109 protein-coding genes, 5 tRNA genes, 2 pseudogenes and 2 other annotated features (2 of these 118 only partly in view) are annotated in these 114,562 nt (G+C 56.8%); of the genes and pseudogenes, 17 read left to right on the top strand and 99 right to left on the bottom strand.

Annotation, left to right across the window (positions count from 1 at the left end; all coding sequences use genetic code 11):
- Together thrC and ybaK are read right to left on the bottom strand one after the other, a co-directional pair.
- On the bottom strand, positions 1–1,421 hold the 5' portion of the coding sequence (gene thrC, locus SELSP_RS04090) for a threonine synthase (RefSeq protein WP_006192472.1). Its footprint begins 85 nt before the window's first position; 1,421 of the gene's 1,506 nt are visible here — the first part of the coding sequence; the start codon lies at positions 1,419–1,421; its stop codon lies off the left edge, out of view.
- Between the two features lie 25 nt (positions 1,422–1,446).
- Positions 1,447–2,004 (bottom strand): Cys-tRNA(Pro) deacylase, encoded by a 558-nt coding sequence (ybaK, locus tag SELSP_RS04085; protein WP_013740703.1) that lies wholly within the window; start codon positions 2,002–2,004, stop codon positions 1,447–1,449.
- A gap of 121 nt (positions 2,005–2,125) precedes the next feature.
- Here ybaK and SELSP_RS04080 point away from each other — a divergent pair, with 121 nt between their 5' ends.
- The 5 genes and pseudogenes from SELSP_RS04080 to rpmB all read left to right on the top strand — a co-directional run bounded on the left by SELSP_RS04080 (position 2,126) and on the right by rpmB (position 5,216).
- A complete protein-coding gene (locus SELSP_RS04080) occupies positions 2,126–2,314 on the top strand; it encodes a type II toxin-antitoxin system HicA family toxin (RefSeq protein WP_013740702.1) in 189 nt (62 codons plus the stop codon).
- Between the two features lie 46 nt (positions 2,315–2,360).
- Positions 2,361–2,813: a type II toxin-antitoxin system HicB family antitoxin gene (locus SELSP_RS04075; protein WP_006192476.1), complete on the top strand. Its 453-nt coding sequence runs from the start codon at positions 2,361–2,363 to the stop codon at positions 2,811–2,813.
- Between the two features lie 34 nt (positions 2,814–2,847).
- Positions 2,848–4,737, top strand: a complete 1,890-nt coding sequence (gene nadE, locus SELSP_RS04070; RefSeq protein ID WP_013740701.1) for an NAD(+) synthase — start codon at positions 2,848–2,850, stop codon at positions 4,735–4,737.
- Between the two features lie 113 nt (positions 4,738–4,850).
- Positions 4,851–4,999: pseudogene (locus tag SELSP_RS12430) on the top strand (secretion protein HlyD).
- A gap of 25 nt (positions 5,000–5,024) precedes the next feature.
- Positions 5,025–5,216 (top strand): 50S ribosomal protein L28, encoded by a 192-nt coding sequence (rpmB, locus tag SELSP_RS04065; RefSeq protein WP_006192484.1) that lies wholly within the window; start codon positions 5,025–5,027, stop codon positions 5,214–5,216.
- 86 nt (positions 5,217–5,302) lie between these two features.
- On the opposite strand, the gene SELSP_RS04060 is transcribed toward rpmB, so the two are convergent.
- The 9 genes from SELSP_RS04060 to SELSP_RS04020 form a co-directional block, all read right to left on the bottom strand.
- Positions 5,303–5,701, bottom strand: a complete 399-nt coding sequence (locus SELSP_RS04060; protein WP_006192485.1) for a RidA family protein — start codon at positions 5,699–5,701, stop codon at positions 5,303–5,305.
- Between the two features lie 48 nt (positions 5,702–5,749).
- Entirely contained in the window at positions 5,750–6,115 is a 366-nt protein-coding gene (gene aroH, locus SELSP_RS04055) for a chorismate mutase (protein ID WP_006192486.1), read from the bottom strand.
- Between the two features lie 88 nt (positions 6,116–6,203).
- A complete protein-coding gene (locus SELSP_RS04050) occupies positions 6,204–7,811 on the bottom strand; it encodes an ABC1 kinase family protein (protein WP_009646812.1) in 1,608 nt (535 codons plus the stop codon).
- Positions 7,812–7,866: 55 nt separating this feature from the next.
- Positions 7,867–9,492: an ABC-F family ATP-binding cassette domain-containing protein gene (locus tag SELSP_RS04045; RefSeq protein WP_006192489.1), complete on the bottom strand. Its 1,626-nt coding sequence runs from the start codon at positions 9,490–9,492 to the stop codon at positions 7,867–7,869.
- A gap of 79 nt (positions 9,493–9,571) precedes the next feature.
- Entirely contained in the window at positions 9,572–10,372 is an 801-nt protein-coding gene (locus SELSP_RS04040) for a glucosaminidase domain-containing protein (RefSeq protein ID WP_006192490.1), read from the bottom strand.
- Between the two features lie 18 nt (positions 10,373–10,390).
- Positions 10,391–11,605: an NCS2 family permease gene (locus SELSP_RS04035; protein WP_013740700.1), complete on the bottom strand. Its 1,215-nt coding sequence runs from the start codon at positions 11,603–11,605 to the stop codon at positions 10,391–10,393.
- A gap of 327 nt (positions 11,606–11,932) precedes the next feature.
- Positions 11,933–12,008: transfer RNA gene (locus tag SELSP_RS04030), tRNA-Met, on the bottom strand.
- Between the two features lie 13 nt (positions 12,009–12,021).
- Positions 12,022–12,107 (bottom strand) — tRNA-Tyr (locus SELSP_RS04025).
- Between the two features lie 33 nt (positions 12,108–12,140).
- Positions 12,141–12,216, bottom strand: a tRNA-Met gene (locus tag SELSP_RS04020).
- A gap of 219 nt (positions 12,217–12,435) precedes the next feature.
- Here SELSP_RS04020 and SELSP_RS04015 point away from each other — a divergent pair.
- Positions 12,436–13,631 (top strand): annotated as a pseudogene (locus SELSP_RS04015) (transposase).
- A gap of 453 nt (positions 13,632–14,084) precedes the next feature.
- Positions 14,085–16,049, top strand: a complete 1,965-nt coding sequence (locus SELSP_RS04010) for a methyl-accepting chemotaxis protein (protein ID WP_013740699.1) — start codon at positions 14,085–14,087, stop codon at positions 16,047–16,049.
- Positions 16,050–16,217: 168 nt separating this feature from the next.
- Here the strand turns inward: SELSP_RS04010 and SELSP_RS04005 are convergent, their stop codons facing one another.
- From SELSP_RS04005 to SELSP_RS03985, 5 genes are all read right to left on the bottom strand, one after another.
- Positions 16,218–17,558: a DEAD/DEAH box helicase gene (locus SELSP_RS04005; RefSeq protein ID WP_013740698.1), complete on the bottom strand. Its 1,341-nt coding sequence runs from the start codon at positions 17,556–17,558 to the stop codon at positions 16,218–16,220.
- The gene (gene map, locus SELSP_RS04000; protein ID WP_009646816.1) at positions 17,555–18,430 is read right to left on the bottom strand and encodes a type I methionyl aminopeptidase; all 876 of its coding nucleotides are present in this window, start codon (positions 18,428–18,430) and stop codon (positions 17,555–17,557) included. Before map ends, SELSP_RS04005 begins: the two co-directional genes overlap by 4 nt.
- 216 nt (positions 18,431–18,646) lie before the next feature.
- On the bottom strand, positions 18,647–19,111 hold the full coding sequence (locus tag SELSP_RS03995) for a chemotaxis protein CheX (RefSeq protein WP_006192820.1): 465 nt from the start codon (positions 19,109–19,111) through the stop codon (positions 18,647–18,649).
- A gap of 6 nt (positions 19,112–19,117) precedes the next feature.
- A complete protein-coding gene (locus tag SELSP_RS03990; protein ID WP_037367673.1) occupies positions 19,118–19,981 on the bottom strand; it encodes a response regulator in 864 nt (287 codons plus the stop codon).
- Between the two features lie 105 nt (positions 19,982–20,086).
- Positions 20,087–21,487, bottom strand: coding sequence for an NAD(P)/FAD-dependent oxidoreductase (locus SELSP_RS03985; RefSeq protein ID WP_006192822.1), 1,401 nt, complete (start codon positions 21,485–21,487; stop codon positions 20,087–20,089).
- A gap of 106 nt (positions 21,488–21,593) precedes the next feature.
- Between SELSP_RS03985 and SELSP_RS03980 the strand changes: the two genes are divergently transcribed.
- The 3 genes from SELSP_RS03980 (at position 21,594) to putP (ending at position 24,227) form a co-directional block, all read left to right on the top strand.
- Entirely contained in the window at positions 21,594–21,746 is a 153-nt protein-coding gene (locus tag SELSP_RS03980; protein WP_006192823.1) for a helix-turn-helix transcriptional regulator, read from the top strand.
- Positions 21,747–21,781: 35 nt separating this feature from the next.
- Entirely contained in the window at positions 21,782–22,003 is a 222-nt protein-coding gene (locus SELSP_RS03975; protein ID WP_006192824.1) for an Ada metal-binding domain-containing protein, read from the top strand.
- Between the two features lie 745 nt (positions 22,004–22,748).
- Complete coding sequence (gene putP / locus SELSP_RS03970) at positions 22,749–24,227, top strand: sodium/proline symporter PutP (protein ID WP_013740696.1); 1,479 nt, start codon at positions 22,749–22,751, stop codon at positions 24,225–24,227.
- Positions 24,228–24,297: 70 nt separating this feature from the next.
- Here the strand turns inward: putP and SELSP_RS03965 are convergent, their stop codons facing one another.
- Positions 24,298–25,305 carry a hypothetical protein gene (locus tag SELSP_RS03965; RefSeq protein ID WP_232362358.1) on the bottom strand — a complete coding sequence of 336 codons (1,008 nt, stop codon included), beginning with the start codon at positions 25,303–25,305 and terminating at the stop codon, positions 24,298–24,300.
- Positions 25,306–25,435: 130 nt separating this feature from the next.
- On the opposite strand from SELSP_RS03965, the gene SELSP_RS03960 reads away from it, so the two are divergent.
- Entirely contained in the window at positions 25,436–25,708 is a 273-nt protein-coding gene (locus SELSP_RS03960; protein ID WP_013740694.1) for a type II toxin-antitoxin system RelB/DinJ family antitoxin, read from the top strand.
- A 64-nt stretch (positions 25,709–25,772) separates the two neighbouring features.
- Here the strand turns inward: SELSP_RS03960 and SELSP_RS03955 are convergent, their stop codons facing one another.
- From SELSP_RS03955 to SELSP_RS03875, 17 genes are all read right to left on the bottom strand, one after another.
- A complete protein-coding gene (locus SELSP_RS03955; protein WP_006192831.1) occupies positions 25,773–26,354 on the bottom strand; it encodes a GerMN domain-containing protein in 582 nt (193 codons plus the stop codon).
- Between the two features lie 24 nt (positions 26,355–26,378).
- Positions 26,379–27,452, bottom strand: a complete 1,074-nt coding sequence (locus SELSP_RS03950) for an N-acetylmuramoyl-L-alanine amidase family protein (protein WP_233275194.1) — start codon at positions 27,450–27,452, stop codon at positions 26,379–26,381.
- A gap of 52 nt (positions 27,453–27,504) precedes the next feature.
- Positions 27,505–27,717 carry a DUF3006 domain-containing protein gene (locus tag SELSP_RS03945; protein ID WP_006192833.1) on the bottom strand — a complete coding sequence of 71 codons (213 nt, stop codon included), beginning with the start codon at positions 27,715–27,717 and terminating at the stop codon, positions 27,505–27,507.
- Positions 27,718–28,617, bottom strand: a complete 900-nt coding sequence (locus SELSP_RS03940; RefSeq protein WP_013740692.1) for a ComEC/Rec2 family competence protein — start codon at positions 28,615–28,617, stop codon at positions 27,718–27,720. It abuts the gene before it with no gap.
- Between the two features lie 36 nt (positions 28,618–28,653).
- Entirely contained in the window at positions 28,654–29,445 is a 792-nt protein-coding gene (locus SELSP_RS03935) for an HAD family hydrolase (RefSeq protein ID WP_006192835.1), read from the bottom strand.
- Complete coding sequence (locus SELSP_RS03930; protein ID WP_013740691.1) at positions 29,442–29,648, bottom strand: hypothetical protein; 207 nt, start codon at positions 29,646–29,648, stop codon at positions 29,442–29,444. The genes SELSP_RS03935 and SELSP_RS03930 overlap by 4 nt, the downstream gene beginning before the upstream one ends.
- Positions 29,649–29,812: 164 nt before the next feature.
- Positions 29,813–30,559 (bottom strand): RNA polymerase sporulation sigma factor SigH, encoded by a 747-nt coding sequence (gene sigH / locus SELSP_RS03925; RefSeq protein WP_006192838.1) that lies wholly within the window; start codon positions 30,557–30,559, stop codon positions 29,813–29,815.
- Positions 30,560–30,761: 202 nt separating this feature from the next.
- The gene (locus SELSP_RS03920; RefSeq protein ID WP_006192839.1) at positions 30,762–31,292 is read right to left on the bottom strand and encodes an NYN domain-containing protein; all 531 of its coding nucleotides are present in this window, start codon (positions 31,290–31,292) and stop codon (positions 30,762–30,764) included.
- 4 nt (positions 31,293–31,296) lie between these two features.
- Complete coding sequence (gene rlmB, locus SELSP_RS03915; protein ID WP_013740689.1) at positions 31,297–32,133, bottom strand: 23S rRNA (guanosine(2251)-2'-O)-methyltransferase RlmB; 837 nt, start codon at positions 32,131–32,133, stop codon at positions 31,297–31,299.
- A gap of 27 nt (positions 32,134–32,160) precedes the next feature.
- Entirely contained in the window at positions 32,161–32,808 is a 648-nt protein-coding gene (gene thyX / locus SELSP_RS03910) for an FAD-dependent thymidylate synthase (RefSeq protein WP_006192841.1), read from the bottom strand.
- Between the two features lie 34 nt (positions 32,809–32,842).
- A complete protein-coding gene (locus tag SELSP_RS03905) occupies positions 32,843–33,361 on the bottom strand; it encodes a Mini-ribonuclease 3 (protein WP_006192842.1) in 519 nt (172 codons plus the stop codon).
- Positions 33,358–34,788, bottom strand: coding sequence for a cysteine--tRNA ligase (gene cysS, locus SELSP_RS03900; protein ID WP_006192844.1), 1,431 nt, complete (start codon positions 34,786–34,788; stop codon positions 33,358–33,360). The genes SELSP_RS03905 and cysS overlap by 4 nt, the downstream gene beginning before the upstream one ends.
- Positions 34,789–35,274, bottom strand: a complete 486-nt coding sequence (gene ispF / locus SELSP_RS03895; protein WP_006192845.1) for a 2-C-methyl-D-erythritol 2,4-cyclodiphosphate synthase — start codon at positions 35,272–35,274, stop codon at positions 34,789–34,791. It lies immediately after the preceding gene.
- Positions 35,275–35,293: 19 nt separating this feature from the next.
- Complete coding sequence (ispD, locus tag SELSP_RS03890) at positions 35,294–35,983, bottom strand: 2-C-methyl-D-erythritol 4-phosphate cytidylyltransferase (RefSeq protein ID WP_013740688.1); 690 nt, start codon at positions 35,981–35,983, stop codon at positions 35,294–35,296.
- A 74-nt stretch (positions 35,984–36,057) separates the two neighbouring features.
- Positions 36,058–37,215, bottom strand: a complete 1,158-nt coding sequence (locus SELSP_RS03885) for a PIN/TRAM domain-containing protein (RefSeq protein ID WP_006192847.1) — start codon at positions 37,213–37,215, stop codon at positions 36,058–36,060.
- A 123-nt stretch (positions 37,216–37,338) separates the two neighbouring features.
- Complete coding sequence (locus SELSP_RS03880) at positions 37,339–37,830, bottom strand: CarD family transcriptional regulator (RefSeq protein ID WP_009646831.1); 492 nt, start codon at positions 37,828–37,830, stop codon at positions 37,339–37,341.
- 163 nt (positions 37,831–37,993) lie between these two features.
- Complete coding sequence (locus SELSP_RS03875; protein ID WP_006192849.1) at positions 37,994–38,206, bottom strand: hypothetical protein; 213 nt, start codon at positions 38,204–38,206, stop codon at positions 37,994–37,996.
- Between the two features lie 308 nt (positions 38,207–38,514).
- Positions 38,515–38,749, top strand: a binding site (T-box leader).
- 51 nt (positions 38,750–38,800) lie between these two features.
- Between SELSP_RS03875 and SELSP_RS03870 the strand changes: the two genes are divergently transcribed.
- Positions 38,801–40,135: an MFS transporter gene (locus tag SELSP_RS03870; protein WP_006192851.1), complete on the top strand. Its 1,335-nt coding sequence runs from the start codon at positions 38,801–38,803 to the stop codon at positions 40,133–40,135.
- 81 nt (positions 40,136–40,216) lie between these two features.
- Here the strand turns inward: SELSP_RS03870 and rplL are convergent, their stop codons facing one another.
- The 7 genes from rplL to rpmG all read right to left on the bottom strand — a co-directional run bounded on the left by rplL (position 40,217) and on the right by rpmG (position 43,606).
- On the bottom strand, positions 40,217–40,588 hold the full coding sequence (gene rplL / locus SELSP_RS03865) for a 50S ribosomal protein L7/L12 (protein ID WP_006192852.1): 372 nt from the start codon (positions 40,586–40,588) through the stop codon (positions 40,217–40,219).
- An 86-nt stretch (positions 40,589–40,674) separates the two neighbouring features.
- The gene (rplJ, locus tag SELSP_RS03860) at positions 40,675–41,229 is read right to left on the bottom strand and encodes a 50S ribosomal protein L10 (protein ID WP_006192853.1); all 555 of its coding nucleotides are present in this window, start codon (positions 41,227–41,229) and stop codon (positions 40,675–40,677) included.
- 24 nt (positions 41,230–41,253) lie between these two features.
- Positions 41,254–41,400, bottom strand: a sequence feature (ribosomal protein L10 leader region).
- Between the two features lie 3 nt (positions 41,401–41,403).
- Positions 41,404–42,090, bottom strand: a complete 687-nt coding sequence (gene rplA, locus SELSP_RS03855) for a 50S ribosomal protein L1 (RefSeq protein ID WP_006192854.1) — start codon at positions 42,088–42,090, stop codon at positions 41,404–41,406.
- Between the two features lie 62 nt (positions 42,091–42,152).
- On the bottom strand, positions 42,153–42,578 hold the full coding sequence (gene rplK, locus SELSP_RS03850) for a 50S ribosomal protein L11 (RefSeq protein ID WP_006192855.1): 426 nt from the start codon (positions 42,576–42,578) through the stop codon (positions 42,153–42,155).
- A 60-nt stretch (positions 42,579–42,638) separates the two neighbouring features.
- Positions 42,639–43,175: a transcription termination/antitermination protein NusG gene (nusG, locus tag SELSP_RS03845; protein WP_006192856.1), complete on the bottom strand. Its 537-nt coding sequence runs from the start codon at positions 43,173–43,175 to the stop codon at positions 42,639–42,641.
- Between the two features lie 15 nt (positions 43,176–43,190).
- Positions 43,191–43,436, bottom strand: coding sequence for a preprotein translocase subunit SecE (gene secE / locus SELSP_RS11930; RefSeq protein WP_006192857.1), 246 nt, complete (start codon positions 43,434–43,436; stop codon positions 43,191–43,193).
- Positions 43,437–43,456: 20 nt separating this feature from the next.
- The gene (rpmG, locus tag SELSP_RS03835) at positions 43,457–43,606 is read right to left on the bottom strand and encodes a 50S ribosomal protein L33 (protein ID WP_006192858.1); all 150 of its coding nucleotides are present in this window, start codon (positions 43,604–43,606) and stop codon (positions 43,457–43,459) included.
- 331 nt (positions 43,607–43,937) lie between these two features.
- Here rpmG and SELSP_RS03830 point away from each other — a divergent pair, with 331 nt between their 5' ends.
- Positions 43,938–45,890, top strand: coding sequence for a methyl-accepting chemotaxis protein (locus SELSP_RS03830; protein ID WP_013740687.1), 1,953 nt, complete (start codon positions 43,938–43,940; stop codon positions 45,888–45,890).
- Positions 45,891–45,961: 71 nt separating this feature from the next.
- Positions 45,962–46,171 carry a hypothetical protein gene (locus SELSP_RS03825; RefSeq protein ID WP_006192860.1) on the top strand — a complete coding sequence of 70 codons (210 nt, stop codon included), beginning with the start codon at positions 45,962–45,964 and terminating at the stop codon, positions 46,169–46,171.
- A 62-nt stretch (positions 46,172–46,233) separates the two neighbouring features.
- On the opposite strand, the gene aspS is transcribed toward SELSP_RS03825, so the two are convergent.
- The 23 genes from aspS to SELSP_RS03710 form a co-directional block, all read right to left on the bottom strand.
- Entirely contained in the window at positions 46,234–48,033 is a 1,800-nt protein-coding gene (gene aspS, locus SELSP_RS03820; RefSeq protein WP_006192966.1) for an aspartate--tRNA ligase, read from the bottom strand.
- Positions 48,033–49,298 carry a histidine--tRNA ligase gene (gene hisS, locus SELSP_RS03815; RefSeq protein ID WP_006192967.1) on the bottom strand — a complete coding sequence of 422 codons (1,266 nt, stop codon included), beginning with the start codon at positions 49,296–49,298 and terminating at the stop codon, positions 48,033–48,035. Before hisS ends, aspS begins: the two co-directional genes overlap by 1 nt.
- Positions 49,292–50,818, bottom strand: a complete 1,527-nt coding sequence (gene hemZ, locus SELSP_RS03810) for a coproporphyrinogen dehydrogenase HemZ (protein WP_006192968.1) — start codon at positions 50,816–50,818, stop codon at positions 49,292–49,294. The genes hisS and hemZ overlap by 7 nt, the downstream gene beginning before the upstream one ends.
- Entirely contained in the window at positions 50,815–51,261 is a 447-nt protein-coding gene (locus SELSP_RS03805; RefSeq protein WP_006192969.1) for a Fur family transcriptional regulator, read from the bottom strand. The genes hemZ and SELSP_RS03805 overlap by 4 nt, the downstream gene beginning before the upstream one ends.
- Positions 51,262–51,680: 419 nt before the next feature.
- Positions 51,681–52,322, bottom strand: coding sequence for an MBL fold metallo-hydrolase (locus tag SELSP_RS03800; protein ID WP_006192972.1), 642 nt, complete (start codon positions 52,320–52,322; stop codon positions 51,681–51,683).
- Entirely contained in the window at positions 52,319–54,541 is a 2,223-nt protein-coding gene (locus SELSP_RS03795; protein WP_013740685.1) for a RelA/SpoT family protein, read from the bottom strand. Before SELSP_RS03795 ends, SELSP_RS03800 begins: the two co-directional genes overlap by 4 nt.
- Positions 54,542–54,656: 115 nt before the next feature.
- Positions 54,657–56,627: a single-stranded-DNA-specific exonuclease RecJ gene (recJ, locus tag SELSP_RS03790; protein ID WP_006192974.1), complete on the bottom strand. Its 1,971-nt coding sequence runs from the start codon at positions 56,625–56,627 to the stop codon at positions 54,657–54,659.
- Positions 56,628–56,751: 124 nt separating this feature from the next.
- On the bottom strand, positions 56,752–57,669 hold the full coding sequence (gene secF / locus SELSP_RS03785) for a protein translocase subunit SecF (protein ID WP_006192975.1): 918 nt from the start codon (positions 57,667–57,669) through the stop codon (positions 56,752–56,754).
- Entirely contained in the window at positions 57,662–58,930 is a 1,269-nt protein-coding gene (gene secD / locus SELSP_RS03780; RefSeq protein WP_006192976.1) for a protein translocase subunit SecD, read from the bottom strand. The genes secF and secD overlap by 8 nt, the downstream gene beginning before the upstream one ends.
- 42 nt (positions 58,931–58,972) lie before the next feature.
- Positions 58,973–59,314 carry a hypothetical protein gene (locus SELSP_RS03775; protein ID WP_006192977.1) on the bottom strand — a complete coding sequence of 114 codons (342 nt, stop codon included), beginning with the start codon at positions 59,312–59,314 and terminating at the stop codon, positions 58,973–58,975.
- 66 nt (positions 59,315–59,380) lie between these two features.
- Positions 59,381–60,091 carry a PP2C family protein-serine/threonine phosphatase gene (locus tag SELSP_RS03770; protein WP_006192978.1) on the bottom strand — a complete coding sequence of 237 codons (711 nt, stop codon included), beginning with the start codon at positions 60,089–60,091 and terminating at the stop codon, positions 59,381–59,383.
- Between the two features lie 9 nt (positions 60,092–60,100).
- Positions 60,101–60,688: a 5-formyltetrahydrofolate cyclo-ligase gene (locus SELSP_RS03765; protein ID WP_006192979.1), complete on the bottom strand. Its 588-nt coding sequence runs from the start codon at positions 60,686–60,688 to the stop codon at positions 60,101–60,103.
- Between the two features lie 3 nt (positions 60,689–60,691).
- On the bottom strand, positions 60,692–60,988 hold the full coding sequence (yajC, locus tag SELSP_RS03760) for a preprotein translocase subunit YajC (RefSeq protein ID WP_006192980.1): 297 nt from the start codon (positions 60,986–60,988) through the stop codon (positions 60,692–60,694).
- A gap of 112 nt (positions 60,989–61,100) precedes the next feature.
- Complete coding sequence (tgt, locus tag SELSP_RS03755; RefSeq protein WP_013740683.1) at positions 61,101–62,216, bottom strand: tRNA guanosine(34) transglycosylase Tgt; 1,116 nt, start codon at positions 62,214–62,216, stop codon at positions 61,101–61,103.
- Positions 62,217–62,406: 190 nt separating this feature from the next.
- Positions 62,407–63,438, bottom strand: coding sequence for a tRNA preQ1(34) S-adenosylmethionine ribosyltransferase-isomerase QueA (gene queA / locus SELSP_RS03750; protein ID WP_006192982.1), 1,032 nt, complete (start codon positions 63,436–63,438; stop codon positions 62,407–62,409).
- A 15-nt stretch (positions 63,439–63,453) separates the two neighbouring features.
- A complete protein-coding gene (locus SELSP_RS03745) occupies positions 63,454–64,698 on the bottom strand; it encodes a SpoIID/LytB domain-containing protein (protein ID WP_013740682.1) in 1,245 nt (414 codons plus the stop codon).
- 176 nt (positions 64,699–64,874) lie between these two features.
- A complete protein-coding gene (locus tag SELSP_RS03740; RefSeq protein WP_006192985.1) occupies positions 64,875–66,476 on the bottom strand; it encodes a bifunctional metallophosphatase/5'-nucleotidase in 1,602 nt (533 codons plus the stop codon).
- Between the two features lie 108 nt (positions 66,477–66,584).
- Positions 66,585–67,919, bottom strand: a complete 1,335-nt coding sequence (locus SELSP_RS03735) for an MATE family efflux transporter (RefSeq protein WP_006192986.1) — start codon at positions 67,917–67,919, stop codon at positions 66,585–66,587.
- 58 nt (positions 67,920–67,977) lie between these two features.
- Positions 67,978–69,636, bottom strand: a complete 1,659-nt coding sequence (locus SELSP_RS03730; RefSeq protein ID WP_006192987.1) for a DUF4153 domain-containing protein — start codon at positions 69,634–69,636, stop codon at positions 67,978–67,980.
- A 266-nt stretch (positions 69,637–69,902) separates the two neighbouring features.
- The gene (gene rpsI / locus SELSP_RS03725; protein WP_006192988.1) at positions 69,903–70,295 is read right to left on the bottom strand and encodes a 30S ribosomal protein S9; all 393 of its coding nucleotides are present in this window, start codon (positions 70,293–70,295) and stop codon (positions 69,903–69,905) included.
- 25 nt (positions 70,296–70,320) lie between these two features.
- Entirely contained in the window at positions 70,321–70,761 is a 441-nt protein-coding gene (gene rplM / locus SELSP_RS03720) for a 50S ribosomal protein L13 (protein ID WP_006192989.1), read from the bottom strand.
- A gap of 239 nt (positions 70,762–71,000) precedes the next feature.
- Positions 71,001–71,077, bottom strand: a tRNA-Met gene (locus SELSP_RS03715).
- A 9-nt stretch (positions 71,078–71,086) separates the two neighbouring features.
- A tRNA-Thr gene (locus SELSP_RS03710) sits at positions 71,087–71,162 on the bottom strand.
- 196 nt (positions 71,163–71,358) lie between these two features.
- Here SELSP_RS03710 and SELSP_RS03705 point away from each other — a divergent pair.
- Entirely contained in the window at positions 71,359–72,555 is a 1,197-nt protein-coding gene (locus SELSP_RS03705; protein ID WP_006193208.1) for a helix-turn-helix domain-containing protein, read from the top strand.
- A 309-nt stretch (positions 72,556–72,864) separates the two neighbouring features.
- Here the strand turns inward: SELSP_RS03705 and SELSP_RS03700 are convergent, their stop codons facing one another.
- The 23 genes from SELSP_RS03700 to glmS all read right to left on the bottom strand — a co-directional run bounded on the left by SELSP_RS03700 (position 72,865) and on the right by glmS (position 99,917).
- Entirely contained in the window at positions 72,865–73,824 is a 960-nt protein-coding gene (locus SELSP_RS03700; RefSeq protein WP_006193076.1) for a chemotaxis protein, read from the bottom strand.
- An 81-nt stretch (positions 73,825–73,905) separates the two neighbouring features.
- Entirely contained in the window at positions 73,906–74,823 is a 918-nt protein-coding gene (locus SELSP_RS03695; protein ID WP_006193078.1) for a CvfB family protein, read from the bottom strand.
- Entirely contained in the window at positions 74,824–75,156 is a 333-nt protein-coding gene (gene rsfS / locus SELSP_RS03690; protein ID WP_006193080.1) for a ribosome silencing factor, read from the bottom strand.
- Between the two features lie 43 nt (positions 75,157–75,199).
- Positions 75,200–76,231: an LCP family protein gene (locus SELSP_RS03685; RefSeq protein WP_006193081.1), complete on the bottom strand. Its 1,032-nt coding sequence runs from the start codon at positions 76,229–76,231 to the stop codon at positions 75,200–75,202.
- On the bottom strand, positions 76,228–76,818 hold the full coding sequence (gene yqeK / locus SELSP_RS03680; RefSeq protein ID WP_006193082.1) for a bis(5'-nucleosyl)-tetraphosphatase (symmetrical) YqeK: 591 nt from the start codon (positions 76,816–76,818) through the stop codon (positions 76,228–76,230). Before yqeK ends, SELSP_RS03685 begins: the two co-directional genes overlap by 4 nt.
- Positions 76,815–77,429, bottom strand: coding sequence for a nicotinate-nucleotide adenylyltransferase (gene nadD, locus SELSP_RS03675; RefSeq protein WP_037367703.1), 615 nt, complete (start codon positions 77,427–77,429; stop codon positions 76,815–76,817). The genes yqeK and nadD overlap by 4 nt, the downstream gene beginning before the upstream one ends.
- A gap of 65 nt (positions 77,430–77,494) precedes the next feature.
- Positions 77,495–77,647: a hypothetical protein gene (locus tag SELSP_RS12255; RefSeq protein WP_006193084.1), complete on the bottom strand. Its 153-nt coding sequence runs from the start codon at positions 77,645–77,647 to the stop codon at positions 77,495–77,497.
- Positions 77,644–78,903: a glutamate-5-semialdehyde dehydrogenase gene (locus SELSP_RS03670; RefSeq protein ID WP_006193085.1), complete on the bottom strand. Its 1,260-nt coding sequence runs from the start codon at positions 78,901–78,903 to the stop codon at positions 77,644–77,646. The genes SELSP_RS12255 and SELSP_RS03670 overlap by 4 nt, the downstream gene beginning before the upstream one ends.
- Positions 78,904–78,947: 44 nt before the next feature.
- A complete protein-coding gene (proB, locus tag SELSP_RS03665) occupies positions 78,948–80,075 on the bottom strand; it encodes a glutamate 5-kinase (RefSeq protein WP_006193086.1) in 1,128 nt (375 codons plus the stop codon).
- 76 nt (positions 80,076–80,151) lie between these two features.
- Positions 80,152–81,441: a GTPase ObgE gene (gene obgE / locus SELSP_RS03660; protein WP_006193087.1), complete on the bottom strand. Its 1,290-nt coding sequence runs from the start codon at positions 81,439–81,441 to the stop codon at positions 80,152–80,154.
- A gap of 208 nt (positions 81,442–81,649) precedes the next feature.
- Positions 81,650–81,931, bottom strand: a complete 282-nt coding sequence (gene rpmA / locus SELSP_RS03655; RefSeq protein ID WP_006193088.1) for a 50S ribosomal protein L27 — start codon at positions 81,929–81,931, stop codon at positions 81,650–81,652.
- Between the two features lie 5 nt (positions 81,932–81,936).
- Positions 81,937–82,248, bottom strand: a complete 312-nt coding sequence (locus SELSP_RS03650; RefSeq protein WP_006193089.1) for a ribosomal-processing cysteine protease Prp — start codon at positions 82,246–82,248, stop codon at positions 81,937–81,939.
- Positions 82,248–82,559: a 50S ribosomal protein L21 gene (gene rplU, locus SELSP_RS03645; protein WP_006193090.1), complete on the bottom strand. Its 312-nt coding sequence runs from the start codon at positions 82,557–82,559 to the stop codon at positions 82,248–82,250. Before rplU ends, SELSP_RS03650 begins: the two co-directional genes overlap by 1 nt.
- Before the next feature lie 148 nt (positions 82,560–82,707).
- Positions 82,708–83,013, bottom strand: a complete 306-nt coding sequence (locus tag SELSP_RS12425) for an ATP-dependent protease La (RefSeq protein ID WP_006193091.1) — start codon at positions 83,011–83,013, stop codon at positions 82,708–82,710.
- Between the two features lie 38 nt (positions 83,014–83,051).
- Entirely contained in the window at positions 83,052–83,210 is a 159-nt protein-coding gene (locus tag SELSP_RS12420; RefSeq protein ID WP_232362363.1) for a hypothetical protein, read from the bottom strand.
- A gap of 95 nt (positions 83,211–83,305) precedes the next feature.
- Positions 83,306–85,897: a BREX-1 system phosphatase PglZ type A gene (pglZ, locus tag SELSP_RS03635; RefSeq protein ID WP_006193093.1), complete on the bottom strand. Its 2,592-nt coding sequence runs from the start codon at positions 85,895–85,897 to the stop codon at positions 83,306–83,308.
- Positions 85,898–86,129: 232 nt separating this feature from the next.
- The gene (locus tag SELSP_RS03630) at positions 86,130–87,602 is read right to left on the bottom strand and encodes an ATP-binding protein (RefSeq protein ID WP_013740679.1); all 1,473 of its coding nucleotides are present in this window, start codon (positions 87,600–87,602) and stop codon (positions 86,130–86,132) included.
- Between the two features lie 12 nt (positions 87,603–87,614).
- Positions 87,615–91,190 (bottom strand): BREX-1 system adenine-specific DNA-methyltransferase PglX, encoded by a 3,576-nt coding sequence (gene pglX / locus SELSP_RS03625; protein WP_013740678.1) that lies wholly within the window; start codon positions 91,188–91,190, stop codon positions 87,615–87,617.
- Positions 91,191–91,214: 24 nt separating this feature from the next.
- A complete protein-coding gene (gene brxC, locus SELSP_RS03620) occupies positions 91,215–94,757 on the bottom strand; it encodes a BREX system P-loop protein BrxC (protein ID WP_013740677.1) in 3,543 nt (1,180 codons plus the stop codon).
- A gap of 12 nt (positions 94,758–94,769) precedes the next feature.
- Positions 94,770–95,327, bottom strand: coding sequence for a DUF1788 domain-containing protein (locus SELSP_RS03615; RefSeq protein ID WP_006193100.1), 558 nt, complete (start codon positions 95,325–95,327; stop codon positions 94,770–94,772).
- 12 nt (positions 95,328–95,339) lie between these two features.
- On the bottom strand, positions 95,340–95,969 hold the full coding sequence (locus tag SELSP_RS03610; RefSeq protein WP_006193101.1) for a DUF1819 family protein: 630 nt from the start codon (positions 95,967–95,969) through the stop codon (positions 95,340–95,342).
- A 591-nt stretch (positions 95,970–96,560) separates the two neighbouring features.
- On the bottom strand, positions 96,561–98,063 hold the full coding sequence (locus SELSP_RS03605; RefSeq protein WP_006193102.1) for an IMP dehydrogenase: 1,503 nt from the start codon (positions 98,061–98,063) through the stop codon (positions 96,561–96,563).
- Between the two features lie 24 nt (positions 98,064–98,087).
- Positions 98,088–99,917, bottom strand: a complete 1,830-nt coding sequence (gene glmS / locus SELSP_RS03600; RefSeq protein ID WP_006193103.1) for a glutamine--fructose-6-phosphate transaminase (isomerizing) — start codon at positions 99,915–99,917, stop codon at positions 98,088–98,090.
- A 594-nt stretch (positions 99,918–100,511) separates the two neighbouring features.
- On the opposite strand from glmS, the gene SELSP_RS03595 reads away from it, so the two are divergent.
- Both SELSP_RS03595 and SELSP_RS03590 read left to right on the top strand, forming a co-directional pair.
- On the top strand, positions 100,512–101,216 hold the full coding sequence (locus SELSP_RS03595; protein ID WP_081443695.1) for a Bax inhibitor-1/YccA family protein: 705 nt from the start codon (positions 100,512–100,514) through the stop codon (positions 101,214–101,216).
- A gap of 437 nt (positions 101,217–101,653) precedes the next feature.
- Positions 101,654–102,670, top strand: a complete 1,017-nt coding sequence (locus tag SELSP_RS03590; RefSeq protein WP_006193107.1) for a nuclease — start codon at positions 101,654–101,656, stop codon at positions 102,668–102,670.
- Between the two features lie 88 nt (positions 102,671–102,758).
- Here the strand turns inward: SELSP_RS03590 and moaC are convergent, their stop codons facing one another.
- From moaC to SELSP_RS03530, 12 genes are all read right to left on the bottom strand, one after another.
- Positions 102,759–103,235 carry a cyclic pyranopterin monophosphate synthase MoaC gene (gene moaC / locus SELSP_RS03585; RefSeq protein WP_006193108.1) on the bottom strand — a complete coding sequence of 159 codons (477 nt, stop codon included), beginning with the start codon at positions 103,233–103,235 and terminating at the stop codon, positions 102,759–102,761.
- 15 nt (positions 103,236–103,250) lie between these two features.
- Positions 103,251–104,591 (bottom strand): MFS transporter, encoded by a 1,341-nt coding sequence (locus SELSP_RS03580; protein ID WP_006193109.1) that lies wholly within the window; start codon positions 104,589–104,591, stop codon positions 103,251–103,253.
- A 27-nt stretch (positions 104,592–104,618) separates the two neighbouring features.
- On the bottom strand, positions 104,619–105,308 hold the full coding sequence (locus tag SELSP_RS03575) for a class I SAM-dependent methyltransferase (RefSeq protein WP_006193110.1): 690 nt from the start codon (positions 105,306–105,308) through the stop codon (positions 104,619–104,621).
- 3 nt (positions 105,309–105,311) lie between these two features.
- On the bottom strand, positions 105,312–106,484 hold the full coding sequence (gene mobB, locus SELSP_RS03570) for a molybdopterin-guanine dinucleotide biosynthesis protein B (protein WP_006193111.1): 1,173 nt from the start codon (positions 106,482–106,484) through the stop codon (positions 105,312–105,314).
- Positions 106,469–107,395, bottom strand: a complete 927-nt coding sequence (locus tag SELSP_RS03565) for an MOSC domain-containing protein (RefSeq protein WP_006193112.1) — start codon at positions 107,393–107,395, stop codon at positions 106,469–106,471. The genes mobB and SELSP_RS03565 overlap by 16 nt, the downstream gene beginning before the upstream one ends.
- Positions 107,396–107,398: 3 nt before the next feature.
- Positions 107,399–108,385, bottom strand: a complete 987-nt coding sequence (gene moaA / locus SELSP_RS03560; RefSeq protein WP_013740674.1) for a GTP 3',8-cyclase MoaA — start codon at positions 108,383–108,385, stop codon at positions 107,399–107,401.
- Between the two features lie 87 nt (positions 108,386–108,472).
- Entirely contained in the window at positions 108,473–109,699 is a 1,227-nt protein-coding gene (locus SELSP_RS03555) for a molybdopterin molybdotransferase MoeA (protein WP_006193114.1), read from the bottom strand.
- An 8-nt stretch (positions 109,700–109,707) separates the two neighbouring features.
- Entirely contained in the window at positions 109,708–110,742 is a 1,035-nt protein-coding gene (locus SELSP_RS03550; RefSeq protein WP_037367766.1) for a molybdopterin-binding protein, read from the bottom strand.
- An 11-nt stretch (positions 110,743–110,753) separates the two neighbouring features.
- The gene (narI, locus tag SELSP_RS03545) at positions 110,754–111,437 is read right to left on the bottom strand and encodes a respiratory nitrate reductase subunit gamma (protein ID WP_006193116.1); all 684 of its coding nucleotides are present in this window, start codon (positions 111,435–111,437) and stop codon (positions 110,754–110,756) included.
- Entirely contained in the window at positions 111,434–111,958 is a 525-nt protein-coding gene (gene narJ / locus SELSP_RS03540) for a nitrate reductase molybdenum cofactor assembly chaperone (protein ID WP_006193117.1), read from the bottom strand. Before narJ ends, narI begins: the two co-directional genes overlap by 4 nt.
- On the bottom strand, positions 111,958–113,379 hold the full coding sequence (narH, locus tag SELSP_RS03535) for a nitrate reductase subunit beta (protein WP_013740672.1): 1,422 nt from the start codon (positions 113,377–113,379) through the stop codon (positions 111,958–111,960). The genes narJ and narH overlap by 1 nt, the downstream gene beginning before the upstream one ends.
- Positions 113,369–114,562 carry the 3' portion of a nitrate reductase subunit alpha gene (locus SELSP_RS03530; RefSeq protein WP_037367709.1) on the bottom strand. Its footprint extends 2,502 nt past the window's final position, so 1,194 of the gene's 3,696 nt are visible here — the last part of the coding sequence; the start codon falls outside the window, past its right edge — the gene reads right to left on this strand; its stop codon occupies positions 113,369–113,371. Before SELSP_RS03530 ends, narH begins: the two co-directional genes overlap by 11 nt.

Below are 114,562 nucleotides of genomic sequence, written 5' to 3'. Positions count from 1 at the left end.
GATGCCAATCCCTGTGGAATCGGGCTTTCGTTCAAGGAAGCGAGCTTGTCGAGCTGCGCGAATTCGTCGAGTCCCGCACGCTCTTCTCCGAGCGCGTCCAAGACGCTTTCGTTGAACTTGTACGGGCTTGCCGTCGAGACGACGACGAGCGGGCGCTCGCTTCCCGTCTCCTTCTTATACGCCTGTGCCACGCGATACGCGACAGCCGAATGCGTGTCGAGCACATAATGCTCCTTTTCGTAGACTTCGCGAATCGTTTCCTTCGTCGCCGCGTCGTCGACCCAGCCAGCCCAAAACGTCTCTTTAAGATTCTGCAGCACAGTCTCGCCGACCTCGTACCTGCCCTTTGCGGCAAGCTCCTCCATCCAGCCCCTGACCAGTGCCGCATCCTGCGTCTCATGGTAGAGCAGACGCTCAAGATTGCTCGAAATCAAGATGTCCATGGACGGCGAGATCGTTTTGTAAAAATCGCGCTTCTTGTCATAAACGCCCGTCTGCAGGAAATCCGTCAGCACGTTGTTGCTGTTCGACGCACAGATCAGTTTCGCGACGGGAAGCCCCATGCGCTTGGCGTAATAGCCCGCGAGAATATCGCCGAAATTGCCCGTCGGCACGCAGAAATCGACGGCTTCGCCCGCTGCCATCGTCCCCTTTTCCAAGAGGTCGGCATAGGCACTGAAGTAGTAGACGATCTGCGGCACGAGCCTGCCCCAGTTGATCGAATTTGCCGAAGACAGCTTGACGTTCCCGGCGGCGAGCTTCTCTCCAAAGGCCTTGTCGCCGAAAATCTCCTTGACGCCGTTCTGCGCATCGTCAAAATTCCCCTCGACCGCGACGACACGGACATTTGCGCCCTTCTGCGTGCACATCTGCAGGTTCTGGATCTTTGACACGCCGCCCGTCGGATAGAACACGAGGATCTTGATCTGATCGACATCGGCAAAACCTTCGAGCGCCGCCTTGCCCGTGTCACCCGACGTGGCAACGAGAATCAGAATCTCAGCGTCCTCACCCGTCTTCTTGAGCGCCGTCTGCAAAAGCTGCGGCAAGAGCTGCAGTGCCATGTCCTTGAACGCACTCGTCGGCCCGTGCCAGAGCTCCAATACGGGGAACTCCTTGAGCGCGTGCACGGGCGCGATGCGCACGTCGTCAAACTTGTCGCCCCCGTAAGCGCGTGCAATACAGCCTGCAAGCTCCTCTGACGTGTAATCCGTAAGGAAGAGTCCCAGAATGCGTGCCGCGCGCTCCTCATAGGAAAGCTGCCGCATCCCTGCAATAAAATCCGGATCAGCCTTGGGCATCTCCTCGGGCACGAAAAGCCCTCCGTCCGCCGCCAACCCCTGGATGATTGCCTCTGCCGATGCGACGCTTGCCGCCTTTCCTCTCGTACTGCTGTATTTCAATTCCTTCACTCCATTCATCTCTCCATCGACTGTGCCGCTTCTCTCAGCGCGTCAGCTGCGCCGTCGTCGCATGGACGGCACGCTCCAAATCGGCGGGCGCGAGCACGATCTGTTCGCCGCGCCTGCCCGCGCTGACGGCAATCTTGTCCCACGCTTTCGCCGAAGCGTCGAGGAACACGGGATACTCCTTCTTCGCACCGAGCGGCGAGCAGCCGCCGCGCTGATAACCCGTGAGCGCAAGCACTTCCTTGAGGTGCACCATCTCCGCCTTCTTGCTCGCGGCGGCCTTGGCGAGAGCCTTGAGATCAAGCTCCGCCGCGCCCGGAATGCACGCCATGACGACGCCCGCCTTGTCCGTGCGGGCGACGAGCGTCTTGAACACCTGCTCCACAGGCATACGGAGCATCTCGGCCGCATGGACGGCGCTGAGGTCATCCAAGTCGACGGGAAACTCCCGCAGCTCGTACGAAATCGACAGCCCGTCGAGAATCCGCGCCGCATTCGTCTTCTTCTGCCCCTTCATATCGCTCACCGTTTCTGCATCCGCAATCTCAAACAAAAAGCTGCTTCGGATGCAGATTCTATTATACCATAGGTTCACGAGAACTCCTATGGCCGAAGCAAAAGAAGCGTATCAGCGGGAGAAAATACACCTTCTATGTGTATCATTGTTGACGTTGAAACACAAAAGGTATATGATGAACTTATCAAAGGAGTCGATCATGAAAACATCTGAGCTTTTGAGAATCCTCAAAAATCATGCTTGCACGATGGTCGAACATGGCGGCAGGCACGATAAATATTATAGTCCGATCACGGGGCGCGTATTCGTCGTTTGGCGGCACAAAAGGGAAATTCCGACTGGAACGGTGCAGAAAATTTTGAAACAAGCTGGAATCCAGCAGCCGTGATGAGGATACGCTTCGACACACTTTTTTTCGACAGGAGGATTGAAACATGAGCAAATACGCTTTTCCTGCAATCTTTCGCTGGGATGAGGAAGAACAGGTCTATGACGTGACCTTCCCCAATATTGAGAACTGCTTCACCGCTGGTGAAAATCAGCCTGAGGCTTTGGAGAACGCCGCCGATGCACTCGCCCTGATCTTGTGCGATATGGAAGACGAGCACGCCGTCATCCCCCTGCCTGCCCCCCTCGACACTTTGTCTGCCGGCGAAAAAGGCTTCGTGAGCCTCGTCGCTGCTGACACCGACGCTTATCGGGAGATCATCGAGCGCGAAAACAATCCCATCAAATATGCACGCAAACAGGCAGGTCTGAACATCAAGATGCTGGCCGAGCTTCTGGGCGCTCCTTATCGTACGGTACAGGAGTGGAATGCCGGCCGCCGTCTGCCGCCGCCTTGGGTGCAGCGTCTCATCGTTGAGAAAATCGAAGCCAACGCCTGATGCAAAGTCCCAACTTGGAAAGAGGTGCTTCCCCTTGCTGAAAATCGCGTCCGCACAGATGGAAATACAGCCCGGACGGCCTGACGCCAATACCGCGAACATACTGCGCCAGATGGAAGAAGCGAAAGCGAATCATGCCGACATCGTCATCTTCCCCGAGATGGCGATTCCCGGCTATCTGCTCGGCGATACCTGGGAGCAGGACGCCTTCTTGCGCGACGCAGAGGCCTGCGCCGCCGACGTCATCGCCGCGTCTGAGGGCATCGCCGTCATCTTCGGCAGCGTCGCCGTCGATTGGACGAAGAAAAACAATGACGGCCGGCCGCGCAAGTACAACGCCTGCTTCGTCGCCAGCGAAGGAAAGCTCTGCCATCCCGAGGCAATGCCCTACCCCTTCGTCATCAAGACGCTCCTGCCGAACTATCGGGAGTTCGACGACACACGCCACTTCTTCAGCCTGCAGAAGCTCGCGCGCGAGCTGGGCACGACGCCCAAGAGTCTGATTTCTCCCGTCTCGCTGAAGATTCGCGGCAGACGCTGGAAGATCGGCTGCCTATTGTGTGAGGACGGCTGGAGCGACAATTACGAGACGGCGCCGATGAAGCTTCTCGAAGAATACGAGGATCTGGACTTCTACGTCAACATTTCCTCCTCCCCCTACACGCTCGGCAAGGACGAGAAGCGCCGGCGCCTCTTCTCCGCTGCAGCCAAGGCGGCAGGGACGCCGCTCATCTACGTCAACAACGTCGGCTTGCAGAACAACGGCAAGACTGTCTACACCTTCGACGGCGCGAGCGCCGTTTACAGCGCGGAGGGCTTATGCGTCACCGCCGCTCCATCCTACGAGGAAGGGCTGCACTATATCGACGTCGAGGAAATCGCCTCGCTTCCTGCCCGCACGCCCGAAAAGAAGACCGAAATTGCCCAGATTTACGAAGCACTTTCCTACGGCGTCAGAAATTTTCTCGACAGCATCGACATGAAGAAGGTCGTCGTCGGCGCCTCGGGCGGCATCGACTCCGCCGTCGCCGCTGCGCTCTATACGAGCGTCCTCGGCGCGGAAAACGTCCTGCTCGTCAACATGCCAAGCCGTTTCAACTCCGAGACGACGAAGGATCTCGCACACGCGCTCGCCAAAAACCTCGGCTGCTATTACGCCGTCTTCCCCATCGAGGAGTCCGTGCAGCACACGATGGAGCAGATTGCAGCGACACCCATCGAGCTTCTGAAGACGGGCGAAAAGAAGACGCTTGCCGTCTCCTCCTTCCTCGCCGAGAACATCCAGGCGCGCGACCGCAGCTCGCGCATCCTCGCCGCCCTCGCCGCAGCCTTCGGCGGCGGCTTCTCGTGCAACGCGAACAAGGCGGAGACGAGCGTCGGCTACTCGACGCTCTACGGCGACCAGGCGGGCTTCCTCGCCGCCCTCGCCGACCTTTGGAAGCATCAGGTCTACGACCTTGCACGCTACATGAACGAGCATATCTTCAAGCGCGAAGTTGTGCCGCAGGCGACGATCGACATCGTGCCGAGCGCCGAACTGTCCGATGCGCAGAACGTCGACGAGGGCAAGGGCGATCCGCTGCTCTATCCGTACCACGACTATCTGTTCCGTGCCTTCGTCGAGCGCTGGGAAAAGGCGACGCCCGAAGACATCCTCGATTGGTACGTCAAAGGCACGCTTGAGCAGCAAATCGGCTGCGAAAAAGGCCTCGTGAAGAAATATTTCCAGACCCCCAAGGACTTCGTCGCCGACCTCGAACGCTGGTGGAACCTATTTTCCGGTCTCGCCGTCGCCAAGCGCATCCAAGCGCCCCCGATCCTCGCCGTCAGCCGCCGCTCCTACGGCTTCGACCACCGCGAGGCGCAGAACGGCGCCTACTATACAAGAGCCTATCGAAATCTCAAGGAAGCGCTGCTGAAATGAAAACTGCTCGCGCCGAATTATCCGTGAATCTGCAAGAACAGCTTGCGCTTCCCTGCACTTTGTGCTAAAATACTTTTGTTGTCTATGGCGCAAGATTAGGAAGCACTGATAAAATGAAGTCCGTCAGATTGGCGCAGATTTTTCGTTCGATCAAGGAGACGAACCGGACGCATAGTGGTGCTATGCGGAGGATTTGTCGACGCAGAGAGGGCGGAAAAGATACGTCAAGATGGCGGTGCTGAATTTATCAGGGATTCCTTAACTGCGCCGCGAAGGAGGTGTACCCCATGGCAAGTGTTTGCGAAATCTGTGCAAAGGGCGAGATGTCCGGCATGAATGTCAGCCATTCGCATTTGAAGACGAAGCGCAAGTGGAAGCCGAATATCCAGCGTGTACGCGCGATTGTGAACGGCGAGACGAAGCACGTCAACGTCTGCACGCGCTGCCTGCGCTCGGGCAAAGTCGAGCGTGCCATCTGATCTGTGCACAAGGATCCGAACTGATATATCATAAAACAAGCCGCTGAATCGAAAGATTCAACGGCTTGTTTTATTGCAGCGACGCATCAATAGGAATAATTCTGCCCTTCCGAAGCGACGCAGTCGATCTCAATGAGCGCGTCCTTCGGCAGCCGCGCCACCTCGACGCAGACGCGTGCAGGCGGGCAAACTTTGAAATACTTCGCGTACACCGTGTTCATCGCCGCGAAGTCCTCGATGTCCTTCAGATAGACTGTTGTCTTAACAACATCTTCCAAAGAGCATTCAGCGGCTTCGAGAACGGCCTTGAGATTTTCCAGCACGCGCTCGGTCTGCTCGGCAATGCCGCCCGCGACGAGTTCGCCCGTCTGTGGGTCGAGCGGAATCTGCCCCGAAGCGAAGATGAAGCCGCCCGACGTGCGAACTCCCTGCGAGTACGGGCCGATCGCTTTCGGCGCATTTTCCGTGATGATTTCTTTTTTCATGATCGAATCGCTCCCTTCGTCATATACCACATTGGCACATAGTACGCACTACTCCTCCACTTGAAGATCCGGGCGCAGCGAAATGGCGCCGCCCAGGTAGATGTGGCGAATCTCACTCTGCGGCTTGTCCGTATCGACGAGCAAGAGCGCCCGTATGCAGCGCGGCAAAGAATTTTCGATCTCCGGCTCCAGCGTGTCAAAAAGCGGCACTGCATCGAACCCTTTCAAGAATCTCGCACCCGCAGCCGGAAATGCCGACTTGAGATCGGGCGTCGCGGAAAAAATCGCCGCTCCGATGTCTGAAGGATCAATCTTGTTCGTGCGGCACATGCCCATGACCATGAGCTTCACCGCCTGAAATATCTCGTCCTTCGTATCCTTTTCTACCGTGATCGCACCCCTGATTCCACGCATGGGAATCCCTCCTATCTTACTCTTCCTACGATTAAAGCCCCAAAGAAAGTGCGCCTTTCGCGCCTTTCCCCAACAAACAGCGGCCTCGTCAATGACCGCGCAATATGCTCCACAGAAGCCGCGCCGAGAGCACGATCGCCGCCAGATAGCCCAAGACTCCCAGGAACGGTATCTCCATGATCTTCGGCGTCATCTGCGTCGTGCAAATCGTGCTTGAACCAAGGAGAAGCGCCGCACTCAGAAGGGCGATGATGAGCTTGTTGATCATCTTGTTGAGCCTCGCGAGCGGCTCATCGGCGCCCGTCAGCTCAAGGTTGACCTTCGTCTGCCCGCTCAGCGTCATCTTCAGGATGTCCGAGATCTGCTCGGGCAGCTGCAGGGACTTGCGCAAGAGGATGTAGCCCTCGCGCTTCGCCTTGCCGGCTTCCTCACGCCAGTTGAATCCCTTCGCAAAGCTCAGTTCCATGCTGCGCGCCAGAATCTCGACGAAGCTGACCTCGGGGCATACGAGGCGCATGACGCCTTCAATCGTCATGACGCCGCGGCAGAACATGCTGATGCCCGGCGCGATCGCGATGTGATGGGAGCGCAGCACGTTCATGATCTGGCGCGAGAGTATACCCATCTTCAGCGAGCGGAAATCGAGATCGCCGTACTGCGCGATCAGCGCGTCGATGTCCTGGTAGAGTCTCGCATGGTCGATGCGCTCCTGCGGCACGCCGAGCGAGAGCACCGCCGCCTTCATCTCGAAGACGTCATGCTGCGCCAGAGCGAAGATCGCCTTGCGGATTGCCGCGCGATCCTTGTTCGACAAACGCCCCATCATGCCGAGGTCGAGCCAGACGATCTTGCCGCCGCGCACCCAGATGTTCCCCGGATGCGGGTCGGCGTGGAAGTAACCATCCTCGACGATCTGCTTGACGTAATTTTCGCCGAGCCGCTCGCCGATGCGCCGCGCGTCGATGCCCGCCGCCTTGAGTCCCGCCACATCGTCAATCTGTATGCCGTCGACGTACTCCATGACGAGAACGTGCTGCGTCGTCAGATGGCGATAGACCTTGGGACAGCTTACGAAGTCGGCATCCTGATTCGCATGGCGGAACTCCTCGATGTGGTTCGCCTCCATGACGAAATCCATCTCCTGCTTGGCGATCGCCCAAAGCTCATCGAGCACCATGCTGAAATCCACGACGTCCTGCGCAGGGCCAAGGATCTTCAAGATGCCCGCCGCGCGCTTCAAGAGCACGATGTCCTTGCTCATGATGTCGTGCACGCCTGGTCGCTGCACCTTGATGACGACCTTCTCACCGTCCAGGAGCACCGCGCAGTGCACCTGCGCAATCGAAGCTGAACCCAGCGCTTCTTCATCAATCGAGCGGAAGATGCGCGTCCAGCGACGCTGATACTCCTGCTCGATGACCTTCTCTATGACGGAAAACGGCAGGGGGTTCGCCTCCGTCTGCAGTTTCATAAGTTCATCGCAGTATTCCTGCGGCAGAAAGTCCGGACGCATGCTCATGATCTGCCCGAGTTTCACGAAAGTCGGTCCGAGATCTTCCAAGATCAGCCGCAGCTTCTCGGGCGTTATGCCATGCACGATGTCGCGCGCGCGCAGGACTTCAACCATCTCGCGCAGACGCGTCGCCGAGCCTTGATCCTCCTTGCGCCACGCTTCGCGAAAAGCCTTTGCGAACATCGTATCCCCCCTCGGAAGAGCACCCATCGCCATGCCGGACGGCAAAAGCCTTGCCTTAGCTCTTCTTGCCGTACTTTTCTTCGAGCTGCTGGCGCACCGTCTCGTTTTCCAGGAATTCATCGTATGTCGTCACGCGGTCGACAACGCCCTCAGGCGTGATGTCGATGATGCGATTTGCGACCGTCTGAATAAACTCGTGGTCGTGCGAAACGAAAAGTACCGTGCCCGAAAAGGCGATCAGTCCGTCGTTCAATGCCGTGATGGACTCCAAGTCGAGGTGGTTCGTCGGCTCGTCGAGAAGCAGCACGTTCGCGCCCGAAAGCATCATGCGCGACAACATGCAGCGCACGCGCTCGCCGCCCGAGATGACCTTCGCCTTCTTCTGACTCTCCTCACCCGAAAAGAGCATGCGCCCCAAAAAGCCGCGCACAAACGACTCGTCCGGGTCGCGCGAATACTGGCGCAGCCAGTCGACGAGGTTCAGGTCGACGTCATCGAAAAATTCGTTGTTGTCCTTCGGCAAGTACGCCTGCGTCGTCGTCACGCCCCATTTGAACGTGCCCGCATCCGCCTCCATATTACCCATGAGGATCTCGAAGAGCGCCGTCTTGCCCACGGAATTCGGACCGACGAAGGCGACCTTGTCTCCCTTCTTGAGCGTGAAGCTCACGTTGTTCAACACCTTCTCGCCGTCGATCGTCTTCGTCAGGCCGCTGACCTGCAGCAGCTGGTCGCCCGCCTCGCGGTCGGGCGTGAAGGCGATGTACGGATAGCGGCGCGAGGAAGGCTTGATGTCGTCGAGTGTGATCTTTTCGAGCAGCTTCTTGCGCGAGGTCGCCTGCTTCGACTTCGATGCGTTGGCGCTGAAGCGCTGAATGAAGGTTTGCAGCTCCTTGATCTTCTCCTCTTTCTTCTTGTTCGCATCTTTCGCCATCTGCAGGGCGAGCTGGCTCGACTTGAGCCAGAAATCATAGTTGCCCGCATAGAGCTGAATCGATCCGAAGTCCACGTCAGCGATATAGGTGCAGACCTCATTGAGGAAATGGCGGTCATGCGAGACGACGATGACCGTGTTCGGGAAGTCATCGAGGAAGGCTTCGAGCCAGTTGATCGACTCGATGTCGAGATGGTTTGTCGGCTCATCGAGGAGCAGCACATCGGGACTGCCGAAAAGCGCCTGCGCCAAGAGCACGCGCACCTTCTCCTTGTCCGTAAGATCTGCCATCTTCTTGTGATGCTTCGAAGGCTCGATGCCGAGGCCGTTTAAGAGGCGCTCCGCCTCAGGCTCTGCATCCCATCCGTTCATGTCGGCGAACTCCGCCTCAAGTTCCGAGGCCCTCATGCCGTCGGCATCGGAGAAGTCCTCCTTCTGATAGAGCGCATCCTTCTCATCCATGATGGCGACGAGACGCTCGTGACCGAGCATGACCGTGCGCAAAACCTCGACCTCGTCGAAGGCGTAGTGATCCTGCTTGAGCACGGCAAGGCGCTCGCCTGGCGTAATGTCGACCGAGCCTTTCGACGGCTCGATGTCGCCCGCAAGGACGCGCAGAAACGTCGACTTGCCCGCGCCGTTCGCGCCGATGATGCCATAGCAGTTGCCCGGCGTGAACTTGATGCTTACATCCTTGAACAAAACGCGCTTGCCAAACTGCAGCGTCAGTCCGCTTGTACTAATCATAAGATCCGATCCTCAACCTTCCCTATACTGTTTTCTTCGCTTGCAAAAGAGCCGCGCGTTCCATGCCCGTGAAATATATTCACTGGCGCAGGATGTCGCGGAAAAGCTGCATGATGCTCTGACCGTACGTATGGCCGGGCACCGCCCAACGTCCATTGAGATCCGTCCATGTGCCGAGCGTGCGAGCGCCGTACGTCGAGCGCACGAGGTCGTAGCGCGGATCGACGATGGGCAAGGCGGGGCGGCGCGTCGACGCGTAGGCCAGAAGGTGCTGAATATGCGCGCGCACACCCAGCTCCGACGTAGAAAAGTACGCGCCCTTGACCGTCGCGCTCGTCGTGCCGAGACCGCAGTAATTGTTCTGATCGGGTGTGACCGTGCCGCCGTAGCGGAAGAATCCCGTTTCCTTCAGTGCCTGCGCAAACGCCACATCGGGCCTCACACCCTCGCGTGCGCCTTCCTTATAATAATACGAAACGAGCGCTTCCGGCGAAACGGAGATGTCCGGATGCGGGTTGTTCATCAGCAGGTAATCGACGCACTGCTTCTCCGTCGCCATCGCCGCGCCCAAGATAGCATCCGCCGTGCGCGGTGCCGTCACGAGAACGCCCGGCGTTTTTTCCACCGGCTTCTTTTCGGGCGCAGGAGGGTTCAAGATGTCCTTGATGCGCTCGGAAAGCGGCTGCTGCGCGTGCGCTGCCTGAACCTTCGTCTCCTTCGTCCTGCCCTGCTCGATGCCCTGATGCATTTCCACTTTCGTTTCCACCTGCGGATCATGCAGGCGTCTGGCGTCCGCCGCCGATGGAAGCGAAAAAGCAAATGTGCCGAGCACGAGCGCCGTCAAAACTGCCTTACCCTGAAAAGACCCCTTGAAACCCAATGCAATTCCTCCTAGAAATCACGGCGTATAGTACGCGAAATAAAGTGAAAAAGCCCCCGCGAAAAAGAACAGTACCGGATGAATCTTCTTCCCTCGTCCCGAAAAGACCTCCAAAAAAACATAGACGATCATCCCTGCGCCCAGTCCTGCAACAAGACTAGAGGACAATGGCGTCACGAGAAGCACGGCGAAGAACGCGACATGTTCCGACGTCTGCTGCCAGTCGAGCCGCAGCTCCCGGAGGAGCAAGCAGCCCGAAAAAATGAGGAGCGGCGCGAGAATCGCCGAAAAGTCGAGAACGGCCGCCGCCACAGGCTCCAGGAACAGAACGAGAAGCAGAACGGCTGCCGCCGCACAGGCAGCGAGCGGTGTGCGTGCGCCGACGGCACGCGCCGCCGCGGACTCCTTCGCCAAGGTGACGGGTCCTGCACCGAGGAGCGATGCGACAACATTTCCTGCGGCGAGCACAAGGAGCGTGCGTTTTTCGGCAAGCCCGTGCACCTCTTCCGCCTCTCCGAGTGCGGCGAATGTGCCGCACGTATCGAAGAAGAGGAAAAGCCACAGCGCCAGAACGACGCCCGAAAGCTCTGCAAGATGTGCAAAATCGAGTGCAAACGCCGTCCGATCAAGCCCCTCGGGCAGCAGGAACGGCGCCTCGGGCAAAACGAGGAAGCCTTCGAAGAGAGCGAGCAGCACAGCCGAAAGAACGCCCCAGAACGCCGCCGCACGAACGCCCATCGCCCAAAAGGCGAGCGATACCGCAAGGCCTGCGAGCGCGACGAACGCCGCCGGCTCAGAAAGGCTGCCAAGCATCGTCACCGTCAGCGGCGAGCCGACGACGAGCTTGCCCATCTGAAGCCCCGTAAAGACGACGAGCAAACCCACGCCGCCACGCGCCGCCTCTGCAATTGCACGCGGCATCGACGCGAGGAAGATGCGGCGAAGCGGCGTAGTCACCGTCAGAAGGACGAGGAGCGCGGCTATAAAGCATGCGGCAAGAGCCTCCTGCCACGCGACGCCAAGCGGATAAATGACGCCGTAGGCGAGCCAGACGTTGATGCCGAGCGCAGGCGCGACAACGATCGGCTGACGCGCAAAAAGCCCCGCAGCGAGCGTCGCCAAACACGCAGCGAGAAGCGTCGCCGCATAAGCTCCGACAAAAGGCGCACCCGCCCTCGCCCAAAGTGCGGGCACGACGGCAAATGCCGCCAGAAGAGCGAGCGCCGTCAGCACGCCGCCCAAAACCTCCCGCCGCCACTGGACGCGCTCATCCTTCCATGAAGGAAAAGAAAAAATCTCGGCCCGTCCTCCCTTCTCAAAAAACCAATCCGCTCCTATTGTACCACAAGACCGCCAAGGCTTTCAATCCTAAGCAGGAGCTTTTTGCTGAACCCTCAAGAGTCAGACAGAAGGCGCAGACCGATCGACTGGCGAGAGCGGCGCACCGTGCCCACGATGCCACGATAAAAGGCTCGACCTGCTTGCAAAGAAGCAGGTCGAGCCTTTCGCCGACTCTATTCACTTTCTCCGATGAGTCATCAACCCATCGGCAAACTTGCTTGGTTGCGGGAAGAGGACTTGAACCTCTGACCTTCGGGTTATGAGCCCGACGAGCTACCAACTGCTCCATCCCGCGATAAAAATGAAAATGGTGGGCAGGGATGGATTCGAACCATCGTAATCCGAAGATGACAGATTTACAGTCTGTTCCCTTTAACCACTCGGGCACCTACCCATATATCAAGACGGCTTGCGCCGCATCTCGCGTTGGTTGCGGGAAGAGGACTTGAACCTCTGACCTTCGGGTTATGAGCCCGACGAGCTACCAACTGCTCCATCCCGCGATGTTTTGTCACACCGTAAACCATCGGCTGACAAGAAACAATTATACTATAGTGGAAGAGCTTTGTAAAGGGCGCAAAAATATTTTTCATGAACTATGAATCTTAGGTAAATTTCCAAAGTAAATCCCACATAATAGGTCACTAACGGGATTTACTCTGAGAAGAATTTATGGCTGAATTTAGTGTGAGAAATCTCTCTACACAAAGGAGGCTGTCATCATGAAGCAAGCAGACAACAACAAGAAGAACAAGCACCTTACTGCACAAGACCGCCAGGAAATCATGAACGGGCTCGACAGGGGATTGTCCTTCAAGGCGATCGCCCTGCTCGTTCAGAAAGATCCTACCACCATATCTTACGAAGTGAAGCGACATCGCAAAGAGCACCGCAATGCGTTCGTGCAAACAGACGAACTCTGCCCCTTGCTCGAAAAGGCACCCTTCGTCTGCAACGCCTGCCCCAAGCGCCGTTCTGCTAACTGCCGCTTCCTCCGCCTTCTCTATGTCGCTCCGCAGGCACATGCCGAATACGAAGCGCTCCTGCACGATGCACGCGAAGGCATTCCGTTGAACCGTGCGTCTTTTTACAAGCAGGATCGCATCATTTCCTCTTGCATTGAGAAGGGGCAGCACATTTATCATATCGTCGCTTCTCACCCAGAGCTCAATGTGTCTCTCAGCACAGTTTATCGGCATTTTTCCAAGGGATATTATTCGGCTTCCAAGATTCACCTTCCACGCGCCGTAAAGTTCAAGCCTCGCAAAAAGAAGCGGGCGGATGTCGTTCCTTCTGCCATAAAGAAGGAACGCACCTATGCGGATTTCCTCGCTCATATGGAACGGGAAGGGCTTAGCGCACATACGCAGCTTGATACCGTTATCGGAGTTTCAGGCGGCAAAGTCATCCTCACCGTCCACTTCACTGCGTTCAATTTCATGTTCGGGCTTCTGCTCGAAAACAAGACGGCTGTGCAGGCTGCCTTGAAGTTCCAAGAGGTCAAACGAACTTTGACTGCAGGCGGTTTTGCTTTTCCTGCCCTTATGCCCGTGATGCTTACGGACAACGGTGGAGAGTTCTCCGATGTTTTCGCCTTTGAGAACAATCTTGAGGGGGAAAAGGAGGCCTGCCTTTTTTCTGCGATCCCATGCAGTCTTACCAGAAGGCGCAAATTGAGAAGAATCACACGCTTTTTCGCGATATTGTGCCGAAGGGGTCTTCTTTCGACCATTTCACACAGGATACCGTCAATTTGATTTTTTCGCACATCAATGGCGTCCGTCGCAACATTTACAGCGGCAAGTCTCCCTATGAGATGTTTACGTTCGCTTTTTCCGAGGAACTGGCTGCTCTTTTGGGCATCTCGTATGTTGCGCCGGAAGATGTCGTGCAGTCTCCTAGACTTCTAAAGGGCTGATCTTGCGCTGCACATCTTTCTCATAGTAAATCCCGCCAGGGTGGAACTTACTCTGAAAAGCCTCGCTTTTCGGAGTGCGAAGCATGTCCTTCTTTCTAGCTTATCCCTTATGGTTCGGTCGCTTTTAAGACGATATTGTGCTCAGGTCATCCATTGCATACAAATTCTGATGCTTCTCGCACTTACTCCTATCGGCTTTCTTAGACTAAATCCCATAGACTTACATCAGCGGAAGTTACTTTGCGAATTTACGACTATGAATCTTAGGGTAATTTTTAGGGAACTGCTCGATTTCCTATTGCAAGTAAGCCAAAATTCATAGTATTTTCTCATAGTACAGTAAGTAAAACGTCTATTTTATAGGGCGCACGTCTTGCCTCTCACGAAATATTATAGTATAATTTGACTACGTTGAAGTAATTCTTGCAATAAAACATGCAAAGAGGTGCAGAAATGAAATTACGAGTAAAACTTCTCCTTTGGGTCGGAATTCCCTTCTGCATCATCTTCTTCGCGGTGTCCGTATTCAGCTATTGGAATGCGAGCACGCTTCTGGAACAATCCACAGAACGCGAGATGATGACGCTTGCCGAGCTTGATGCTAAGCAAATCAACGAAATGGTCGAAGCCCAGCGCGGCACGCTGGACGGCTTGACAGAAGCGTGGTCGGACGGTCTTCCCAGCAACGAAGCATTTGCCCCCATCGGCAAGCGCTTCATGAATCGCGAGAATGTCAACACGCTCTTCATCGGCTTTCCCGAGCGCGACTTTCTCGACAGTGAAGAAGGCGTCGTGCCCAAGGCTGAATTCGACGCGACGATGCGCGATTGGTACAAGGAAGCCGTGCAGAACGACGGCGTGCAGCTTTCCGATGTATACATGGACAACTTCACGAACGACAAGGTCGTGACCCTGAGCAAAGCCGTGCGCAGCAACGATGAACTCCTCGGCGTCGTCGCAGCCGATGTGCGCTTTGAAAGCATTGAGAAGAAGGTCGCCTCCTTCAAGATCGGCAAGACGGGAGAAGCATTCATGCTCGATGCGGACGGCCGCTTCATCTGCCATCCTGTGCTGACGCTCAATGACAACATAAAGGATGAAGGTCCCAATAAAGAGAAAACCTATCTCTCCAGAGAGCCGCTCTTCTTCGAGGGAAGCTATCAGGACGTCGCCATGTTCTATGCCGTACAGCCCGTCGGCAATACGGGATGGAATCTCGTCCTCTTCGTGCCGCAGGAAGAAGTATTCGCCGACATCGCCCATCTCAAATGGACGATGATCGGCTGCGCCCTCTTCGCTCTGGCTCTGATGGGCACGATTCTCTTCACCATCGCCCGTTCCATCTCTCTTCCCGTCGAGACGCTCGAATCCGTCGCCGCCAAAGTCGCGAAAGGCGACCTCTCGGCAAAGCTTACGCCGACCGATCGACAGGACGAGATCGGCAGTCTGCACAACAGCTTCTGCCAGATGACGCAAGGTCTGCAGACTCTCATCCGCCAGACGGCGCAGACGGCGGAGCAACTCGCCGCCTCTTCCGAAGAGCTCACGGCTTCCGCTGACCAATCGGCACAGGGCGCGCAGCAAACGTCGACGGCCGTCGTCAAAATCACGGGCGACACGCAGGAGCAAGGCATGGTCGTCAATGACTCCCTGCAGGCCGTCGGCGATATAACACAGGCGATGGATCAGATCAATGCGGGCGTCGACGACGTTTCCCACGCTGTAGAGCGCGTGGAAGCGGCGACGACCGAGGGACAGCAAGGCCTGAACGTGGCGGTCGAAGGAATGCAGATCCTCGACGAGAGCGCCAAGGATGTGGCAGATGCCGTCACCGCCCTCTACGAAAGCTCCAAGCGCATCTCGGAAATCGTCGAGATGATCACCAACATCGCAGGACAGACGAATCTTTTGGCGCTGAACGCCGCCATCGAAGCGGCGCGTGCAGGCGAACAGGGCCGCGGCTTCACCGTCGTGGCGGAAGAAGTGCGAAAGCTTGCCGAGCAGTCGGAAAACGCCGCGCAGGAAATCACCGCCCTGATCACGGACAACGCAAAGCGCATCGAAGAGACCTTCAAGGTCATGCAGGAGCAGAAAGAGCGTGTCGGCGAAGGCGTCGAGCAGGTACATCAGGCGAGCGAGCGCTTTGATCGCATCGCCGCCGTCGTCAAGGAACTGTCCGAAAAGGTCTCAGGAATCCTGACGAGCACGCAGCAGATTCACACGCAGAACGTACGTATGGAAACCTCTGTACAAAAGCTCAAAGCCGTATCGGATTCGGTGCAGAGCGAAGCAGAAAATGTCTCCGGCATATCTCAGGAGCAGGCGGCTTCCATGCAGGAAATCGCCACGGCAAGTTCTACGCTGGCGAACATGGCGCAGGATCTGCAGAAAGCTGTAGGCAAGTTTCACATAGGCTGAAACGTGTAAATGATATCACCGGCATCGTTCTTCAAAAACGATGCCGGCACATAACGAAGAAGGGTGCAGCGGGAAAAATTCCACTGCACCCTTCTTCATTGCTATTCGACAGAGCATGCTGAATCCCGCCAAACTGCACCGAACAAAGACTCCGCCACTGTGCGCTCTCTACCGCTTGCCGAGATGCGAACGCCTGCCGGCGTTCGTCTTCGTACCGCTCTTGGAGCGTGCCGCAGGGCGTCCCACGCGCTTCTTGGCGACGCGGCGTGCACGCTGCGCCGCCTTGCCGCGCTTGGGCGGCGGTGCGCTCTTCGCGGGCGCTGTACGCTCTTTGTCTGCGTTCTCCTGCTTCGCCGCTGCCGCTTTCGCCGCCGTCTTCCGTCGCACGTTCTTGCCGCCGCTTCTCTCCGACTTTTCCTTGGTGAGGCGAGCCTTGATACCCGCCTCAATGCGGCGCAGCTGATCGTACTGATGCGCATTGACGAAGGTGACGGCAAGCCCCTTTGCTCCCGCACGCCCCGTCCTGCCGATGCGGTGAATATACCACTCCGTATCCTGCGGCAGATCATAGTTGAAGACGTGCGTGACGCCTTCGATGTCGAGTCCGCGCGCCGCGATGTCGGTGACGACGAGGATCTGCAACTTCGCCTCGCGGAAACGGCGCATGACGAGGTTGCGCTGCGTCTGCGTGAGGTCGCCGTGCAGCTCGTCGACGAGGTAGCCGCGCCCCGCGAGTTCCAGCGTCACATGCGCGACCTTCTGCTTCGTATGGCAGAAGACCATCGCAAGGTACGGCTGATATTTGTTCAGCAGCTCACAGAGCTTGTCGAGCTTCGTATCCTCGCGCGTGTCGACAATGACCTGCTCGATATTCGCGAGCGTCACGCACTCGGGCTGCACCGTAATCTCGCGCGGCTCCTTCATGTAGCGGCGCGTGAGCGCCCGTATGCGCTCGGGCATCGTCGCCGAAAAGAGCATGAGCTGGTGATCGCCCGCCAGCGCTTCGAGCATCGTTTCCACATCCTCGACAAAGCCGAGGCGCATGAGCTCGTCGGCCTCATCGAGGACGATCTTGTTGACCTGTGAGAGTTCGACCGAGTGACGGCGCAGGTGATCGAGAAGCCTGCCGGGCGTCGCGATGATGAGCTGCGGCTTCTGTCGGAGCTTGTCCTTCTGCCGCTCGATGTCCTGCCCGCCGTAAACGAGCGCCGTTCGTATGCCGACCGCATCCGCAAGCGTCTTGGCGACGCGCGCCGTCTGCATGGCCAGCTCGCGCGTCGGGCTGACGACGAGAGCCTGCGCCACCCGGGCATTTCCCTTGATGCGCTCAAGCAAAGGCAGCAGGAAGGCGAGCGTCTTGCCTGTGCCCGTCTGCGCCTGCACGATGGCGTCACGTCCCGAACGCACGGCAGGAATCGCCTGCTCCTGCACGAGAGTCGCTTCGCGTATGCCCTGACGCGCGAGAGCGTCGACCAACACTTCCGGGCAGTGAAGTTCTGAAAAATTCAACTCGAAAGTACCTCCGTTCCCGTCTCCGTGATGAGAATCGTCTTTTCCCACTGCGCCGAGAGCGAGCCGTCCTTCGTGCGCACCGTCCAGCCATCCTTCTTGTCGACCGTCACCTTGTACTTGCCTGCGTTGATCATCGGCTCGACCGTCAGCACCATGCCCGGCACGAGCAGCATGCCTGTGTCGACTTCGCCCACATGCGGCACGAAAGGCTCTTCGTGGAAGTCCTTGCCCACGCCGTGTCCGCCGAGCTGCGTCACGACGGAGCAGCCGTTGGCGCGCGCGTGCGCGTCGCACGCCGCACCGATATCGCCGAGGAAGTGCCACGGCCTGGCCGCCTCAATGCCGAGGTTCATGCACTCCTTCGCCACCTCGACGAGACGCGCCGCTTCCGGCGTCGTCCTGCCGCCGACGATGTACATGCGCGACGCATCGGCATAGTAGCCATCCAAGATCGTCGTGATGTCGACGTTCACGATGTCGCCTTCCTTCAAGATCGTTTTCTTCGACGGTATGCCGTGGCAAACGACGTCGTTGATCGAGATGCAGACGCTCTTGGGAAAGCCCTCGAAATTCAGGCACGCGGGAATGCCGCCGTGATCGATGATATAGTCATGCGCCGCCTTGTCGAGCGTCGCCGTATCGATGCCCGGCTGCACCATCTCGCCCATGAGATCGAGCGCCCCATCGTTGACGACGCCGCTCTTTCTAATGCCCTCGATGTCCGCCGCATTCTTGATGATACTGTGCGGCGGGCGCACCTGCCCGCGATAGATGTCGAATTTCATCGAGCGAATACGCTCATCGAAATCCATGTGGCATTTCTTGTACTTCTTGCCGCTGCCGCACCAGCACAAATCATTTCTCGTCATTTCATTGCTCCTCGCACGCATGACGCAAAGCGTCATGCAAAATCATGGCGCACCAAGGCTATATCCAGTACACCCTTTAAAAAGTCCTTCCCATTATAACACATTCCGTCCTGCACTGCGAACCATTATCCCTAAAAAACAGATGCCGCAATCCCCTCTCGTGAGGGAAACTGCGGCACCGGATGAAAATGCTGCCTTTTTCACGCAAGGCAGGCGTCAAGTCGTCGCAACAGAAATATCAAGCTCGACGATATGACCGCCGAGATCCATATCGACGGCAAGGTAGCCGTCACTGCTGATCTTGATCTGGAAGTCCTCACCGATGGAAAGCGACGGCGTGGAGATATCGACCTCCAAGCCGAGTCCTGCGATATGCGTCGCCGTGTTCGCCGTCAGCATGTTGCTGAGCTCGGAAATCGCACTCTGCGCCATCTCATCGAAGTTCTCGACGGGCATGCCCATCATCATCGTGGAGGCGATGAATTTCGCCGTGTCCTCCGTCATGTTGTAAACGACGTTGCCGCGAATCTGCTTCGTGAAGCCAACGATGACAGAAACGCCGAGACTCACGGCATTCTTCTGCTTTACCGTGACCTTGGCACGCTTCGGCTCGGGGAAGCCGATCTGCGGCATGACAGCGGTGAAGGCGTCAATAAAAGGGTTGACAAGTTTTGCATCCATCTTTCTTTATTCCCCCTCCGCAAATCCAAGATTCAAGCAGATGTTTCCGATCTCCGTCTTCGCGACGACCTCGAACGAGGTGAGCTTCGGATTGGCAATGCGGATGTTCGCGCCGCTGATCGTCCCCGGCGGAGTCAGGCGCATTTCCTTGTCGCGGAAGATATCATTGACCTTCGATACGCCGCGGCCGACGATGATGTTCGCCGCCTCCTCGACCGAATCGTTGATCTCGTCCTCCTCGATGTCGTCATGCTCATCCATCGCGAGCATGCGCAGAGCAAAGCGGCGCATGGTATCAGTATCCATGTGGACGACGGCGCGTCCCATGGGCGAACCCGTGAGTCCGATGATGACCGCGATGCCCTTGATCGTCAGATAGGGGCTTTCATCGACGGAAATCTCGATCTCGCTCTCCATGCCAAGAAGACTGAACAGACTGCGCTGAAGCCCTTGCGCAAACGTCGCCACATAAGAGTCGCGCAGCATCGTGACGGCGCTCCCCTTCTTCTGGCACAGGATGATCAGCATATCGACGATCTCATTGGGCTTCACAGGCTTCTGCAGGAAAGCGTGGATGCCCGCCTCGCGCCCCTGCGTCATGAGGCTCGCATCCTTCATCGCACTGATCATGACAATCGTGGCGTCAGGATCAAAGGCGAGGATGCGGCGGCTCGTCTCAATGCCGTTGGCATCGGGCAGGTTCATGTCCATCGTCACAGCGGCCGGACGCGTCTCCTTGTATTTCTCAACGGCCTCGGCAGCGTTGCTCGCTACGGCGCAGACCTCGAAGCCCGCCTTCTTGAGGATGCCCTCAAGCATCGCCTGGCTGACGCGCGAGTCGTCGACAATCATGATCTTGATTTTATTCACTAAGCTCACCCTATTCTTTCCGTCCAATAAGATATTGCCTAAAAAAAGAACATACTCCCTTATATTATCCTATCGGCCAAAGTCACTAAAAGATTAAGCACTTTCTCAACCTGCGCCCATGCGCGAGAGTATGACGCGGGCAACGTGCACGCCGCTCGCACCCGCCTGCGAAAGGCCGCGCGTGACGCCGGCGCCGTCGCCGACGGCAAAGACGTTCTTGAGGCGCGTTTCCAGCTCATTGGACAGCACGATGCGCGAACTGTAGAACTTGACCTCGACACCGTAGAGCAGCGTGTCGTCATTCGTCATGCCCGGTGCAACGGCGTTGAGCGCCTGCACCATCTCCATGATGTTGTCGAGATGGCGCTTGGGCAGGATCAGCGAGAGATCACCGGGCGTCGCATGAAGCGTCGGCTCCATGAAGCTGTGACTCATGCGGTGCGCGTTCGTGCGCCTGCCCTTGACGAGATCGCCGTAACGCTGCATGATGATGCCGCCGCCGAGCATATTGGAAAAAGACGCGATGCTCTTGCCGTACTTGTGCGGCTCGTTGAACGGCTCCGTGAAGTGATTCGACACCAGGAGCGCAAAGTTCGTATTGCGGCTCTGCATTTTTGGATCGCTGTACGAGTGACCGTTGACCGTCATGATGCCGCCCGTATTCTCCATGACGACATGACCGTGCGGATTCATGCAGAAAGTTCGCACGGAATCGCCGTAGCGCTTCGTGCGATAGACGAGTTTCGCCTCATAGACCTCCGACGTGATGTGGTCGAAGATCTCGTCGGGCACTTCGACGCGCACGCCGACATCGACCTGATTGTTCTTCTGCTCGACGCGCAGCCGCCGACACTCCTCGGAAAACCATTCGGCGCCCGAGCGTCCCGGCGCAACGACGAGATACTCGGCGGCGATGCGCTCGCCGCTTTCCAGTTCCAAGGCGTTTTCTCCCTCGCCGTCGGAAAGGATATTCCTGACGGGTTCATGGAAGCGGAACTCGACGCGATCCTTCATGTACTCATACGTTTTTTCGAGCATCTTCAAGTTGTTTTCCGTGCCAAGGTGGCGCACGCTCGCTTCCAAAAGATGCAGATCATGCTCCAAGGCGAGCTTGCCGATGCGGCTTCCCTTCGTGCTGAACACCTTCGCGGGAGCGCCGTGGCGCATGTTGATCGCATCGACGTATTCGATGAGACGCATGACCTCGGCGGAACTGATGTACTCGCCGAGCCAGCCGCCGAACTGCGTCGTGAAGTTGTACTTGCCGTCGGAAAAGGCGCCCGCGCCGCCGAAGCCGCGCATGATGCTGCAAGGCTTGCAGCCGATGCAGCTCTTGACCTTGCCCGCCGCAATCGGACAGCAGCGATGATATATGTCGTTGCCGCTCTCTAAGACGACGATGGAAAGGCCTGGCTTCTTCTCCGCCAGCTCATACGCCGCGAAAACGCCCGCCGGACCCGCGCCCACAATGGCGACATCGTATTTTTTCACCTCGCCGCCTCCCATCCGCTCACTCTTCTACAATTGGTATTATATAGGAAGAAGTTCCTTTATGCAAGGGATTCGTTGCATAAAGGGCCGCTTTTCATTATAATAGGGAGGTGCTATTATTATGAACGTGAAAGATGTTATTAGAGAGAACAGGTTGGCTTTAGGCCTTACAATGAAAGAAGTTGCCGACAAAGTCGGTGTGAGCGAGGCTACCATATCGCGTTGGGAAGCGGTGAAATCGCCAATATGCGAAGAGGAGCTATTTTTCCCGTAAAATTATTTAACGAACTCTCAAAGGAGGACTATCCCATGCTCAAGAAATTCGCACTCGCCACCATCGCGACCATGGCGCTCTCGATTGCCACGCCCGCCCTCGCGTCAGACTACCTCGCGAACACGAAATCCGGCAAATTCCACTTCGCCGACTGCCGCACCATCAAACACCCCGACGCGCCCCACTTTGTTCCCTACGATTCACGCGATGAAGCAATCGCAGACGGCTACAAACCTTGTGGCGTATGTGAGCCGTAAAAAGTCACCGATTTAGGAGACAACCGCCATCGAATCCGACACGGTTAAACCCCTCGATTTCGACGGGTTTAGCTTGCATACAGACAACTGGATATGCTATACTATGGATGGCTGGAATGTGGTGGTGATACCATTTCCGACATGCAAAAAGCCCCCCAAGTTTGCGCCTTGGGGGGCTTTTCTATTCCCATATTGCGAGCAGGGCTTAACGCTCAGGCTTGTTGCCATTTGCTCTCTCGTCAAGCCATCTGCAGAGGTAGTGGCTGACTATCCCTGCCGCGACGGAGATAAGGAACGTGGTGGTGACATTTTCCATTCTTCCATGCACCTCCTTCCCGTGCCGGGATGAAGTGGCAACGCATCAAGTATAGCATACTTCACCGCAAAGAAGAAGCGTATGAATCGGCGTAAAAAGAGGCGAAAAATAAAGGCATCCAGCAGACGCCCTTATCGCATCACGGCATCTCCGCTTTACTTTTCACCCGATTATGACATTTCACTTGACTTTATTTGTCAAGTAAAAGCGTAACTTTCCGTAAAAAGGGATGAAATGCAACAGGAAACGGCTCGCATCTTCGGTGAGATTGTAGGCAAGTGATTCCGTAGACAAGCTGTAGACAAATGTGAAACCAACTGTCACGAAACACTTAAATTTCAAGTGTTTCGTGACAAATTCCCTCTTATTCATTATAATAGGGAAGTATATCCGTAGAATTCATCCGTACTTCCTTTAGGGGGACTTATCTTGACAAACAACATGGCGATCATCATCGCATTCATCGTCTACCTCGGCCTCATGATGCTCATCGGCATCTACTACTATCGGCGCACGCGCTCCATGGCGGACTACATTCTCGGCAACCGCAAGCTCGGCGCGTGGGTCACGTCCTTGAGCGCCGAGGCCTCCGACATGAGCGGCTGGATGCTCATGGGACTGCCTGGCTTCGCCTACATCGCGGGACTCAATGCGGGCTGGATCGCCTTGGGGCTTGCGCTCGGCACCTATGCGAACTGGAAGTTCGTTGCCGCACGTCTTCGAAAATATACGGAGCTTGCCAACAATTCGCTGACGCTGCCCGATTTTCTGCAGAATCGCTACGAGGACAAGTCGAACCTCCTGCGCATCATCCCCGCCGTCTTCATCTTGCTCTTCTTCATCATCTACACATCGTCGGGCTTCGTCGCAGGCGGCAAGCTCTTCGAGACGATCTTCGCGCTTCCCTACACACAAGCGCTGTTCCTCGGCGCTTTCGTCGTCGTCTTCTACACGCTCGCGGGCGGCTTCCTCGCCGTCTGCTGGACAGACTTCATCCAGGGCGTCATGATGTTCTTCGCCATCCTGCTCGTGCCCGCCGCCGCCTCCTACCTGCTCGGCGGTCCGTCCGTGACGCTCGCTGCCATCTACACGATGGAGCCGTCGTTCTTCAATCCTTTCCAGAAGCCTGACGGTTCGACGCTCGGTTTCATTGAGTTCATCTCGCTCATGGGCTGGGGACTCGGCTACTTCGGTCAGCCGCACATCCTCGTACGCTTCATGGCAATCCGCTCATCCGCCGAACTCGGACGCGCCATGCACATCGCCATGACGTGGGTCGCCATCTCGCTCGCCGCTGCCGTCCTCGTCGGCATGGTCGGACGCGCCTACCTTACCGAGCCGCTCTTCGGCACGGCAACGGAGACGGTTTTCCTCGTGATGACGGATTCGATCTTCAACCCCTTCATCGCTGGACTCATCCTCTCCGCCGTCCTCGCTGCCATCATGAGCACGGCATCAGCGCAGCTTCTCGTCGCAGCTTCAGCCTTCGCGCAGGATTTCTACCGCTCGCTGCTTCATAAGAACGCGAGCCAAGGCGAACTCGTCTGGGTCAGCCGCCTCTCCGTCCTCGCAATTGCCGCCCTCTCTCTGACGCTTGCCATGAATCCCGAGAGCCTCATCCTCGACATGGTCGCCTACGCATGGGCAGGCTTCGGCGCCGCCTTCGGCCCCGCATTGCTCGCCTCGCTCTTCTGGCGCCGCGCCACGAGAAACGGCATCCTCGCGGGCATCATCACGGGCGGCGTCACCGTCCTCGTATGGAAGCAGTTCGCTCTCTTCGGCCTCTACGAGATCATCCCGGGCTTCATCTTCTCCCTATGCGCCATCTACATCGTGAGCCGCTTGGACAAAGAGCCTGCAAAGAGCATCACGGACACGTTCGACGCCGTGGGAAAGAGCGAGATATAAACCGTATATCACCGAAAAAAAGAACTGCTGTCGGAAGTGCAAACGCTGCTTCCAACGGCAGTTCTTTTCTTCAATGCTTCGCCATATAGCGTGCGATGGCCGTGCGGACAGCGGCGCGGGCGGCGGGCGGTGCCGTCGGGACGGCGGCATTGCCCTTGCCCTTGCTTTTTTCCTTTTCTTTCGCAGCGTCGGCATCTTCTTCCGGCTGCGCCTTTTCGGGCGGCAGCGGCAGGAGCCCTTCCTTCATCTGATTGATTTCTTCGAGCTTTTTCTGCTCTTCCTTCATCTCCTGCACGGCTTCATCTGAAGCCTCCTGGCGTCCGACCTCGCCGAACTTCAGCAGCTTCCATTCCAACCATTCCGCCAAATCCTGCACATGCTTAAGCCATATATCGAGTTTCGAGGCGCTGGCATCCAGCTCGTCAAACTCTCTCTGCAGCCTGTCCCTGATCCCCAGAGGATCCGCGACGCGCTCGCCTTTCATGGCAGCGATTGCTTTTTCAAAATCCTTTTTGAGCCGTTCATTCAGCTCATCCGCACTGGCATTAAACCAGTCAAAGTCCTCGTCCTCATCCTTCGGCAGAGGTGCGCGCAGACGGTCGCTTTCGATCTCCTCGCGCGCCGCGGCGGCCTTCTTTTCCAGCTCCCTCTTCAAATCGTAAATCATCGAGATCTGATCGTCGTACGAAGTCGCGACGATATGCGACAGGAGCTTTTCCTTCTCCTCTTTCAGCGCCTTCTTTTCATCATCCGTCAGCGTATCGTCCTTGAGCAGTTCCTTGATCGCAACGACGCGCTCCTTTTCCGCCTTGACGCCCTGCCGCGTTTTATCGACATCGGCGATCCTGTCGCGCGCTGTCAGGGGCTCAAAATCCTTTTCGTCTCGCAGGATCTCCTTCGCGTCCTTTTCCGTCAGCTGCAGGATGCGCGCTTTCCTGCTGATCAGCACCTCAGCGGCCGCGCCGAGCTGCGTCTTCTCCTTCTCCTTGCCCTTCAATGCCATGGCAGAGGATGGCGCAGATACAAAAGAAGCGCTCGCCTCGCGCCCGCGCACGACAGTTCCGATTCTCATGCTCATTTCCTCATCCCTTCCCTGTGCTGAGAAAACAATCTTCCGCTGTTCTTCTTTATTTCATCGAAAATTTCTTGTTGTTTCTTAAGTTGCAAACATGATATGATAGATGTTCAGAAAGGAAGGAGCGAATCCTATGGCACAGGCAGTTGTAAATTTTTCTATGGATGCAGTCTTGAAAGAGCAGATGGAGCAAACATGCCATGCGATGGGTCTGACAATGGCATCCGCCTTCACGATGTTTGCTGCAAAAGTCACGCGAGAGCAGCGCATTCCTTTTGAAGTATCCGCCGACCCCTTTTACAGCGAAGCTAATATGGAGCGGCTGCGAAAATCCATCGCCCAAATGGAAGCAACCGGCGGTACAAATGACCATCTTACAGCAAACAAAAGGGGCTGTCACACTTAGATTAGTGCGGCAGCCCCTTTTTCATAAGGAAACTTCTCCTCGTCTTGGAAGCATCATAAGTCCTTCACAGAAGTTCTGTCATGCGCTTGAGTGGCTTCGACGTGTCGAGATGACCGGCCAGAGAGTCGACTTTCTTTCCTTCGAGGAGGATCTGCACGGACTTCACCTCGGGGAACTCGGTCAGGGTGTTGACGATGGATCCGACGAGCATTTCTTCGCCCGTCGAGCCTCCTGCAAAGTTCTTGACGAGGTCTTCGCTGAAATCGACGGTCGCAATGCCGTCCTTGACTGCGACGCTCTTGAGCTTCGTCTTCTTGGGGATGATCGTGATGACGCCCTTCGCCTTCGTGCCCGAGAGCAGGGATTCCATCGACGCCTTGTACTTGCCGTCCTGCGTCGTCTCGACCGTGCGCATCTCGGCTACGAGCTTCATGCCGTTGTCGTCGGGATAGTAGACCTTGATGCCGATCTTTTCTGCCGGCTTGGCCGAGCCGTTCTTCGCCCCCGCGTCCTTCTTGTCCGTCGCCGCCGGCTTGTCCGCCGCCGGCGTGTCCGCACCCTTGGATTTGTCGTCTGCGCCGCAGCCCACAGCAAGGAGAAGCGTCAGAAGCATGAGGAGCGCGAGCATGGATTTCATGATTTTCATTCTAAAAAACCGCCTTTCTTTTGCTTATCCGCCCACAAAGAAGCGGCTCAGCCCCTTCGCTATGGCAAATGCCATCTTGTTTTGAAAATCCTCCGAGGTCAAGAGAGCTTCTTCGCGTTCATTCGAGATGAAAGCAAGCTCAACAAGAGAGGCAGGCATGCTCGAATGCTTGAGCACGTAGAGGTTTGCCTCCTTCGCACCGCGATCCCGCAGGCCGCCCGCCGCAAGAAGCTCTTCCTGCAGGATGGCGGCGAGCCTGCCGCCCTCGATCGATCCATAGTACGAATACGTTTCCGTGCCGTTCGCCGTCGGGCTGGAAAAAGCGTTGCAGTGGATGCTCAAGAACAGCTCCGCTCCCGGCGTGCGCTCGGCGACATCGACACGCGCCTGCAGTTCCTCTCCGTTCGAAGCGTTCGGACCGTAGACGTCGCGATCCGTCGTGCGCGTCATCACGACGTGCGCACCTGCACCTTCCAAGAGACGCTGCACCTTCTGCGCCACCTGGAGAGCCACATCCTTTTCACGCACGCCATTCGGGCCGACCGCGCCCGAATCACTGCCGCCGTGTCCGGGATCGAGCACGATCGTATGCCCGGCGACGCCTTCGATGCCATCGGGTGCAACAAAAGCCGGCACAGGAGCAGCGACGGGCGTCATCACGTCAATGACAAGGCGATCCGGCTTCTTCGCGCTGCGATCGGCAGGCAGCGTGTAGACGGCGTAATTCTGCTCCTCCACCTCCGAGGCGAAGGAAACCATGATCTCCACGCCGCGCCGTCCCTCCTCGCGCAGCGTCATGAAGCGTCCGAGTGTGCCGTCAAGCGTCGCATCCGTGCGCATGGCGCCGAGTTTCGCATCCTGCACGGCCACGATCAGATGCTTGGGCTTCGCCGAATCTTTCTGAACCGTATAGGAAACATCCGCACGACTCATGCCGATCTCGATGCGCAGCACGCTGCGTCCATCCTCCTCGACCACCTGATACTGGAGGTCATTGAGTTCAAGCGCCCGCGCGGCGAAAGCCTCGGGGGCAAAGAGCATGAGCGCCATAAGGAAAAGGCTGACGGACAAAAAAAATCGTTTGAACAAAAAAACCACTCCTATCGTCAATCTCATAAGAGCGTCAAGCTCCGAGTTTCCATCTCACTTCTCAATCTCCCTTGAGACTCTGCAAAAGCGCCTCCGCTTCTTCGCGCGCCGCCTTCGTGCGCTCCTCGTCAAAGGAAATCTCCCAGCGAATATAATCGCCCTCAGAAAGCCCTGCGGGCAGTTCATCCGCGGGAAAGACAACCTTCTTCTCTTCCTCTCCCACGAGGAGAACCGCCTTTTCTTCCTCGAAGCGATCGATGACGGCAAATGCCATTTACTTTTCCTCCTTCACGCTGTAGGTCTTGCCGTCCGAGGTTACTGCAATCGTGCCGCCTTGGTCGGTGCGATAGACCTTGATGTTGAACTTCTTGTATCTTTCGAGGACTTCCTTGTGCGGATGCCCGTAATCGTTGCCCGCGCCGCAGGAGATCGCGACGACCTCGGGCGCCGTCGCCTTCAAAAATGCCGCCGTCGACGATGTCTTGCTGCCGTGGTGCGGCGCCTTGAGGACGAGGCTCTTGAGGTCGGCCGCGCTGTGGCGCGAGAGCGTCGAGTTCTCCGTCTCCTTTTCTGCATCGCCCGTGAAGAGCATCGTGAAGTCGCCGTATTCGAGCCTGCCGACAATCGAGTTGATGTTGAGGTTCGGCTTGCCGTTCTTCTTGCCCCCCTCCTTCACCATCTCGGCCGTCGGACTCAGAACGTGAAACGAAACGCCGCCGCCAAAGTCGAGCACATCGCCGTCGACAAGCGCCTTGTAGGGAATGTTCTTCGACTTGATGGTCTTCAGGTAGTCGCGGTAGAACTTCGTCGTCGTCGGCTCGCCGTTATCATAGACCGCCTTGACTTCGCAGTTCTTGAAGAGGACGGAAGCGCCGCCCAGATGGTCGGCATGGGGATGGGTGATGATGAGCTTGTCGACCGTCTTAATGTTTTCTTTCTTGAGCGCCGCTTCGAGCTTCGGATGTTCGTCGAGGTCGCCCGTGTCGATGAATATGGTCTGATCTGCCGTTCGTATGAGGATAGCGTCGCCCTGCCCGACGTCGAGCACCTTGACGTTTAGAGCGCCGCCCTTCGCCTGCGCCGCTTCCTGCGCCGCGTTCGGCGCTCCCATGCAGCCTGCCAGCAGCGTGCAGGCAAAAACGAGTGCGGCGAGCATACCCAGCATTTTCTTCATAAGGTTTCTCCTATCGTTCATCTAAGCTGTCACACTTCAATCGTTCTGCAAGATGCAGTGTTCGATTCCCCACGCCGCACCGTCTTCCAGCACCGTGGGCACGACAGTCTCAGCATGGGGCAGCAGACTCTCGTTGGCGTTCCCCATGACGAGGGCGTGCGCGACGGTCTGCATCATCTCAATGTCGTTCTCGCCGTCGCCGAAAGCGTAGCTTTCTTCCACGGGAACGCCGATGTATTCGAGTGCATGAAGGATGCCCGTGCCCTTCGATTCGTGCGCGGAATACAGCTCGAAGTTCCTGCCGTGCGCCGCATCGACGAGACCCGTGACGCCCGGAAGCTGCAGGAAGTCCGCAAAGGACGTGCGCTCTGCAGCATAAAACTCCATCTTGTAGGTCACAACATCGCGCCAAGAAAAGTCACGGCGAAAGAAGTCAAGCGGCACGTCGAAGCTCCTGAAGAAGGCTTCCAGCCCCTTGCATTCCGCGCCCATGTAGGTGAAGTCCACGCTCTCCTGGCAAAAGTCCAAGCCCTTCTCCTGCGCCAGACGCACGATGCGGCAGACGAGCGGCGGTGGCAGAGGCTTCTGAAAGATGATTTCACCGCCGACCATGACGACGGCGCCGTTCATGAGCACGAAGCCGTCGAAGCCGAGGTCGAGCAGCCCCTGCTCGATGAAGCTGTACGGACGCCCCGTGGCAACGAAGGCATAGTGCCCCGCTTCCTGCAGACGGTGGATCGCCGTGCGCACCGCCTCAGTGGGCAGCGGCCTCTTGTGCGTGACATCGATGATCGTGCCGTCGAGGTCGAAGAAAACCGCCTTTCTCATTTCTCTTCGCCGACCTCGCTCTTCTTCTCATGCGGCAGATCGAATACGACGCGCATGACGAGGAACACGGTCCACAGCGCCATCGAAACGAGATAGGCGATGTCGATGGTCTGCAAATTGTCATAGTCGAGCGTGGCCATGAGCCAAACGGCCACGACGAGGATGAACCAATCGAGCTTGCGTATTCTTTTCAGCTTTTCCATGCATTTCACCTTTCCCCTTGCTTTTCCTGCACGCTTTTTCATCGGAAAGCTCACGCGACCCCACCGTCAAGAGGCGCTTGCCGCCCAATTTCCGAGCGCCCTCCCCCTGCATGTGAAAAAGCCGCTCCCATGCCAAGCGCCTTGGCTGAAAGCGGCTGCCCTCTCTATTTCCGCTGCATCTGGGCGTCAAGGGCATCGTGCATACGATGATTGATCGTGCTCAAACCTCGGTAGACCGTCGTGATGTCAACCTCGTCCCCGCGGTTTTCCATGTAGCGCTCCAGCTTGCGCTTCACGCGCTGCAGCGCATTGTCGATGGACTTGACATGGCGGTCGAGGTCGACGGCGATCTCCTGATACGACTTGCCGTCGAGGTAGCTCATGAGCACGCGCCATTCGAGATCGCTCAGGATCTCTTCCATCTTTTCCTCGATGTCGACGAACTCTTCCTGACTGATGACGAGCTCCTCCGGATTCGAAACGCGTGCTCCCGGCAGAATATCAAGGAGCGTGCGGTCGGAATCCTCATCGTAAATCGGCTTGTTGAGCGATATGTATGAATTCAGCGGGATGTGCTTCTGGCGCGTCGCCGTCTTGATCGCCGTGATGATCTGGCGCGTCACGCAGAGCTCAGCAAACGCGCGAAAGGACGAAAGGCGGTCGTTGCGGAAATCGCGAATCGCCTTGTAAAGGCCGATCATGCCCTCCTGCACGATGTCCTCGCGGTCAGCGCCGATGAGGAAGTAGGAGCGCGCCTTCGCGCGAACGAAGTTGCGATACTTGTTGATCAAGTAATCCAGAGCGATGTTGCTGCAATTTTCCTTGATCCTGGAAATGACTTCCTCATCCGTCAGGCCGTCAAATCCTTCAAACCGTGTATCATTGCCGCTGTCTCTCATTTCCGCTTCCATAGCATCGACCCCATTCGTGTTGTTTTCCACTTCTGAAGAAAACGATGTCCCCCAGAGGGGCTGCCGATCCTTCGGCTTCCCCTCGACTGCTTTGATTATACTCCACAGATGCCCGAAACGTCAAGCGCGGCGCGGCTTTTTCCGCCTTTAGCGCGTTTTGCTGCGCATATTTCTCATTTGTCCGTGCCTTTTCCCGTACATTTCAGCGGCTTCGCTTTCGCAGAGCGTCGAGCTTCGCCGCCGTGCGGCTGTCGATGCGCGAGCCGACTTCGTTGCGCGAAAGGGGCAGCGTCACTTCGCCCAAGTACTCGTCGGCAATCTTTTTCTTCGTCTTCTTCACGCGCCGCCAAAGCTCCGTCGATGAGATGCGATAGGCGCCTGCGCCGAGGATCGCCGACTGCTCGGCGCCGTCGGAGGTCACGACGTGCACCTCGCGCGAGGTGCGCACGGATTCATAGGCAAGGCGCTCGATGCAGCTGTCCGCCGTCACGCCTTCGCCCGTGTAGATGACCTCGAAGTGCGGCGCGACCTGTTCTCTGTGCTCTTCGCCGCTTGCAAAGAGAGCGTCAAAGACGACGGTCATATCGTATTTTTCGTAAGCGCCGTATTCCATGAGCAGGTGAAGCAAGCGGTCACGCGCTTCTGCAAGGTCGCCCGCGCAGGAGGCCAGCTCGGGCAGCGCATGGATGACGTTGTAGCCGTCGATGATGAAGTGTTCACGCTTCTTCGCCATCGCCTTACGCCCTTCCCAAGAGGCGCGCGCGCCTCGCCTCGTACATGAGGAGCGCCCCGGCGACCGAAGCGTTGAGTGAGTTGATCGCCCCGTGCATCGGGATGCGCACGAGAAAGTCGCACGTCTCCTTGACGAGGCGGCCGAGTCCCTTGCCCTCGCTGCCGATGACGATGCACAAAGCCCCCGTCAAGTCGGCATGGAACATGTCCTCATCGCCCGCCATATCGGCGCCGACGAACCAGAGGCCGCGCTCCTTGAGGCGCTTCATCTCCTGCACGATGTTGCCGATGCGCACGACGCGCACATGCTCGACGGCGCCTGCCGAGGTCTTGGCGACCGTCGCCGTCAGCGCGCAGCCGCGGCGCTCGGGCACGAGCACGCCGTGCACGCCCGCCGCGTCCGCCGTGCGCAGGAGCGCGCCGAAGTTGTGCGGATCTTCGATCTCATCGAGCAGCAGGAGGAGAGGCGGTTCGCCCTTTTCCTCGGCGCACGCGAAGACATCATCGAGCGAGGCGTAGGCAACGGGCGCAGCATAGGCGATGACACCCTGGTGGCGCATGTCGGGCGCGAGCTGGTCGAGCTTCTCTCGCTTGCTCGCCCGCACGGGCACGCCCTGCTCGCGTGCAAGCGAGAGAAGCGGCGCGAGCGCCGCCTCCTTCGCGCCCTGCGCGACGAGGATGCGATTGATGCCGCGCCCTGCCTTCAGCGCCTCGAAGACGGCGTTCCTGCCGACGAGAATCTCATCGGCAGAAGGCGCATCGCGCCGCTCTTCCTGCCTCCCGCCGCGCTTCAAGACCGTCCGCTCTTCCTTCGCAGGCCGTTTCTTCTGCTTCGTTTCCATCGCTTCGCACCATCTTCCGCTCTTCATTCAGCGCACTTCGGGCTTCACGATATACCTCGCGAGCCACGGCTCTTCTTCGACGAGGAGGTCGCGCATCTTGAGCATCATGTTGCGGATCTCCCACTGTGCGCCCGGCGTCGTCACGCGCTTTTCGTAGACGTCCATGAAGGAACGCAGGTTGAGCGTCGTCACGAAATTCGTGCATGCCGCGCCCGGCAGCACGAAGCGTGCGTCCTGCTTCGCCACGCCGATCGCGAGAAGATCGTCGTAGGCCTTTTGAATCACCTGCATCGTTTCCATATAGCGCACATACGCCGCTTCTTTCTCACGAATCGTCTCGGGCACGACGTGGGCGAAGATGCCGTCCGCCTGCTTTTCCGACTGCTCCGAAACGTAGCGCTGGCTCTGGACGCTCAGCGACACGCCGATGCGGTGGCGCGAATACTGCGCGAGAAGCGTGCGCGAGACGCCCTTGACGGCAAACGTCATCGAGCAGTGCTCGACGACCGAGAGGTGCTTGCTCGTCATGATGCGCTCCAACAGGCGCAGCATATCCGCCTCGCTCTTTTCCTCGGCCAGAAGCTCGATGGGCGAATCCGCGCTGTAGCAGGTACGCGCCGCCGTCCAGCACGTTTTGAGGTAATTCGGCGTCTTTGCAATCAACTGTATTTCCAAGGCTCTTTTCCTTTCATCTTCGTAAGGCGTGCCGTCATTCAGCCGCCCCTTTCTTCACGCGCCGTCCGCGTTTAGCGGCAATCTCCGCCATCATGCCCTGCGCGATGGCCTGAAACGCCCATTCGGCGATCTCGTCCAAACGCTCCGTATCTTTTTCCAAAAACAGCGTGCCAAGAAGCGCCTCGAAGCCTGTGCTCGCATGGTACTCGGCGACGCTCGCGCGGCGCGGCGCATGGCTCTTCGCGTTCCTGCCGCGGCGGAAGATGCCGCGCTCGCGCTCCGTCAGACGCTCCTCAATCGCGTGATATGCCTTCGCCTGCCAGACCGCCGAGACGATCTGCGCGGCGAAATCGCTCAGGACGTGCACCTGCGACTGCTCGAAGGATAGAAGGCGCGTGCGCACGAAGAGATGGAAGTAGGCATCACCGATGTAGGCGAGCACGAGGGGGCTGGCGAGGCGCACATCGATTCCTTCGTAGCGCTCGGCGATGCCGCCCTCGCCGTCGGGCGTGAACATTGAACCGACGATGGCGCGAAAGCGATCAAACCTCATGCGCGCTTCCACCTTGCGCCCTGCGGCGTATCCTCGATGACGACGCCGCGAGCCTTGAGTTCGTCGCGCAGATGATCGGCGAGCGCCCAATTCTTCTCCTCACGCGCCTTCTGGCGCAGATTGAGGAGAAGTTCCATAAGGCTGTCGACAAGTCCGTCCGCCGCCTTTTCTTCCTTCGCCTCGAAGATGCCGATGACTTCCGCCATCTCGGCGTAGACGGCACGAACCTTGGCGAAGTTCGCCGCGTCGAAAGCAGCTGCGCCCGTCGTGACCTCGTTGTAATAGATATTGATTTCCTTCGATAGGGAGAAAAGGTGGCTGATGGCGAGCGCCGTATTGAAATCGTCGTCCATCGCTTCATAGAACGCGGCCTTGGCTTCCATCGCCGCTGCCAAAAGCGACTTCGCGCTGCCAGAGCTCTCGTCCTTGCGCGACGAGAGCTCTGCGGCATTGTCCCACGAATTCTTGAGGCGTGCGAGGCTCGTCTTCGCCTCCACCAAGCGCTCGTCGGTGAAATCGAGCGGACTGCGGTAGTGCGTCTGCACGATGAAGAAGCGCACGACCTCTCCCGCGTATTTCTCCAAAATGTCCTTGACCGTGAAGAAGTTGTTTTTCGACTTCGACATCTTCTCGTCATGGATCGTGATGAAGCCGTTGTGCAGCCAGTAGCGAGCGAAGCTGTGGTCGTCGCCCGTGCATGCCTGCGCCTGTGCGATCTCGTTCTCGTGATGCGGGAAGATGAGATCGCTGCCGCCGCCGTGGAAGTCGAACGTCTCGCCCAGATACTTCATCGACATCGTTGAACACTCGATGTGCCAGCCCGGACGCCCCTTGCCCCACGGACTGTCCCAAGACGGCTCTCCGGGCTTCGCCGCCTTCCACAGCGCGAAATCCATCGGATGATGCTTGCGCTCGTCGACGCCGACGCGTGCGCCCGCCTGCATGTCGTCCAAGGAGCGGCCGCTGAGCTTGCCGTAGCCCGCGAAGCGCTCCACGCTGTAGTAGACGTCGCCGTCGAGCGCATAGGCATAGCCCTTCTCGATGAGCTTTTCGATCACGGCGAGCACGTCCGCAATATGCTCCGAAACGCGCGGATAGGCGTCGGCGCGGCGCACGTTGAGCGCGTCGATCGCCTTGAAGTATTCTGCGATGTAGTGATCGGCGAGTTCCTTCCACGTCTCGCCCGCCTCCTTTGCACGGCGGATGATCTTGTCGTCGATGTCCGTGAAGTTCTGCACGTAGTGCACGGCATAGCCCTTCTTCTCGAGATAGCGGCGCACGACGTCCCATGTGACAAAGGGACGCGCGTTGCCAATATGCGGGTCGTTGTACGGCGTCACGCCGCAGCAGTAGATGCTCGCCTTGCCCGGCTCAAGGGGCTTGAATTCCTCTTTCTCGCGCGTCAGCGTATTGTAAACCCTCAGCATTTATTTTTCCTCCATTCGCTCCAAAGAAGCGACAGCGTAGGCGGATATGCCTTTCTCCTCGCCCGTAAAACCGAGCTTTTCTTCCGTCGTCGCCTTCACATTCACCTGATCAAGCTCCAAATCGAGCTTTTCGGCGATGTTACGGCGCATCTCCTCGATGTAGGGCGCGAACTTCGGACGCTGCGCCACGATTGTCGCGTCGATGTTGCCGACGCGATAGCCCTTCGCACGAAGCATTTGTGCGACATGCTCCAAGAGCTTCATGCTCGACACGCCTTTCCAGCGATCGTCACTGTCGGGGAAATGTCTGCCGAGATCGCCGAGCGCCGCTGCGCCCAAGAGGGCGTCCTCGACGGCGTGCAGCAGCACATCGGCGTCCGAATGTCCCAGAAGCCCATATTCATGCGGGATGTCGACGCCGCCCACGATGAGCTTGCGCCCTGTCACCAGACGGTGCACGTCGTATCCCATGCCAAATCTCGTCATATCGTCACCTTCATTTCAGCTATAATTTCTCAGAATGCGCCAAAAGCGCCTCCGCCATCCACAAATCTTCAGGCGTCGTGATCTTCAGATTGCCGTAGTCGCTCTCAACAACGAAGACCGCCTCGCCGATTCGCTCGACGAGACTCGCGTCGTCCGTGCCAAGAAAGCCGTCCTGCGCCGCCTTCTCATAAGCTCGCTGCAAAATCTCGCGGCGAAATCCCTGCGGTGTCTGCACCTCCCAGAGACTTGCACGCGACGGCGTCGCCTCGACGCGTCCATCCTCACCGACAACCTTGATCGTGTTCTTCGCGCGCACGGCAGCGATGGCCGCGCCCTTCTCACGCGCCGCAGAGATGACCGCTTCGATTGCAGCAAGGCTCACTAAAGGCCGCGCCGCATCGTGCACGAGCACAATGTCGGCATCTGCGGCGAGATGTGCCATGCCGTTCGCGATCGAATACTGGCGCTCAGCGCCGCCTTGAACGACGCGCCAGGGCTTCAAGCCCTGCGCCTTCTCCAGCATCTCCTCGACAAAAGCGATCTCATCCTTGGCGACGACGACGATCAGTTCGGCGACTGCAGGTACGGCGGAAAAGCGCCGCAGCGTGCGAAGCAGGATCGGCACGCCGGAAAGTTCCAGAAGCACCTTGTTTCTGTCCGCCTTCATGCGCCTTCCTGCACCCGCCGCCGGAAAAATCACGGAAACCATAAAGCCTCCTTGCATATACTGCTTTATAAACGCGCCGCCGATAAGTCGCATGACCTATCGGCGGCACTTCTCTTTCACCAATGTCTGGGCTTTGCAAAAATCATGCGTCCGGCTGCTGTCTGCAGCGCCGACGTGACCTCCACTTCAATCGTATTGTTGATATGGCGGCGGCCGTTCTCGATGACGATCATCGTGCCGTCATCGAGATAGGCGACGCCCTGTCCCGGCTCCTTGCCTTCCTTGACGACGGAAACGCGCATCGTCTCGCCTGGAATGACGACGGGCTTCACGGCATTGGAAAGCTCGTTGATGTTGAGGACGGGCACGTCGCGCAACTCTGCAACCTTGTTCAGGTTGAAATCATTCGTGATGAGCTTGCCGCCCACGACCTGCGCGAGGCGCACGAGCTTCGAGTCGACCTCGGCGATGTCGTCGAAGTCCTGGCTCGTGATCTCGACCTCCATCTTCGATTCCATGCGTATGCGCTGCAGGACATCGAGTCCGCGCCTGCCGCGCACGCGTTTCAACGCATCTGAGGAATCGGCGATATGCTGCAGTTCTTCCAAGACGAACTCAGGGATGAGCAATGTACCGTCAATGAAGCCCGTCTCACATATATCGGCGATGCGTCCGTCGATGATGACGCTTGTATCGAGCAGCTTGTAGAGCTTGGACGATTTCTGTTCCTTGCCGATTTGCCCCAGCGCTTCCTTGGCCTTCGCCTGCGCCTTCGCCTCGCGGCTCTTGCTGATCAGATTCGGCAGCGTGCCGAAAAGATCGCCGACTTCCTTGCGCTTTTTGATCGTGATATGAATGCCGAGATAGCCGAACACGATGCTGAAAACGACAGGAAAATATGCTCCGACGAGCGGAATCTTGGAAAACGCCGCTCCCAATAAATTTGCAATGATAAGTCCGATGGCCAGCCCCGCTGCGCCTGCGATGACATCATGAATCGGCATCTTGTTCAGCTGCGTTTCGACCCAATAGGTGAAGCGTTTGAGCGTAGCCGTGAAAAGAGGCGTCGTGATGAAGCCGAGAACCCCGCCCAGAACAGCACCGACGAGGATGCAGACGAGCGAAGCGAGCGTCAAGCCGAAGAGTCCGAGATCCAGCTTGAGAACTTCCGTGCTCAGAAACAAGGTCAGAAGCGGACTGGCAAGCTGCATGAGCGCTCCGCCGAGAATGGCGAAGATCAGCGTGATGAAAAAACGCAATACTTTTTCGAGCAATAAACATCCCTCCCCATATAATGGAAATGACAAAGCCAAACAGATTTATCATACTAAATCTATTCGGCTTTGTCAAAAGAAATCACTCTCGAATCGCCGGGGTCTTCCCAGGGATCGTCAGCATCAGGCAAAATCGTTTTCCGCAAGGATGCCATCCATCCACGACTTGACTTCCTCGGGCGATTTGCTGCAGGCATAGACAAGTTCACTGACGATGATCTGCCGCGCGAGATCCAGAAGGCGCCGCTCGCCGCTAGAAATCTTGCGCAGGCGATCCTGCAGGACGAGATTCCGCGCGACAGCCGCCACATCGCATATATCGCCGCTCTTCATGCGCTCAAGATTCGCATGAAAGCGCTTGTTCCAGCTTCCCGTCGCACGCTCGGGAGCCATCTGCAAAATGTCCTTGACCTCTTCGACCTGCGTTTCGGGAATCACGTCTCGAAGACCCATATTATCCACGTTGTCCGTCGGTATCATGACCTTCATGTTGCCCAATGGCATTTGAAGCACATAATAGGATTTGCCCTCGCCGAGCACCTCGCAATCCTCTATGCCGGAAATCACGCCCGCCCCATGCATCGGATAGACAACCGTGTCACCAACCTGAAGCAATACTACACCTCCTGCCCTTCCCCATGCAAAACGCATGGAATTAAAAAACTATCCGCATACATTATAGCACAAATCTTCAGAAGTTGGAAGAAAATAATTAGTTTATCATATCCCTCATTTCATGTCAATCGGATTTTATCATATCCAGGACAATTCTCTCACATTATGAATCCATATCATGTCCATGCCTATGCCCCAAGGCCGCCGCCCATTCGTGACTGATGAGTCCGCCATGGGCAAAAAGTTCGACGATGTGTGCATTCGTCTCACGAATCGCCCGCGCCTCCTCTTCCGTGCCGCCGTTTCGGATGCAGGCATGGTAAGATTTTTTCAGCTGACGGTTGATGCGGTAATACTGCTGTGTGCGAAAATACATGAGTTTTCCCCTCTCTTCTGCGCTTCTTATCCGCGCGGTGGTCTGTCTTCCTCTAGTATAGCAAACTACACGCACAAACGTCCAGTTTTTGGACATTGTGCGCCGCCCTTACATGAAAAAGCCAATCATTCTGCGCCCTTCGGGCTTGACCTCTTGGGTTTTCATAGCAAAAGCAGCCCGATCGACCAAGCAAAAATAAATTTTCTCCAAATGCTTGACAACCTTCTTTTCAAGGAGTATATTATGCTTCATCGAGGTTACAACTTAACAAACCACGATGCAAACCACGATGCAAAAGAATACATCGCCAAAATTCTATGACGGGAAAGAGTATTCGTGATACGCTGTCTTACAGAGAGCCGCTCCTGTGCTGAAAAGCGGCAGAAAGCCTCGCGAAGAAAATCCTCCCCGAGAAGCAAAGCTGAAATCGAGTAAGCCGAGCCGTCCCTTCCGCGTTAGAGGAAGCGCGTATGTTTGTACGCGGCAAGCGCCCGCTTCACGCGGGAATCTGGGTGGTACCGCGGATAATCCTCCGTCCCTTTCGAGGGGCGGAGTTTTTGTTTATCATCCTGCATTATTTTAGGAGGAATCATTATGGAAAATTTGGATCTCGCCCGTCTCAGACGAAAGCGCGACCTGCGCATCATCCTGCCCGTCTTCCTCGTGTCCATCATCGCCTGCATCGACCGCGTGAACATCGCCTATGCAGCGCTGACCATGACGCAGGATCTCGACTGGATCACGCCCGAAATCTTCGGCGCAGGCGCGGGCATCTTCTTCATGGGCTACCTGCTCCTGGAAATCCCCGGCGCACTCATCGCCGCCCGCTTTTCCGCCGCGAAGTGGATCGCACGCATCATGTTCACCTGGGGACTTGTCTGCATCTTCATGGCATTCATGCAGACGCAGACGGAGTTCTACCTTTGCCGCTTCCTGCTCGGCGCCTCAGAAGCGAGCCTTTACCCCGTCATCTACTCCGTGCTCTTCGCGCGTTGGTTTTCCGAAAGGGAGAGAGCGCGCGCCAATTCCCTCATGCTGACGTCACTTCTCATCTCAACGATCGTCGGCGCACCACTTGCGGGATTCCTGCTGCAAACATCCTTCTTCGGCATGCACGGCTGGCAGGAACTGTTCATCTTGGAGGCAGTGCCCGCCCTCCTCTTCGCCGTATTTTTCTTCTACTTCGTCAAGGACAAGCCCGACCAGGTTTCCTGGCTCAGCGCAGAAGAAAAGGAATACTTGAACCGCCAGTACGAAGAAGAGCAGGCGCGTATGCAGAGCGTCAAGAAGTACACGATTTTTCAGGCTTTCTCCGATCCCAAGGTCTTGAAGCTCTGCTTCATCTATTTCATGTGGGTCATCGGCTTCTGGGGCTTCAACTTCTGGATGCCGACGGTACTCAAGGGGCTTTCGGGCTGGTCGACCGGATTCCTCGGCGGCGCCATCGCCATTCCGATGACAGCGGCGCTCCTCGTGCAGGTCATCATCGGCAAGACCTCGACGAAGACGGGAGACAAGGTCTGGCACGTCGCGGGCGCTCTCTTCGTCGGCGCCGTCGGGCTAGGGCTAAGTCCCTTTGCCGATAACATGTATACGGCGCTCTTCCTCGTCTGCCTGTCCGCCATCGGCATCTACGCCGCCATGGGCGTCTGGTGGACGATCCCGACGAGCTTCCTCTCCGGCTCCGCCGCCGCCGGCAGCGTCGCCCTCATCAACTCCTGCGGCAATCTCGGCGGCTGGGTCGGCCCCTACATGATGGGCTGGCTCAAGACGGAGACAGGCTCCTTCGACACGGGCTACTTCCTCATGGCGCTCTTCATGTTCATCGCGGCGCTCACCGTGCTGACAATCCAATATAGTTGGAACGGCAAGCGAAAGACGGCACAAACGGAAAGCGAACATCCGCTTACGCTGCAGCAGGAAACGTAAACCAACCAAACAAAAACCGCCCTTGCAGTCGAAAATCGACTTGCAAGGGCGGTTTCTTATGTAGCTTCTGCTGCGCCCAAATTACTTGAGCTCGACCGTTGCGCCGGCCTCTTCGAGCTTCTTCTTGAGCTCTTCTGCCTCTGCCTTCGCGATGTTCTCCTTGATCGGAGCAGGAGCGCCGTCAACGAGTTCCTTCGCTTCCTTCAGGCCGAGACCCGTAGCTTCGCGGACAGCCTTGATGACGTTGATCTTCTTGTCGCCTGCAGCAGCGAGAACGACCGTGAACTCGGTCTTCTCTTCACCGGCAGCAGCCGCCGGAGCAGCGCCGGCAGCAGCAACAGCGACCGGAGCCGCGGCACTGACACCAAACTTCTCTTCCATAGCCTTGACGAGTTCGGAAAGTTCGAGGACGGTCATGCCCTCAATGGCCTGCATGATTTCTTCTTTAGTCATGATTGTACCTCCATAAAATTGTTTTCTTCAAATATATTCAGCCTGCAAGCGACGGGCATCTGCCCAAGCGCTGCACTCTATAAGGTTCAGGCAGAAGCCTGCTCCTCCTTTTGCTTGCGGATCGCCTCAAGCACATAGACCGCGTTGCGGATGACTCCCTGGAGCACGTTGACCGTACCCGCAATCGGAGACTGCATGCTGCCCAAGAGCTTTGCGAGAAGAACCTCGCGCGACGGCAGATCGGCCAAAGCCTTGACCTCGGCGACGTCGATGACGCGTCCGTCGAGAAGACCCGCCTTGAGCGTCAGGATGCCGGCATCCTCAAGCTTGTTCTTCTTCATGAACTCGCAGATGACCTTCGCCGGCGCCACAGCGTCGTCAGCGGAAACGGCAAGAGCCGTCGTCCCCTCCAAGTGATCGCAAAGTTCGTCGAGACCGAGTTCCTTCGCGGCGATGCGCGTCATCGTGTTCTTGACGACATGATACGAAACGCCTGCCTCACGAAGCGTGCGGCGAAGCGCCGTGTCCTGCGCCACCGTCAAGCCTTTGTAGCTCGTAAAAACGGCGCCCTTCGCTGCCGAAAGCCTTTCCTTCAGCTCGGCGACGACCGCTTCCTTCTTTGCATTTACCTTTGCATTCATTCTTGCACCCCCTCTCAATGAGATTTAACAAAAATAAAACGGCTCCCAACTGTATGCCGGAAGCCGCATCTTTTGAAGCAATGCGCCTGAATCCGACCTCGGCGGGCGAGCAACTTGCTCGTTAGATGGAAGATCCATACCTGCTGTCTACAGTCATTCTATGTAGTTGTCGAATCAGGCCATCGTAGCAACCGGAATGCCGGGACCCATCGTGGAGCTGACCGTGATTGCACGGATGTACTGCCCCTTCGCCGCTGCCGGACGAACGCGGACAAGCGTATCAATGAGCGCCTGATAATTCGCCTTGAGCTTATCGACATCGAACGAAGCCTTGCCGATCGGGACATGGATGTTGCCTGCCTTGTCCGTACGGTACTCGACCTTACCGGCCTTGATCTCATTGATTGCCTTCACAAGATCCATCGTGACCGTACCGAGCTTCGGGTTCGGCATGAGACCGCGAGGACCCAAGACCTTACCGAGACGACCGACCGTTCCCATCATGTCGGGCGTAGCGACGGCGACATCGAAGTCGAACCAGCCGCCCTGAATCTTCGTGACGATCTCGTCCGAGCCGACGTAATCAGCACCTGCATCCTCAGCTTCCTTGACCTTCTCGCCCTTGGCAAAGACGAGAACCTTCTTCGCCTTGCCCGTGCCGTGCGGCAGAACCATAGCGCCGCGAACCTGCTGATCGGCGTACTTCGGATCGACGCCGAGACGGACATGCAGTTCGATCGTCTCGTCGAACTTTGCCGTCGCAGTCTTCTTCACGAGTTCCATGGCCTCAGCGACACTGTAGAGCTTTCCGTCTTCCAAAAGCTTCGCGGCATCCTGGTATTTCTTGCCGTGTTTTGCCATTCAAAAATTCCCCTTTCGTGGTCATAGCGGATTTTCCCTGCCACGAGCATGAGCGCCTCAAATCAATCGACGATTTCAATGCCCATGCTGCGAGCCGTTCCCTCGATCATGCGCGTAGCAGCTTCGAGGTCTGCCGCATTGAGATCCTGCATCTTCGACTGCGCGATCTCCTGCGCTTTCGCGCGCGGCACCTTGGCGACTTTCGTCTTGTTCGGCTCACCGGAAGCTTTTTCAATGCCGGCAGCTTTCTTCAAAAGAATTGCGGCGGGCGGCGTCTTCGTGATGAACGTAAACGAACGATCCTCGAAGACCGTGATTTCGACCGGAATGACAAGACCAGCCTGTTTGGCCGTCCTCTCATTGAATTCCTTGACGAAAGCCATGATGTTGACGCCTGCCTGACCGAGCGCCGGGCCTACCGGAGGAGCCGGACTTGCCTTGCCGGCGACAACCTGCAGCTTGACGAGCTTTGCGACCTTCTTTGCCATACTTTTAACACCTCCTTAAAAGGGGTTATACTGCGGTCAGCACCTGCGGCGCTGCGGCAGCTAAATCTTTTCAACCTCATTGTACGAGACTTCGGCCGGAGTTTCACGCCCGAACATCTCGACGAGCACCTTGACCTTGCCCTTCTCGGGAAGCACCTCCGCCACCGTAGCGGCGAAATTCTCGAAAGTGCCCGAATTGATGCGGACAGCCTGCCCAACCTCGAGATCGATATGGACGACGGGCTTCTCTTCCTCCGCCCCCATGGATTTCAAGATATGCTTTACTTCTGCTTCCGACAGCGGAATCGGCTTCGTTCCCGAGCCGACGAAACCCGTGACGCCCGGCGTGTTGCGCACGACGTACCACGAGCGGTCATTGACGATCATCTCGACTAAGGCGTAGCCGGGAAAAACCTTCTTCTTGACGAGCTTCTTCTTGCCGTCCTTGATTTCGGCCTCCTCCTCCATCGGGACGATGACATTGAAGATATTGTCCTCCATCCCCATGGTATGGACGCGAGACTCAAGATTCGCCTTGACCTTGTTCTCATATCCGGAATAGGTATGAATCACATACCATTTCTTCTCAGATTCCATCGCGCCTCCAGCCTTCTATCGCAGAATAAGTTGAAACAGCCTTGCAAAAAACGTATCGCATACCCAGATCAGCGCACAGACGACAACGACCGCCACTCCCACAACGCCGGTATACGTCACCAGCTCCCTGTGAGTCGGCCATGTCACCTTCTTCATCTCCGCCTTGACCTCGCCCAAGAAACGGAAGAGGTTGAAACCGCCTGAAGAAGACTGCGGCGCTGACGATCTTTCATCCGCCAAAGCATTCACACCCCGTATCATATTGCTGCAAGCCGCAGGGCTTACTTCGTTTCCTTATGCGGCGTATGCTTCTTGCAGAACTTGCAATACTTGTTGAATTCAAGCCGATCGGGATCATTCTTCTTGTTCTTGTTGGTCTGATAGTTGCGGTTCTTGCAAACCGTGCAGGCCAACGTAACGGCATTGCGCATGTTTCAGCACTCCTTCCATAAAATCACTAACATACTTTATCACACTTAACACCGAGTGTCAACAATGTCCGGGAAAAATCCTTCCTTCTTCTCGTCGAAAAACCCAGCAAATTCGTTCTATGGGAGATTCCTCGTATTTTATATATCGTCGGCAGGAAAACAGAGTCTAATCTCGTAATAAGAATGTAAACGAATACGAGTCTATTTCCTTATGCTTCATCGTATTCATCATGACAATTCTGCCATGAACACTTGGAAAGTCGCACAAAAGATAATCCTTTTGCCGATATCCAAGACACCGCAGGGGAAAAAACGGAAAGGAGTCACTATCATGAATTTGAAAACAAGAATGATCGCCCTGATCGGCACGCCTGTCCTCCTAGTCTTCATCGTCATGGCGGGCATTGTCTATGAAATCCTCATGGATTCCATGGAACAGGAAATGATGGAAATGGCGACCCATCATGCGAGCGACATCAACGGGCAGCTGATTGGCAAGAAGGAAATGCTCGCCGCTGTGACGCGCTCCTGGGATGCGAAGCTTCCCTCACACGAGGACATGCAGACGACGGCGAACCATTTTGCCAATAAAAACGGCATCGGGGATTTCTTCATCGGCTTCCCGAATCAGCCCTTCATCGATGGTGCGGACAAGACATCAGACCCCACCTTCGATGCGACAGGACGCGCCTGGTACAAGGATGCAACAGGCTCTCAGGAGGTCATGATCTCGAAGATCTACCTGACGAAGACCGATCACAAGCCCGTCGTGAGCTTCAGCTCGGCATTTCGCCAAAACGGTCAGGTCGCTGGCGTCGCGGGCTTTGACCTCTCTCTCGACGCCGTGAAGGATTTCGTCTCCGCCATCAAGGTAGGAGAAACGGGCGGCGCCTTCCTTCTCAACGAGGACGGCAACTTCATCTCGCACAAGTCGAAGACGATTGACGACACGATCCTCGACCAGAAGGAAAACGCCGACGCGATCAAAGCCTTCTTCAAGGGCAAACCAACCATCGCCTCCTGGAGCGAGGATGGTACGACGATGCTCTTTGCCTCCGCCCCTGTCGGTGATACGGGCTGGGTGCTTGTCCTCGAAGTGCCGAAGTCGGAAATTCTCGCTCCGATCATGAAGATGGGCGCGGTCGTCGCCGTCATCATCATCCTCTCGATCGCCATGCTCATCTCCATCATCCTCTACATCACGCGCTCGATTGCGACGCCGATCACGGAACTCGGCAAGATCGCCGAACAAGTGGCAGAGGGCAATTTGTCGCATAAGTTCAGCGATACGGATCGTCAAGACGAAATCGGCCGGCTGCATCAGAGCTTTGCCAAGATGTCCAAGAACCTGCACGACCTCGTGCAGCGCTCCCTCAAGGCCGCCGATCAGCTCGCTGTATCCTCCGAGGAACTGACCTCTTCGGCCGGGCAATCCGCCAACGCTTCGCAAAGCGCTGCAGAAGCCGTGACCCATATCGCCCAGAGCGCACAGGAGCAAAATGACATCGTCGACCGCTCCATCGACTCTGTCAATGCGATGTCCGATGAAATGAACCAAGTCGTCGATGTCATCCACGACGTCGCGGCCTCCGCCGCCGAAACGCACAAGGCGACGACGGAAGGCCAGAGCGGACTTCACGTCGCTGTCAAGGGAATGGAAACCATCAATGGCAGTACGGAGGAAGTCGCCGATGCCGTCAACTCTCTCTACGAAGGATCGAAACGCATATCCGAGATCGTCGAGATGATCACCCAGATTGCCAGCCAGACGAATCTCCTCGCCTTGAATGCCGCCATCGAGGCCGCACGCGCCGGCGAGTCGGGCAAAGGCTTCGCCGTCGTTGCTGAAGAGGTGCGAAAACTCGCCGAGCAATCAGAAACGGCAGCGCAGCAGATCACGACGCTCATCACGGAAAACTCTTCCCAGATCGAGCGTACCTTCTCCATCATGCAGCAGCAGAAGGAGCGCGTCGGCGAAGGCGTCACGCAAGTCAACGAAGCGGGCAAAAAGTTCGACCGCATCGCCGAACTCGTGCAGGGACTCTCGGAGCGCGTCACGAGCATCGAGACGTTGACGCAGCGCGTGCGTCAGGGAAGCGCGCAGACTGTATCTTCCGTACAGGAAATCAAGAGCGCCTCGAACGATGTGCGCAGGGAGGCAGAAAACGTCTCCGCCGTCTCGGAGGAACAAGCCGCATCGACGCAGGAAATCGCCGCTGCAAGCCAGACACTGTCGCAGCTCGCCCACGAGCTGAAAGAGACCGTCGGCCGCTTCCACGTCTGACGACTGCACCTTTACAATCAATCAAAATGATGTATAATATAAGGTATAATTATAGAAAGAGGTGACTTATTTTGACAGAGCAGGAACTGGAGAAGCTGGTCGAGGCGAAATTTGCTGAAGCGGACAAGGCCTTCGAGGATCGTCCGAAGAAGTTCTTCATCACGCAGAACGGCCGCGGCGTCGTCGACGGCGGCGAGCTCTACAACAAGGTCTACACCGACGTGCTGCGCGTTGCGCAGCAGGCTTGCACGGCGATCTTGAAGGAAGCGCTCAAGAAATAAGCCGAACATAAAAAATCCCCATGCTCCTGCATGGGGATTTTTTATATCTTGCGGCTGACTGCCTACTTCTTCTCTTCCTTCTTGACCGCCGTCGAGCGCACATAAAGCTCGCGCAGCTGCTTGGCGTCGACCTCGGACGGCGCGTGCGACATCACGTCCGAAGCGCTCTGCGTCTTGGGGAACGCGATGACGTCGCGGATCGAGCGACGTTTCGCCATGAGCATGACGAGGCGGTCGAGACCGAAAGCGATACCGCCGTGCGGCGGCGTGCCGTACTCGAAGGCGTCCATCATGAAGCCGAACTTCTGACGCGCCTCTTCCTGCGTGAGCCCGATGGCCTCGAAGACCTTCTCCTGCAAATCTCCCTGATAGATGCGCAGGCTGCCGCCGCCGATCTCGACGCCGTTCAGAACCATGTCGTAAGCGTTCGCCTTGACCCTTCCGGGGTCGGACATCAAGTACTCGACATCCTCGCGGCGCGGCGCCGTGAACGGATGGTGCATGGCCTTCCAGCGCTTCTCTTCCTCGTTGTATTCAAACATCGGGAAGTCCGTGACCCAGAGGAATTTCAGCGCATCGGCATCGATGAGGCCGCGGCGGCGCGCCATCTCAAGGCGCAGTTCGCCGAGCGCCTGTGCGACGACGAGCGGCTTGTCCGCGATGACGAGCAGGAGATCGCCCGTCTTGGCATGGCAGGCCTCCTTGATCTTCTCGAAGACCTCATCGGCGTAGAACTTCTTGAACGGCGATTTCACGCCCTCTTCCGTGTACTGAATCCACGCGAGACCCTTCGCGCCGTAACCCTGCACATACTGCACGAGACCGTCCAGCTCACGGCGCGGGATATTCGCATAGTCCTCGACGTTGATGACCTTGACCTGTCCGCCGTTTTCGAGGACGGAGGAGAAGACCTTGAAGTCCGAACCCTTGACGTACTCCGAGATGTCCATGAGCTCCATGCCGAAGCGAAGATCGGGCTTGTCTGAGCCGAATCGCTCCATCGCCTCGTCCCACTTCATGCGCAGGAACGGGGTTTCGAGCTTGATGCCGAGCGTCTTGTCGAAAAGCTCCGCGACGAGCCCTTCCATCAACTCCAAGATGTCGTTCTCATCGAGGAAGGACGTCTCGATATCGAGCTGCGTGAACTCGGGCTGTCGATCGGCACGCAGATCCTCATCGCGGAAGCAGCGCACGATCTGGAAATACTTTTCGAAGCCTGCGACCATGAGAATCTGCTTGAAGATCTGCGGCGACTGCGGCAGTGCGTAGAACTTGCCGGGATTCAGACGGCTCGGCACAAGGAAGTCGCGTGCGCCCTCGGGCGTGCTCTTGCAGAGCATCGGCGTTTCAATCTCAATGAATTCATGACGGTCTAGGAAGTCGCGCATGATCTTCGTCACGCGGTGGCGCAGCATGAGATTCGCCTGCATCTCGGGGCGGCGCAGGTCAAGATAGCGATACTTGAGGCGCAGCGTTTCGTCGACGTCGATGTTGTCCTGGATGTAGAAGGGCGGCGTCTTCGCCGTATTCAGGATGCGCAGCTCCTCGCAGACGACCTCGATCTTGCCCGTCTCGATATGCGGATTGACCGTATCCTCCGAGCGCGCGCGCACCTTGCCGCGCACGCCGATGACGAACTCGTTGCGCAGGGTTTCCGCCTTGTGGAACGCTTCCTTGCCCATCGCCGCCTCATCGTAGACGACCTGCACGAACCCCGAGCGGTCGCGCATATCGACGAAGATCAGACCGCCGTGATCCCTTCTCCTCGATACCCAGCCCGAGAGCACGACCTCGGCGCCGACATCACCCTCACGCAGCTCGCCGCAATGGCGTGTCCTCTTCATGCCTTCCAATGTTTCCATCAATTCTTCACCTCAACACATAATGCAGGAACAAAATCCTTCAAAGCGAGCTTCTTCTGCTCGCTCGTCTTCATATCCTTCAAGAGGGCAGAAGCCTCCTTGACCTCATCTTCCCCTAAGATCGCCACGAAGCGGGCGTTCTTCTTGTTTGCCTGCTTCATCTGCGCCTTCATGCTGCGCCCTGCGAAGTCCATGGCAGCGGAGAGCTTCGCCGCGCGAAGCTCATGCAGAAGCTTGAAGGCAGGAATCTGCGCCGCCTCGCCCAAGGCGACGACGAAGACGTCGACCGCTTCCAGCTCCTCGGGCAGAAGCTCCTGCTTTTCCAAGGCGAGCAGCACGCGCTCAAGCCCCACGGCAAAGCCGATGCCGGGCGTCGGCGGTCCGCCGACCTCCTCGACAAGCCCGTCATAGCGGCCGCCGCCCGCCACGGCGCTCTGTGCTCCCAAGGGCGTGTACTTGACCTCGAATGCCGTCTTCGTATAGTAGTCGAGGCCGCGCACGAGATTCGCATCAAGCTCGAAAGGAATGCCCGCCGCCGTAAGATACGACTGCACCTCAGTGAAATGCACACGGCACTCGTCGCAAAGGCAGTCCGTGATGCGCGGCGCACCTTCTGCGAGCGCATGGCAATGCTCGTTCTTGCAGTCCAAAAGGCGCAGCGGATTGCGCTCGAAGCGCGAGCGGCAGTCCGTGCAAAGCTCTTCGAGATGCGGGCGGAAGAACTCCTGCAGCCTCTCGCGATAGACGGGACGGCACTTGGGACAGCCGACGGAATTGAGATGCAGCTTCAGCTCCTGCAAGCCGAGCGCACGCAGAAACTCGACCGCCAGCACGATGATCTCCGCGTCAACTGCGGGGTTTTCCTCGCCTAGGGCTTCCACGCCGAACTGGTGGAACTCGCGGTAGCGCCCTGCCTGCGGCCGGTCGTAGCGGAACATCGAGCCGATGTAGAAGAGCTTCACGAGAGCGTCGGCGGCATAGAGCTTGTTCTGCAGGTACGAGCGCACGACGGACGCCGTATTCTCGGGCCGCAGCGTAAGGCTGCGCTCGCCGCGATCGGTGAACGTGTACATCTCCTTTTCCACGACGTCAGTCGTCTCGCCGATGCCGCGCAGGAAAAGCTCCGTATGCTCGAAAATCGGCGTGCGGATTTCACGGTAACCATATCGCGCACATAGCTCGCGGATCACCTTCTCCACATGCGTCCATTGTGCGACCGTATCAGGCAAAATATCCTTCGTGCCGCGCGGTCCGTTGATCAACACGTTTCTTCCTCCCCCTCGTTTCGGTAAGCCTCCGCTAAAAGAGCGGATCGCTTCGCGATATAATCGTCGATATCGCGCACATAAGTATGAAAATCCTTGGCGTTGAACGACGCCTTGAGCCTCTTCGTGCGGAAATTCATGATCTTGCTCGTCGCGGCGCAGCCGATGCCTAGGATCGTCTGATGCTCGTCCATGATCTGCATATTGTACATGCTCTCAGCGCCCGGACGCGCACAGCCGACATTTTCCATCTGCCCGCTCATATAGCCCTGCCGATAGAGATAGTACGGCAAAAAACCCTTGTCCTGCACCTGCTCCATCGCCGTCCGAAACATCGCCTGCACCTCGGCGTCATTCGGAAGCTCATATTCTTCCAAGTGCATCTTAAGCTTCGAGCCGCGCTTCAAGGCGAGCGAATGAAGCGTCACGTCGTCAGGGGCGAGCGCGAGAACCTTCGCCATCGTATCGGCGATGTCCGAGCGCGTCTCCCCCGGCAGGCCGAGGATGACGTCCATATTGATGGAAAAATCTCCCGTCTCGCGCAACAGGCGGAACATGCGGACGATGTCTTCGGGCGTATGCGCCCTGCCGATGCGCTCCAATGTGCGCTGCTGCATCGTCTGCGGATTCACGCTGACGCGGCTCACGCGATGCTCCTTCATCGAGAGCGCCTTTTCCGGCGTCATCGTATCGGGACGTCCCGCCTCCACGGTAAACTCGCCCGTATGCTCGCCGTAAAATGCTCCCTCGACGAGGGAAAGCACGCGCTCGAAATCCGCATTGCTGAGACTCGTCGGCGTGCCGCCGCCGATGTAGATGCTCTGCACCTTCAAGCGATGACGCTCAATCTCGCGCTTCGCTGCCGCGAGATCCTTGTCCCATGCGGCAAAAAAAGCGCTGAGCTGCTCATCATTCGGCAGGATGTAGGCGGGAAACGAGCAGTAAAGGCAGCGCGAGCGGCAGAACGGTATGCCAACATAGACGCTGATCGTCCGCTCGTCCGAGGTCTGCAGGAACGGTCTCTGGCGAAACGCCATCGCCGTCATGTACGAAGCCTTCTCCAAAGAAACCTCGTAGTCCTCCACGAGTCGTGCGACGATCTCCTCACGCGAAAGTCCCGCCTCGATGAAGCGATGCACGATCTTCGTCGGGCGGACGCCGTGCAGGATGCCCCATGCCGCCGCAGGCATAGCGAAATGCGTACGAAAGAGACGGTAGAGGTTGAGCTTGACGAGGCGATGGACAGCCGCCATCGCCTTTTCGCCCTGCCTTGCGGCGCCCCCTATAGAAAAGCGCCGTTCCTCCCCCGTCTCCTCCACAGCAAGAAGTTCCGTATGAACTGCAGGCACAGGATCCATGGCAATTTCATGCCGCACAGACAATACGGCAAAATCCGCCTGTTCCTCGCCGCACTCCTCTTCAAGATCCAACACCCGAATCTTGAAGAGTTCCAAAAGCTCGCGCACGAGCTTGACGATGACCTCCTCTTTTCGGTCGAGCAAGAAACGTCGAACAATCAATGCTTGCGGCACTCCTTGCAGTAACCGAACAGCTTGACTTGATGATCCTCGATCTGGAAGTCGCATTCATCGGCAACCTTCTTCTCAAGATTCTCCAGAAGATCCTCAGAAAACTCGGTGACCTTGCCGCAGCTCAGGCAAATCAAGTGATGATGCTGATGCTCGCCAGGATTGAGATCCGAGATCTCGTAGCGGCTGCAGCCGTCGCCGAACTCCATCTTCTGCAAAAGCCCCAGCTCGACGAGAAGCTCCAAGCTGCGATAGACAGTAGCCAAGCCGATTTCCGAATGATTGGCGCGCAAGATCATGTGCACGTCCTCCGCGCTGATATGCTGGCCAGGACGATCCATGAAAACCTGCAGAACGATCTGCCGCTGCGGCGTCATCTTATGCTGACGTTCCTGCAGCCTCTTTCTCAGATCCTCCATTGTTATTTTAGCCATGACCATACTCCTTTACGATTTGTTGCGAAACTACACGCACAAACTTCCACTTTGTGGACATTGTGCGCCGTCCTTACAGAAGCCTGACCAATCGGCCTACGCCTTCGGCTTGACCTCTTGGGGCTTCATGGTAAACTACACGCACAAACGTCCACTTTGCGGACATTGTGCGCCGTCCTTACATGAAAAATGAGCAGACATTGAAAGTATCTGTCAATTCAAAGTCTTTATAAGCTATTGTAGCAAAAAGTATCAAAGAATACAAACATTTATTCAATCCGTTCAAACTTCACAGAAAAGGTTCATTGTAAAATAAAATCAGACACGAACAGGACAGGCTCCTGCACCTGTTACTCTTCTGCCGATCAGGAATCCATGAGCGGCAAAATGCAGTCGCAAGACGCCGCATCTCCTTGCTTCTACATGAAACCAAAGCCATTGATATAAGGATTGCACTTTCTCTCATGCCCGATTGTCGTCGCCGGGCCATGCCCACAGTATACGGCAAGTTCGTCGGGCAGCGTCATGAGCTTTTCTTTAATGGAAGTCAGGAGATCTCGGGAGGAAGAGCCGGGAAAATCCGTCCTGCCGACGGATTCAGCAAACAGCGTGTCGCCGCTGAAAACGCGATCCTCCATGAGGTAGCAGACGCCGCCCGGGGAATGTCCGGGCGTATGGAGCACGGTGAACTTCATGCCGCCGATCTCCAAGACCTCGCCGCCCTTCAAGAGAATATCGGCGGGGCGCGTCATGATCGGCGTGCCCATAAAGGCGGACAAGTTCTTTTGCGCATCGAGGAGCATCGGCGCATCAGCCTCATGGATATAAAGCTTCGCGCCCGTTTTCTCGCGCAGAAAGTCGATGGCGCCGATATGGTCGGCATGGGCATGTGTGTTGAGAATCGCCTTGAGGTTCAGTCCATCTTCTTGGATATGCTGCCATACAGTCTCTTCGCTGCCGCCCGGATCGATCGCTATCGCCTCTTTGCTTCCTTCCTCATGCAGAATATAGCAGTTGACGCCGAGCGCCCCTACCACGAGCGCCTTCATGTTCAAACTCATAATTCATCATCCTTTGCTGACGTGCCCAGAGAGCGCGATACGCTGTAGACGTCCTTCATGCGGCGGATCTTCGTCATGATCTGCGCCACCTGCTGCGAGTTTCGCACATCAAGCCCCATATTGACGATTGAGGTTCTGTTCGTCTTGTTCGTCTTCGCCGTGAGTGAGCTGATGTTGACCTTCATCTCGGCCGGCAGGGCGAAAAGTTCGGCAAGCATGCCTGTCTTATCGTTGCAGACGATCTCGATCTGCACCGTATATACCTTGTCGAGGCCGACATCCCAGTTGACCTCGATGACGCGCGAGAAATCCATATCGTTCAAGAGATTCGGGCAGTCCGAACGATGCACGGAAACGCCGCGCCCGCGCGTGATGTAGCCCGTGATCGGATCGCCTGGAATCGGATTGCAGCAGCGTGCCAGACGGACGAGGAAGCCGCCCTCCCCTTCCACGAGGATGCCGTGGCTCGCCTTCTTCTTGCGGTTCTTGAGCGGCTGCTTTAGTTCGCTGAGCATTTGGGAAATATCGGGCGGCGTCGCCTTCTGCAGATCCTGCTTGTGCATTTCGATGAGCTTTCCTAGGATGCCGTTGAGCGTTATGCCGCCGTAGCCGATGGATGCCAAGAGGTCATTTACCTGCGGTATATTGAGCTTCTTCGCCAAAAGTTCAAGGCGCTCGGGTTTCAAGATCTCCTTTGGTACATAGCCGAGATGCTTGGCCTCCTTCTCCATCATGTCCATGCCGCGCGCGATATTTTCTTCCTTGCGCTGCTTCTTGAACCACGAGCGTATCTTCGTGCGCGTCTCCGAGGACGCAACGATGTTGAGCCAATCGCGGCTCGGCCCGTTGTTCGATTTATTCGTAATGATGGAAACGATGTCGCCGTTCTTCAGCTTGTATTCGAGCGGCACGATCTTGCTGTTGACCTTGGCGCCCACGCAGTGATGCCCGACTTCCGTGTGGATGCGGTAGGCGAAATCTATGGGAATCGATCCTTTGGGCAGATCGACGACATCGCCCTTAGGGGTGAAGACGAAGACCTCGTCGGAAAAGACGTCGACCTTCAGAGCCTCGAAGTATTCGCGCGGATCGTCCAACTCATGCTGCAGGCTGACCATCTGACGCAGCCACGACATTTTCTGATCGTACTCGCGCGTCGCGCCGACGCTCTTTCCCGCTTCCTTGTACTTCCAATGCGCGGCAACACCGTACTCTGAAACCTTGTGCATGGCAAACGTGCGGATCTGAATCTCAAGCGGATAGCCGCGGCAGATCACGGTCGTGTGCAGGGACTGGTAGCCGTTCGACTTCGGCATGGCAATGTAGTCTTTGAAGCGGCCGGGCAGCGGCTTCCACATCGCATGGATGATGCCGAGCACGCCGTAGCAGTCCTTGACGGAGTCGACGAGCACGCGCAGAGCCGACAGGTCGTAGATCTCGCTGATGTCCTTCTGATCGCGCTTCATCTTCTTGTAGATGCTGTAGAAATGCTTGGCACGTCCCTGGATTTCCGCCGTTATATGCGCTTCTTCGAGCTTTTCCACGATTTGCTCGTGCGCCTCGTCGATGAACGCCTGCCGCTCCTGCCGCTTCTGCTTGACGCTCTCGACGAGATCGTAGTACGCCTTGGGATCGAGATAGCGCAGGCACAGATCCTCAAGCTCCCACTTGACATTCGATATGCCGAGGCGGTTCGCGAGCGGCGCGTAGATCTCGATGGTCTCCCGCGCGATGCGCTTCTGCTTGTCCTCGCGCATGTACTTGAGCGTGCGCATGTTGTGCAGGCGGTCGGCGAGCTTGATCATGATGACGCGGATGTCCTTCGCCATCGCGAGAAACATTTTGCGATAGCTTTCGAGCTGCTGCTCTTCCTTCGACTTATATTGGATCCTGCCGAGCTTCGTCACGCCGTCGATGAGCATTGCGACCTCATCGCCGAAAAGCTCGCGCATTTCATCGAGCGTATGCGTCGTATCTTCCACGACGTCATGCAGGATGGCCGCGCTGATCGTGATGTCGTCGATCTGCAGATCCGTCAAAATCTTCGCGACAGCCAGCGGATGGATGATGTAGTCTTCACCCGAAACGCGCTTCTGTCCCTTGTGTGCGGCGTCCGCAAGTTCGTACGCCCTTCGGATGAGGTCGGTGTCCGCATTTGGCTGATAGCGCTTGACCGCTTCCAAGATCGCATCGATCGTCACGGGATTCATTTCACTCATTGCACTCCACCCGGCTTTCCTCGGCATTTTACGGGCAAACGTCCATGCTCGCCCGCTTTAATCTCATGTTATATATTATACACCATCGCGCAAGGCTTGAACAAAGGGCATCGCCTCACAGCGGATTTCCTTCACGGAAGATGCGCGACTTCTGCAAGTCGAGCTTCTCTTGCGGCGGGCAGAACGCATATCGTCCGTCGTCAGGCAGCAGGATGCCGAGTTCTTCGAAAATCTGCAGCGCTTTTTGAAACGTGAAGATTCCCATGACGGGGAAATGAAGCAGATACTCTGCCAGAAGTTTTTCCGCATCTGCCGGCAGACCTTCGCCCGCTCTTTGACGTGCGAGCAGGAAACGATAGACCGAGGCCAGCGCGTCACGGTCGGGATGCTTCGCCTCGGCGCGTGCCGGACGAAAATCTTCAAGCATGAGCTGCAGAGAGCGCTTCTCGCGCCATACATGGTATTCGGGAAAATACGCGATGTCGATGCGCTCGCGATTGACGAGCGGCGCCTCCTCGCCCTTGCCCCAAGCCAGAACGTCAATGCTCGCGTCCAAGCCGTCAAGCTCAAACTTCAGGTGCTGCCCCTCCTTGCCGATCTGCCGCGCATAACTGCCGCGAACGCCGTGCGTCGAAAAGAGCGGCTTGGGATTTCCCATGCCGTACGGCTCCAAAAGCTTGATCTCCGTCATCAGCTGCTCCGTAATCTTCTCGGGTGCAAGTTCCAGCTCGATGTCGAGAATCGGCACGAAATCCTCTTCCGTCAGCACCTTTGCCGCATAAGCCTCCATAGCCTCACGGAAGGAAGCGACGTCCGCCGAGCGAAGCGAAAGCCCCGCCGCCTGTGCGTGGCCGCCAAAGCCCAGAAGATGCTCCCCGCAGGCAGAAAGAGCTTCAAACATGTGGAAGCCGCGTATGCTGCGGCACGATCCCTTGCCGATGCCGTCTTCTTCCGCGATGATGACCGTCGGACGGTAATAGCGCTCGACGATGCGCGAGGCCACGATGCCGATGACGCCGGGATGCCAGCCTTCTCCATGAAGCACGAGCACATGCGCTCGCTTGACGTCAATCTCCTCGATCTGTTTTTCTGCCACCTGCAGGATCTCCTGCTCCACGGCCTGACGCTCGCGATTCGCCGCATCAAGCTCCTCCGCAATCGCCTGCGCTTCCTCCCCGTCCTCCGTCAGGAGCAATTCGACGCCGCGCAGCGCGGACGCCAGGCGTCCCGCCGCATTGAGCCGCGGCGCGAGCACGAAGCCGATATGTCCGGCCGTGATCTCCTTCTCTTGGAGTTCCGTCACAGCGAGAAGCGCCTGAATACCCGGACGCTTCGATTTCTTCAAGACGCGCAGACCTTGCTGCACGATCTTCCGATTTTCCCCGAGGAGCGGCACAACGTCGGCGACCGTGCCCAGGGCGACGATGTCAAGATCGCCCGTGAAGGCCTTGCCGCGCATTTTCTGCCAAAGCGCTTGGCAGAGCTTGAACGCCACGCCCACGCCCGCGATGTTCTTGTCGGGATATGAGCAGTCTGCACGATGCGGATCGATGACGGCGAGGGCTTTGGGCAGTTCCTTGCCCGGCAGGTGGTGATCGGTGATGATGAGATCGACCTTGTCTTTTGCCGCTGCCGCCTCCTCGACGGCGGAGATGCCGCAGTCCACCGTGACGATGAGCCTGGCGCCCCCAGCGATGATCTCATCGAGCGTTTCCTTGTGCAGCCCGTAGCCGTCCTTCTGACGATGCGGAATGAAGTAGTCTGCAGCCGCGCCGAGCTGACGCAGATTGCGGCAGAGAAGCGAGGTCGCCGTGATGCCGTCGACGTCGTAATCGCCATAGACGACGATGCGCTCCTGCGCTTCGATCGCCTGCTCTATGCGCGAGACGGCCTTTTCCATATCCCTCATCAAGAACGGATCGTGAAACGGCTGCTTTTCCGGATGAAGGAACGCCCGCGCCTCTTCGTCCGATGTGATGCCGCGATGCAGAAGAAGCGCCGCCGTGAAGGGCGTCGTGCCGATGCGCTGGGAAAATTCCACAGCTCTCGCCGATGTATCAGGCAAGAGCGACCATTCTTTCTCCATTGTCCTCCTCCCATCTGTCGCCGATGGAGCAACCTACATAAAAGGGGCTGCTGCACAGACCTTTCAGCCTGTGCACAGCCCTTTCATCAGCTTGGCGTTCCGCCGCGCAAATTATGAACAACGATCACTTCGCTGCAGCCGCACTGCCCGCCCTGCGGCGCTTCTCCGAGAAATTGCGCAGGACGACCCAGATGGGGCTTGCAATGAAGATGGACGAATAGCAGCCGGCAAAGAAACCGACGAGAAGAGCGAACGAGAAGTCCTTCGTCGTATCGCCGCCGAACCAGTAGAGCGCGAACGTCGTGAAGAGCACGGTGCATACCGTGTAAATCGAGCGCGTCAGCGTCTGATAGATGCTCGTATTGACAAGCTCGTTGATGTCGCCGCCGCGCCTAAAGTGCAGCTTCAGATTCTCGCGGATGCGGTCGAAGATGACGATGGTATCGTTGATCGAGTAGCCGACAATCGTCAGAAGCGCCGCGACGAACGAAGAATCAATCGGCCGCTGTGTCAAGGAGAAGACGCTCAGGACGATGAGGATGTCGTGAACCAGCGCCAAGATGGAGGAAATGCCGAACCTGAACTCGAAGCGGTACGAGACGTAGAGCACGATCATGACCCACGAGAGCGCGAGCGCCCAAAGGGCGTTCATGATAAGCTCGGCGCCCATCGTCGCGCCGACTTTCTCCTCTCGTAGCACATCGTAGTCGCCGAGCTGCTGCTTGAGCGACGCCATGACGGCCTTGCGCTCCTCTTCCTCAAGGTCGACGCTTCGCACCATGACCGTGGGCGCAGCTTCAGCATTCGCCGCGTCGCCCGAGAACTGGATCGTGCTGTTGTCGAGCCCGTACTCGCGCAGGACGCCGCGCACATCCGCCAAGGTCACTTCCTTCTGGAAGCGCAGCTCGATGATCGTGCCGCCCGTGAAGTCGATGCCGAGGTTGAAACCCTGCGTGCACATGCTGAAAATGCCGGGCAGAATGACGCACAGGGAGAGGATGAACCAAATCTTCGTGCGCTTTACAATGTCGAACTTATGCATCTTTCTTCACCCCGCTTCCGCCAGTCAATCCCGTCGCACCGTAGACGGCGGGATTCTTGCAAATATTCGAGGCGATGAGGAGCTTCAGCATGTACTGCGTGAGCGTGATCGCCGTCAGCATGCTGAGCACGACGCCGAGTCCGAGCGTGATGGCAAAGCCCTTGATCGTTCCCGTGCCGAAGAAGAACAGCACGAGCGCCGCGATGATCGTCGTGATGTTTGAATCGAAGATCGTCGTGAAAGCGCGCTTGAAGCCCGCCTCCATCGAAAGGCGCAGCGTCTTGCCCAAGCGGAATTCTTCCTTGAAGTGCTCGAAGATCAGCACGTTCGCATCGACCGCCATGCCGATGGACAGGATGATGCCCGCGACGCCCGGCAGCGTCAAGGTCGCATCGAGCATCTTCAAGAGGAAGAGCAGCAGGATGACGTAGGCCATGAGGCTGAGATCGGCGATGAGACCCGAAAGGCGATAGAAGAGAATCATGAACACGAGGACGGCGGAAATACCGATGACAAAAGCGAACTCGCTCTTGTCCTTCGAGTCCTGTCCGAGCGTCGGCCCGACCGTGCGCGTCTCGATGATATTGACCTTGACAGGAAGTGCGCCGCTTCTCAGAAGCATCGCGATGCGATGCGCCTCTTCCTGACTCTCCTGTCCCGTAATCTCAGCTCTGCCGCCCGTGATCGGCTCGCGCACATTCGGGTTCGTCAAGACTTCTCCGTCGAGCAGGATGGCGATGCGGCGGCCGACGTTCTTCGTCGTCAGATCGGCGAACTTCTTCGCGCCCTCGTCGGAAAACTCCAAGTTGACCACATATTGATTCTGCTGGTTGCGGGCGTCCTGCGCGTTCTTCAGGTCCGTGCCCGTCATGACGGTATTTCCATCCTCGTCCTTGAATTCGAGCATCGCCGTCTTGCCGATCGTCTTAATGGCAGAATCGGGATCTTTGATGCCCGGCAATTCGATGATGATGCGGCGCTCGCCTTGGCGCTGGATCAGCGGCTCGGTCAGGCCAAGCTCGTTGACGCGCTTCTCCATGATTTTGACGACGCGCTGCATCGCATCGTCGTTGACCTGCGCTTCCGGCGTATCGACCGCTTCGAGCACGACATGCGTGCCGCCCTGCAGGTCAAGGCCTTGGCGTATGGAATTTGCCAACGGCGAGACGAAGGCGAAAAAAACGCCGACGATCACCGCGATGACCGCGATGAGCTTCAGTAAAGCGTCCTGTCTCAAATTTTCCCATCTCCTCTGATACATATTATTCTTCCGCACTCAAGCGCAAGGCGCAAAAGACACGGTTCAAGCCCCTTTTTCACGCAGGAATGCGACGACCATCTCCAAGACCTCCGCCGCCGAAAGATCGTCCGTCTGCAGATAGAGATCAGCATGTTCCCGCGCGTCACGCAATCGCTCGTGCTGCACGACAAGACGCTCCTCGGTCCACGAGACGCGGCGGCGCTTCTTGATTGCAGGAAGCGTCGCATCGATCATCACGAGGATGTCGGGACGGTGCTTGTTCCAAAAAGCGCGGATGCACGAATGCTCCTGCGCCACGTTGTATGCGTCAAAGCCCGCATCCTTCAGTCCCTGCACGAGCGTCGTCTTGCCCGACGCACAGACGCCGACAACAGCAATTCGCATAGCTTTCTCCCTTGGAAGCGCAATGGCTTCATTCTACCGGACCGGCTACTACCGGAACGGCTACGACTAGAACGGATACGAAGCGGAAAGCTGCTCGATCTTCGGCGCATCGGCTGTGGCTTCCGCTATGCCCATGACGACGACCGTCATATCGTCTCCCGCCTTGTCCTTGTCCAAGGAGAGCGCGTATTCCAAGATGCTCTTGGCGATGAAGTCGCAGTCCTCGGGCGCATTGTCCTCGATGATGGCAAGGATCTTCTTCATATCCATCGACGCGCCGTCGTACTTCTTTCCCGCGTGCGCGATGCCGTCCGTGAAAGAGACGACGATCATGCCCGGGGCGAACGGCAGTTCATAGACGAGGGGCTTCATGTGGCGGTTGACGCCGATCGGCGAAACCTCATCGTCGTAGATCGTCAGGTACTCGTCCGTCTTGACAATCGTCGGACAGTTGGAATTGCGGCTGATGACGACCGTTTCCGATTCCAAATCGGCGCTCAGGAGCGTCAGCGTGCACGACACCTTCTTGTCCTTCATCGCGTAGAGGTAGTCGTGCACGGCGCGTGCGACAGCGCCGTCGCGTGCGCCGTCAGCGATGAGTGAAGCCGCCTTGTTCACGACCCAGCTGCTCGTATGGTGCGCCGCCAGCCCGTTTCCCTGCCCGTCGGCAATGACGGCGGAAAGTCCGCCGTAAGGCCGCTCAATGATATCGAAGCTGTCGCCGCAATGCTGCATCGCGTATTTGTTGATCTTCGCCATGCCCACTTTTATCTTCATCAATGCTTCTCACCTGCAAAGTATAGTTTCGTTCTCCGTAACAATCGCGTGCATCATGACGTCATGCGCCTCTCGGGGAACCTCGTCCATGATCTGACAAGAAAATGCCACGGCGATTCGCTGCGCCTGCGGCGCCTTCTCGCCCAAGAAGCGATCATAGAAGCCCGCGCCAAGGCCGAGCCGCGCCCCGTCGCGCGAAAATGCCGCACCAGGCACGAGCACGCAGTCAAGGCTCTTTGGAGCGACGATCTCGCGCCGCTCTTCACGCACGGTCGGGATGTCAAACGCTCCCGGCACGAGGTCGGAAAGCGCCCGCACGCGCACCGCTTCCATCACGCCCTTGCCGACGATAAGCGGCACGGCGACGCGCTTTCCCTCGGCCAGCGCCTTTTCCATGAAGCTGTAGAGCTGCACCTCGTCCGACATCGCAGCGAAGGCGAAGACTGTCCGAGCCTCGCGGCAAACGTCGAGCGACATCAGTCTCGCTTCTATGGCCTCGCTGAACATCCGGTTCGTCTGCGCCAAAAGGCTGCCGCGCCGCTTCAAGGCCTCTTGCCGCAGGCGCTTCTTCGCCTGCAAAATCTCCTCGGCTGTCATGCGTCAGGATTTCTCCTGCGCCCCGCCATCCGTGACATTCGCATGGATGGACGCACGCGACACCTCGATCTCCACATGCTCGGCGATCTTCATCTTGACCATCGTATCGTGCACCTCGGTCAGCGTGCCGTAAATGCCGCCGATCGTCACGACGCTATTGCCGCGCCTGAGTCCGTCGAGCATCTCCTTGCGGCGCTTCTGCTCCTTGCGCTGCGGCCGGATGATCAAAAAATAGATGACGAGCACCATGAAGATCAAAGGGCCGTATGTATAAAGGGCATTCATCATATTTGCATCCATGGTATTCCTCCTAGTCAAGGAATCACTGACAGATTCAGCTCTTCCCCAAAAACCTCACAGTTCATTTCTTTCGACGCATCTCGCCGTTTCCCTTTATTGCGGGGAAAATTCCTTACTTCTGATAACGCGCGAGAAATTTTGCGCGAAAATCACTGAACGCATCGGCGAGAATCGCCTCGCGCATCTCACGCATAAACGCCTGCAGGAAATAAAGATTATGCAGCGTCAGGAGGCGCAGGCCGAAGATTTCCTCGGCGCGAACGAGATGTCGGATGTAGGCGCGCGTGTAGCCGTTTCGGCAGGCGTAGCAGCCGCAGCCCTCTTCGAGGACGGAAAAATCGCGCGTGTAAGCGGCATTCTTCATCACGAGCCGGCCTTCATGCGTCATCGCCATGCCGTTTCGTGCTACGCGCGTCGGAAATACGCAGTCAAACATGTCAATGCCGTACATGACGCCTTCGAGGAGATAATCGGGCGTGCCGACGCCCATCAGATAGCGCGGCTTGTCCTCGGGCAGAAGATGCACGGTGAGTCCGAGCATCTCGTACATGAGTTCCTTAGGCTCGCCGACGCTCAGACCTCCGACGGCATAGCCGGGAAAATCAAGCTCCACGAGATCGGCCACGCTCTTTTCGCGCAAATCCTTATACATGCCGCCCTGCACGATGCCGAAGAGCCCTTGACTCTCGCTCGTCATCGCATCCTTGCAGCGCTTGGCCCAGCGCGTCGTGCGCTCCGTCGAAGTCTTCGCATATTCGTAGTCGGCGGGATAAGGCACGCACTCGTCGAACGCCATGACGATGTCCGAGCCGAGCGCCATCTGCACCTCCATCGAAACTTCGGGCGAAAGGAATTTCTTCGAGCCGTCGATATGCGAGCGGAAGGTCACGCCGTCTTCGGTGATCTTTCGCAAGTCGCCGAGACTGAATACCTGGAAACCGCCGCTGTCCGTCAGGATTGCGCCGTCCCAGTTCATGAAGCGATGAAGTCCGCCCGCCTCTCGCACGAGATCCATGCCCGGGCGCAGGAAAAGGTGATACGTATTGGACAGGATCACGCCCGCACCAAGCTCTTTGAGTTCGTCAGGCGAAACGCCCTTGACGGACGCCTGCGTGCCCACGGGCATGAAGATCGGCGTCGGAAAACTGCCGTGCGGCGTGTGCAGAATGCCGGCGCGTGCTCCCGTCGCCTCATCCTTCTTTATCAATTCATAGGTAATGGCTGTCAAAAAGTCGCCTCCTCTTTCGCAACGCTTTCGGCACGGCATGTTCAGGAACCACAGATAAATTCCGCCGCCCATCTTCGCACATCTACGCTGTCCTCTCATCGTCGACAAATCCTCGACGTAGCACTGCTACGCCTGCGGTTTGTCTCCTCGATAGGCGCAGCGCATCTGTGCAAATCTGGGCAACTTCATTTTATCCGCGTTTCCTTAAAAACATCGCATCGCCGAAGGAGAAGAAGCGATACTTTTCGCGCACCGCTTCCTCGTAGGCGTGCAGTACGAACTCTCTCCCCGCGAAAGCGCTGATGAGCATGAGCAGCGTCGACTTCGGCAGGTGGAAATTCGTCACAAGGGCATCGACGATCTTGAAGCGATAGCCCGGATAGATGAAGATGTCCGTCCAGCCGCTCTTCGCTGAAATGACGCCTTGCGCCTCAGCCGCCGATTCCAACGTGCGGATCGATGTCGTGCCGACGGCGATGACACGGCCGCCCGCCGCCTTCGTGCGGCGAATCAGCTCCGCCGTCTCCTCGGGCAGTTGGTAATACTCGCTGTGCATCTTGTGCTCTTCGATCTTTTCCACGTTCACGGGGCGAAACGTTCCGAGTCCGACGTGGAGCGTGACGAAGCCGATATGGACGCCCTGCGCCTTGAGTTCGGCAAGCTGCTCCCTCGTGAAGTGCAGACCCGCCGTCGGCGCAGCCGCCGAACCTTCCTCACGGCAGTAGACCGTCTGGTAGCGCTCCTTGTCCTCCAATCTCTCATGGATGTAGGGAGGCAGAGGCGTTTCGCCCAAGCGATCGAGGATTTCCTCGAATACGCCTTCATAGCGGAACTTCACGATGCGCCCGCCGAAATCCGTATGCGCCATGACCTCAGCACAAAGTTCGTCGGAAAAGCGGATGACCTGTCCAACCTGCGCCTTCTTGCCAGGGCGCACCAAGGTCTCCCACGAATCCTTGTCGAGGCGGCGCAGCAAAAACACCTCGATATGCGCGCCCGTCGGCTCGCGCCTGCCATAGAGACGCGCGGGAAGGACGCGCGTATCGTTCAGAATCAAGGCGTCGCCTGGCGCGAGGAACTCGCCCAAGTCGTAGAAATGACGGTGCTCTATCGTCTTCGCCACCGGGTCGAGCACCATGAGCCGCGATGCGTTGCGCGGCTCGATCGGCTTCTGCGCGATCCGTTCCTCCGGCAGTTCATAATCAAAATCCTTGAGCAGCATATTTTCCGCTTCTCCTCACGGTTGAATCTCCAACTTCGTTCCTGGATAATAATGTGCCAGAATAGCGTCATACTTCATGCGGCCCGCAAGCCTCTCTGCGCCATGCTGTGACAGTCCCAGGCCATGACCGCTGCCGAAACCGGCGATCACGATCTGCCCCTTTTCCCGCTTCACGTCGAAGAGCGTGCTTTTGAGTCCAAAGAGGGAGCGCATCTCGCTTCCCGTCAGCTCCACAATTCGTTTCGAGCCTTCGATCGTCATGTGCGAAACGCGTCCCGAAGGCGTGCGGTAGGCGTCGCCCCTGCCGATGACGAGCGGGGAAAGCCCGATCTTCTTCAAGCTTCCCACCTCCTTGCCTGCGGCGGCGAGCTTCCTGAGGAAATCCGTTTCCGACAAGATCACCTGCCACGGGCTTGTCCTTTGCACATCCTCCTTGACGGGAACGAGATACGGCACACCCGCGCCCCAAAGCGCCTCGCGGCTTTCCGTCATGCCGCCCGAATCACTGTGAAACAGCGTTTCCGCCGGCTTTCCCGCGTAAAGGAGTACCTGATTCGCCGTCTGCGCGACCGCCGCACGCGTCGCGGGCGTTTCCGCATCGACGCCGCCGTAGACTTGGCAATGTGTCGTCGCGCAGACGTCGTAACCTTCCGACCGATGGCGTCCCTTGCTGCGAAGGGCATAGGTTCGCGCCGCCACCGCCTGCGCCTTCAAGGCTTCTATATGCCACGAAGCGGGCATCTCCTCGGCGAGCACGCCGTTCACATAGTCGTCAAGAGAAAGCTGCTCGATGAGGTCAAGCCCCTTGCTCTCGACGCGCACGAAGAAACTGCCGCGATAATGCCCGGCACCAATTTGAAAGACGCCCTCGGCACGCTGCGGCACAAGGCGCAGGGATGCGCCGGAGAGGCGCTTGCCATCGAGGAAGATTCCCGCCCCGCCGCCCTCCAGCTTGATGGCGGCATTCGGCGCGATCGTCGTCAGCACCTTGCTGCTTCCGTCCTCGACGATGGAAAATCCAGCGTCCGACGAGATGAGCACGCTCTTCTGCCCGAGGAGCAGCCCCACGCGAATCTCCTGCAAAGATGCGTGCGCTTTCTCCTGCTTCACCTCTTTGGACGCCGCCTCCCTCTGCGCCTTCCCTGCACCCTGAAAGTCGATCACGCGGCCCGCCGACGCCGTATGGGAGCAGCAGAAGAACAAGCCGCACAAAAAGAAAAGAATTGCGCCGCACCACATGCCGCTTCGCTTTTCTGACAAGACCAACGCCCCTTTCCCTTCCCTGCACGATAGGAAGCACGGATAAATGCAACGATTCCTATAGTATATCACAGAGAAGCGCACCGCGCCACCGGGAAGGACGCGCACACAAAAGAAAACTGCCGCACATTCCGTACGGCAGTCCTTGAAAAGCGACGTTTTCTATTCTTTCTTCTTCACTCAAGGATCGTGATGCGCCCCGCGCCGGCAGGATTCTCGTAGCCCTTGCCGACGATGCCGCCCTGCTCTTTGACGTAGTCGGCAATCGCGTCGATGTCGGAGAACGCCGTGTCACGCAGCAGCGGCGTGCCGTCGAACATCGTCATGCCGTTGCCGCCGTTCCTCATGATGTAGGAATTGCTGACGACCGTATAATCCTCCGTCAAGTCGAGCGGCACGCCGCCGACCATGACATCCTTGACGCGATAAGCTCCATCGACACGAACAAAACCGCCCTGCTCATTTTGAACCACCGACGACGGCACACGCGCGTCGATGGTATAGGTAAGTCCTGAAACATGGAAAAAGCCGCCGGATTCTTCGGGATACTTTGCCGCCCCCATTTCGAGCGCATCAAGAAGCTGCTGCCCCGTGACACTTCTGACGACAAGGTTGTTCGTAAAGGGGAACAGCGCTGCGAGCGTCTTATACGTCACTTTTCCTGTCGAAATCGGCTCACGAAAACCGCCGCCATTGACGAGCGCCACATCAGCATGAACCGAGGCGCGAAATGCATCTGCAACAAAATCGCCGAGATTCGTCTCACCGCTGCGCACGCGGTATTCACCGTCGACATCGGTCACGAGGTCAACGGTCGTCGTGCCGACAGGCTTGGCAAGCTGCCTCTCCACCTGCGCGAGTTCCTCATCTACAAGCCGCTTGACATCGGCATCGACCGCCGTCAGCCCCTTGACGAGTTCGCCCGTGATCGTGCCGTCGTCATGGACGGTGATCTTGCCGACGCTCGCAAGCTTCGTGCCCGTCTGCTCGACGAGGACGTCCTTGCCGTCCTTGTTCTTGTCGACGCGCGTGTACTGCTCATGCGAATGTCCGTCGATGATGACGTCGATCCCTCTCGTATGCGCAGCCACAGCGCCGCTCGACCAAACAGGAACGGCGCCCGTCGTGCCCAGATGGGCGACGAGCATGACGTACTGAGCACCCTCTGCGCGCGCTTCATCGACCGCCTTCTGAATCCCCTCATAGAGCTTCGAGCCGTCCTCATCTTCGAGGAAGCTGTAGACGAACTTGCCATTCTCATCCTGAAACTCCTTCGGCGACGACGAAACAATCGTTTCCGGTGTCGTCACGCCGATTAATGCGATTCTTTTGCCATCGAGCGTGACGATCTTATGTGTCTTGAATACAGGCTGATTCGTCCTCTTGTCGATGAAGTTGCAGCTATAGTAGCCGCACTTGAGCTGCGATGCAAGCTCCAGGAAGCGATCCATGCCAAAATCGTACTCGTGGTTGCCGGGGATGGCGAAATCGTAGTCGGCACGGTTCATGATGCGGATGATCGCCGCACCGCGCGAGAGGCTGCCGAGCGGCTCTCCTTGCACCGCATCGCCCGCATCGACGAGGATGACCTCTGGATTTTCCTTCTGCAAGTCGTGCTTGTACCGCGTGACAGCAGCGATATGGATGTTCTTTGCGACACCGCAATGCACGTCATTCGTGTGCAGAATGACAGCATCCGCGTGCACGATCAGCGGCAGAGAGGCAATCCAGGCCGCCGCGAAAAGACCGCCGATGAGTTTTTGCATCTTGTTTCTCATGAAGACCTCCTATTCTGACAGACCTCTTGACCGTGACACAAACTCTTACAAGTGAATTATATCATGGATGACCTGCAAACCCGACATTTTATATGACGAAGACAGCGCTCACTCTGGTCGGATGCACATCACCTTCAAATGCTTGAGGTAGAAACGATACAAAAAATAGAGGCACAGCGATGTCACCGCCCAACTGATCGGATAGATGATCATGAGCGTCTCGAACGTCGGACGATGCGGGAAGACGAGCCAGACCCACGAGAGGCGCACGCCGCAGATACAAACGAGCGTGACGATAGCCGGCATCAGAGAGTAGCCATAGCCACGCATCGAGCCGGAGAAAATGTCGATGAATACGGCAAGAATCTCGGGTACGACGACGTAGACGATGCGTATGACGCCGATCTCGACAACGGCAGGATCGCCGTTAAAGATGCGCAGCAGCGGGCGCATGAAGAGAAGTATGAGTGCGCCGAGAACGAGCATGGCGACGATATTCAGGCGAAGACTCCAGCGTGTGACCTCGCGGCAGCGCGGCAGATTTCCCGCACCGTAGTTCTGGCTGACGAAGGTCGTACACGCCTGCTGAAAGGCCGCGATCACACAGTACATGTTGATCTCGATCGTGAATGCCGCCGCAGACGCCGCCATGACCTCCGCGCCGAGACTGTTCAAAGCCGCCTGAATGACGAGGTTCGCAAAGCAGAAAACCATGCCCTGCACGGCGGCGGGCATGCCGATGACGAAGATGCGCTTCGCATGGTGACGGCGCACGCGCAGGAGACGAAAGTCGAGCCGCAGGACACCCTCTTCACGGCGCAAGGCACGGATGAGCAGGGATGCCGCCACGAGATACGAGAGCACCGTGCCCCACGCCACGCCGTCAGTGCCCAGTCCCAGGACAAGCACGAAGCCCAAGTCAAGGACGACGTTGAGAGCGCTCGCCGCCAGGAGCGCGATGAGCGGCGTGCCCGTATCGCCATGACTTCGGAGGATCGCCGAAGCAAAATTATAGACGCTCATAAAGGGCATTCCTACAAGAAATACGCGCAGGTAAAGCTCCGCCAGCGGCATGACGGCATCGGGCACGTCAAGCAGGGAAAGCAATGGCGCAGCGAAAAGCTCGCCCAGCAAGGCCACACCTATGCCTGCAAGGATCGAAAGTGCAAGAGCCGTATGGACGGCACGGCTCGCCTCCTTGAGGCGACGTGCGCCGATGTACTGTGCGATGACGACATTGGCGCCGAGAGAAAGTCCGAGAAAGAACGTCACAATGAGTCCGACAATGGGCACGTTGTTGCCGACTGCCGCCATCGCCTCCGTCCCGACGAAGCGCCCGAGCACCGCGACGTCCGCCGCATTGAACATCTGCTCCAAAATGCCCGTCAAAGCGATGGGCAGGGCAAAGACGATGATCTTATCCCAAAGCGAACCTTCAAGCATATTGATTTCTCTTCGATGAATCCCCAGCAAAAAACTTCCTTCTTTCCCTTGTCGCAGCCTAGCGCTTCAAAAGCACACCCTTGATTTGCGCCGTTATATCCTCTCTGCCCTTATGGCTGCGGACGGACAAGCCGACATCATACAGCCAAAGACAAGTGTTTTCATCTATATCTATTCTAAGCTCCTGCGTGAATTTTCCCGTTCCTCTCGCATCCTCCTTGTGCGCGTATGCCAAAAGCTCCTCGAGATACACAGAAACATCGAATCGTTCCTTTGTTCCGTCCCCCTTGTCCACGAAAATCACGCCATCCTCCACAGCAGGATTGTCAATCCGATAAGCTTTCTTCCAACCATCTACAGGAATGCAGACAGGATTTTCCGCTTGAAACTCGAACCATTCGGTAGTTTTTTCCCTCTTCTGCATCCCACGCAGTTTCGCAAGCGTCTCACGCATGCCCGGCGTTTCGAGAAACGACGTCTTCTTCTGATCGGTCAGATACTCCGAAGCGCTCAAGAGCCTGTCACGCGCCCCTTCAGCAAGTGCGGGATTTTCCACGACTTCGCCATCCTGCAGCATGTCGTTTTCCTCAAGCACGCCCCAAAGGCGCGCTTCCTGCGTGCGAAGCGGCACATCGACGATATTGAGCGGCGTCAGCGTGAATGCGGCAATCATGAGTGCCAAGACAAGAAACGCCGGACGTGGCGAGCGGCGCAGGAAAGCAAGCACGAGCAAAAAGATACCAAAAATCGTGCAGAGGATCGACGTATAGCGCAGCACCGTCAGGCCGTACGGCTCGACTCGCTGCCAAACAGCGATAGCCTGCACCGCAAGAATCGGCAGAAAGAGCAAAAGACCCCAGCGCAGGAAATGCCGTAGCAGCAAATAGCGTGCATCATTCGCAAAGCAGAAGAAAAACACGCTAAAGGCTAGAAGAGCCAGCGAGGCAAACCAATTCATCATACCGACGGGTATCGCCCAACCATAGATGATCTTTGCCACATAGAGATAGAGAATCGCGAGCAGAATCAAATAGACGGGCCAAAGCACGCGCATGAGGAGAGCGCGAAAGAGCGCGGGCGTCCCCATGTTTTTCCCCTGCTCAGGCAAGCTCGCGAGAAAGACCTGCATCCCGATAAAAAGAAAAGAGAACTCTGCAATGAGAAAATACAGCGTCGTATGCAATCTGCCTTCCAAAGAAAAAAGCAGTGAATCGAACGCCGTCAAGCATGTACTGAGAGACACGATCAAAAGAGTGCCGACAAGCCATGCCTTAGAGATTGCAAAAAACACAGCAAGTGCCGGCTCCTCGCCTTCGTTCTGCGACTCAAGGCAGTAAAGACCGACAGAAGCAAAAACAAGCGCTGGCCCTGCCGTCTTGAGCAGAATATAGGGATCCGTCCAAGCATGTCCCTGCACAAGAATGAAGAAAAACACAAATACGACAACCGGCAGCAGCACCTCGAAGCCATGCCGCTCCTGTCCGCGCCGCTCCAAGAAAAGTCGCAGGGCAGCCGCGAAGATGCAGCCGATCGCCGCCGCTGCCGCCGCGCAGCCAATCTCCTCCGTATACCAATCTTGTATCTCATACACATGGCAGTATGTAAGCACACCCACGCAAACAAACAGTACAACATCAAGAATCATCGCTGTGCGAAAACGCTGATAGCCGCCCTGCACCGACCGGCAGAGCCTCTGGCCCATGTCCTTTACGCCCATACCTGCACCTCCGCCATCATCGCCCTATCCCTTCTTTGCCTATTCGCCTTCCGTTTCATTCTTTCCTGCTGCACACACATTATACTTGGATTTCAAAAGCATCCGCCTCGTACCATGAAAACCTTTGTAACTTGTATGTAACTTTCAGCCCGAAAATTAACATATTTTGTCAATCTTACGGCAGCTTCAGCACGCCGAGATAAGCAAAAAAGCCCGCCAGCACTGGACTGACGGGCTTTTGTAACTTTCTATTCGGTTCTTGCTGCTTAACGCTTCGAGAACTGCGAAGCCTTGCGGGCTTTTTTGAGACCGTACTTGCGGCGCTCCTTCTCACGCGGGTCACGCGTGACAAAACCTGCCTTCTTCAATGCAGGACGGAGTTCTCCATCGAGTTCCATCAGAGCACGCGTGATGCCGTGGCGAATTGCACCTGCCTGGCCCGACGCACCGCCGCCCTTGACGTTGGCAATGACATCGTACTTGTCCACCGTATCAGTGAGATTCAGCGGCTGACGAACGATGAGTTCAAGCGTCTTGAGACCGAAATACTCTTCCATGTCGCGACCGTTGATTGTGACTTTGCCGTCACCGGGAACCAAGCGAACGCGAGCGACCGAGGTCTTTCTGCGACCTGTGCCGTAATAGCTGACTAATGCCATGGATTAAAGCTCCTCCTTCCAGAAATCAACGGATGTCGAACGCGAGCACTTCAGGCTTCTGCGCTGCATGGGGATGTTCAGAACCAGCATAGACATTGAGCTTGCGGTACATCTGTGCACCGAGGCGATTCTTCGGCAACATGCCGCGCACCGCTTTCTCAATGACCTTCTCCGGAGCGTTCTCCATGAGCTTCCCTGCCGCTGTGAACGTCGTGCCACCCGGATATCCGGAATGACGGAAGTACATCTTATCCGTGAGTTTCTTGCCTGTAAAGACCGCCTTCTCCGCGTTGATCACAATGACGAAATCACCCGTGTCAACATGCGGCGTGAAGGTCGGCTTGTTCTTGCCGCGAAGCACCTTGGCGACTTCCGCCGCCAAACGTCCTACTGTCTGGCCGGCAGCATCGACAACATACCACTTGCGCTCGATATTCGCTGCATTCGCCATAAATGTCGTCTTCATGCGAATCCTCCCTCAACCTATTGCAATGCATTATTTTCATGAATGATGGCCTGCCGGCGCTCCGGGGCTAATGGATGCGCTTGCTACGACTCATACAGAAGTATTTTACCACGAAAATTTAAGAAGTCAAGTCCAATGGAAGCAGACAAATCCGTTTCTAGTCTCCGCTTTCATTATACAACTAGCCTTCATCTCGCAACTGGCCAACATAACAAAAACCCCTCGCAGGGGTTAAAAAATGGTGGCGGCACAGAGATTCGAACTCCGGACACTGCGGGTATGAACCGCATGCTCTAGCCAACTGAGCTATGCCGCCCTATTATGATGGAGCTGATGACCGGGATTGAACCGGTGACCTTATCCTTACCAAGGATACGCTCTGCCGACTGAGCTACATCAGCAAATCGACAACAATAGGATTATACACGATACGTCATGGCTTTGCAAGGGATTTGCGAAAATTTCTTTTCCCTGCCACGAAAAGGTAAATTTCCAAAGTAAATCCCACATAATAGGTCACTAACGGGATTTACTCTGAGAAGAATTTATGGCTGAATTTAGTGTGAGAAATCTCTCTACACAAAGGAGGCTGTCATCATGAAGCAAGCAGACAACAACAAGAAGAACAAGCACCTTACTGCACAAGACCGCCAGGAAATCATGAACGGGCTCGACAGGGGATTGTCCTTCAAGGCGATCGCCCTGCTCGTTCAGAAAGATCCTACCACCATATCTTACGAAGTGAAGCGACATCGCAAAGAGCACCGCAATGCGTTCGTGCAAACAGACGAACTCTGCCCCTTGCTCGAAAAGGCACCCTTCGTCTGCAACGCCTGCCCCAAGCGCCGTTCTGCTAACTGCCGCTTCCTCCGCCTTCTCTATGTCGCTCCGCAGGCACATGCCGAATACGAAGCGCTCCTGCACGATGCACGCGAAGGCATTCCGTTGAACCGTGCGTCTTTTTACAAGCAGGATCGCATCATTTCCTCTTGCATTGAGAAGGGGCAGCACATTTATCATATCGTCGCTTCTCACCCAGAGCTCAATGTGTCTCTCAGCACAGTTTATCGGCATTTTTCCAAGGGATATTATTCGGCTTCCAAGATTCACCTTCCACGCGCCGTAAAGTTCAAGCCTCGCAAAAAGAAGCGGGCGGATGTCGTTCCTTCTGCCATAAAGAAGGAACGCACCTATGCGGATTTCCTCGCTCATATGGAACGGGAAGGGCTTAGCGCACATACGCAGCTTGATACCGTTATCGGAGTTTCAGGCGGCAAAGTCATCCTCACCGTCCACTTCACTGCGTTCAATTTCATGTTCGGGCTTCTGCTCGAAAACAAGACGGCTGTGCAGGCTGCCTTGAAGTTCCAAGAGGTCAAACGAACTTTGACTGCAGGCGGTTTTGCTTTTCCTGCCCTTATGCCCGTGATGCTTACGGACAACGGTGGAGAGTTCTCCGATGTTTTCGCCTTTGAGAACAATCTTGAGGGGGAAAAGGAGGCCTGCCTTTTTTTCTGCGATCCCATGCAGTCTTACCAGAAGGCGCAAATTGAGAAGAATCACACGCTTTTTCGCGATATTGTGCCGAAGGGGTCTTCTTTCGACCATTTCACACAGGATACCGTCAATTTGATTTTTTCGCACATCAATGGCGTCCGTCGCAACATTTACAGCGGCAAGTCTCCCTATGAGATGTTTACGTTCGCTTTTTCCGAGGAACTGGCTGCTCTTTTGGGCATCTCGTATGTTGCGCCGGAAGATGTCGTGCAGTCTCCTAGACTTCTAAAGGGCTGATCTTGCGCTGCACATCTTTCTCATAGTAAATCCCGCCAGGGTGGAACTTACTCTGAAAAGCCTCGCTTTTCGGAGTGCGAAGCATGTCCTTCTTTCTAGCTTATCCCTTATGGTTCGGTCGCTTTTAAGACGATATTGTGCTCAGGTCATCCATTGCATACAAATTCTGATGCTTCTCGCACTTACTCCTATCGGCTTTCTTAGACTAAATCCCATAGACTTACATCAGCGGAAGTTACTTTGCGAATTTACGCCTGCCACGAAAAAGCCGCAGTGCCATGAAGGCGCTGCGGCAAGAAGAATCCTTTTTTAAAAATCGTCGTCCATGCCCGTCGTGTCGATGCCGAAAATCAGCTTGTCGATCGTATGGATGAGCTGGTTGATCTCGGGCTTCGAAATCTGGGCACTTGCTCCGAGGTCGTCGCCCTTGCGACGCATTTCCTCGGAAATCAGCGACGAGAATAGGATGAGCGGAATCGGACGCAGACGATCGTCGCCGCGCACGAGCTTCAGCAGGCGGTGTCCGTCCATCTTCGGCATCTCGACATCCGAGATGATGATGCGCACCTTCTCGAAAATCTGATCAGGCTCCGTCTTCTCCGCAATGCCCCTGAGGAAGTTCCACGCCTCCTCGCCATTGCCGAAATCGCGCACGAACGTATATCCGGCACCGTGCAGCGTATTGACGAGAAGGTCGCGCAGGAGCACCGAGTCCTCCGCCACAATGATGTGCTGCGTGGCGCGCTTCTGCTTGATGTCCTCCGTCGTATCGTCAACCGTCGTGAGCTTCTGATTGATCTCGGGATTGATCTCCGCCATGATCGTCTCAAAGTCGAGCAGAAGGACGATCTTGCCTTCCATCTTCACGAGACCGACGACGCGCGACTGATCGCCGACTTCCGGCGCCGGCTCCATGTTCTTCCACGAGATGCGATGGATGCGCGAAACATTGTCGACAAGGAATCCCATGTCGTAGCCGTTGATCTCCGTCACGATGATGTTCTGCGAGCGTCCCGCCGCCTGTCCGCTCATGACGCCGAGGCAGCGCGGCAGATCGACGAGCGGCACTGCCCTGCCGCGCAGGGTAAACAGTCCGTTGATGTACGGATGCGCCTGCGGCATCGTCGTCACAGGAAAATCCGATGCCTTGATGACTTCGCGCACCTTCGCGACATTGATGCCGTAATCGACAGCGCCGATGTTGAACTCGATGATTTCAAACTCATTCGTGCCGGTTTCCAGCAAAATGCCCTTTTTTTCTTCTGCCATGAAAAATCCGCCCCCTATTTCATACTTTCAAAGACACAATTCGTTAAAAAGACCTGAAATCCTTCTTTTATTTGCGGGGAATCACGGATTATTTTCGCGCTTCCCCTCGCCCTCCTCAAGCGAAGCCCCGTCTTTAAGAAGCGTCCAGCCATCCTTCTCCTCGACGCTTCCCACCTTGAGCAGATGCCCGAGAGCACGCTTGAACGCCGCCTTGCTGATCTGGAACTTCGCCTTGATGATCTCAGGCGTCGTCTTGTCGCTGTAGGGCATCCTGCCCTTGTGCTCCTCAAGGTAGGCGAGGATGCGCTCGGCGTCCGTGACGAGCGCCTTCTCCTTCGGCTCACGCAGGGAGCCGTTGAGCCTGCCGTCCGTGCGCACATAGGTGATGCGCACGGTGACTTCCTCGCCCACGCGCGGCCGCTCGCGCATGTCCTTGTGGGGAACGAACACGATGTAGCGCTCGTCGGTGAAAATAAACGCGCCGCTCTCCGTTATGTTGTAAATCGAGCCGGATAGATGAGCGCCGACGCTCACATCTGTCGCGGGCTTCGAGGCGCGCCGCAGTTCGTCCTCGACCTCCATCGTCACGGCGAGCCTTCCCGATTTGTCCGTGTAGAGCTTCGCCCAGACGACCTCGCCGATCTGCGGCCTGCCGCGCATTCCCGCGTAGGGCAGAAAGATGCCGCGCTCAGCGCCGACATCGAGAAAAGCGCCGTCGCGGCTCACGTTGATGACCGTGAGCCGTGCGATCTGCCCTTCCTTCATGCGCGGCGTCCTCATGCTCGCCGTCAGGCGATGCTTGGGATCGAGGTAGAGGAACACTTCGACCTCTTCTCCGACGGAGATTTCGCGCGTCTGCTGCGTCTTGTGCAGCAGGATATCGTCCGATGTATTGCCCGTCTCGGCATCGAGGAACGCGCCAAGCTCGCTTATACGCGCAACGCGAAGGCTCGCGACCGTACTCGGTCCGTACTTCCTGCGCTTTTCTTCCGCCATCATCTAGTCCTCATAATGCTCTGCCGGCGCATCACTCCATAGCCTTTCCAAAGCGTAGAACGCGCGGCTCTCCGTCATGAAAACATGCGCGACACAGTCGCCGTAGTCGAGGAGAACCCACTCGCCCTCGCGGTAGCCTTCCTTGTGCAGATACGGCTTCTCATGCTTCTCCAGCATCTCGTCTTCGATATTGTCGGCGATGGCGCGCACCTGCGTCGCCGTATTCGCCGAGCAGACGATGAAATAATCCGCCGCTGTCGTGAGCTCCGCCATGCGCATGATGACGATGTCCTGCGCCTTCTTGTCGCTCGCAGCTCTGGCGATCGCCCGACTCATTTCTTCCGGTGTGTTGCTCAAAATCCATGCCTCCTACTGCTCTTCACTTATTATCGTCATTTTCTCCCTCATGCTTTACCAATTCTGGGAATAATTCTTCGATCTTTTGCCCGATCGCCGCGCGATCCGGCAGCCAATAGCCTTCACGCTGCACGGTGGGAAGAAGCAGCGTCGTCGGCGGCTCATCGCCGAGGTTCTTCAAGACCTTCGCGAGACGCGCCGAATCGAAAATCTCCGCACTCGTCGTCATGCGATACTTGAAGATGTCCGCCACATCAGGCAGCTTCGGGATCGTGTCGACTTGCAGGAACTTCTCGTAGAGCGCCTTGGCGAAACGCTGCTGACGGTGCAGCCTGCCGACCTCGCCAAGCTCCGAACTGCGGTAGCGCAGATACTTCTGCGACGTGTCGCCGTCCAAGTGCTGGAATCCCTTGGGGATATGGATGGAAAGCCCCGCCTCGGGGTCGTCGTAGTTCATCTCGTCCTCGACATAGAGGTCGACGCCGCCCAAGACATCGACGAGATCAGCGAGAGCATGCGTGTCGAGCGTCACATACTGATGGATGGAGACGCCGAGAAGATCCGACAGCGCCTGCACCATAGTCGGAGCGCCGCCGTGCGCGTAGAGATCGGTTGCACGTATCTCGCCGCCCTTCTGCGGCAGCTGCACGATCATATTGGGCGGCACCGTGATGGCACGCAGACGACCCGTCGCATTTTCCATGCTGAGGAGCAGGATCGTGTCGGCGTGCTGCCCTTCCGTGCCGTTCTCGTCCGCACCGTCGTCAATGCCGAGCACGAGGACGTTCGTGTAGCCGTCAAACTTCGCATCGACGTGACGGTCGCGCTCCTGTCGCCGCTCTTCGTAGCCCTGATAGACGGCGTCGATTTCCTGATAAATACTGTGCCCGATGCCGTAGAGAAAGTAGCCTGCGACGGCGAGCACGGCGATGAATATGGCAAGGAAGAACATCAGCACGAGGAAGCGTGCACGCGCGATGCGGCGGCGACGCGCCTGCTCCTTGCGCTTCAAGCGGATGTTTTCCTGCGTGCGGCTCCTCTTTCTCTGCGTCATGGCGCATGACCCTCTTTCGCACGGGCGCGAAGGAGAATTTCGTTGCGTGCCGCCACCGTCGCCGGATGGATGAGCCTTCCGGACTGCAGGACGAATGCGATGGACTGGGAAAGCCCTTCGAGCACCATCGCATTGAGACTCGCCGTGCGCGACAGCGCACGCAGCTCCTCGACCTCAGGATAGTCGCGCTGCGGCTCGATCATGTCAGCGAAGTAGATGATCTTATCGAGCTTCGTCATGCGCTCGCCGCCGACTGTATGGCGCCAGATCGCTTGCTGAATCTCCGCGTCCGTCACGCCGTACAGTTCCTCCGCACGCCTTGCGCCCACGTAGGCATGAAGAAGGAGCGGCATCGCACGCTCGACCTCGCCGTAGGCAATCGAGCGCCGCGCCGCCTCAGCGGGAAGATCCGCCGTCCGATATTCGCGTGCGCAGTCGTGCAGAAGCCCCGCAATACGCGCCTTTTCCACGTCCACGCCGAAGCGCCCGGCGAGCATGGCGGCAGTGTCCGCGACGCCGAGGGAGTGCTCGTAGCGCTTCTTTTGCAGCCGCTGAGCGAGTTCTTCTTTCATCGCCTCGTAATTCATGAATACAGACCTTCTTTATAGATGTAGGCTTCGACCTTTTCGGGCACGAGATAGCGAATCGAGCGCCCCCCCTGCAGGCGACGCCGGATGTCCGTAGAGGAGATTTCCAGCTCCGGCGTCTGCACGAGTCGTATGCGCGAGAGCGCTTCCTCGCCGAGATGCGTGCGCACCTCGTCCAGGGAGAGCGACGCCCCCTTGCGCCTCGCCGCCACGAAGCGGCAAAGGGAAAAAAGCTCGGCGACGCGATGCCATGTGAGGATGGCGCTGATCTCATCGCCGCCGACAATGAAATAGAAGTCCACGCTCTCGCCATGCGTTTCGACGAGATCACGCAGCGTATCGTAGGAATACGACGGACCCTCGCGCCGCATCTCCACGTCGAGCGCACGGAAGAAAGGATTGCCTTCCACGGCAAGCTGCACGAGACGCAGGCGGTGCGCAGCCGCTGCCACCTTCCGTCCGGGCTTGTGCGGCGGCTGCGCCGCGGGAATGAAGATCACCTCGGAGAGCGCCAATTCCTCCCGCGCCGCCTCCGCGATGACAAGATGCCCGAGATGGATGGGATCGAACGTGCCGCCCATGATGCCGACGCGCTTCTTCTCCTGTGCCACGACCTCACCCCGCTTCCCATGCGACAAACGAATGCGGCAGATTCAGCGAAAGCACCCTTCGTGAATCAGCCGAAAAGAAAGAACGTCAAGGCCAGCGCCGCCGCCATGCTCAGAAAGATGACGAAGACGGCACGCACGGCATCGTAGAAATCGTACGCGCCCTTTTCCGTCGCCAGATACTGCCTAATGGCACGCGCATAACCGAGGAGGCGCTTCATTCGCGCACCTGACCTTCGCCGTAGATCAGATACTTCATCGAAGTCAGCTCCAGAAGTCCCATGGGACCGCGCGCGTGCAGCTTCTGCGTGCTGATGCCGATCTCCGCGCCGAAGCCGAACTCGCCGCCGTCCGTGAAGCGCGTCGAGGCGTTGACGTAGACCGCCGCCGCGTCGACTTCCGCCTGAAAGCGGTGCGCATGTTTGACGTCGTTCGTGACGATCGTCTCCGAATGACCCGTATTGTAGCGGTTGATATGTGCGATGGCTTCTTCTAGATCACGCACGACCTTGACGGAGAGGATGAGATCGCCGTACTCCGTCGACCAATCCTCCTCCTGCGCCTCCTTGAGCGAGGTGCAAATGGCACGCGCCTTTTCGCAGCCGCGCAGCTCGACGCCCGCCGCTTCCATCGCCCGCACGAGGCGCGGCAGGAATTCCTCGGCGATACTTTCGTGCACGAGCAGCGTTTCCATCGCATTGCAGACCGACGGGCGCGAAACCTTCGCATTCAGAGCGATTTTCTCCGCCATGGCAAGGTCGGCGCTCTCGTCGACGAAAGTGTGGCAGACGCCGCTGCCCGTCTCCAGGACAGGCACCGTGCTGTTTTGCACCACAGCGCGGATGAGACCCGCCCCGCCGCGCGGAATCACGACATCCAAGAGGCCGTCGAGGTGCAGCATCGCCTCGACGCCCTGCCGGTCAGCCGAGTCGATGAAGCCGATCGCGCCCGCAGGCACTCCCGCCTCCTGCGCCGCCTGCGCGAGAAGCGACGCGATCGCCGTATTCGAGCGGATCGCCTCCTTGCCGCCGCGCAGCAGCACGGCGTTGCCCGACTTCAGGCAAAGCCCCGCCGCATCCGACGTCACATTGGGACGCGCCTCGTAGATGATGCCGACGACGCCGAGCGGCACGCGCACGCGACGGATTTCGAGCCCATTGGGGCGCACCGTCGAGAAGTCGCCGCGCCCGACGGGATCGGCAAGAGCTGCCGTCTCGCGCAAACCCTGCGCCATCGCGTGAATGCGGCTCTCATCAAGCATAAGGCGGTCGAGGTAGGAGCGCTTGATCGCCTTCTTCATGCGCGCCTCTTCGAGATCTTCGGCGTTCGCATCCAAGATGAGACGCATCCGCTTTTCGAGCATATCCGCCATGGCATGAAGCGCCCTATTCTTGTCCTCAGGCTTCATGACTGCCAGAAGTCTCGACGCCTCCTTCGCCGCCTGTGCCTTTTCCTTGACCAACGCCTCAATGTCCATGATGAACCCCTCCCCATACTGAAGCCCCGCCGCTATGCGGGGCTTCAGACCATCAGAACCATATTGTCGCGGTGGATGACCTCCTCGTGGATCTCGCCCTCGATGAGTCCTGCGAAATCACGGCTCTTGCGCCCTGCAATCTTCTCGATCTGCTGCGCACTGTAATTGACGATGCCGCGCGCAATCTCCTGCTGACGCGCTGACAGCACGCGCACCGTCGTACCCGCCGCGAAGCCGCCCTCGACGGCGCGGATGCCCGCTGCCAGAAGGCTTGAGCCATGCGTGCGCATCGCCTCCTCGCAGCCCTCGTCGACGATGACGTCGCCCGCGATGCGCTTGCCGAAGGCGAGCCAGCTCTTTCTGACTCGAAGATGCGACTCCCTCGCAGGGAATACCGTGCCCACAGACTCACCCGCAAGGACAGCGGAAATCACGTCATCCTTCGCACTCGGCGCAATGACAAACGTCGCGCCCGCATTCACAGCAATCTTCGCCGCCTCGATCTTCGTCGCCATGCCGCCCGTGCCGAAGGAAGAGCCAGCACCGCCCGCCATGCGCTCAATCTCTGGGGTGATCTCCGCGACCTCAGGAATCAATCGTGCTGTCTTGTCTTCCTGCGGATTCGCCGTATAAAGCCCGTCAATATCCGAAAGGATGAGCAAGGCGTCGGCGTCGATAAGCGTCGCGACCGTCGCCGACAGCGTGTCATTGTCGCCGATCTTGATCTCGTCGACGGCGACGACATCGTTCTCGTTGATGACGGGCACGGCGCCCATGGCAAGAAGCTCCAGGAGCGCGTTGCGCGAATTGGCATACTGATGGTGACGCGCGGCATTCTCCTTCGTCAGGAGCACCTGCGCCGCCGTCTGTCCGTAGTCGGCAAAAAACTTTTTATAAAGCGTCATGAGGCTCGACTGCCCGATGGCCGCCAAGGCCTGGCGTGCGGGAATCTCCGCCGGCTTCTTCTGCAGGCCGATGCTGTCCATGCCGATGGCGATGGCGCCCGAGCTCACGAGAACCATCTCGCGCCCCGCGTTCTTGAGGTCGGCAATCTCGCGCACGAGGCGATCCATGCGCCGAAAATCAGGCTTTCCCGAAGTGCGCACGAGCGTGCTCGTGCCGACCTTGACGACGATGCGCTTCGCCTCGCGCAGACGTTCGCGTGCATTCATACATCATGCCTCCCTCGAAGAACCGCTGATACGTTCAGCCGCCTGTCTTCACACATTTGCGCTTCCCTTTTCACCGCTACTCGCGGTACTCGAACTCCATATCGCCGATATGAACCGTCATGCCTTCCTTGATGCCGCGCTCCTTCAAGAGCGCGTCGATCTTCTTCATGCGCCAGATATACTGGAAGCGGCGCACCGCCTCATCGTTGCCGAAGTTCGTCATGGCGACGAGCTTTTCCAACGCCTTGTTCGAGACGATGAAATCGGCGCGGTCGTTGCGCGTGATCGTCACGGCGTCCTCCTCTGCCGTTTCAAAGGACGCATCGTAGACGCGCACCTCTTCCGCCTTCTCCTGCGGCTCGTCCTTCAAGGTTTCGAGCGTCTCGCCCACATAGTCGATGAGTTCCTTCAAGCCTTGATGCGCGGCCGCTGAAACGGCGAAGATGCGAATGCCCTCCTTCTTTGCGAGGGCTTCCAGACGAGGCAGATTCTCAGCCGCTTCGGGCAAGTCCATCTTGTTAGCGACGAGGATCTGCGTGCGTGCAGCGATCTTCTCACTGTACTTCTTGAGCTCCGCGTTGATGCGGTAGTAGTCCTCTACGGGATCGCGTCCCTCGATGCCGGAAGCATCGACGAGATGCAGGATGAGACGCGTGCGCTCGACATGGCGCAGGAAGTCGTGCCCGAGTCCCGCACCGTCCGCTGCACCCTCGATGAGTCCCGGGATATCCGCCATGACGAAATTCTTCTCGTAGTCCGTCTGCACGACGCCGAGCACGGGCACGAGGGTCGTGAAGTGGTAAGCGGCAACCTCAGGACGCGCCGCCGAAACCGCCGTGATGAGGCTCGACTTGCCGACGCTCGGATAGCCGACGAGTCCGACATCGGCGAGCAGCTTGAGCTCCAACAGAAGCTCCTTGCTCTCGCCCGGTTCGCCAAGCTCCGCAAACGTCGGCGCACGGTTCGCCGAATTGGAGAAGCGTGCATTGCCGCGCCCGCCGCGCCCCGCCTTCGCGATGACGGCCTCTTGCCCAACCTCCGTGAGATCGGCGAGCACCGCGCCCGTCGCCGCATCCTTGACGAGCGTTCCCGGCGGCACCTTGATGATGCACGGTTCGGCGTTCGCGCCCGTCATATTCTTGATGTCCCCGTTGCCGCCGTCCTTGCCCTTGAACTTCCGATGATAGCGGAAATCGAGCAAGGTGTTCATATTGCGGTCGACGACGAAGACGATGTCCGCACCGCGGCCGCCGTCACCGCCCGAAGGCCCGCCCTTGGGGATGAACTTCTCGCGGCGGAACGCCGACTTTCCCTTGCCGCCATCCCCCGCTTTCACGCTGATCTTCGCACGATCGATAAACTGCATCGCTGCCTCCTTTCAAGAACGCCCTCGGCGTCGTCCCTGCGCCCTTGATGCACATGCCTCAGCGCCGCAAAACCTGCGGCGCTGGAGCATGAGCGCCAAGCGCTCCGAACCTCAGATAGAAAAAGATACCTGCGTCGCAAAAGGCGCAGGTACTCTTTCTTGCAACATATTTAAGGAAGCGCCAATAAACTCAGCACCTCCTTAAGCCTTAAGCCGTCGGATAAACGCTGACCTGGCGGTTGTAGCGACCCTTGCGCTCAAAAGCGACCTTGCCCGCCACCTTGGCGAAAAGCGTATCGTCCTTGCCGATGCCCACGTTGTGACCCGGATGGAAATGCGTGCCGCGCTGACGCACGAGAATGCTCCCCGCCGTCACAACCGTGCCCGCGTGCTCCTTTACGCCGAGGCGCTTGGACTCGCTGTCACGGCCGTTGCGCGTGCTGCTCACGCCCTTCTTATGCGCGAAAAGCTGCAAATCAAACTTAAACATGGATCTCACCTCTCTTTGTATGAAATCTTTACGGCGTCGGGCTCGATCTTTTCGATCTCCTCCAACCCCAGCCGCATTGTTTCCAACACAGCTTCGGTGAAATCGTCGGGCGCTTCCTTGAGCTTCAGGAAAAAGTCCCCGCTCGCGACACGATAGCTTACCTCGCGATGCAGATGCTTTCCTATGCCGAGAAGAGCTGTCTGCACGATGGAGGAAACTCCCGCACAGACGATGTCGGCGCCATATTCGCCGTTGTGCCCCTTGACCCGGCAGCCCGATATTTTCCCGTCTTGACGCTCGATCTCGATCTCGATCATCAAGCTTCAATCTTTTCGATAACGACCTTCGTGAAAGGCTGACGATGACCCTGACGACGACGGTAGTTCGACTTCGCCTTATACTTGAAGACGAGAATCTTCTTATCCTTGCCCTGCGCCTGAACCTTGCCCGTCACCTTCGCGCCCTCGACGAGCGGACGGCCGACCTTGACGGTATCGCCGTCAACAACCGTCAGAACCTCATCGAACGTCACGCCCTCGCCCTCTTCGGCATTGAGCTTCTCGATGCGGATGACATCGCCCTCGGCAACGCGGTACTGCTTGCCTCCGGTCTTGATAATAGCGTACATGAAAACACCTCCCTGCGTGTTACTCGCCGACTACGGTACGGCAAAGCCGTTTCAAAACCTCGCCGAGCGGTTGAAAAATGCCGTGCGAAAGACGCACATGCATTTACCGTAAGATAATATCATACGGTATGGGAAATGTCAAACGCTTTCAATGACTGGCAAAGACAGCTGCAGCTTGCGGAAACAAGCGATCGTACTTCTCCGGGTATTCATCGGCGATTGGCACATTGGTAAGTCCCAGATTCGAAAAGTTAGCCACATAGATGTTCTTCTTGATGTCAAGCCGCACGGTAAGGGAATCAATAACCGTATGGCTGCCTTGGCTGCGAAGCTTGGAGAGTATCTTTTGCGCTTCATCGGGACGGACGAAATTATCCGCCAGTATTCTCTTGACTTTCTGGATGCCGCCTTCGATAATCTCCTCGTCATCCGAGCTGCAATACTGCCCCAGCAAGAATTCAAGGACATAGACGGGGACATTCGCCCCTTCTTTTATTTTTTGGTGAGGTCTTTGCGGACGATTTTGCCGTCAAAATGCTCACGGAGTTTCCGCTTGAGGATTTCCCTCGTGCTGTCTGTACCCTCTTGGGTATCGGTAACTTCCGGCTCATCTTGGAGCAGCATATCGTCCATTTCCTTTTCTTCTGCCATAAAATCCATATCCTCGCTCCATCTTAGGGAATTACGGATAAATTCAGTTCCCCATCTTCACACATTCAGGTGACTCCATTATACTCAGCACTTCCCTAGCTAAAAAAATCAAATTCATCCACCGCAAAGGCGATATCAATGGAGAATTTCTCCTGCCTGACGGGCAGACCGCTCTCGTCGGCGATGACCAGATAGTAGTTTTCTTTGCTGTCGTATTTGAGCGACTTCAAATTAAAACCTACCCTAAACGTACGTTCTTCGGCATGATCCGAAGTCTTATCGGCGATAATGTGCACCGTATCGCTGACAACTTTCCCGTTGCTGTCCGTAAAGTACACGGTATAAACAGCCGCCTCTCTATTTCCCGCCGCAGCCTCTTTCTGGTAAAAATTCAGAGAAAATATCATATTGCTGATTTTTCTGCTGGAGGATAAGAGGCTTAGCGTTACAGGCTTAGTGTCGTACCGTGCTTTATTTTTTTTGTATTCTTTGGAGTCGTTTCTGAGATAACGGTAGTCGATCAGCGGCACGACCATCTCTTGAAGGCTTATCCCGCCATGTACGAAATTCAGGCCGCCGCCCTTCATTTTTATGCGAAGGTTGCCACGAGGGGCGAATGCATCATATTCCGTATCCCCATCCAAGAATTTTACAGGCAGAAGATACTCCGGCGCAGCGCCTTTCCGCACGATGGCATAGCGGCGGGCGATTTCCACATCCTGGCTGCTCTTTGTAATTTTATCCACCTTGTCATCTTCCCGGAGCGGATTAAAGGTATAGAGAAAGCCGTGGTCAGCGGTAATGAAGATGCGTGTCCCGCTGAACTCGCCGGTAATGATCCGCACCATATTCTTGATTTCTTCGATGGCCTCGCCGCACGCCCCGAAAATAGAACTTTCACTATGTCCTGCCTCGTCGATGGTATCGTGGTAAATATACACCACATCCATGCCGCGTACCAAGGCGCTCCGCTCCGGTCGCTTCATGCCGAGCATATCCTTATATTTCAGTGCGACGCTTTTGGGATTGGCGGCTTTCAGAATTTTATCCCGCCGGGGCGCTTCTGTCGATTCGCCGTCCGCCAAAACGGACAATCTGCCGGCCTTTTCCTCCACGGAAAGTCTTTTATGAGGCAAGAGCGCCGCCATACCGAACTTGGTAATCGTGGGGAATATTCCCTGCATGGAACCAAGTTCCACCTTGCTCTGTGTTTCCCGTCGGAGGTCGTCGGCAAGTTCAGCAGCCACTTCATAGCGGAGCGCATCGGAAATTATGACATAAACTCTCGAATCCGCAGGATAAACCTTGTGACGGTAAAAATCTGTCTGCATGGGAATATCAGAGGCTTTTCCGTGTGCAGAAAGACTCTCCTCTACAGCGTTCAACCAACTTGTTCCAAGTTCCTCCAAAAACCAGTTGACATACAGCCCTTCTGCCATATCTTTGATATCGGCAAACATATCCGATAAATCCGCATGGCAATTTTTCAAACTGGCGTCGTAGCTTCGGTGGAATCGGCGATAAAAGGTATCGAAGCGATAATATTCCTCGGTGTATCCCTGCCAGATTTTTTTCGGCGCTATCGCATGGAAGCCGTCTGCATGGCTCTTGAAAAACTCTTGCATATTCGCTGCTTGGTATAGCCCTTCGTAAAAATTGCGGCTTGCCTCATACCAAGCGAAGGTACGTCGCTTTTCCACGATTTCCTTGACGAATTTCGGATCGATGACGTTTTTCTCCATATCCCGCATGAGCTTTACGAGGATAATCTCGTTCACGCAAGGGAATATGGCAGTATGCAACAAATCAGCGATTTCAAGTTTCATAAATCGCTCATGAAGATTCGCTTCAGACTCTGCAAATTCGGCAATTTCGTGCAAAGCATGATGGTCTTCGGCATAGAGCCAATCGGAAACAAGGTCATAGCAAAAAGCCGCATGAGCCGTGGATATATATGTATCCAGCCCCTTCAAAAATTCCTGCCGCAGGGTGCGGCTGACAGCTGTCAGAAGGATATGGACAGCCAATGCCCCAAGGGTGGGATTTTCCTGCGCGTACCCCGTACCCTGGGCAACCATACGCCAAAACACATCAGCAATATGGTAGCCTTCAAAATCCTGCCACAGATTATTGGCTGAATGATTTAGTCCTGCCTTCAGAACCGCCTTGATAATTCCGGCGGGCTTTGCGTCTTTTATCCCTGCCAAAGCCGCCATGATCGAGAGGTGCAATCCTCCGGCAGTAGTGGGAAGATTCGTCTGCGCCATTATTTTCTTGCGGCGTTCCTTGGCGTTCATAAACTTGCGGTAGGGCTTGATGGCGCTTCTAAGGCTCGGCGTCTGCGGCAGTCCCATCTCGCTCAGCCACATGGAAATGAGATCAGCGCGGAACTCTTCGCTGTACAGTTCGATATCCAGAAGCCAATTATCCTCCAGCGTTTCGTAGGCGAAGGGAGAATAGAGAAGATAGTTGCTGTCCGTATCGTCCACGGCGAGAAGTTTTTTCACAGAAAAATAGTTTGTTCCTGTGAGAATGGCAATTTTGGCATTATTCAGTCGTATCTCGTCGATTTTATCGACAAACTCCTTCTCCTCGTCATGCCAGACGATCATGCGCCGCCGATAAAACTCCGGCAAAGGCTCGGCAAAGCGGCGGTTTAGATCGGCGATAATCTGTTCTATGTCCATGTCATTCCTCCCTCATCTGTAGTTATCGTGATTCTTTTCCATGTCTATGCGGAGTGCTGTCAGGGAACCTCGCAAAATCGCTTTTGAACCTCGCAAAAACACGCCCAGCCTTATAAGCGGCTCACGTGGCTTAAAATCAAGGTTTGGCGGGCAGGAAAGGCATTGCTGTGGCTTGAACCTCGCAAAATTGCCCCTGAACCTCGCAAAACGCCGTTCTAACCTCGCAAATTTTCTATTCCGTCAATAGAGGCCCCGCCTCGTAAGTGCGATTGGGGTCATAGGTATTGCCGTTGGCCTTTAAGAATCCCTTGGCCATCAGAGTTTTTAGGCGAGTCCTGATCGTATTGTCGGATTTCCCTATATAAGCAGATAACTGCGCCCTGCTGGCAGCCCCCCGATTCAGGATATAGGCCATAATAGCCTGTTCCGTAGCATCCAGTTGATTCCATCTCGAAATGCCTACATTGTTCAAGGCATACAGTTCCTGACGCATCCTCCGCATGACGATATTATTCTTCAAAAGCAGACGGAGAGACTCGCCAGGCTCACTGTACACCGGGTCATCCAAAAAAAGTTCTGCCATATCCTCGTAGATGCGCTTGACGCCTTCATTCACTTCCCGTACCCAGCCGAACTCTGTCATGACACGGGAAATCCGAGGATTGCGCGAGTAGCGCGTTTCCCTGATGTTTGCCAAAGTAACAATATTGGGGAGCTTGCCCGGGCTTTCGATTTCCAATCGGTCATCATACATACTAACCTTGATGAAATTCCCACTCATGGCATACTCACGGTGCGTGACAGCGTTGACAATCCCCTCCAGCCAAGCAAACTCCGGGTACTCCGGCACAATGCGGAATTTTCCGCTTTTCACGTCGAGCATGGTGAATTCTCGGAGTTGGGTCGCAAGGAATGTCTTAGCGGCATCCACAATACGAAGCAAGGGAAGCTCGATGCTTTTATCGCGGCTGATGTTGATTTTAGTGCCGGACATAGCGGTAGTTCCTTCGTACCGTAGGAAGCGGATACGGCAATTCGGATAAAACTGAGCGATGTTCTTGGCAAAAAGAAGCACTGCTGCATGGGTTAAAAATTCGCGATCATCCACCGTCTTTATAAAGCCTCTTGCCTTCAGCACATGATGGTTGGTGGAATCATCGGCCTCTAGGCGATGCCGGTATTCTCTCAAGAGTTCCTCATCCAAGTCCTCCAGCGTAGCATCTCGGTTGATTTCATCCTCATAGTTCCGGGTACTTTTGGCATATTCCAAGTTGATTAAATCCTCGCCCTTCATCTCCTTGGTTTTGTCGCCTATCCTCAGATAAGTGCTGTCATTACTGGTGCGAACGATGTAATCTACGCTCTTTTTGATATGGAGCAACAAAAGACGGTCTGCCTGTCCCTTCGCATTTTCAACGTCAAGCAGTTCATATTCAAATTTCGGCATAGGCTTGCAGCAGTTTTTCGGCGCCGTTATCAATTCGTTCAAATGGTCTTCGCCGATGAAATTTATACCTTCCACGGTATGCGTTTTATCGCTGATGCCGAGAACAATCGTTCCACCGTCTGCATTGGCAAATGCAGAGATAATCGGTGCAAGATCGGAAGGTCTGATTCTGGCAGATTTCCTGTCAAAATACTTGTTCTCTTTGGCAGTCTGCATATACTCCAAAGTAAGCATGGAATTTATGCCTGATTGCGTCATGAAAATCCCTCCTCACTTGATCTTCGCCAATACATCCTGAAAAATCGCGTAGTTGTGCTTCACGCCGTCGTCCAGGTCGATGGCGATCATCTGGTCGGCGAGGTGGTGGATTTTTTCCTCGTATTCCAGGAGTTCCTTGGCTTGGGCTTCCACAGCCGCCAGTTTCTTTCCGGCTTTCACCTTGTCCCCTGCGGTGGCGGCGTTATCCCGCGCTTGTTCCAGACTCTCGATGGCGGTGCGGTAGCGCGATTGCTGTTCGTGGACATAGTCCGTGCGGATGCGGGCGATGGTGTCCGGGCAGTAGCGGTGCATATAGACGAGGCACTTGAAGCCGTTTTTCTTCCCGCTGTCAAAGAGCCAGTAAATCGGGCGTTTCTGATACGTCTTGACGTGATCGGCATAGAAACCCGTGAGGAAGTAGCTTCGGATGACCTCGCGCGAACTGCCCCTGCCGCCAAGGGCATCGGCGATGAATTGCAGATTCTCTTCCAAGGTTTCCTTGCCGAAAACCGTCGCGATAAACTCCACGAAACGACCGACAATATCATCATCGAAATATTCATCGTCGCATATTGGGATGATGGCATCCTCATCCGGCAGGAACGTCCTATACTTGCTGTCATCCCATTCACCCCCGGCATAGACAAGCCCCGGCGTATCGAGGGAATAGCGGCCAAACATGCAGCCGACGGCGTAGGAAATCAAGCTCCGTATATCGCGTGGAAGATCGGCTCGCCGCACAGTCACATCCTTGTCCTCGACCTCGGGCGTGAGTTCATCCGCGAGGCCGTAGATGTCAATAAAGATGCGGTTGAGTTCTTCCTCGTTTTCCTTCAATGCGGAAAAGCGATCATTGCAAGCCTGCTCCCAGTAGGCATAGCGATCCGTCAGAAGTGAGACCGATTTTTTGCGCTCGGCAGAGTGGATGCCATAGGAAAGCTGCTCGCGGCGTTCGTAAGCCGTAGGTGCAAGAGGATGGGACTGGAAATCCCATGAGGTTTCAAAAGCATCCCAGTCGGCGCGGGAGATGGAGATGTTTTGGTTGGTTAATTCATCAACTTTTTTTTGTTGAGTCTTGCTTTTGATTACCGGTATAGACTTTACAGTTCCAGAGCCTGTGTTTATTGTAGGGTTTATTATTCGCAATATGTCATTTGCAATTTTCGTATTAAGAAAACCTGCCAAATATGATTCATCCTGCTTTTTGTAAGGGAAAAGCCCATTGGCACCTGAATCAAAAATAAATCCACTTGGATATATTCGGCAACTAAACTTTGCCATAGTTACACCCGTCCAAGTTATACCAGGCTTAAAATAGTATTTTTCATTACTTATTTTCCAACCCAAATTATCTCCGAGTTCAGGATAATTTAGCCGTGTATTATCTTTGATTTCTTCTCCATCATTCTCCCAATTAACTACATATTCATTATTACCATACCATTTGCGAAAATTTCCTCCCTTATTATATGGAATCCATTTTATAACGCCTTTGCTTGTAATACTAAAATTGTTTGCAGACACTTCATACCATAATCTTAAAAATCTTTCGTTGTCACCAGTTCGCATACCGATGCCAGCAAAGCCATAATCCTTTATGCATTTTTCTCCAAAGCAACGAAGCATTGCCTCACTCACCCAATAAGCCACTGGGCTGCCCGGAATCTTGGAAAAGTTTTCCTGTGTGGCAACAAAATAGTTTTTCTTATTAAAAAATTCCACCTCTTTTTCATCCCGTCTTGAATAACAATAATCAACCAATCGGACAGCAGTCATCCTATAATTGAATTTCGTTTTGCGAACAACCCATGAAACTATAGAATTATGCCCTACTTTTCCTTCAAAAAGCTCTGTGCCACAATCAACTAACGTGTCAATAGCACAATCTTTATACATATAAGAACGCAGTTTTTCAAAACTCGACAAACTCATCCAAGATGCCGTGGTAACAAATGCCACATAGCCATTTGTTTTGGCAGTTTCTTGAAGCGATTTTTTGAGCATAACCATGCTCAAATCACTTTTCTCATTTGGGAAATATTTCTTCACATACTCGTTAAGCTTGAAACTAAAACGCGTACTTCCAAGGTATGGAGGATTAGTCACAATCACATCATATTTTTGCGAGAATACCTTTGCCTGTTGAATCAGCGGTAGAATCCTTCGTTCGACTTCATCGATCCACGCCCGAAAGAGGAGATTTCCTGTCTCCTGCCCAGTTTTCTCGATAAAGTCCACGAGTGCATCATAGCGATCTGCCTGCACCGTCAGAATAGAGCCATATTCCTTGGCATCTTGGAATATTTCAATCAGATAATCCGCCATACGGATGAAATCGTCCTCAAAGGTGAGCTGCCCGGAAACGAGGCTGTCCCCTGCCGTTTCCGCCCAAGTCGCAAGTCCGTTGCTCTCCTCTATCGCCATCACATTCGGCTGAATCCCACGGCTGAAAAAGCGACGGTCATACTGCCGCGCCTTCATCATCACGGCAAAATAGGAAAGCTGTGCCGCACGGTCGTCGATGTCTAGGCCATAGAGATTGTTTTGCACGATGGATGCTGCGGCTTCACGAGCCGTATATCCATAGTCCTCGTAGATCTTCACCAGTACGTCAAACATGTAGCAGAGGATATGTCCGCTGCCCATGCAGGGGTCGATGCAGCGAATGTCCTCCGGCTTGCGGTTGGCAGATTCTTTGCGCATCTCGGCAAGCTGTTTCTGCACAGACTCCTCCTGCTCGGCTTCAGGCAGATAGTATTTCCATTCGCCTTGCAGGTTTTCGTTCGGATGTCCTTCGAGCCACAAGCGGCCTAGGGAATTTTCCACCATGTAGCGAACAATCCAATCTGGTGTATAAATTGTTGTTGCCGCAGGGAGCAAATGTTTTGGAATCTTCTCTTTAGAAAGATTGCCGTCATATACCAATTCATTTAAAGCCGTGTTGTAGTATTGGTACAGCCAGCCGATGATCTGCACCTGATCGCGCCAATCCTCCTCAGGAATGCTTCCCGCATCGCCCTGCTTGACAAGACGCTCAATCACGCTGCCTTCGCGGAGCAGATTGTCGGGCAGCAGCAATTCCGTGAAATCCTCCAGTCGCTGAAACATTCCCGGCAGGATTTCATTCAGGGCATTGCACTGCACGATGATAAGATAGCGAAAGAGCGCCTCCTCGTCATTGCCTTCCTTCAAGGCATAGACTTTTTCCTTGTCCAGCCCCGGCAAGTCCAGATGGATCGCCTCGGCGAGAATCTGCGGCTTGAACTCTCCGGCATCGTTGGTGAATACCCGCACATGCGAGGGCAGATAGCCGTTGACCTCCATGAAGCGAAGCGCGGCGAAGCGGTTGAACCAAGTGTAGGCCGCTTCTTCCATCGTCTGCTCGTAGCCGTGCGCTGCCACTTTCTCGATGAGCGCACGCCGCTCTTTCTTCTCGGTATCGGAGAGAAGGCGACCTTCAACGCTGTCCGCTTCGGGGTCAGCAGGGATTTCAGGGGCAATGCCATAGCGCATCGCCTTCTTCGACACACGGTCGATCAGCTCGCGCCTTGCCCATACCGCATATTTCTTTATCGCATTCTTATTCATCGCACTCTCCCCCAGTTCCCTGCCCTAATCGAGTCGGATGCCGTCGCAGTCCTTCAGCATGGTTTTCATGCGCCGCCGGATATGTTCCACATATTCGTCAATGTCCGCATCCGTTTCGATCGTGCGCTTGGGGAACATCGACTGACGATAGACCGATTTGATGATTTTCTTCGGCTTTTTGCCTGCCGTAACCGATGGTTTCTGTTCTTCTTCCCGCTTGTCATCCTCTTTGCAGAGGTTCTCGATGCGAGATATAGCCTCGTCCTTGCGCAGCCAAATATTGGGCATTTGCCCGTCCATGAGGGTCAGCACCCGGATGCCAGCGATATACTCTTTCTTGCGAGCGAAATAGCCCTCTTCTTGTTGAAGGATGTCCCTCGCCTTGCTCTCGGTCTTGGCTTTGGCGCGGATTTCTTCCAGGCAATCATCGACAATCTTCAGAAGTTCCTGCCGTTTTTCCTCCAACATGGCATCATGCTTGGCATGTACCTTCGCCAGCAGGTCGTTCAGCTCCGGCAGCCGCCTATAGTTGAAACCGCCGCCGTCCGGAATCAAGGTAATGAGACGAATCGTGTTGAGCGCCTTCTCTGCCTCTTTATCCTTAGCGATGTATTCAAGGTCGTGTTGGAGCGCTTCCTCGTACTTCACCGCCTCGTCAAAAAGCGCTTTCTGATTGCTGAAGAAGGATTCGACATTCTGTACCTGTTCTTTCAGATCACAGATCGCATCCTGCTTTTTGATTACGTAGTCAATGAGCGCCATATTGTCCTTGGCGTGCGAGAGAAGCTCCTTCATGGCATCTACCGCCGAAGAAACCAGGAGTTTATCGGGGTATTTGCGCCCCGCATAGAGGGCGAGGAGGTTTTCATACCGCGCCTTTTCCCCCTCGAATCGGACTGTGATGTGGCGGATCAGCCCATCCTCGTCCTCGGGCACGTCCATCTCATCGAAGTAATCGCGCAGGAACTCTCGGACTTCGCGGATTTTGGCAAGAGATACCGTCTGGCGCTTCGAAACGATAGTGCTGCCGATCTCACTCTTCTTATGAAGCATCTGAGGGAGTTTCGGATCATTCGGCTGGATGGTACTGCCGCCATATTTCACGGTGACCTTCTGCTCGTGGATGAGCTGCGCCACCACACAGGCGATGTCCAATTCCTTCCAACCGTAGGGAATCCCCTTATAGCGACTCTGGATGTCCTGCATCGAGGTGCGCAGTTTTTTGGCGTGCTGTATCTCCAGATATTCCTCCACCTTGACAGCGGCTTCGCTGTTCGCTCCCGTGCCGAAGAGGGTCTGCTCCGTACCGCGCAGGATGGAGGAAATATCCGCCTCGCTGTCCGCATTTTTACGAATCAGAGAAAGATCGCTGTAGACATGGTCGACGAGATACTCCAGCGCCTGGTCGATCATCCCCTTGGCATCGCCGCCTTTCAGCAGCAGATGTTCTCCGTCTACATAAAACTCCGCCGTTTCTATGGCTTTGACGAGTTCTTTTTTTGCTTCCAACTCGTACTTTCGCGCCTCTTCCTGATGGCTTCGGATGATGGCCTGCACCGACGGAGGAAGCTGCGTCATATTTTTCTGCTTGACGTACTTATGCACCTTCATGGCGTTTTCAAGGGATTGATAGTAAGGTGTGTCGGCGAGAACGACCAAAGCCTGCCCAACGGATTCGGCAGTAAGACGCAGGTCTGTTTTTTCGACGGCATCTGCAGCTACGGTGAGGATTTTGAGTTTCATGCCGCCCGTCGCTGTGCCTACGACAGTGTTATCCACCATCCCGTCAAGGGGAAAATCATATTTGCCGCCATAGCGATATTTCCTGGCTGTATAAATATCGCCAAAAATCATGCTGCCGATTTGGGACACGACGGCGGCGGTATCCACGACGGTATTGCGGTAAATGTCGCGCTGAATATCCTGTTCCTCGTCGGTGAGGAAGCTATAGATTTCCCCTGCGCGACCGATGTAGTTCTGCGTGAGGAGCCGCTCAAGGGACGCGCCCACTCGCTCCCGCACGGCGATTTTATCGAGGCTGATCTTATCCGCCATAAGGATAACAAGATTGTCGAGGGTCGCTTTCACATCGTCCACATAGCGCACGAGGTAGAGGAGTTTCAGCACAGCCACATCCTGCATTTCCAGGCCATGTCCTGCCTCGGCTGCCCGTTCTGCCCGCTCGATGACCTGGCGAATGGAACTGTCAAGGAAGGTATGCACTGTGTCATAGAAAAGATAGAAAGGCGCAAGGGCATACTCGTTCTTGTCTTCGATTTTCTGCGCCGCCTCCTGAAAGCCCGAGAGCATGGAACGTTCGCCGCCCGAGAGATGTTTGCCGGAATTGCCGTGCTTGCGGATTTCGGCAAAGACCTTCTGCATGAGGATGAACTGATAGGGGACGAAGGGGAAATTCCGGGCAAATTCGGCGGCGCCGTTGTAGCCGCGAATATCTTTCACCGACTCCGTGAAGCTGAAGAGGTTTTTCAGCACGGAGTCGTTTTGCGTATAGAGAGATTCCAGCTCCTCTTGGGCGTCCGGCGTTTTCTTCAAGATACGCTTCTGAATCACCTCATCCGCCGAGGCTGAGGAGAGGGAGAGACGCGTCTTGAATCGCGCCTGAATGCGGGAGAACTCATTTTCCCGCGCCTTGATGACCTCGTCGATGGCTTCCTGCCCGGTGCAGACCACCCAAACTTTTCCTTTGCACTCAGCTCCGATCGTTTCCACCAGCGACTGAAGATTGAGAAGCAAACTTCTGTCATCGCCAACATACTGCCCCACTTCATCAATCATAAAGAGCAGCCGAAAATCCTGAGGCTTGGCATCCGAATATTCCTTGATCTCGGATACCAGCTTGGCAATGGAGATGTCCACGGTCTGTGTGCCGTTAAACCAGTTTTCAGCGGCACTCTCACTCATGCCGAGGACTTGCGTCAGAGTGCTGACCACATCGTCCTCAAAGAACGCAAAGGAATCACGGGAGGACAGCCACGATGCGCCGTTCTTTTCCTCGAATACCCGACGGAACTCGGCGGTCTTGCCTTGTTTTTCGATAAACTGCTCCAATTTTGCGACCTTCAAATCTTCACCGTAAAAGCCCAGATAGTGATAAAACATCTTGGCAAATACACGAAGAACAGCCGTTTCGTCCTTTTGTCCGGAACTTTGCACGTCAATATTGAAGAGAATGGTGTGCGTTTCTCCACGGGTGACCTTGTCAATCGGCATGAACGCGGCGGCGTCGTCCTCAAATTTCTTACGGAAACGCTCCACGGTCTTTACGCCCTGCACTTCTTTGTTCTCCAGGAGATAGGAGAGCATTTTCAAAAAGTGGGATTTACCGCTGCCAAAGAAGCCGGAAATCCACACGCCAATATCGGAGATATTTTCTTCAAAGGACTCGCCGTAGTTATTGAAAAAAGCGATAAAGTGCTTTTTCAGTTCCTTCGTGATGACATATTCATCCAGTTCCTGCACGAGAATGGCGCTTTCATCCTGCTCAACTTTGACTACGCCGTTGATTTTGCGGTCAATGTCCTCGGCGAACATGTTTTTTATCATCATAAGGCACATCTCCTACACTACATTAAAGGCTCGATAATACGGATTGGGTGTCAGCTTGTCGAACAATCTTACATAGCGGCCGTCAAATGTCCCTGGGTACATGACCAGGATCGGCACATCGCAAAAATGCGGCTGCATGGCATCCAAAAGCGCATGAACACGGATAAAGGGAAACGCCTCTCCCACGCCCGTGATGAGAATGACATCGCCGACGTTATGAGGCTCAGCCTTCATTTTTTCGATAAAGGCGAGATTGTTTGCTATACGCGCCAGGTGTCCCAAGACGAATTTATGTCCCTTTTTATTTTCTAAATCGGGGATTTTGTCCGCGATGCGCTTATCCTCGCAAATGGCAAGAAACACTTTGTAAAGGTTGTATTCTATGATGCGGCAGCCCGTGCCAACACCCTCCGTCAATTTTTCCGTAAAATGACGGACAGCCATTTCATCCTTGGGATGATAACAAAAAATGCGAATATTGACCTCGTTGGACAGTCCTTTTCCGTTGAGAAAATCTTGACTCTGCACCAGCTTCCGAAGGGCGTCAAGGCGCTCGTTCAGTTTGCTCATCCGCTTATTCTCCTATCCCAGACAGTTGAAAGCCGGCAGGGCTGCTTCCTGCCCAGACTCTCGTATCGCACGTTCCAAAATCGGACTGAGCAGCACGGGATTCAATCTCTCCGCTTTGATGCTGTCCAGATACCCGTTTTCCACCAAGATTTTCGTGAGCACCTGCCTAAGTTTTGCAATCGTCTGATCGCTCCATGCAGCCACCCCATCATCCTGCTCCTGCAGCCGCAGGAAAAATCCATGCAAATCCATCTTGCTGAAGGAATGATCCAAATTACGATATTTCTCGCCAATGACCGTGAGCATAAAATCCCATACCAAGCGATATTGGCGCATCATGGCATAAAGACATATTTGCTTTGCCACATCACCAGATTCAACAGCTATGGCAGTGATCAATGTTTGATCGGACAAAGCCTCCAAGCGCCGCAGACAAGTAAGAACCATACGGCGAATAGATTTTTCTGTGGGATACTGAAAAAGATTTTCGGAAAAAACCTTCTTTATGATTTCATCCTTTTCAAGTCCTTCATCCAGCAGTTTCGCCGTGATTCGCGTTTCGTGAAACAAGAACTGCTCTCGTGTCATGACCGCGCTGTATGGACTGGATGCTTTTCTTTTTCCGTCGATTTCCTGCGGCATGATTCACCTCCGGCCGTATGGTTTCATTTTCTTTGCATAGCAACGATCCCCATTACATCTCCACACTGCAGCAAAGCTTTCAATTAAGGAATCACTGATAAATTCAACCGCCCATCTTTACACATCTGCGCTGTCCTCTCGTCGTCGACAAATCCTCGACGTAGCACCACTACGCCTGCGGTTTATCTCCTCGATAGATACAGCGTATCTGTGCAAATCTGGACGATCTCATTTATCAGCGCTTCCTTACGTTTGCCACATCTCGTGCAAGCATCATCGAATGAAGAAGCCAACAAACTCCGTCGCTAATTCTTCTATCATGGTACGTACTGCGGCGAGCATTGTCAAGGATAAAAATGTGTAAACCTTTAGGACATTTATTCAGCCGTCACGCGAAACGGTATGATTTGCTTTTTGCCTGTTTCTCGCAACAGTTTCATCAGGGCGGCACGCTGTACATATGTCCTCACTCTTTACAGAAAGCAATAGGCAGTCTGCTGAGATTCCGAGCTTCTGTAAGGGCGGCTCACCACGTCAAAAGCCCTTCCGCCGGTGCGGAAGGGCTTTTGCTATGCTATGAATCGCAAAAAATCAGTCGCGTCCAAACTTGTCCTTCAAGATGACATCGTGCGAGCCGCCCTCGACGATGCTCGTCGAGGATACGAGCGTGATCTTCGCTTTGTCGCGCAGCTCACTGAGGTTGAGCGCACCGCAGTTGCACATCGTCGAGCGGATCTTGCTCAGCGAGATGTGGATGTTGTCGCGCAGGGAACCGGCATAGGGAACGTAGGAGTCGACGCCCTCTTCAAACGACAGCTTGCGGTCGCCGCCGAGGTCGTAGCGCTGCCAGTTGCGCGCGCGGTTCGATCCTTCGCCCCAATATTCCTTATAGTAGGTGCCGTTGACCTTGACCTTGTCCGTCGGGCTCTCGTCAAAACGCGAGAAGTAGCGGCCGAGCATCATGAAGTCCGCGCCCATCGCCAGAGCGAGCGTCATGTGATAGTCGTGCACGATGCCGCCGTCCGAGCAGACGGGGATGTAGACGCCCTTTTCCTTGAAATACTCGTCGCGTGCGCGGCAGACGTCGATGACCGCCGTCGCCTGACCGCGGCCGATACCCTTCGTCTCGCGCGTGATGCAGATCGAGCCGCCGCCGATGCCGACCTTGACGAAGTCTGCGCCCGCATCCGCGAGGAAGCGGAAGCCTTCGCCGTCAACGACGTTTCCTGCACCGACCTTGACATCCTCGCCAAATTCCTTGTGGATGTACTCAAGCGTCTTCTTCTGCCACTCCGAATAGCCCTCGGAAGAGTCGATGCAAAGGACGTCCGCGCCCGCCTCAAGGAGCGCTGGCACGCGCTCGGCGTAGTCGCGCGTATTGATGCCCGCGCCGACGATATAGCGTTTGCGCTCGTCGATCAGTTCCAACTCGTTTTCCTTGTTGTCCGTATAGTCCTTGCGGAACACCATGTAGCGCAGACGCTGGTTCTCGTCAATGAGCGGCAGCATGTTGAGCTTATGCTCCCAGATGAGATCGTTCGCCTGCGGCAGCGTGAGATTGGCATCCGCATAAATGAGGCGTTCGAACGGCGTCATGAAGTCCTTGACGGGCGTGTCGAAGCTCATGCGCGTCACGCGGTAGTCGCGGCTCGTGACGATGCCGACGAGCTTGCCGTTCGGCGTGCCGTCCTCCGTGACCGCCATCGTCGAATGTCCCGTCGCGTCCTTGAGCGCCAAGACCTCGCCGAGCGTCGTCGTCGGCTTGATGTTCGAATCGCTGCTCACGAAGCCCGACTTATAGTTCTTGACGCGAGAGATCATCGCCGCTTCCTGCTCGGGCGTCTGCGAACCGTAGATGAAGGACACGCCGCCCTCGCGCGCCAAGGCAATCGCCATCGTGTCGTTCGATACCGCCTGCATGATCGCCGAGGTCATCGGAATGTTCATCTTGATCTTCGGCTCTTCTCCGCGACGGAACTTCACGAGCGGCGTCTGAAGCGAGACATTCGCCGGAACGCACTGCTCCGAGGAGTACCCGGGCACGAGCAAGTATTCACCAAAGGTATGCGACGGCTCTGTGAAATAATATGCCATTTTAACCCCTCATTTCTTCTAGCATCATTCGACCGTGACGGACTTCGCGAGGTTGCGCGGCTTGTCCACGTCGCAGCCGCGCGTGATGGCGGCGAAGTAGGCGAGCAGCTGCAGCGGCACGACCGTCAAGAGAGGAATCAGAAGTTCATCCGTCTCAGGCACGTGGATGACGTGATCGACGTACTTTTCGAGTTCCGTATCGCCCTCGGCGGCAATGCCGATGACAACGGCGTCACGCGCCTTGACTTCCTTGATGTTCGACAAGGTCTTCTCATAGACGCTCTTCTGCGTCGCGAGCGCAATGACGGGCACGCCCTCGACAATGAGCGCGAGCGTGCCGTGCTTGAGCTCGCCCGCCGCATAGGCCTCAGCGTGAATATAGGAAATCTCCTTGAGCTTCAGCGAGCCTTCAAGCGCCACATGATAGTCGAGACCGCGTCCGATGAAGAAGACGTCCTCGTTGAAGCCGTACTGCTTCGCAAACGTCTTGATCGGCTCGACGTCGCTCAGCGTCTCGCTGATCTGCGCGGGAATCTTCGTAAGTCCCTCGATCAAAGCCTCGCTGCGCTCCTTCGCGAGCGTTCCCTTGAGATCTGCCATGTAGACGGCGAGCATGAACATCAAGATGAGCTGCGTCGTGTACGCTTTCGTCGAGGCAACGGCGATCTCAGGTCCCGCCCAGGTGTAGAGAACCTGCGCGGCCTCACGCGCGATGGACGAGCCGACGACGTTCGTGACGGCGAGACTCTTCGCACCCAGACGCTTGGCTTCCTTCAAGGCAGCGAGCGTGTCGCTCGTCTCACCCGACTGGCTGACGACGATCATCAGGGTGTTCTCGTCGATGATCGGCGAACGGTAGCGGAACTCCGACGCAACGTCAACCTCGACGGGGATGCGCGCGAGCTTCTCGATGTAGTACTTGCCGACAAGACCCGCATGATACGCCGTGCCGCAGGCGACGATGTAAACCTTATTGAACGAATCGAGGAATTCGCGACTCCAGCGCAGCTCGTCCATGACGATATGCTTGCCGTCCTTGGCAATGCGCGGCGACATCGTGTCGCGCACGGCCTTCGGCTGCTCGTGAATCTCCTTGAGCATGAAGTGCTCGTAGCCGCCCTTTTCCGCCGCCTCGGCGTTCCAGTTGACCTCGAAGACCTTCTTCGTCACGACTTCGCCGCGGCGATTCGTGATGTGCACGCCGTCCGCCTTGACGACCGCCATCTCACCGTCATTGACGATGTAGGTGCGCCGCGTGCGCGCGATGATCGCGGGGATGTCGGACGCGATGAAATTCTCCCCTTCGCCGAGACCGATGACAAGCGGATTGTCCTGCTTCGTGCAGATCAGACGGTCGGGATGCTCGCGCGACATGAATACGAGAGCGTAAGATCCTTCGATACGAGAAAGCACCTCGCGCACCGAGGCCTCGAAGTCGCCGTTGTAGACTTCCTCCAACAGGTGTGCGACAACCTCCGTATCCGTCTCCGACTTGAAGGAATGACCTTTTTCAATCAAATCTTCCTTCAGCGACATATAGTTTTCGATGATGCCGTTGTGCACAACGGCAAAATTGCCCGCGCAGTCCGTATGCGGATGTGCGTTGCTGTCCGACGGACGTCCATGCGTCGCCCAACGCGTATGCCCAATGCCGATATGACCTGCCGGCTCATTTCCTTCGATGATTCGCTTGAGTTCGGCAAGACGACCCACGCATTTTTCCACGCGGATCTTCTCCTCGTTCAAGACGGCGATGCCCGACGAATCATAGCCGCGATACTCAAGCTTCGTCAGCCCCTCGATGAGAAACGGCGTCGCCTGACGCTTGCCGACATAACCAACGATTCCACACATAGGCAAAAACCTCCTAAGTTTCCGGCAGGCAAAACGCCTGCCATTCCATATTCATTTCTGTTCCTGCCCATCTTATGAACTACCTTGTCCCCCTCGTCACCAAGGGGCTTTGCAGCTTTTTACGACCGATGCAGCCGAGAGGCATCCGCTGAATGTTCGACAACCTCTTCCTCGTCCCCTTGCAGTACGCTCCTGCAAGGTCTCGCGCTAAGGCATACGCCTTTTCCCGTTCTCCATGCTCCTTCCCATCACCGCAGCCGACAGGCAGACCGCTCATATTCAGCGCATGAAAGCATTTTCCATGCACCGCATGATGTATATTTTTGCTATTTTAGTTTATCTGCCCTGATTTGTCAATAGGATTCACGCGCCCTCTTTCGCCGCTCGTGGTACACCGTTTCTTTAGGAAGCACTGATAAATTCAGCCACCCATCTTCGCACATCTGGGCGACCTCGTTTTATCAGCGCTTTCTTTACATTTCATGAGGAACGTAGACAAAACATCTGCCTCCCTTTATAATAGAAGAAAGTCGCAGCTTGTCTGCGCCTTGGTTCATCAACTACAGCAAAGGAGCTGATCTCTTGAACAATCCCATGTTATCGAGAATGAGCAGAGCGACGGATGCCGTCTTCTCGGGCGAAGCCGCAAGCTACAGCGGCATCGCCATAAAGAGCACGGGACTCGTCCTCATTGTCGCGGCTTCCGCCGTCATCACTTGGCTCACGGGCTATGCAACACCGACGACGACGATGGTCACCGCCGTCATGGGGCTTATCACGGCCTTGATCGTTTCCTTCAAGCCAGGCACAGCGGGGCTTCTCGCGCCGCTCTATGCGATTCTTGAAGGCATGTGCCTCGCGTGTCTCTCTGTAACGCTTGCGTTCATCTCGCCGTACATCCTCGTCAATGCCGTCATGCTGACCTTCGGCATCGCCATCGCTGCCGGACTCGTCTATGCACGCGGCCTTGTGACAGTCAACTCGAAGTTCATGCGCATCACGATGATCGCTCTGACGGGCGTCGTCCTCACGTACATCGCGGAAATGGTGCTCGGCTTCTTCGGCATCCACTTCCCGATGCTGCACGACGGCGGCATCGTCGCCATCGCCATCGAGCTTGTCATCATCGGCGTCGCGACGCTGTGCCTCTTCATGGACTATGAGCTCATCAACCGCAGCGTGCAGGAAGGCCTGTCGAAAGACTACGAATGGTACTGCGCCTTCTCGCTGCTCGTGACCCTCATCTGGCTCTACGTCGAGATTCTCGATTTGCTGCGAATGCTGTCGGGAAGAGACTGACCTCAACGCAAAGCCCGCCGTTCCCCCAATACTTATCGAAGTGGGGATGGCGGGCTTTTTCGCATTTTTTCAAAACAATCCGCCACACCTTAGCGACACTGGATAGAATGGCGTTTCAATGATATAATAAACTCAAGGAAGCACTGATAAATTCAGCCACCCATCTTCACACATCTGCGCTGTCCTCTCGTCGTCGACAAATCCTCGACGTAGCACCGCTACACCTGCGGTTTGTCTCCTTGCTGAGCCGTCCAAGAGTCGAGTCCGAAGGACGCAGACGATTGGCCAACGGCTCGTATGCGAAAACGTCCCAAGAATGCAAGCGCGAAGCGCGCTGCATGATTGGCTGACGTTGACCGCTATAGATACAGCGCATCTGTGCGAATCTGGGCGACCTCATTTTATCAGTGCTTCCTCAAAGAAGGTGACATTGCATCATGCAGCAGAAAGAAGACCTCCCGTCGGAATATCATGCGTCTGATTATCGAAATCCGACGTATGATCAACATGCCAAACGCCTGCTCGCACAAAGAACTATCATGGCACGCCTCCTCAAACGAACCGTGCCGGAATTCAAAGAAGCGACGATTTCCGATATTGCTGAAAAATATATCGAAGGCACACCGCAGATTAGTGAGATTCCTATTGACAGGGATATGACAAATGCGGTTGGAAACACCCTGCACTCTCCAAAAGAGTTTCTCGATTCCGCTACGGAAAATATCGGCATCACGGAGGGCTGGATTCGTTTTGACATCCTCTTTCACGCGCGTGTTCCGAAATCGGGCGAGCTTATCACCCTGATCATCAACGTCGAAGCACAAAGAACGCAGCGACGCTCCAAACTTGGCTATGCACTCTTGAAACGAGCTATCTACTATGCGAGTCGTTTAATTTCATCCCAGAAAGAAACCGAATTTACAGGCTCATCCTACGATGACCTCAAAAAGGTCTACAGCATCTGGCTTTGCATGGATTCGCCCGATGGCAAAAGCTCCATCAATCGCTACGATCTCAACGAACATTATATTCTTCATGAATATAAAGCCAATCATGCGGATTATGACCTGATAAGCATCATCACAATCTATCTCGGTGAAGAGCAGCCACCCGATGAAGATTGGCTCATCCGCTTCCTGCGTCTGCTGTTCAAAGACACACGAACGCCAGCGATGAGAAAGAAGCAACTTCTGAAAGATGAATTCGATATGGATACGACTACAGATATAGAAGAGGAGATGAAAACGATGTGCAATTTGAGTACAGGCATCTATGAACAAGGCATGGAGCGCGGCATCGCCCAAGGCATGGAACGCGGCGCAGAAAACACCCGCAGAGAAACGGCTCTTTCCATGCTCAAAGAAGGACTTCCCACCGATATGGTTGCACGTATCACAAACTTGTCAATGGAAGAAGTCAAAACCTTGCACCAAAAGATGCCCAATTTGAATTGAAAAACATCGCCAACCATCGGCGAAGCAATAAAAATCCCGCGCACCTCAAAAGTGCGCGGGATTTTTATTGCTGTTTGTTGATTTTCCATCAGCGCTGAAAATCGCCGCTCTTGCCGCCGCTCTTGGCGTCTAAGTGCAGCGCGGTGATTTCCATGCGCTTGTCGAGCGCCTTGCACATGTCGTAGATCGTCAAGAGTGCGACGCTCACAGCGTGCAGCGCTTCCATCTCGACGCCCGTGACGCCGCGCGTCTTGACTTCGGCACGCGCTTCGACCGCAGATGCTTCGGGCAGAAGCCCAAAGTCGATGCTCACGCGCGTCAGCGGCAGCGGATGGCACAGCGGGATCGCATCGCTCGTCTTCTTCGCCGCCATGATGCCGGCGATGCGCGCGACGCCGAGGACGTCGCCCTTCTTTGCCGTTCCGCCCGCAATCGCCTCGTAGACGGCCGGGCTTACGAGGATGCGGCCGCTCGCACGCGCGATGCGCTCCGTTTCCTTCTTCTCGCTGACATCGACCATGTGCGCGTTGCCCGACGCATCAAAATGCGTCAATTCGTTTGCCATGAAACGCACCTCATCCTAGCAGCGGATTCCCGAACCCTTGCGGTCGTAGAAGTACCATGTGATAACGATGGTGCTGACCGTGAACGCGATGAGGATGTAGAAGGCGGGCGCGACGACGCCGTAGTTCGCGTAGGCGAAGCCGAAGAGCTTCGGGATAAAGAACGCGCCGTAGGCCGCGATTGCCGCCGTGAAGCCCGTGACGAGCGAGGAGTGGAACGGATTGTTGAAGATGTAGGGAATCATGCGGAAGGAAGCGCCGTTGATGAAGCCCGTCGTCAAGAAGAGCAGCAAGAATGCGCCGAAGAACACGGGGAAGCGATGTGCCTCCACGCCGAAGAGCACGAGGAAGCTCGCGCCGAGCATGACGAAGAGCGAGATGAGCGTGACGCGCGAACCGCTGTCCACCTTGTCCGCCAGAAGGCCGCCGACGGGACGGATGCCCGCACCGATGAAGGGGCCGAGGAAAGCTGCGTAAGAAAAGGGCATCTCGGGGAATTCCTTCGCGACGAGCAGCCCGAGCGCCGCCGAAAAGCCAATGAAGGAGCCGAAGCCGCAGGTATAGATCCAGCACATGAGCCACGTATGCTTGTTGCCGAAGATGGACATCATGCTCTTGGGGCTTTGCTTCGGCAGCGGCAAATTGTCCATGAAGAGCCAGATGAGGACGAGCGTCAGCGCCGTCGGAATCGTCCAGAAGTAGCAGACATTCTGCACGTACATCATGCCATCAGGCCCCGGCACGCCCTCGCCGAAGAGCGAGGAGAGATTCCAGCCCAAGAGGATCGGCGCCGTCAGATAGATGAGCGATACGCCGAGGTTGCCGATGCCCGCATTGATGCCGAGCGCGAATCCCTTGTTCGCCTTGGGGAAGAAGAAGCCGATATTCGCCATCGAAGCGGAGAAGTTTGCGCCCGCAATGCCGATGAAAGACACGAGAAGGACAAACGTCTCATACGACGTTGTGGGATCCTGCAGAGCGCGACCCAAGCCGAAGAGCGGCAGAAGAAGAAGCGCCGTCGTGATGAAAGTGGAGTTCCTGCCGCCGATCAACCCCGGCAGATACGTGTAAAACAAGCGTCCCGTCGCGCCGACGAGACCGGGCAGCGCCGCGAGCGTGAAAATCTGATCGTCCGAGAAGTTGAAGCCGATAAACTTGAGCTTCGCCGCGATCGTCGCCCAGAGCGTCCACGCAACGAAGCTCAGGACGAGCGCCCAAGTCGAGGTGTAGAGGTTCTGCGTCGCGATGCGCTTGCCATACTTCTCCCAAAAGCCCGCGTCCTCGGGATTCCAGCATGCAAGGATCTCCTTGCGCGATGGATTGGGACCGAGATTCTTCCATGCCATTTCATCAGCCATTGATTCAACACTCCTCATGAAAACAACTTAAATCTTCTTGCAACGAAAGCCTGCGAATGAGCCGATCGTCATGATGTCGACCTCGCCGTACATCGCTTGAAGCCTTGCCCGCAGGCTCTCCTCCGTCTCGTAGGGCGGCGAGAAGAAGCCGCGCCGCTCGCAGAACTGCTTGACGAAAAAATCGGTGCGCCGGCTCTTACCGCGCACATACATCGAGCCGGAAAATATGCCGCCGCGCTTCAGGACGCGCTCCGTCTCGCGGTACGCCTTCTCCTTCTCGGGAAAGGCGTGAAAGCCGTTGACGGACAATACGAAATCAAAAGTTTCATCCGCATACTGCAAATCGCCGACATCGCCGAGCGCAAAGTCTGTCGCGCCGAGCGAAAAGTTCGCCGCGTGCTTTTTCGCCGCCTCCAGCATCGTCTCCGAAGCGTCGAGGCAGGTGATCTGCGCCTCCTTCATCTTCTCATAATGCGGAAACGACAGCACGCCCGTGCCGACGGGAACTTCGAGCAGCCTGCCGCGAAAATCTGCGGGGAGTCCGCGATACGCCATCGCCAAAAACTCCGGATAGGAGGCGAAACCCCAGAGCCAGCGGATGGCAAAGCGCCCCGCCCAACTCGTATTCGTCATCATGCCGTCGTATAGGCGCGCGATATTGCCGAGCTGGCGATACGCGCGCTGCACCTTGCGCTCTTTCTTTTCGATATCATTCATGCGCTATGCGCCTCCCTTTCCGCTGTGGCCGCCGTCCCATGCGATTCGACGCAGATCGAATCCTTCCTCCCGCCCCATCAGAAAAAGGACGAGATGTGCGGCATCCTCCATAGCTTCGAGGTCAAGCTGCAAAATCCCTTCCGCCTGCCGCTCATGGCAAGAGGAGAAGAGCGCCGCGACGCGCTCGTCGAGCAGCGGCTCTTCCAGCTCGCGCCAGAGCGACAAGGCGGGAAATACGCCGTGCGAGCGCGTCTCGATGAGCACGAGATCGACGCCCGTCATGCGTGCGGCGGCCGCTTCCAGCGAGAGCTTCTCCTGCGTGCGCTCGTAGAGCCAGAAGCCCGCAGGCGCGACGACGGCGACGCTCGACGCGCCCGCCGCGCGGAAGCGTCCGCTGTCCTTCGCCCCGTCGTTCAGGACAATGCCGTGCGCATCGCTCTTGACGACGCCGACGCGCACGCCGCACGAGGTCAAGAGCGGCAGGAGCTTTTCAACAAAGGTTGTCTTGCCCGTGCCCGATGCGGGAGCAACGATGGATACGATGGGCACGCGGCGCACGAGGTTCGCCGCTCGGCCGCGCGCCAAGCGAAGGGCGGCGGGCGTATTCACATTGAAGAAGCATGCACCCGCGTGAACGGGAACTTCAAGCGCGGGGAGCGCGGCGTCCGTTCTCCGAAGGCTGCGCTCACCTGCCGCCATAGCCGCAGAGAACACGTGCGCCGTTTCCTTGTGGTAGAGCGCGGCAAGCGGCTCGCACCGTCCTTCGGCGACGGGCACGACGGCTCGCGCCGCGCCTTTTGCCTTGGGCAGAAGTTCTCTCGCTGCGTCGAAGGAGAAAAAGGGCATATCCGCCGACACGGCGAAGGACCAAGCATGAGAACTCGCCGCAAGGCCGCGTGAAAGCCCCGCCACAGGCCCCTGCCCCGCCGTTTCATCGACGAGAATCCTCGCGCCATAACGGCTTGCCAAGTCCTGCAGGCGCTCGCTCCTTTCTTCGACGCACAGAAAGATCTCCGCAAATCCCGCAGTAGCCGCCTTTTTCAGCAGCCCCTCCAACAGCGGCACGCCGCCGACATCGAGCCAACGCTTGTCCTCGCCCATGCGCCGGCTTCTGCCGCCCGCGACGACGAGAAGCGTCACATCGGCGAGGCTTTGCGGCTTCACTTTCTCGCGCACTCGCCCGCGTCGCCGCGCAAGATCTCAATGCCGTGCGCCAACTGCGGCAGGACGAAGCCGAGGCACTCTTCGACCGCCTTGGCGCTGCCCGGCAGATTGACGATCAGCGTGCGCTTGCATATACCGGCAACGGCGCGGCTCAGCATGGCACGCGGCGTCACCTGCATCGAGAGGGCGCGCATCGCCTCGGCGATGCCCGGCGCCTCGCGCTCGATGACGGCTCGCGTCGCCTCGGGCGTCACATCGCGCTCGGAAAAGCCCGTGCCGCCCGTCGTGGCGACGAGCGCGACGCCGAGATCGGCGCATTCCTGCATCTCCTTCGCGAGCGCCTCCTCATCGTCGGGCAAAATCACACGCCGTGCGATGCGATAGCCCGCTTCCTCCAACAGATGCTGCGCCAAGTCGCCGCTCTTGTCCTCGCGCTCTCCGCGTGAGCCCTTGTCGCTCGCCGTAATGACGGCGGCGTCAAGCGGCAGCTTGCCCTCGAAAAGGCGCAGCTCGTCGCCGGGCTTCAGCGTACCGCCGTGCAGTACACGTGCAAAAACGCCCTCGCGCGGCATAATGCAGTCGCCGACCGCCGCGTAGATGGCACAGTGCGCATGGCACTCCTTGCCGATCTGCGTGATTTCGAAGATGACATCGCCCGCCGCGAGGCGCGTACCGACGGGAAGCTCACGGAAGGAGAAGCCCTCTGCAACGATGTTCTCGCCGAAATCGCCGTGGGAGACCGTCGCACCGCGTGCGCGAAACGCCTCGATCTCCGCCGCGCCCAGAAAGCTCACCTGACGGTGCCATTTTCCCGCGTGCGCATCGCCGACGATGCCGTGCCCCACATGAAAGAGCGCCTTTTCCAGCGGCTTCTTCTTCGTGCCGCGCCGCTCGCTCGCGGCAATCGTTACAATCTTTCCCAATCCTCACCCTCCGATCTGGTACATGCGGCGCTTCTCCTCGCCCGCGCCGCCCGCCGCTTCAAAGCGATGCTCGCGCGGCTTTTCGGCAATCACCTGCCGCAGTTTCCTGAAGAGCGCCGCGTCATCCGCACCCGCGCGCAGAAGTGTGCGCAAATCAAGTCCCGCATCCAACGCAAGGCACAGCTTCAGATAGCCCTCCGCCGTCAGGCGCACGCGGTTGCACGAGCTGCAGAACTTGTGCTCCAGCGCGTCGATAAAGCCGAGCGCACCGCGAAATCCTGCCGGTCGAAAGCACGCGGCGGGACCGGTGAGCGCTTCCTTGACGACGGGCACGAGCGCACCGAAAGATTCCTCCAAGATGCGGCGCACCTCAGCGGTCGGCACGCCCGTCAGCCCCGCCTCCTTCGCCATGCCGATCGGCATGAGCTCGATGAAGCGCACGTCGATCGGGTGCTCCTTCGCGAGGGCAGCGAGCGAAACAAGTTCCGCTTCATTGACTCCCTTAAGCGGCACGCAGTTGAGCTTCGTCTTGAGCCCTGCAGCGAGCGCCGCCTCCATGCCCTGGCGCACGACGGACAGAAGCGAGGCAGAACGGCGCGTGATGTCATAGAAAGCGTCCTCTGCCAGCGTATCGAGGCTGATGTTCACACCGTCAAGCCCTGCCGCGCGAAGCTCCTCTGCGAGGTCGGCGAGGAGAACGCCGTTCGTCGTCAGAGCGACGCGCTCGATGCCCTCGACCGCCTTGATCTCGCGCACGAGATCGACGACGCCGCGCCGAAGGAGCGGCTCGCCGCCCGTCAGACGCACCTTGCGTATGCCGAGCTGCGCGAGAGCACGCACGACGCGCACAATCTCCTCGAAGGACAGAATGTCCGCGTGGGAGAGCTTCTCCACGCCATCTGCGGGCATACAGTAGCGGCAGCGCAAATTGCAGCGATCCGTCACGGAAATGCGCACATATTCGATTTTGCGGCGATAAAAATCAAGCATACGACGCCTCTCTTACCACGAATATCCGATAATCAGACCCAAAGAGCGCAGACACATCGGCAAACTCGCAATCAACGCACAACAATTTCACAACAAGATGACATCGACCTCCGCACCCGCCGCAAGGGGCGGCGAGCCGGCAGGAATATCGACGAGCGCGTTGCAGCCGACGGCGGAGAAGAGCACGCCGGAAGCATGCTTCTCGGGCAGATGCACCTCGCCCTGCGCATACTGCGCTCGCACGAAGCGCCTGCCCCTGCTTTCCTTGGAAAAGCCGTCCCGCAAGACGGCGCGGCAGCGCATCGGCAAGAGCGCGTCTTGCGCCGTCAATTTGGCGAGCACGGGACGCGCGAGAAGCTCAAACGTCGCCGAAGCGGCGAACGGATTGCCCGACAGGGCGATGCCGAGCGTGCGGCGCGAGTCGCCCGCCGCCGAAAACGTATAGCCGATCGCAGGCGCTCCGGGCTTCATCAGAACGCGCCAGAAAAGGCGCTCGGCATTAAGCTCCTTGACGACATCGTGCATGATGTCCTTCTTGCCCACGGAGACGCCGCCCGTCGTCAGAACGAGATCGGGCGGCTCGGCAGAACTCACGAGCGCACGCGCAACCTCCTCCGCATCGTCGGGCAGCGCACCGAGGATTTCCGCCTCGAAGCCCATTTCCTTGAGCCTTGCCGCGAGCAAATAAAGATTGCTGTTGTAGATCTTGCCGGGACAGAGCGGCTCGCCCGGCTCGACAAGCTCGTCGCCCGTGCTCGCCAAAACGATGCGCGCGCGGCGCACGCAAGGAAGACGCTTCCTCCCCTGCCCTGCCAGGACGGCGATGTGCGCCGCCGTCAGACGATCGCCCGCCTTGGCGAGCACGGCGCCTTCTTCCACATCCTCCCCGCGAAAGCAGAAGTTCTCGTGATGCTTGAGCGCATAAGGCACGAGAATTTCCTCGCCCTCCACGCGCACGTCTTCCTGCCGCACGACGGTGTCCGCGCCCTCGGGCATCGCCGCGCCCGTCATCAGACGAAGCGCCTCGCCCGCGCCCACCTTGCCGGTGAAGAAGCTGCCCGCACACTCCTCGCCGATGACGCGAAAGCGCGCGGGAGCGTCCGCCGACGCCCCCTGCGTGCAGTCAGCCAAGAGCGCATAGCCGTCGAGCGGCGAGCGGTCAAACGGCGGCTGGTCGAAGGCGGCGCAGCAGTCCTCGGCAAGCCTTCGCCCGAGCGCCGCGAGAAGCGGCACGGACTCGGCTTCCGACAGCGGAATCTCGCGCACCTCGCGCAAAAGAAGCTCCTGCGCCTTTTCCAATGATATGTCCTGCATCGCTCCACCTACTCCCACTTGCCGAAGGTGCAGCGCGGATAGTGGCACGTCTCGCACGCGAGACACAGCCCGCCGAGTCCGAGGCGGCGGATCTCGCGGCGCGTCACGCGCTCGCCCGCCAAGATGCGCGGCAGCACGATGTCGAAGATCGTCGCCGCACTGTACATGACGCAGCCCGGCAGGCCGAGCACGGGCACCGTGCGCCCGTCGCGCTCGGCATAGGCGAGCAGGAACATCGCACCGGGCAGGACGGGAGCGCCGTACGTCACGACCTCCGCACCCGCAGCGCGGATCGCGGCGGGCGTGCGGTCGTCGGGATCGACGCTCATGCCGCCCGTGCACAGCACCATGTCCATGCCGCGATCAAGAAGCTCCTCGATCGCCGCCTGCGTATGCTCCAAGGCGTCGTCAGAAATACGGTGCTCATTGACCGAAAGCCCGAAGCCGCGAAGCTTCGCGTCAAGGACAGGCGTGAACGTGTCCTTGATCCTGCCGTGCGCGACCTCCGATCCCGTCGTCACGACGCCGACCTTCAGCGAGCGGTACGGCAGAAGCCGAAAGATCGGCTCTTCGCCAACGGCTCGCGCCGCCTCTTCCATCAAATCCTTCTTCACGGCGAGCGGAATCACGCGCATACCCGCGAGCAGATCGCCCTTCTTGACCGCCATGTACTGCGGCGCACAAGCCACCATGATGTCATCGAAATCGTTGAGCCGATGGAAGCGCTCGACATCGACGGCAAATACGCCGTCATGAAGCGCCCGAAGCTCGATCTTGCCCTCCTTCGGCTCAGAGGCTTCCATTCCCTCGTTCTGACAGAAGCCGCGCAGGATCTCCGCCGCTTCGTTCTCGTGCAGCAGTGTGCCGTCGTTTTCCCAGACGTAGAGATGCTGCTTGCCCAAAGAGAGCAGCACGGGGATGTCCTCCGCCTCGACGACATGCCCCTTGCGAAAGCGTGCACCCTTCCTCACGCCGCGCACGATCTCCGTGATGTCGTGACAGAGGATCTGCCCGACCGCATCTTCCACGGCGATTTCCTGCATCGCCAAGGCGCTCACGAGCGGCTCTCCTTCCTGCGGTAGACGATGGGACTGCGCGTCAGATAGAGGAACGGGAAGCTCAGACAATGCACGAGACGCGTGAACGGAAAGAGGATCGCCGTCACCATCCACAGCAGCATGTGCGCGCGGAACACGAACGGCACGCCCTCCATCAGCGAAACGTCGGGAGAGAACGCAAGGAGCGAGCGGAACCACGGCGAAATCGTCGCGCGGTAGTCAAAAGCGAAGCCGCCCAGGGCGTTCGACAGCGTCCCCGCGCAGCCCGTCAGGATGGCGAGGAAGAGCACGAGGTAGAGCCAACGATCCATGCACGACGTGTTGACCTGCATGTAGTCTTTGCCCAGAAAGCGGCGCTTCAAGAGCAGCAGGAAGCCGAAGAAAAACAGGATGCCTGCCGGTATGCCGCCCGCCAGCGCGATGATGTGATAGAGATGCTCGTTGATTCCCGCCGCTTCCGTACAGACCTTCGGGATGAGCACGCCGATGATGTGACCGCCCAAGGCCATGAAGAGGCCGAGGTGAAACATCGGACCTGCAATCTTCAAATCATTCTTCGAGAGAAATTCGCTCGATTTCGTCGTCCAACCGCGCTCCATCAAGACGTAGCGCGCTATCGTGCCGCCTATGAGCACGGTGAAAGCGATGTAGGGCAGTACGCCCCAAAAGAACTCATTCATGCTGCATCCCCTTCCCATCTCTCCGCCTGCATGAGCACGACGTCCAAAAGAAAAGCATAGGCGAGCTTCGCCTCGATGAAGCGGTCGCGCAGGAGCTTGAGCTTGTCCTTCATCGTGCGAAAGACCTCCGCCGCCTTCTCTTCGGGCAGGGCGGCGGCAAGCTCCAGGAGCGCCGGCAAATAGTCGGGAAGCTCGTTCTGCGTGTCGAAGCCGTTCTTGAGAAACAGCTGCTTGTAGACGTGCATCTCGCTCGCCTGCTTGCCGAAGTCCGTGCGATCCTGCGTCGTCAGATAAAGATTCGTGTTCGGCGAGAACTCGAAAGAGCGCACATACTGCTCTTCGTAAGCCTTATTGCCGAGCTCCTGCGCGTAGTCAAAAAGCTCTTCCAAGACTTCTCGTGCCTGCTTCGTCTCAATCTCTGCCACCGCGGCGCGGCAGGCATCGAAATCCTGCCACCACGCCTCGCTCGGGTACTCCAAAAGATATGCCGCGAGCTTCAGCAGCTTCTTGTACTCTTCCATCAGCAACCTCCCGGGCAGACATAGCCCGCGCTGCCCTGCAGCTCGCGCAGTTTCTCGTGCGTCTCCGCCTGCAGTCCCGCCGGAATGACGACGCGATCCCTGCGCTTGGCAACGGCGAGCAGGCGATACATCGCCTCGTACTCCGCCTCATGCAGGGAAAGCTCTGCCGGCACAGGCTCCTTCGTCTCCTTGCTGCGCATGACCGTGCGCATTTCCAAAAGCCGCGCGAGCGTGTTCTTGACGACGGCGACGTCGCCCGCCGCGAAAAGCTGCGCCAGATATTCGAGCGGAATGCGCATGTCCGCTGCGTCGGGCAGGTAGACCTCCGCTTCCACATGCTTCAAGATCGGCGAGAGCGGCGGGATGTACCAGACCATCGGCAGCGTACGGTACTCGGGATGCAGCGGCAGAGCGATCTGCCACTGACGGATGATCTTGTCGACGGGCGAACGCTCCGCCGCATGAATCCACGCATCGGAAATGCCCGCCTCACGCGCCGCCTTCTGCACTTCCCTGTCGCGCGGATCGAGGAAGATGCCGCGCTCGCTCGCAGGAATGTGCGCGGCGCTCTCCGTCTTCGCCGCCTCTTCCACCTTGTCCATGTCGTAGAAAATCACGCCCATGTAGCGGATGCGCCCGACGCAGGTGTCGGTGCAGACCGTCGGCAGGCCGTTTTCCAGACGCGGATAGCACAAGACGCACTTCTCCGCCTTGTTCGACTTCCAGTTGTAATAGATCTTCTTGTACGGACAGGCTGGCACGCAGTGACGCCAGCCGCGGCAGACGTCCTGCGAGATGAGGACGACGCCGTCCTCGTCGCGCTTGTAGATCGCGCCCGAAGGACATGCGGCGACGCAGGCGGGATTCAGACAGTGGTTGCAGAGGCGCGGCAAATACTTCATGAAGAGATCGTGAAATTCCAGCTTGATCTTCTCACCGAGCTTCTTCAAATTGTGATCGCTGCGCGCTGACTCGCCGCTCGCGAGATCGTCCTCCCAGTTCGGCCCCCACTTGATCTCCATGCGCTTCTGCGTGATCAGAGAGCGCGGGCGCGCCACGGGCTGATGGTTCTTGCGGCCCGAATGGATCAGCGTCTCGTAGTCGTATGTCCACGGCTCGTAGTAGTCGTCAAGCTCGGGCTGATCGGGATGGTAGAAGAGCTTCATGAGGCGCACCGCCTTGTTCGCGCCGGAGGCGAGCGAAAGTTCGCCATCCTTGACCTTCCAGCCGCCCTTCCACTTTTCCTGATCTTCCCAATTCTTCGGGTAGCCGATGCCCGGCTTCGTCTCGACGTTGTTGAAGTACATGTACTCCGCACCCTCGCGGTTCGTCCAGACGTTCTTGCACGTGATCGAGCAAGTATGGCAGCCGAGGCACTTATCAAGGTTCATGACCATAGCTATCTGCGCTTTAATCCTCAAGCCAATCGACCTCCTTCATCTTGCGCGCGACGACGTAGGTATCGCGCTGGTTGCCCGTCGGGCCGTAGTAATTGAATCCGTAGCTAAACTGCCCGTAGCCGCCGATCATGTGCGTGGGCTTCATCATGATGTGCGTCGGCGTATTGTGCGTGCCGCCGCGCGTACCCGAAATCTTCGAGCCGGGCACATTGATGTGGCGATCCTGCGCGTGGTGCATGAATACGACGCCGCGCGGCAGACGGGGCGAAGTCACGACGCGCGAGGCGACGACGCCGTTGCGGTTGTAAAGCTCGACCCAATCGTTGTCCTTGACGTCGATATCGGCAGCGTCCTTCTCGTTGAACCACACGGTCTGCCCGCCGCGGAACAGCGTCAGGAGCTGCTGGCTGTCGAAGTACATGCTGTGCGTGCTCCACTTGTTGTGCGGCGTCAGATAGCGCAGCGTGATCTCCTTGCCCTCGCCGAGCTTCTTCTCGATCGGGCGGTTCTCCAAGATCGGGCGGTACGTCGCCATCGCCTCGCCCCACTCCTGCATGAGCTCGTGATCGACGTAGAAGCACTGGCGTCCCGTCACCGTGCGGAAAGGCACGAGCTCCTCGACGTTCGTCGTGAACGGCGTATAGCGGCGATTGCGGTTGCTGCCCGTGAACGTCGGCGTCGTGATCGTCTGGCGCGGCTGCGCGACGACCTGATCGAACGTGAAGCGCTCGATCTCGCGATCCTTGGCAAGCCGCGTGAGATTCGTCAGACCCGTGCGCTTCTCCATCGACTGCCATGCGCGCACGGCGACGGAGCCTTTCGTCGTCGACGAAAGCCCCATGACGGCGTCGGCGGCCTGGCGCGCCTCGAAGATCGACGGCATACCGTAGGAGACGAAATCCTTGTTTTCAATAACGCCGTTGCGCTTTCGGATCTCCTCGTAGTCCTCTTTCGACTCCCACGAGAGTCCGTGTGCGCCCATGCCCTTCTCCACGTTGGGGCCGAGCGCGATCCACTTCTCATAAACCTTCGTATAGTCGCGCTCCACCTTGACGAGGTTCGGCATCGTCTTGCCCGGGATCGGCTCGCAGTCGCCCTTCTTCCAGTCGCGAATCCGACCCTCGGGCTGCGCCGTCTCGCCTTCCGTATCGTGCTGCAGAGGCACGGCGACGACATCCGTGTACGGCTTCATGCCCGCTTCCTT

Source organism: Selenomonas sputigena ATCC 35185 (assembly GCF_000208405.1).
GTDB classification, from domain to species: domain Bacteria; phylum Bacillota; class Negativicutes; order Selenomonadales; family Selenomonadaceae; genus Selenomonas; species Selenomonas sputigena.
This window is presented reverse-complemented; position numbering and strand designations above follow the sequence as displayed.

What these genes read in the sequence shown, in the direction of transcription:
- SELSP_RS04080 (WP_013740702.1), top strand. Translation starts at nt 2,126, where the DNA reads ATGAAAACATCTGAGCTTTTGAGAATCCTCAAAAATCATGCTTGCACG.
- SELSP_RS04075 (WP_006192476.1), top strand. Translation starts at nt 2,361, where the DNA reads ATGAGCAAATACGCTTTTCCTGCAATCTTTCGCTGGGATGAGGAAGAA.
- rpmB (WP_006192484.1), top strand. Translation starts at nt 5,025, where the DNA reads ATGGCAAGTGTTTGCGAAATCTGTGCAAAGGGCGAGATGTCCGGCATG.
- SELSP_RS04060 (WP_006192485.1), bottom strand. Translation starts at nt 5,701, where the DNA reads ATGAAAAAAGAAATCATCACGGAAAATGCGCCGAAAGCGATCGGCCCG.
- aroH (WP_006192486.1), bottom strand. Translation starts at nt 6,115, where the DNA reads ATGCGTGGAATCAGGGGTGCGATCACGGTAGAAAAGGATACGAAGGAC.
- SELSP_RS04050 (WP_009646812.1), bottom strand. Translation starts at nt 7,811, where the DNA reads ATGTTCGCAAAGGCTTTTCGCGAAGCGTGGCGCAAGGAGGATCAAGGC.
- SELSP_RS04045 (WP_006192489.1), bottom strand. Translation starts at nt 9,492, where the DNA reads ATGATTAGTACAAGCGGACTGACGCTGCAGTTTGGCAAGCGCGTTTTG.
- SELSP_RS04010 (WP_013740699.1), top strand. Translation starts at nt 14,085, where the DNA reads ATGAAATTACGAGTAAAACTTCTCCTTTGGGTCGGAATTCCCTTCTGC.
- map (WP_009646816.1), bottom strand. Translation starts at nt 18,430, where the DNA reads ATGACGAGAAATGATTTGTGCTGGTGCGGCAGCGGCAAGAAGTACAAG.
- SELSP_RS03995 (WP_006192820.1), bottom strand. Translation starts at nt 19,111, where the DNA reads ATGGATGCAAAACTTGTCAACCCTTTTATTGACGCCTTCACCGCTGTC.
- SELSP_RS03985 (WP_006192822.1), bottom strand. Translation starts at nt 21,487, where the DNA reads ATGGGAGGCGGCGAGGTGAAAAAATACGATGTCGCCATTGTGGGCGCG.
- SELSP_RS03980 (WP_006192823.1), top strand. Translation starts at nt 21,594, where the DNA reads ATGAACGTGAAAGATGTTATTAGAGAGAACAGGTTGGCTTTAGGCCTT.
- SELSP_RS03975 (WP_006192824.1), top strand. Translation starts at nt 21,782, where the DNA reads ATGCTCAAGAAATTCGCACTCGCCACCATCGCGACCATGGCGCTCTCG.
- SELSP_RS03965 (WP_232362358.1), bottom strand. Translation starts at nt 25,305, where the DNA reads ATGAGCATGAGAATCGGAACTGTCGTGCGCGGGCGCGAGGCGAGCGCT.
- SELSP_RS03960 (WP_013740694.1), top strand. Translation starts at nt 25,436, where the DNA reads ATGGCACAGGCAGTTGTAAATTTTTCTATGGATGCAGTCTTGAAAGAG.
- SELSP_RS03955 (WP_006192831.1), bottom strand. Translation starts at nt 26,354, where the DNA reads ATGAAAATCATGAAATCCATGCTCGCGCTCCTCATGCTTCTGACGCTT.
- SELSP_RS03945 (WP_006192833.1), bottom strand. Translation starts at nt 27,717, where the DNA reads ATGGCATTTGCCGTCATCGATCGCTTCGAGGAAGAAAAGGCGGTTCTC.
- SELSP_RS03940 (WP_013740692.1), bottom strand. Translation starts at nt 28,617, where the DNA reads ATGAAGAAAATGCTGGGTATGCTCGCCGCACTCGTTTTTGCCTGCACG.
- SELSP_RS03935 (WP_006192835.1), bottom strand. Translation starts at nt 29,445, where the DNA reads ATGAGAAAGGCGGTTTTCTTCGACCTCGACGGCACGATCATCGATGTC.
- SELSP_RS03930 (WP_013740691.1), bottom strand. Translation starts at nt 29,648, where the DNA reads ATGGAAAAGCTGAAAAGAATACGCAAGCTCGATTGGTTCATCCTCGTC.
- sigH (WP_006192838.1), bottom strand. Translation starts at nt 30,559, where the DNA reads ATGGAAGCGGAAATGAGAGACAGCGGCAATGATACACGGTTTGAAGGA.
- SELSP_RS03920 (WP_006192839.1), bottom strand. Translation starts at nt 31,292, where the DNA reads ATGGCGAAGAAGCGTGAACACTTCATCATCGACGGCTACAACGTCATC.
- rlmB (WP_013740689.1), bottom strand. Translation starts at nt 32,133, where the DNA reads ATGGAAACGAAGCAGAAGAAACGGCCTGCGAAGGAAGAGCGGACGGTC.
- SELSP_RS03905 (WP_006192842.1), bottom strand. Translation starts at nt 33,361, where the DNA reads ATGAGGTTTGATCGCTTTCGCGCCATCGTCGGTTCAATGTTCACGCCC.
- cysS (WP_006192844.1), bottom strand. Translation starts at nt 34,788, where the DNA reads ATGCTGAGGGTTTACAATACGCTGACGCGCGAGAAAGAGGAATTCAAG.
- ispF (WP_006192845.1), bottom strand. Translation starts at nt 35,274, where the DNA reads ATGACGAGATTTGGCATGGGATACGACGTGCACCGTCTGGTGACAGGG.
- ispD (WP_013740688.1), bottom strand. Translation starts at nt 35,983, where the DNA reads ATGGTTTCCGTGATTTTTCCGGCGGCGGGTGCAGGAAGGCGCATGAAG.
- SELSP_RS03875 (WP_006192849.1), bottom strand. Translation starts at nt 38,206, where the DNA reads ATGTATTTTCGCACACAGCAGTATTACCGCATCAACCGTCAGCTGAAA.
- SELSP_RS03870 (WP_006192851.1), top strand. Translation starts at nt 38,801, where the DNA reads ATGGAAAATTTGGATCTCGCCCGTCTCAGACGAAAGCGCGACCTGCGC.
- rplL (WP_006192852.1), bottom strand. Translation starts at nt 40,588, where the DNA reads ATGACTAAAGAAGAAATCATGCAGGCCATTGAGGGCATGACCGTCCTC.
- rplJ (WP_006192853.1), bottom strand. Translation starts at nt 41,229, where the DNA reads ATGAATGCAAAGGTAAATGCAAAGAAGGAAGCGGTCGTCGCCGAGCTG.
- rplA (WP_006192854.1), bottom strand. Translation starts at nt 42,090, where the DNA reads ATGGCAAAACACGGCAAGAAATACCAGGATGCCGCGAAGCTTTTGGAA.
- rplK (WP_006192855.1), bottom strand. Translation starts at nt 42,578, where the DNA reads ATGGCAAAGAAGGTCGCAAAGCTCGTCAAGCTGCAGGTTGTCGCCGGC.
- nusG (WP_006192856.1), bottom strand. Translation starts at nt 43,175, where the DNA reads ATGGAATCTGAGAAGAAATGGTATGTGATTCATACCTATTCCGGATAT.
- secE (WP_006192857.1), bottom strand. Translation starts at nt 43,436, where the DNA reads ATGATACGGGGTGTGAATGCTTTGGCGGATGAAAGATCGTCAGCGCCG.
- rpmG (WP_006192858.1), bottom strand. Translation starts at nt 43,606, where the DNA reads ATGCGCAATGCCGTTACGTTGGCCTGCACGGTTTGCAAGAACCGCAAC.
- SELSP_RS03830 (WP_013740687.1), top strand. Translation starts at nt 43,938, where the DNA reads ATGAATTTGAAAACAAGAATGATCGCCCTGATCGGCACGCCTGTCCTC.
- aspS (WP_006192966.1), bottom strand. Translation starts at nt 48,033, where the DNA reads ATGGAAACATTGGAAGGCATGAAGAGGACACGCCATTGCGGCGAGCTG.
- SELSP_RS03805 (WP_006192969.1), bottom strand. Translation starts at nt 51,261, where the DNA reads ATGGCTAAAATAACAATGGAGGATCTGAGAAAGAGGCTGCAGGAACGT.
- SELSP_RS03800 (WP_006192972.1), bottom strand. Translation starts at nt 52,322, where the DNA reads ATGAGTTTGAACATGAAGGCGCTCGTGGTAGGGGCGCTCGGCGTCAAC.
- SELSP_RS03795 (WP_013740685.1), bottom strand. Translation starts at nt 54,541, where the DNA reads ATGAGTGAAATGAATCCCGTGACGATCGATGCGATCTTGGAAGCGGTC.
- recJ (WP_006192974.1), bottom strand. Translation starts at nt 56,627, where the DNA reads ATGGAGAAAGAATGGTCGCTCTTGCCTGATACATCGGCGAGAGCTGTG.
- secF (WP_006192975.1), bottom strand. Translation starts at nt 57,669, where the DNA reads ATGCATAAGTTCGACATTGTAAAGCGCACGAAGATTTGGTTCATCCTC.
- secD (WP_006192976.1), bottom strand. Translation starts at nt 58,930, where the DNA reads ATGTATCAGAGGAGATGGGAAAATTTGAGACAGGACGCTTTACTGAAG.
- SELSP_RS03775 (WP_006192977.1), bottom strand. Translation starts at nt 59,314, where the DNA reads ATGCGAATTGCTGTTGTCGGCGTCTGTGCGTCGGGCAAGACGACGCTC.
- SELSP_RS03770 (WP_006192978.1), bottom strand. Translation starts at nt 60,091, where the DNA reads ATGAAGATAAAAGTGGGCATGGCGAAGATCAACAAATACGCGATGCAG.
- SELSP_RS03765 (WP_006192979.1), bottom strand. Translation starts at nt 60,688, where the DNA reads ATGACAGCCGAGGAGATTTTGCAGGCGAAGAAGCGCCTGCGGCAAGAG.
- yajC (WP_006192980.1), bottom strand. Translation starts at nt 60,988, where the DNA reads ATGGATGCAAATATGATGAATGCCCTTTATACATACGGCCCTTTGATC.
- queA (WP_006192982.1), bottom strand. Translation starts at nt 63,438, where the DNA reads ATGCTGCTCAAGGATTTTGATTATGAACTGCCGGAGGAACGGATCGCG.
- SELSP_RS03740 (WP_006192985.1), bottom strand. Translation starts at nt 66,476, where the DNA reads ATGAGAAACAAGATGCAAAAACTCATCGGCGGTCTTTTCGCGGCGGCC.
- SELSP_RS03735 (WP_006192986.1), bottom strand. Translation starts at nt 67,919, where the DNA reads ATGCTTGAAGGTTCGCTTTGGGATAAGATCATCGTCTTTGCCCTGCCC.
- SELSP_RS03730 (WP_006192987.1), bottom strand. Translation starts at nt 69,636, where the DNA reads ATGGGCGTAAAGGACATGGGCCAGAGGCTCTGCCGGTCGGTGCAGGGC.
- rpsI (WP_006192988.1), bottom strand. Translation starts at nt 70,295, where the DNA reads ATGGCATTAGTCAGCTATTACGGCACAGGTCGCAGAAAGACCTCGGTC.
- rplM (WP_006192989.1), bottom strand. Translation starts at nt 70,761, where the DNA reads ATGAAGACGACATTTATGGCGAATGCAGCGAATATCGAGCGCAAGTGG.
- SELSP_RS03705 (WP_006193208.1), top strand. Translation starts at nt 71,359, where the DNA reads ATGAAGCAAGCAGACAACAACAAGAAGAACAAGCACCTTACTGCACAA.
- SELSP_RS03700 (WP_006193076.1), bottom strand. Translation starts at nt 73,824, where the DNA reads ATGGCAGAAGAAAAAAAGGGCATTTTGCTGGAAACCGGCACGAATGAG.
- SELSP_RS03695 (WP_006193078.1), bottom strand. Translation starts at nt 74,823, where the DNA reads ATGATGGCGGAAGAAAAGCGCAGGAAGTACGGACCGAGTACGGTCGCG.
- rsfS (WP_006193080.1), bottom strand. Translation starts at nt 75,156, where the DNA reads ATGAGTCGGGCGATCGCCAGAGCTGCGAGCGACAAGAAGGCGCAGGAC.
- SELSP_RS03685 (WP_006193081.1), bottom strand. Translation starts at nt 76,231, where the DNA reads ATGACGCAGAGAAAGAGGAGCCGCACGCAGGAAAACATCCGCTTGAAG.
- yqeK (WP_006193082.1), bottom strand. Translation starts at nt 76,818, where the DNA reads ATGAATTACGAGGCGATGAAAGAAGAACTCGCTCAGCGGCTGCAAAAG.
- SELSP_RS12255 (WP_006193084.1), bottom strand. Translation starts at nt 77,647, where the DNA reads ATGAAGCGCCTCCTCGGTTATGCGCGTGCCATTAGGCAGTATCTGGCG.
- SELSP_RS03670 (WP_006193085.1), bottom strand. Translation starts at nt 78,903, where the DNA reads ATGGACATTGAGGCGTTGGTCAAGGAAAAGGCACAGGCGGCGAAGGAG.
- proB (WP_006193086.1), bottom strand. Translation starts at nt 80,075, where the DNA reads ATGAATGCACGCGAACGTCTGCGCGAGGCGAAGCGCATCGTCGTCAAG.
- obgE (WP_006193087.1), bottom strand. Translation starts at nt 81,441, where the DNA reads ATGCAGTTTATCGATCGTGCGAAGATCAGCGTGAAAGCGGGGGATGGC.
- rpmA (WP_006193088.1), bottom strand. Translation starts at nt 81,931, where the DNA reads ATGTTTAAGTTTGATTTGCAGCTTTTCGCGCATAAGAAGGGCGTGAGC.
- SELSP_RS03650 (WP_006193089.1), bottom strand. Translation starts at nt 82,248, where the DNA reads ATGATCGAGATCGAGATCGAGCGTCAAGACGGGAAAATATCGGGCTGC.
- rplU (WP_006193090.1), bottom strand. Translation starts at nt 82,559, where the DNA reads ATGTACGCTATTATCAAGACCGGAGGCAAGCAGTACCGCGTTGCCGAG.
- SELSP_RS12420 (WP_232362363.1), bottom strand. Translation starts at nt 83,210, where the DNA reads ATGGCAGAAGAAAAGGAAATGGACGATATGCTGCTCCAAGATGAGCCG.
- pglZ (WP_006193093.1), bottom strand. Translation starts at nt 85,897, where the DNA reads ATGGACATAGAACAGATTATCGCCGATCTAAACCGCCGCTTTGCCGAG.
- SELSP_RS03630 (WP_013740679.1), bottom strand. Translation starts at nt 87,602, where the DNA reads ATGACGCAATCAGGCATAAATTCCATGCTTACTTTGGAGTATATGCAG.
- pglX (WP_013740678.1), bottom strand. Translation starts at nt 91,190, where the DNA reads ATGAATAAGAATGCGATAAAGAAATATGCGGTATGGGCAAGGCGCGAG.
- brxC (WP_013740677.1), bottom strand. Translation starts at nt 94,757, where the DNA reads ATGATGATAAAAAACATGTTCGCCGAGGACATTGACCGCAAAATCAAC.
- SELSP_RS03615 (WP_006193100.1), bottom strand. Translation starts at nt 95,327, where the DNA reads ATGAGCAAACTGAACGAGCGCCTTGACGCCCTTCGGAAGCTGGTGCAG.
- SELSP_RS03610 (WP_006193101.1), bottom strand. Translation starts at nt 95,969, where the DNA reads ATGCCGCAGGAAATCGACGGAAAAAGAAAAGCATCCAGTCCATACAGC.
- SELSP_RS03605 (WP_006193102.1), bottom strand. Translation starts at nt 98,063, where the DNA reads ATGGCATATTATTTCACAGAGCCGTCGCATACCTTTGGTGAATACTTG.
- glmS (WP_006193103.1), bottom strand. Translation starts at nt 99,917, where the DNA reads ATGTGTGGAATCGTTGGTTATGTCGGCAAGCGTCAGGCGACGCCGTTT.
- SELSP_RS03595 (WP_081443695.1), top strand. Translation starts at nt 100,512, where the DNA reads ATGTTATCGAGAATGAGCAGAGCGACGGATGCCGTCTTCTCGGGCGAA.
- SELSP_RS03590 (WP_006193107.1), top strand. Translation starts at nt 101,654, where the DNA reads ATGCAGCAGAAAGAAGACCTCCCGTCGGAATATCATGCGTCTGATTAT.
- moaC (WP_006193108.1), bottom strand. Translation starts at nt 103,235, where the DNA reads ATGGCAAACGAATTGACGCATTTTGATGCGTCGGGCAACGCGCACATG.
- SELSP_RS03580 (WP_006193109.1), bottom strand. Translation starts at nt 104,591, where the DNA reads ATGGCTGATGAAATGGCATGGAAGAATCTCGGTCCCAATCCATCGCGC.
- SELSP_RS03575 (WP_006193110.1), bottom strand. Translation starts at nt 105,308, where the DNA reads ATGAATGATATCGAAAAGAAAGAGCGCAAGGTGCAGCGCGCGTATCGC.
- moaA (WP_013740674.1), bottom strand. Translation starts at nt 108,385, where the DNA reads ATGCTTGATTTTTATCGCCGCAAAATCGAATATGTGCGCATTTCCGTG.
- SELSP_RS03555 (WP_006193114.1), bottom strand. Translation starts at nt 109,699, where the DNA reads ATGCAGGACATATCATTGGAAAAGGCGCAGGAGCTTCTTTTGCGCGAG.
- SELSP_RS03550 (WP_037367766.1), bottom strand. Translation starts at nt 110,742, where the DNA reads ATGCAGGAAATCGCCGTGGAAGATGCGGTCGGGCAGATCCTCTGTCAC.
- narI (WP_006193116.1), bottom strand. Translation starts at nt 111,437, where the DNA reads ATGAATGAGTTCTTTTGGGGCGTACTGCCCTACATCGCTTTCACCGTG.
- narJ (WP_006193117.1), bottom strand. Translation starts at nt 111,958, where the DNA reads ATGGAAGAGTACAAGAAGCTGCTGAAGCTCGCGGCATATCTTTTGGAG.